The following is a 108346-nucleotide window of genomic DNA, read 5'->3' as shown; positions in this document are numbered from 1 at the left end:
CCAGACACGACCGGCCGGCCGGTCGAGAAGACGCGCTTCATGTCGCCTGGGTCTTCTACCGGCGGGGTCCGGCTGCCGAAAGGCTCGGAGGTGGAGAAGAGGGGCCGGCCATCCGCGGCGAACAAGGCAATCGACACGGCGTCCGGGTTCAGGTCCAGCACCCGCCGTGCGTGCTCGTAAATGCCTTTCAGGTCTCGGCTCTGCGCCGAGGCGGAGGTGGCGATGCCATTGAGTTGCCCGAGGGCCATCTTGAGGCGCTCGTTGGCGGCGCTGGCGGCGGCTTCGGTGCGCTGCTGCAGCCCGACTTCCATGGCCGCATGCCGGGCCGTGTCGATCTCGGAGACCGTGTAGGCGGAGAACAGAAAGAAGGGGATCACGCCGAGGGAGGCCAGCACGAGCAGCCAGGCCCGCATGCCGAGGCGGGGAAAGCGAAGTCTAGACATGGTTGTCGGTGCGGCGGTTCATTCGGAGCGCAAGCTGTTGCGGGCTATCGGTTTTGGATTGCAGCGCTGCGTCAGGCTACTGCCAGCAGGCTGGTGAAGCGGAACGTGGAGCCGGCGCCGGGCTGGCTGTTCACCACAATTTCACCGTTCATCAGATGGATGAGCTTCCGACTCAGCGCCAGTCCGAGGCCGGTGCCGCCGTATCGGCGGGTGGATGAGCCGTCGCCCTGTTCGAAGAGAGAGAACAGCCGTGCCTGCTCGGCCTGGGGGATGCCGATCCCCATGTCCTGCACATCGCAGCGCAGGGTCAGCATGTCCGCTGTCTCCCGCTCGCTGTCGAAGCGGATGCCCACGTTGCCCTGGGCGGAAAACTTGACGGCATTGTCGGCGAGGTTGAGGACGACCTGGGTCAGGCGCGGTGCGTCGCCGATCAGCGTCCGCGTGGCGAGGGCCGGCGCAATGTTGATGCAGAAGGTGAGTCCTTGACGTTCCGCTGCGGGACGGACGACGCGATCCACCTCCCGGCAGATGTCGGCCAGCGTGAATGGCTGGTGTTCGAGCACGATGCGTTCGGCCTCGATATCCGCGATGTCGATCAGATCGTTGATCAGCGACAGCAGGCGCCGGGACGAAATGCGCGCCTTGCCCAGGTATTCCTGCACCTTGGGGTCGTCGCTTCTTTTCATCGCGATGTCGGTCATGCCCATGATCCCGTTGAGTGGCGTGCGCAGTTCGTGGCTGACGTTGGCGATGAACATGTTCTTGGCCCGATGGGCGCTCTCCGCGGCTTCCTTGGCGATGCGCAGGGCCATGGTGCGTTCATTGACAAGGGATTCGAGGTATTCCTGCTGCTCGGCTATGGCCAGTTCGGCGCGCTTCTTGTCGGTGATGTCCATCAGGGCGCCACACAGCGCTTCGCCGCCGCCTTCGCCGTAGACAACGCGGTCGGCGAGCTCCCGGTGCCAGCGCACCTCGCCGGATGGCAGGATGAAGCGGTATTCGGCGTTGAGAGGAGCGTGTCCATTCTTGCAGGCGATCTCGGCGGCGAGCAGCGGAGCCCGGTCGTCCGGATGCACGCGGGCGTAGAAGGCTTCCGGATTGACGTAGCGCTCGTCCTTGGGGAAGCCGCGAAGCTCGAAAACCTTGTCCGACCAGAACCACTTGTCGCTGGTGGACTCCCAGCGATAGAGGCCGATGTTGGAGACGCGCAGGGCTTTTTCGTACCAGTTGCTGAGTTGCTGCAGGCGTGCGAGTTCGGCGGTGGACGCTGTCGACTGGATTGGGGGGCCGGGTTGGTGCTCGATTGAAGCGTTCATGGTCTGTTGTCGGTTCTTGCTGGTCTGACCAGGCTTCGTATTATCACCATGTTGGCAGTGACTCTTGTCATTTACATCACGGCTTTCATTCGATCTTTAGAGATTGGTGCCGGTGATCTGCTGCAGGATGTGTCGCCTTTGCCACAGTGCCGCCATCGTCACGGCGATGGTGCAAGAATGCCGTTGTAGACAACGGGAGGAGCAAGCCATGAGTCACAAGCATCGTAACGTGCTGGAAGCGATCTTTCGCGATCCGCTCAGCAGCAATATCCAGTGGCGTGAAGTGGAATCCCTGTTGAATCACTTGGGGGCCGCCGTCGAGCCGAATCACGGCGCGCGCTTCCGCATCGTGCTCAACCGGCATGAGTTCTTCATCCATCATCCGCACCACGGCAACGAGTTCACCAAGCAGGAGGTCAAGCACTTGCGCGAGGCGCTGGCCGGCGCGGGGGTCACGCTGTCGGCCTACGATGAACTGGAGCGCAAAGCCTGAGCCGATCGTCGCGTGGCCGCGCCGGCTCACTCGTAGAGCAGGAAGGCGGCTCGGCGGACGAGATAGGCCGAGAGTGCATCCTGCCCGGCCGCCGCGATGGCTGACGGGGGTGTGTCGGCGCGGATCGCGTCGAGGCTGGCGCGGTTGCCCAGGTTGCCGAGGATCCTCTCCAGCGTGAAATGGTTGGGGTAGAGGCGGTGCAGGCTCGCCGCGAGGGCGATGCCGAGGGTCGGCGTGTCGATGGCATCCCGGTCGTCGATGAGGATGCGCACGCCCTGACAGGTTTCGCCGGCATAGGGGCCCGCCACCGGTTGGAAGCGGGTGGCTCTGAAGTGCACGCCGGCCAGTTGCAGGGTGTTCAGTTCGGTTGCCAGTTGGGAGCCGTCGATCCACGGTGCGCCAACTATCTCGAAGGGCGTCGGCGTGCCGCGGCCGACGGAGACTTCCGCGCCCTCGACGATGCCGACACCGGGATACAGCAGCGTGGCGGCGAGGTTCGTCAGGTTGGGCGAAGGTGGCAGCCAGGGCAGGCCGGTTTCGTCGTACCACATGCTGCGGCGGTAGCCCTGCATGGGGACGACCTGCAGTTGCACATCCACCTTGGCTTCGGCCTGGAACAGGCGCGCGAATTCGCCGAGGGTCAGGCCGTGGCGTACCGGTAGCGGCCAGTAGCCGGTGAAGCCGCGTCGATCCGCGTCGAGCAGCGGGCCCTGTACCCGGTCGGCGCGCAGCGGGTTGGGGCGGTCCAGTACGATGATGCGCAGGCGCTGTGCGGCGGCGGCTTCCATCAGGTAGGCGAGGGTGCTGGCGTAGGTGTAGAAGCGGGTGCCGGCGTCCTGAAGGTCCACTACGACGGCGTCGAGGCCGTCGAGCATGGCCGCCGTCGGCCGCCGGTCGTTGCCGTACAGGCTGCGCACTGGCAGGCCGCTGAGGCTGTCGCTGTCGTCGCCGATGCGGCCCTCCCGGTTGGCGGCGAGTCCGTGTTCGGGGCTGAACAGGGTGACCAGCGTGACGCCCGGCGCGTGGGCCAGCACGTCGATGTCGCGCCGGCCGCCTGAATCCACGCCGCTGCGGTTGGTCAGCAGACCGATGTGCAGGCCGCGTAGCGGCGCGAAGGCGTCCGCTTCGAGCACGTCGATGCCGGTTCTTACCGGCTGCGGGACGGCCTTCGGTATGTAAGGCGCCACGCGTTCGGACAGTTCGGGGTAGGCTGCCGCGATGCGTTCGGCCGGCAGCGCCGGCAGTGATGACGCGACGGCATCGACGATACGGGCCCGTAGCGGTGCGGCATCGCCGCCGCCATTGGGATGCACGCGATTGCTGAGGATCACGATATAGACGCCAGACAGCGGATCGATCCACAGCCCGGTGCCGGTATAGCCCAGGTGGTTGATGGCACCGAAGGGCGGCAGTGCCGCCCGGTTGGCGGCGAGCGGTGCCTGCGGCTGCCAGCCCAGGCTGCGTGGCGGGGCGGCAGGGTAGGTCTGCGGCAGGAATAGGTTGCGGACCGAGGCCGGCTTCAGCAGGGCGGGGTTGTTGTCGAGGACGGCGCGGGCCAAGCGCGCGAGATCGTCGGCACTGCCGAAGAGACCGGCATTGCCGGCCACGCCGCCGAGGCGGGCGGCGAGGGGATCGTGCACGACGCCGCGGCGCGGGCCGCCGCCGTTCCAGGTGGTTGGCGCGATGCGTGGTAGTTGTACGGCCGGTGGCAGGAAGCCGGTGTCCTGCATGTCCAGTGGCTGGAACAGCCGACGCCGGCAGTATTCGTCGAGGGGCAGGCCGGAAACCCGCCGGACGAGTTCGCCGAGCACGATGAAATTGAGGTCGCTGTACAGCGGGTCACCGCCGGCGTGCCGCTGTGCCTTGATTGACGCGATGCGGCTCAGCACTTCGCCGGGCGGGGTGCCCGGGCGTACGTCCATGCCGGCCGGCAGCCCTGAGGTGTGGGCCAGTAGCTGGCGGACCGTGATCGCGTCCTTGCCCTGGGCGGCGAACGAGGGCCAGTAGCGGGCCACTGGTGCGTCGAGGGCGAGCAGGCCCTGTTCGACGAGTTGCAGCACGGCTGGCGTGGTGGCGACGGCCTTGGTCAGGGAGGCCAGGTCGAAGATCGTGTCGACGCTCATCGGCTCGGGTGTCGGCACCACGGCACGTTGCCCAAAGGCGCGCCGATAGACGACTGCATTGCCTTCGCCAATGAGTACGACCGCGCCTGGGATATGTCCGGCAGCGATTTCCGCCTCGACGATGGGCGTGATGGCGGCGTCGAGACGGGCTTCGTCGAGCCGGCCGGCGGCGATGGCATTGGCATTGAGCGACAGGAGCACGGCAAGCAGCAGCCATAGCTGTCCGAGTTGGCCTCCACGCTTCGGGCATGGCTGGCTCCGTCGGCAATCGGGACGCAAGGCGGTGTTCATTTCTTGCCGAGTCCATCCGCCGTGTAGGCGTTGCGCGGGTTCCACAGCATCCAGCCGTTGGTGCCGATCTTTTCGGTGGCTTCGATCTGGCTGCGGATCTCCGGGCCGCCGAAGGCGCGGTGGTCGAAGGCGTAGTCGCGGAAACCCTGGATCCACGGGCGCAGGCGCAGCGGTGAGATGCCGCTGCGCTCCATGCCGTGCTTGAGGGTGAGGAAGACGATCTCGTTCGGGTTGGCCACTGGGTTGGTATAGCCCGGAATGCCGAATTTGAAGCCGGAGGGGTAGAGCATGGGAGCAAGGTAGTCGAGGCGGCTTGCCAGCACGTCGAGCTTCTGGCCGATGAAGGTGTCGTTGGTGTTCCAGAACACGTAGCCGAAGATGTCGGCGCTGAGGAAGACGTTGTACGGGAGCAGGCGGCTGCGTGCCGTCGCCAGAAAACCGGATATGGCGGCGACGCGGTTTTCCTCGGTGTTGGCGACGGAGAAGGTGAGGCCTGGCGAATCGGGGAAGCGCACGTAATCGAACTGGATTTCGTCGAAGCCGAGTCGTGCCGCCTCCACGGCCAGGTCGAGACTGTAATTCCAGGCTTCCTGTCGGGATGGATCGATCCACGCTAGCTCCTCCCGGTCATGGAAGAGGCCACCGGCGGTTGTTTTGACAGCCCATTCGGGGTGGGCATTGGCCAGTGGGGAGTCCTTGAAGACCACGATGCGTGCGATCAGGTAGATGTTCTTTGCCTTCAGCTGGGCAATCAGCTTGCCCATGTCTCCAACAGTGGTGATCTTCCGCGCACCGATGCTCTCTGCGGTGACGACGGTGGTGGGATAGGGTACGCCGCCCAGGTCGCCTTTCACGTCGATGACCAGCGCGTTGAGTTCGGTGTGTTCGATGAGTTCGAGGGCGGCTTCGCGCAGGCCCTGGTGGCCGATGCCCCAGAAGGACAGGTACAGCGCTTTCGGGCGGATGGCGGCGAGGCGCATCGTCGGTGCGGATTCGCCGTCGGGGGGCATGACCGCTGCGCGGCGGTAGCCGATGGCGCGGGCCGCGACGGTGGCGCAGCTGCCCGGGAAGGCGTAGCGGCCGTCGCCGCCGGTGGTCAGCACGTCCTTGCCGCGGGTGACCAGTGCGCCAGCCAGCGGTTTGCCGCTGGTGGCGTCGATGACCAGGCCCGTGCAGCCCTGGACTGCCGTGGCGACGAGCAGCAGCACAAGGAAGACGAATATGTACTTGGCCGCACTCGTCATGGCAGTGCTCCGGCAGCGGAGCGTTCTCCTGCCTGCAGACTGTGGATCAGTCCGCTGACGCCGCGTCCGTCCACGATCAGGTAGCGGGGCAGGGCGAAGGGTGAATCGTGGGGCGTGGCGTGGCGTTCGCCAAGGGTGAAGGCAGCACGGTAGCCGACGGTCTTGGCCGCCGCTTCCAGCTCGGCGTCGTGAATACCGAAGGGCCAGGCGAGGTAGTCGGCGTCGACGCCGAGCCGATGCCGCAGCACCTGGCGGGGTTTTTCAAGTTGGTCGTGGACAAAACGTCGGTAGGCGTCGGTGTCCAGGCGTCGCCGTTCGATGCGCAAGTCCGGGTGCCAGTAAGTGTGCGACTGGATACTTACGCTTCCGGTGGCAAGCAGTTCCTGTAGCTGTGCCCAGCTCATCGCGTAGCTGGCATTGGATATGGCAGATGGGTAGATGAACAGTGTCACCGGCAGCTTCTCGCGGCGGATGATCGGCAGCAGATCGCTGTAAACCGTGCGGTGTCCGTCGTCGACGGTGATTGCTACCGCCTTGGGTGGCAAGGGCACATGGCCGGCGAGGCCGTCCACGACGGTGGCGAGGGGGACGATGGTGTAGCCGGCGCGATGAAGTTCCGCCAGTTGGGCGACGAAGACATCAGTGCGGGTCGTCATGCTGTCGGCCACCTGCGGGCCGAAGCGGTGATAGACGAGGATGGCCGCGGATGGTGTGGCCTGACTGAGGTTGGAGGCGATGAGGGCAAGCACCACACCCACCGCCTGCAGCAGCAGGCGGGCGATCGGGAAAAAAGTGCTTGCGCGGCCAGCCATCTGACGCATCGCAGCTCCCTTTGGTGCTGCCGTGATGCTTCGGTTTCCTAAGGTGGATGGACGGCGGCGATCCGACTGGGGATGACCACCGTCCGCTTCGATTCATGCGCTGTGACGCATGCCTCCTTTTTCACCATAGCCCTTGCGGGGCGCGGGGCACAGGAGGATTGCCGCCGCCGTGATGAACGGCACGGACTAGACGATCAGCACACCCGCCGTCTTCAGTGCGATGAACAGTACGGCGCCGATCAGCAGGTTCTTGAAGCTCACGTAGCAGATCATGTCCATCACTGTTGCGCGGCGGTACAGGCGGCCCCACCAGGGGCCTTCCTTCACGTAGGGCTTGGCGTCGAGGCGGACCAGCACCTCGAAGACGCTCCAGCCGAACCACCAGCCGATGATGGCGCCGGCCTCCAGGCGGCCGAGGGCGGCCATCACCCAGGCCAGCGTGGCGGCGATGGCCAGCGCGAAGCCGGCGCCCTGGATCGCTTTGCGGGCCGGCTGGCCCTTGCCGGCCCACGGCCACAGGTGGTCGCGGAGTTCGGCGACGAGCCAGGACAGGCCGTGGGCTTCGCCATAGGCGGGCTGGCGCAGTTCGTTGCGGTCGGCGATGGTCATGCCGTGGCTCCTTTCTTCTGCGCTTCGGCTGGCACTTGGTGGATGGGGATGAAGTAGCCCTTGCCGTTGATGGGGGTGAGCGGCTGGCCGGCCTTGGTGCGGCGCTTGCGCTCCTGGGCCAGCGGCGGGCAGGCGTGGTCGTCGTAGTAGAGCACCATGCAGTCGAGGCACAGCATGCATTCGCGCTGGTCGATGTTGCCCTTGGCGTCGATGGCCTGGGAGCCGCAGCCCTTGGCGCAGGCCTTGCACGAGGTGCATTCGTCTTTGCGCTTGAGGCCGAACCAGCGGAAGGTGGTCGGCATCGCCAGGGAGGCGCCGAGGGGGCACAGGTACTTGCAGAACGGCCGCTCGATGAAGATCGACAGGCCCAGCAGGCCGGCCGCGAACAGGCTGTAGGGCCAGCTGCGGTTGGTGATGCCGACCAGGAAGGTGGTCTTGAAGGGTTCCACCTCGGCCAGCTTCTCGGCCAGGCCCATGCTGAAGAAGGACACCGCCAGCAGGCCGAAGAAGACCACGTACTTCACCCACTTGAGTTTGTCGTGCAAGGGCTTGGGCAGCTGGAACTGGAAGCGCTTGAGACCGACCAGCCGGCCGAGGCGGAACAGCAGTTCCGACAGGGAGCCGAAGGGGCATAGCCAGCCGCAGAAGAAGCCGCGCCCCCAGATGAAGACGGTGGTGATGATGAAAACCCAGAACACGAAGATCAGCGGGTCGGACAGGAACAGCTCCCACTTCCACTGGAACAGCAGGCTGTGGAACCAGGTGAGCACCTGGGTGATGGACGGCTGGGCCATGGCCGAGAAGCCGACGAAGCCGATGGAAATCACCCAGCCGGTGTACTTGAAGGCATTGACCGGCCAGCGGCGCTGGCGGTTGGCGCGCCGCACCAGCTTGTCGCGGCTGGCGTAGGCAGCGGAGATGGCGAGCAGGAAGACGATGAAGCCGGCGATCTCGAAGGCGCGTTCCTTCCATACCTTGAGCCAGGTCGGGTCGGGCTTGACTACGACCGGACGGCCGCCTTCCAGATACTTGTCGGCCAGCCAGTATTCCTTGTCGAAGTTGGCGAAGGTCTTGGTGGCGGTTTCCTTGTCTATCTTGTTGCCGAGGAAAACGAGCTTCCACGGGTAGGCGGCGGAGAAGCCTTTGCCGCGGATGATGAAGATCGCCGATTCGCTGAAGGCCGGTGCGCCGGTGGCGGAGACGCTCCACAGGTTCACGTAGTCCAGATCGCGGAAGGTGAAGCTGTCCTTGTCCTGGCGTACCTGCACGCGGTCGTAGATGCCGCCGCGCACGAAGCCGGAACCCTTGAAGGAATCCATGCCCGCCGGTTTGATGATGAAGATGGCGTGCTCGCCTTCCTTCAGGCGGCTCATCAGGCTGGCGTAGCCGTCCTTGCCGAGGACGGCCTGGCCGACGGTGGGTTGGTTGAGGTAGCCGAACCAGAGGTCCATGTAGGGGCCGTCACCCTTGAGACCGACCTCCTCGGGCTTGACGGTGAGATGCTGGACGCTGCCGTCCTCCACCAGTTCGGCCCAGCTCGGGATCGTCGTGGCGGCCGGAAACTTGGCTTGCGGGCGGATCACCGGCTTGAGGATGCCGACCTGTTTGGCGACTTCGGTGCCGGAGGTCATCATCACCTGGTTCTGCGAGATGACGGTGACGGTGGCGCCGGTGATCGCGTCGAGGCCGATGAGGTTCTCGTCGGGGCGCGACTTGCCGATCTCGATGTTGTCGCCGACGAACTTGCCCAGATACTGGTTGTTGAACTTGATCAGCGAGGATTCGGGAATACCGAGCAGCAGGATCGGTTCGGAGTGCTTGAGGATCTTCACGCCGACGAACTTGCCGGTGGTGTCCATGCCGATCAGCGTCACCACTGGCTTGCCGGAGTAGGCCGGGGTGTCGGTGATGTCGGTGGACAGCATCACGTAGCCGAGCAGTTTCTTCTGGCCGCCGTCGTCCTTGTAGGCTTCGACGAAGGGGGGCTGGCCTTTGCGTTCCGAGAAGCTGGTGGCGCCGGGCATGACTTCAGTGCACGGTGCGTAGTCGCACATTTTCGGCGACGTGCTCAGTTCGGGGGGGAGCTTGACCTCGTAGGTGTTGGCATGAGCCGCGCTGGCGAGGACGAGTCCGGCCAGGGCGGGGAGGAGGCGGCGCAGGGCGCGCAGGGCGAACATCGGTGACTCCGATCGATCAGGATGTCGACAGATTGTGAGGATGTGTGGCGGCCGACGCCTTAAGCTGAGTCAATTTGCCGCAGTACCTTGTCTGGCGTCGCCTTGCGTGCCGACCGCAGGCACAAAAAAAAGGGAGACGCGGACGTCTCCCCAAATTACTTCGTCGATAAGGAACGGGTTGCCGAACGGGCTTACTTCTCTACGATCATCCGGCTACGCATTTCGAGGTGCAAAGCGTGGCAGAAGTTCGTGCAATAACACCAATAGACGCCCGGCTTGTCGGCCTTGAAGGTGACGGACTTGGTTTCCTGCGGGTTCACGATGAAGTTGATGTCGTACTTCGGAATCGCGAAACCGTGGGTCAAGTCTTCGACCTTGTCCAGGTTGGTGAGGATGATGGTGACTTCGTCGCCCTTCTTGACGGTGAACTCAGGCAGGCTGAAGGCCGGCGCCTGGGACACCATCTTGACCGTGACCTTGTTCCCCTTGCGCTCGACGCCGGACTCCTTCGGGTCCTTGATCGCGTTGGGGAAGTCGTCCAGGTTGTAGACCTGACGGGTCTTGATCAGCTCGCGCTTGACGATGATGGAGTCGTGGGGCTCGGAATACACGGCGTGGTCGGCTACCACCTTCATCTTGTCGCCGCTGATGTCGATGAGCTGGGCAGTTTCGGGGTGCAGCGGGCCGACGGGCAGGAAGCGATCCTTGGAGAACTTGTTGTCGGACAGGAAATACTTGCCGTCCGGCGCCTTGGTCTCGCCCATCGAAGTGAAGCCGTGGCCGGGCTGGTATTGCACGTCCACGCGGTCGAGCACGACCTTGGCATTCTTGTCGCCCTTGAAGGACTGGATGGCCGCTTCCACGTTCCACTTCACGATCTGGCTGTCGAGGAACAGCGTGGTGTAGGCGTTGCCCTTGTTGTCGAAGCCGGTGTGCAGGGGGCCGAGGCCGATTTCCGGTTCGCCGACGACAGCATCGCGCGGGTCCTTCAAGTCGCCGTCGAACCATTTCAGCACGAGGTCGAGCTGGATCACGCTGGCGGTCGGGGACAGCTTGCCGGAACACACGAAGTACTTGCCGTCCGGGCTGGCGTTGACGCCGTGGGGGTTCTTCGGGATCGGCACGTAGCAGGTAAGGGCCGTCTTCGGGTCCTGGTTGGCGGCCTTTGTGCCGTCCACCACGGGCACCTTTGAGCTGCCGTAGGTCTTGGTCTTGCCGGCCTTGACAGCCTCTTCGATACGGGCGACGTTGAAGAACAGGCAGGCATCACGCTCGGAGGACATCATGTCCTGGTAGTGGGCGCCCATTTCGGTGTTGTACTGGTTGGTGGCGGCCAGCTTGCCGTCGAAAGAGGTAGCCACCAAGTCACAGTTGCCGTCGATCAGCACTTGCCAGCGCACTTCCATGGATTCGGAATCCACGCAGGTGAACAAGGAGTGGTACTTGGTCGGGTCGTTCATGTCGTTGCCGTCATTGGGCAACGGAATGGAGAACTCGGAACCGCAGAACACGCGGGTGGTGTGGTTGATCTTCTCGTCCACCGGGTCGCGCTTGTCCGGGAAGGTGCCGTGGAAGCCCTGGACGTTCGGCAGCTCGGTGATCTTGTCCGTTTCCATCGTATCCATGCGGATACGGGCCAAGCGGCCGTGGATCTTGTCGTTCACGAACATGTATTTGCCGTCGTACATCCCATCCACATAAGACTGGTGAACGTGGTGGGTGTCGCCGGTGTGGTACTTGAGGCTGCCGTCCGGCTTGGTGCCGATGATGGCCTTGGATTCGTTGGTGATGCCCCAGCCGACCAGGCAGTCCATGTTGAAGACCGGGATGCGCTTGAACAGGCGGCCGGAGGGCATGCCGTAGATGCGCACTTCGCCGGAGTGGCCGCCGCTGGAGAAGGAATAGTATTCGTCGAGCTGGCCGGGGGGCACTTCGTACTTGCCGTATTCACCTGCGCCGTGGGCGGCCGGTGCAGCAGCCGGCGCACCGGCGGCAGGGGCGGCGGCTTCCTGCTTGCAGGCGGACAAGCCGACGGACAGGCCGGCTCCAGCCAGGCCGGCGAGGGCGGCAGAGTTCAGGAACCTGCGGCGAGCCGGAACGGGGCTGGCGTCGTCGTGCTTGATGTCTTCGATACTCATTGTAGATGGTCTCCGTATGTCCCTAAGCTGAGTGCGAGCGGGCCGCGCAATGCGGGCTGCATTTCCAGACCAGGCGGGGAGGGGCGCCGGTGATGGCGCTCTGCCCCTGCGGCAATCTGTCGCAGCGCACTGTAGGGGGGCGGACACGGAAAAAAATTGACGGCGGGCAAGAATCGCCCAATAGCTTTGAAGAAAGCGCCGAAAACCCCGAAATCTATTTAAGCGTATTAGAACTTACTGAAATAAAAGCGGAATTTCCGGAACATTGGGCGTCTCGGGCACGCAGGCAAGAGCGTCAGCTGCGTGTGGTTGTCCCGGCTTGCAGCAGCACGAGTAGCGCGCCGTCACCGCCATCGTGGGGGCGGGCCTGGCAGAAGGCGAGGATGTCTTCCCGCTGGGCCAGCCAGCCGCGGGACAGATGCTTGAGGACCGGGATGCGGCCCGGGGAACCGTGGCCCTTGCCGTGGATCACCCGCAGGCAGCGGCGGCCCTGCAGCACGGCTTGGGCGATGAAATGGGAGAGGGCAGCGCGAGCTTCGTCGCGGGTCAGGCCGTGCAGATCCAGTTCGCCCTGTACCACCCAGCGCCCGCGGCGCAGGTCGGTGAGGACCCGGCGCGGCATGCCGACGCGCAGGTAAGCGGCTTCGTCGCCCATGTCGAGGCGGTCCTCGAAGCTCAGCGGGGTTTCCAGCGCTTCGCGCAGGACTTCCCGCTCATCTTCTTCTCGCTTGCGCGGCAGGGGGGCGGGTGTCGGCTTGGTCACCGCAGCGAGGTTCTTGTCCTTCAGTGGAGCGACCTTGCCGGCGATGTGGCGGAACAGTTCTGCAGGGTCGTTCAGTGTGCGCTCGTCGACGGCGGCTGCGGGGGCCTCCCAGCTCTCGAGGGCGCGGACCTGGGGATTGGCCTGCTGGCGCTGGCCGCTCAGGTCAACGCGGTTGAAGTCCTTGATCGGGGCGATGTCGCCGAGGGCCGCGCGGAACACTGCGGACGGATCATTTTCGTCGACGCGCCGGGGCCGGCGCGGCGTTTCCGGCTCCGGCTCGATGATCTGCGGGCGGGGCCGCGGGACGGGCTTGGGCTTGCTGATCTCGGCCCGGTCCTGGCCGCGCACGGCTTGCAGCACGCCGACCTGCTTGCGGAAGAAGGTCGCGTCGTCTTCGGGGGGAGGCTCCGTTGCCGTTGGGCGTGCCGGCGCCGCCACGGGACGTGCGATGATCGTCTTCAGCGTGCTGTTCGGTACCTGGTGCCGGATAGCCTTGAGGGCGTCGAGTCCGGCGGGGCGCTTGTCCTTGGCCATGGTGGTGAAATGCGGGATCCAAATGGAAACGGACCGGGTTGCCCCGGTCCGTTAGGGGGCGTGCGGGCCGTCTTAGCCAGCCAGGCCCAGGCCGTCCAGGTAGCGCTCGGCATCGAGCGCAGCCATGCAACCGGTGCCGGCGCTGGTGACTGCCTGGCGGTAGATGTGGTCCTGCACGTCGCCAGCGGCGAACACACCCGGCACGCTGGTGGCGGTGGCGTTGCCCTCACGGCCGCCCTTGGTGACGATGTAGCCGTTCTCCATCTCGAGTTGGCCTTCGAAGATGTCGGTGTTGGGCTTGTGGCCGATGGCGATGAACACGCCCTTCAGTTCGACGTCACGGGTTTCACCGGTTTTCACGCTCTTGATGCGCATGCCGGTGACGCCGGTCTTGTCGCCGAGTACTTCGTCCAGCGTGGAGTCGAGGGCCAGCTCGATCTTGCCGGCGGCGACCTTCTCATGGACCTTGTCCACGAGGATGCGTTCGGCCTTGAACTTGTCGCGGCGATGCACGAGGGTGACCTTGCTGGCGATGTTGGCCAGGTATAGGGCTTCCTCGACGGCGGTGTTGCCACCGCCGACAACGGCGACTTCCTGGTTGCGGTAGAAGAAGCCATCACAGGTGGCGCAGGCCGACACGCCCTTGCCGGAGAACGCTTCCTCGGACGGCAGGCCCAGGTACTGGGCGCTGGCGCCGGTGGCGATGATCAGCGCGTCGCAGGTGTACTCACCCGCATCGCCGACCAGGCGGATCGGCTTTTCCGCCAGGTGGGTGGTGTGGATGTGGTCGAAGATCATCTCGGTGTTGAAGCGCAGCGCGTGCTTCTCGAAACGGGCCATCAGCTCCGGGCCCTGGACCCCATCCGCGTCGGCGGGCCAGTTATCCACTTCCGTGGTGGTCATCAGCTGGCCGCCTTGGGCAATACCGGTGATCAGCACAGGGTTCAGGTTGGCGCGGGCGGCATAGACGGCGGCACTGTAGCCAGCGGGGCCGGAGCCGAGGATCAGGAGCTTGATGTGTCGGGTAGCCATCTTCGTGGGTCTTTCTTGTCTGTGAGGCGAGGAAGACCGATTATAAGGCCCGAGGTTCCCGCACGCTTTGGGATTTGTAGAGGCGACGCGCCGTTTGGCATCACCGCCGCGCGTGATATGACGTCAGTTTGATTTATACTTAATTGCAGCAGTTGAACGACAATTTCATCACGTCGCCGAGAAATTAATCAGTGTCCCGCCGAGGAGAGGCCTTATGACCGTCACCAGCTCAGTGTCTACCATTGCCCTGAGGACCTTCCCGATCTTCCAGGGCCTGAGCGACGAGCGGCTGGCTACCGTGGCACGCGTGGCTATGATGCGGCGCGTAGCGCGGGGGGCTGCCGTCGTTCATGAGGGCGACCGTACCGATTTCGTGTATTTCGTGCTGACCGGCAACCTGAAGGTGATGGTCAGCGACGAAGACGGCCGCGAAGTGATCCTGACCATCCTGGGGCAAGGGGAAATGTTCGGCGAGATGGGCGTGCTGGACGACAGCCCCCGTTCCGCGTCGGTGGTGGCGGTGGCTCCGTCCGACCTGGTCACGATCGCCAAGTCCGACTTCAAGCGCCTGATGCAGGAGAATTTCGAGCTTTCCTGGCACGTCATGTGCAATCTCACCCGCCGTCTGCGTGATGCCGACCGCAAGATCGAGAGTCTGGCGCTGATGGATGTCTATGGCCGGGTGGCGCGCCTGCTCCTCGAAATGTCGGAGGAGATCGATGGCGTGAAGGTGGTGAAGAAGAAGATCTCCAAGCAGGACATCGCAAAAATGATCGGAGCCTCCCGGGAGATGGTCAGCCGGGTCATGAAGGATCTGGGGTTGCGCGGCCTGATCGAGGAGACCGACGGAGGCGTGATCCTGAGGGAGAAGATCTACGACTTGTGACTGGTCAGGAAATCCTTCCTTACGTATTCTCAAACGGACGGGGAAGGGACGACCAGAGACCCTGGTTTATAATCGAAGCGCGGTGACGAGCCGCGCTTTTGCTTTTTTGGTATCCGCTCCTGTAGTGCCCGACCCTCGCCGAACCATGTCAGAACTCCCCTCCACCCGCCCGCTTCCGCTGCCCGAAAAGATCGCCAGCTTGCTGCAGGAAGCCCGCTGGCTGTTCCTTGGCGTGCTGGCCCTGTATTTCTCGATGATCCTGTTCGGCTATTCCAAGGCCGACCCGGGTTGGTCCCATGCCGTGCAAGTCGAGCGCGTCATCAATCCGGGGGGGCGTTTCGGCGCCTGGCTGTCGGATTTGCTGCTCTACCTGTTCGGTGTGTCCGCTTGGTGGTGGGTGGCTTTCCTGGGTTTCGGCTTGGCGATCGGCTTCCGGCGCCTGAAGCTGATGTTCGGGGCCGACCGGCGTTCCCTGTTCATCGTCATCTTTGGTTTCCTGATGGTGTTGATCGCCAGCAGCGGGCTGGAAGCGATGCGCTTCCACTCGATCAGGGCGGCACTGCCTCTCGAGCCCGGTGGCGTGATCGGCATCGAGCTCGGCAATCTGGTGTTGCAATACCTGGGCTTCACTGGTGGAACGCTGTTGTTGCTCGGTACGATCGCGGGTGGCCTGAGCCTGTTCTCAGGGGTGAGCTGGGTCGAGGCTTCCGAACTGCTCGGCACCGGCCTGGAGCGGCTGTGGATCTTCGCCACCAACGGCTTCCAGACCTGGGAGGACCGCCGCGTTGGCCGTGAGGTGGCGCAGAAGCGCGAGGAGGTGGTCGAGGTCAAGCGCAAGAAGGAGGAGGTCGAGCCGCCGCCCCCGGTCCGTATCGAGCCGGCGGTGGTGAAGGTCGAGAAGTCGGAGCGGGTCGAGAAGGAGCGGCAGCCGCATCTCTTTACCGAACTGCCCGGTGGTACGTTGCCGCCGCTGTCCTTGCTCGATGAGCCGTCCCACGATGTGGAACCGCCTTCCGTCGAGACGCTGGAATTCACGTCCCGCCTGATCGAGCGCAAGCTGGCCGATTTCGGCGTCGAGGTGAAAGTGCTGGCGGCCTATCCTGGCCCGGTGATCACCCGTTTCGAGATTGAGCCGGCGGTCGGTGTAAAGGGTAGCCAGGTGGTCAATCTGGCCAAGGATCTGGCGCGGGCGCTCTCGCTGGTCAGCATCCGCGTCGTCGAGACGGTGCCGGGCAAGGCCTGCATGGCGCTGGAGCTGCCCAATCCGAAGCGCCAGACCGTGCGCCTGTCGGAAATCCTCGGCTCCCGCGCCTACCATGACATGACCTCGCCACTGACCGTCGCGCTGGGCAAGGACATCAGCGGCCAGCCGATGGTGGCTGACATCGCCAAGACGCCGCACCTGCTGGTGGCGGGTACCACTGGCTCCGGCAAGTCGGTGGGCATCAACGCAATGATCCTGTCGCTGCTCTACAAGTCCGAGCCAAGCGACGTGCGGCTGATCCTCGTCGATCCGAAGATGCTCGAACTGTCGATCTACGAGGGCATTCCCCATCTGCTGGCGCCGGTCGTCACCGACATGAAGCACGCCGCCAACGCGCTCAACTGGTGCGTGGCGGAGATGGAGAAGCGCTACAAGCTGATGTCGGCGGTCGGCGTGCGCAACCTGGCCGGCTACAACAAGGCGGTGGCCGAAGCCATCAAGGCCGGTGCGCCCCTGAAGAACCCGTTCTCGATCACGCCGGACAGTCCCGAGCCCCTGGAGAAGCTGCCCTACATCGTCGTGGTCATCGACGAACTTGCCGACCTGATGATGGTGGTCGGCAAGAAGATCGAAGAACTGATCGCCCGCCTGGCGCAGAAGGCCCGGGCGGCCGGCATCCACCTGATCCTCGCTACCCAGCGCCCCAGCGTGGACGTGATCACCGGCCTCATCAAGGCCAACATCCCGACCCGCATGGCCTTCCAGGTGTCCAGCAAGATCGACTCCCGCACCATCCTCGACCAGATGGGGGCGGAAAGCCTGCTGGGCATGGGCGACATGCTCTACCTGGCGCCGGGTACCGGCCTGCCGACCCGCGCCCACGGCGCTTTCGTTGCGGATGACGAAGTCCATAAGGTCGTCGAATTCCTCAAGACCACTGGGGCGCCGGACTACATCGAAGGCGTGCTGACGCCGTCCGAAGAAGAGGGCGGTGATCTGCTTGGTGGTGGCGAAGGTGGAGAGGGCAGCGAGGCCGATCCGCTCTACGACCAGGCAGTGGAGATCGTCGTCAAGACCCGCCGGCCGTCGATTTCCCTGGTCCAGCGCCACCTGCGCATTGGTTACAACCGCGCGGCACGCCTGATCGAACAGATGGAGCGCTCCGGCCTGGTTACGCCGATGGGCTCCAACGGCAACCGCGAAGTGGTTGCTCCAGCCCGCGAAGGAGAATGATGATTCGCCGTACCCACACCCTGCGTGCCCTCGGGCTTGCGTTGTTCATTGCTGCCGGTTCAGCCCACGCCGATGCGCTGGCTCAGTTGAAGCAGTTCATGGAAGGTACCCGCAGCGCGAAGGGCAGTTTCACCCAACAGGTCATGTCCAAGTCCGGCCGCAAGCCCCAACAGGCTGCCGGCACCTTCGCCTTCGCGCGCCCCGGCAAGTTCCGGTGGACCTACGAGAAGCCCTATGCCCAGTTGCTGGTGGGCGATGGCAGCAAGCTGTGGGCCTACGATCAGGAGCTCAACCAGGTCACCACCAAGAAGCTCGGCCAGGCCCTCGGCACGACGCCGGCGGCGATCCTGGCCGGCGACAACTCCCTCGACAAGAACTTCGTGCTGAAGGACGCCGGCAGCGCCGACGGCCTGGAGTGGGTCGAAGCGACGCCGAAGGCCAGCGACAGCAGCTTTGAGCGCATCCGCATGGGCTTTGCCGGCGGACAGCTGAAGGCCATGATCCTCAACGACAACTTCGGCCAGACCACGTCGCTGAACTTCGGTCACATGGAGCGCAACCCGGCGCTGGACGCCGGGTTGTTCCGCTTCGTGCCGCCGAAGGGTGCCGATCTGGTTGGCGAGTGAGTCCACAAATCCTTCATGGCTGATCTTTTCGACGCCCTCGACCCGCCACGCCTGCCGCTGGCGGAGGCCATGCGGCCCAAGACGATTACCGAGGTCATCGGCCAGAAGCACCTGCTCGGGCCGGGCAAGCCGTTGGCGCTGGCCTTCCAGTCCGGCAAGCCCCATTCGATGATCCTGTGGGGCCCGCCGGGCGTCGGCAAGACGACGCTGGCACGCCTGATGGCGAAGTCCTTCGACGCGGAGTTCACCGCGCTGTCGGCGGTATTCTCGGGGGTTAAGGACATCCGCGAGGCGATCGCCCAGGCCGAGGTGGCGCGAACCCGCGGGCGCCACACCATCCTCTTCGTCGACGAGGTGCATCGCTTCAACAAGGCCCAGCAGGACGCCTTCCTGCCCTACGTGGAGCAGGGCCTCGTCACGCTGGTCGGGGCAACCACCGAAAATCCGTCCTTCGAAGTGAATTCCGCGCTGCTGTCACGGGCGGCGGTGTATGTGCTGCAGCCTCTGGGCGCGGATGAGCTGGCTGAACTCTTCGAGCGAGCCCGGGTGTTCGCGTGCCCGGAACTGGCGTTCGAGGACGATGCCCGGGATCGCCTGACGGGCTTCGCCGATGGTGACGCGCGACGCATGCTCAACCTGCTCGAACAGGTGCAGACGGCCGCCACGACTGCGGGCGTGAATCCGGTTACGCCAGCCTTCATCGACGAAGCCCTGTCGCGCAACCTGCGCCGTTTCGACAAGGGTGGCGAAGCCTTTTACGACCAGATCTCGGCGCTGCACAAGTCGGTGCGGGGCTCTGATCCGGACGCCGCGCTGTACTGGCTGTGCCGCATGCTCGACGGCGGCGCCGAGCCGCTCTACATGGGGCGGCGCCTGGTGCGCATGGCCATCGAGGACATCGGCCTGGCCGATCCGAGGGCGCTGGAAATCTGCCTGGACGCCTGCTCCACGTATGAGCGCCTCGGCTCGCCGGAAGGCGAGCTGGCGCTTGCTCAGGCGGCTGTTTTCCTGGCCTGTGCGGCAAAATCGAACGCGGTATACAAGGCGTATAATGCGGCGCGCAAGTTTGTGGCCGACGATGTGTCGCGTCCGGTGCCGATCCACCTGCGCAATGCGCCCACCAAGCTCATGAAGGAACTGGGTTACGGCAAGGCCTACCGCTATGCCCATGACGAACCGGGCGCCTATGCGGCGGGGGAGAACTACTTTCCGGAGGGAATGGCGAAACCGGGCTGGTACGTGCCGGTCGACCGGGGCATGGAGGCGAAGATTGCCGAAAAACTGGCCCGCCTGCGCGAACTGGATCGGGACCACGAGGCCCGCGCAGGCGACGGTAGTGCTTAGTGCGAAATGGGATGGTTGGCGATGAAACGGTCGCGGGCTGCGCGGAAACGCTGCGCCCGGCTGCGATCACCGCTTTCCTCTGCTTCGTCCACCAGCTCACGCATGAACTGGGTCAGCATCAGCGTTCCCTCGCGGGTCTGGACCAGCCCGCAGGCGATCTGGGCGGCCGCTACTTCGGGAATGTCATGGTGCTCGGCGATGATGGCAACGTCTTCGTCGGTCAGGTCGCAGTAATCCAGGCAGTCTCGGATGGACAACATTGGTGTGTCTCCTTCAATGGATTTGGTCGCATGAAAACAGCGCCGTCTGCGGACGCCTCTTCTTTAATTGTGACCGGTGAGTTCGTTAAATCAAGAAGACTTTGACCCGATTCGAGCTATTAGCTTCTTGATTTCTATTGTGTCTGGTATCTCGGGCAGCGAAGAACGTGATGTTGCGCTGCAATATAACTGAAAACCGGAGGTCGTGTTCGGCATTTTCCGAAATCGGCTTCCAGATCTGCTAGCTTCTGATTTGAATAGGGATTCCCATGCTTGATGTGCAATTGCTGCGTACCCGCCTAGACTTTGTTGCAGAGCGTTTGGCAACGCGTGGACTGACGCTTGACGTGGCAGCCTTCCAGGCCCTCGAGGACGAGCGCAAGCAGCGCCAGACGCGTACCCAGGAACTCCAGGCCCGTCGCAACACCCTGTCCAAGCAGGTTGGTCAGCTGAAGGGGAAGGGTGAGGACGCCTCCGCAGTGCTCGCCGAGGTGGCGGGCATCGGTGACGAGCTGAAGGCCAACGAGGCGGCCCTCGCCGAGTTGCTGGAGCGCTTCAATGCTTTTGTTGCGGGCCTGCCCAACCTGCCCCACGAGAGCGTGCCGGTCGGCCGTTCCGAAGAGGACAACGTTGAGGTGAGCCGGTGGGGCACGGTGCCGAGTTTCGACTTCGAAGTGCGCGACCACGTGGATATCGGCACCCGCCTGGGCGGGCTGGATTTCGAAACCGCGGTGAAGATCTCCGGTGCCCGCTTCACGCTGATGAAGGGCGGCCTGGCGCGCCTGCACCGGGCGCTGGCCCAGTTCATGGTGGACACCCATTCCGGCGAGCATGGCTACACCGAGCTGTACGCGCCTTATCTGGTCAACGCGGACAGCATGTATGGTACTGGCCAGCTGCCCAAGTTCGAGGAAGAGCTGTTCTCGGTGCCGAAGGCCGACGGCAGCAAGTTCTACCTGATCCCGACCGCCGAAGTACCGGTGACCAACATCGTCCGCGATGAGATCGTGCCGGCCGATGCGCTGCCGATGAAGTTCGTCTGCCACACGCCGTGCTTCCGCTCCGAAGCCGGCAGCTACGGTCGGGACACCCGCGGCATGATCCGTCAGCACCAGTTCGACAAGGTGGAGCTTGTCCGCATCGAGAAGCCCGAGAACGCCTGGGCTGCCCTCGAGGAACTGACCGGCCACGCCGAGGCCATCCTGCAGAAGCTCGAACTGCCGTACCGCAAGATCGTGCTGTGCACCGGCGACATGGGTTTCGGTTCGGCCAAGACCTACGACCTCGAAGTGTGGCTGCCGGCCCAGAACACCTATCGCGAGATCTCGTCCTGCTCCTGCTTCGAGAGCTTCCAGGCCCGCCGCATGCAGGCCCGCTTCAAGAACGCACAAGGCAAGAACGAAACGCTGGCAACCCTCAACGGCTCCGGCCTGGCGGTTGGCCGTACCCTGGTGGCGATCCTCGAGAACTACCAGCAGGCCGACGGTTCGGTGCGCATCCCGACTGCGCTGCAGCCCTATATGGGAGGCGTGACGGTGCTGCAGGCCGCGCTGTAACGTCAAGAGCCGGGCGGACAAGAGTCCGCCCGGTTTTCAGGAAGGGCCACATCCTGTATATTAGTAGTTGTTAATATTCTAAATATTGGAGATCCGCCATGAGCAGCAAATCCTTTACCCAGATTACGGGCGATCTTTCAAAGGGACTGGCCATGCTTCGTTCCGAAGTCCCGGAAACCATGAGTGCCTTCAACATGCTTGCCAAGGAGTCGATGAAGGCGGGCGCATTGAGCGCACTTCAGAAGGAATTGATTGCCTTGGCTATTGGTGTGGCAGCCCGCTGTGACGGGTGCATCGGTTTCCACATCAAGGCCTTGATCCGGCTCGGTGTGACCCGGGAGCAGTTGATGGAGACTCTGGCCATCTGTACCTACATGGGAGGAGGGCCGAACCTGATGTATGCAGCAGAGGCGGTGCGGGCGTATGAGGAGTTCACCGCAGCACAAACAAAAGTCGCCGAATAGCTGGCTTTTTCAGAGAAGTGCTATATAATGGCGCCCTTCGAGCGGAAAGGTGGCAGAGTGGTCGAATGCGCCGGACTCGAAATCCGGTATACGGTTCTCCGTATCGAGGGTTCGAATCCCTCCCTTTCCGCCATGCATCAAAAACAACAAAGCCCCGATGATTCGGGGCTTTGTTGTTTACCGGTGTGTCATTGGGTATGTCATGGCAGATTGGTTTCGGTCGATTGTCGTTGGACCGGAATTGGGTAAAGTTCTGACTCCTGCGCTCATACCCGTTTAGGGGGCTCGCTCCGGTGTAATCCGGCGGACCTCGCGAAGCTGTGGGCACGCTGTCCGGGTTCTGTCTGTACCTGCCGTGTCGCTTCGTTTCGCTGAATTGCAGCAGGGTGATGATGAAGACAACACCGAATGAGCACTGGTCGGTCGAGTTGATCCGGATTGGAAACTCGGCGGTGCGAGAGGCTCAGCGACGCAACCGCCAACTGGGCATCCCGAACTGGTATTCGCTGAATGGCGTGCTGGTCAGCGATGTCCCACGGGAGGAGACGGCTGCCGCTGGCCCGTCTCACGGCGCAGCAGCTCCGACAACCTGTCGGTAGTCCGGGCTGCTTGGGAGGTGAAGGCTGTTGCCCGTCGTCCGATCCCCGCGGCGACGACTTGGCTGGGTTCCCCCCGCTGCGGAACATCATCCCCTCCGGTTTAAACCTGCGCAGCCCGAAGATGAAGGTCTGCCGTCGGGGTTTGAACCCGCTTCCCCCGGATCTGAACCCTCGTATTTCCGATTTGAACCCGCTGCCCGCGGATTTGAACGATTGATGCTGCGACATGAACGGGTTCGTTCCGGAATGGGGGAAGTGCCCATCCGGAATGAACCCGTTCAACGAAAATCAAAATCTGTACTGTCTCGAGCCCGAGAGGTTCAAGTCCGGGGCCCGTGCGTTCATCCGTGGGCCAGGATGATCAAGCCGGGACGGCGCCCGGTTCATCGCGACGCCGGCCTTGTCCCTTGAAACGCACCGATGCCTGAGCACGGAGTTCATCCAGTGCCGCGCCCTTGCCGGCGAGTTTGGCAAAGCGGTAGGCCTCCAGCGCTGCGCTGTAGAGGTCGCTGCCCAATGCCATCTCGGTGTCCTCCCCGCGCTGGGTCAGCGCGGTCAGCCGGGCCAGCAGCGGACGCAGGTGGTCCAGCGCCTGGATGTCCTCGGCAAAGGCCTTGAGATCGAAGGCGCCCGGCAGGATCTCTGGAGACTGGGTCATCACGTCATGAGCCTTGCGCACAAAGGTCTCGGACTTCGGGCCCATCTTGCGCAGCTCGCGGCGCTGATCCACGGACAGGGAAATCAGCCCCGACAACTGCTTTTCCAGCTCATCCAGGGCCTTTTGAACCTGATCGATCTGCTGGCTGGACAGCGTCAGGGAAATCACGTTCTGGGTCATTCTCTCGCTCCTCCGCGGTTTTCCGGATAATGACATTGGCACGAATCTGTGCGCGGGGGATTCTGCGAGAGGGGGTCCAGGAATGTCAAATGAATGATTTCGGCGCTCGCCCGGATCGATCCGCTGGAACGCCGGATCGGCAGGTCGATTGCCCTTGGGCTGCCAGTGCGTGCGGGGGCGGCAGCTATTGATATCATCCATCCCGGCAAGATTCGAGACTCATCGCGAGTCAGCCCCGAGCGCTCGGCCGGCGCCCTTCCGGCGTGGGCAGATCGTCGTCGAAGCTTTGCCGAATCCCCTCGTCCCCATTGTCAGTCCCTGTCCGATGCAAGCACTACTCGATACCATTTCCCGAATTTCCATGCCGACCGAAGCAGGCCGTGTCTTTCATGGGCGCGGCGGTCTGTTTCCCGGCTGCGAGCACTGGACGCTGGATGTCTATCCGCCGGTGTGGGTGCTGACCAGCTTTCTGCCCGCCACCGAGGCGGAGTTGGAGGCCGTCCATGCGGCCTTGTCCCGCCGTTGGGCCGAGGTGCATCCGGACTTGCCGCTGAACTGGGTCTACCAGTACCGCTTCGAGGCACGGGCCGAGACCCGCTTGATGGCTGGCAGCGTGCCGGACCCTCACGTGGTGGAAGAGCAGGGCGCACGCTTCCGTGTCCACCTCCTCAAGGGGCTCAACCATGGCTTCTTCCTGGATATGGCCGAGGGGCGGCGGTGGGTGCGCGAACATGTGGCAGCGCGGCCGGGGATCAAGGTGCTCAACCTGTTCGCCTACACCTGTGCCTTCTCGGTCGTGGCCTTGCAGGCCGGAGCGCGGGAAGTGACCAATATGGACATGAGCGACGGCGCTTTGGCGATCGGCAAGCGCAACCACCTGCTCAATGGGCTCACGGAAGGCGCACGCTTCCTGCCTCATGACATCTTCAGTTCATGGGGCAAGATTACGCGTGGTGGGCCGTACGATCTGATCGTCCTGGACCCGCCCAGTTATCAGAAAGGCAGCTTTGTTGCGGAGAAGGACTACGCGCGGCTGATGCGGCGCCTGCCGGATCTGCTCGCGCCAGGCGGGCATGCGCTGCTCTGCCTGAACTCACCGAAGCTCGGCGTGGCTTTTCTGCAGGAGGGGATGCAGGCGCTTGCGCCCGACTTGTGCTTCGAAGGTCGGGTGGCCAATCCTACCTCGTTCGCGGATGTTTCGGAGGAGCGTGCGTTGAAGGTGCTGGTTTACCGCTCACCGGACTGACTTCACGGTTGTGGGGGCGATAGTGCTGCGCCCAGCCGCAGCCGTCTTCATCGCGGGGCGATGACTGCAGGTGGAGCCCGGGTCCTGGTTGATGGAATCGTGTTCTTCAGGGGCGCAGATTCTGGTCGATGGCCCACACGGCGGCCTCGAGGCGGGAGCGGAATTTGAGTTTCTTCAACAGGTTCTTGATATGCACCTTGACGGTGCCTTCGGCGATGTTTAAGTCGCGGGCGATCAGCTTGTTGGACAGCCCGCTGGCTAGGCAGCCGAGGATGTCCTTCTCACGCTCGGTCAGCGGTGCGACGCTGCGTTCGGCGGCCTGGGCTTCCTCGCGTAGCGAGCGGGCGAGCAGGCCGTTAAGGCTGGGGCTGATGACGATGCGGCCGCGCTGGGCCTCGACGATTTGGGCAAGGAGCTCTTCCGGTTCCATGTCTTTCAGCAGGTAGCCATCGGCGCCGGCGCGTATCGCTGCAACCAGATCGTCGGCGGCGTCGGAGACGGTGAGGATCAGGATGCGGGCGGCCAGATCGGCATCCCGCAGGGCCTTGAGGGTCTCGATTCCGTTCATGCCCTTCATGTTGAGGTCGAGCAGGATCAGATCGGGTTCAAGGGCCTTGGCCAGTTCCAGCCCTTCCTCGCCGCTGGAGGCTTCGCCGATCAGGTGCAGTTCGTTGTTGAGGGCGATCAGCTGGGAGACGCCTTTGCGGAAGAGGGGGTGGTCGTCGATGATGATGACGGAGCTGAGGGCGGGGGCTGTCATGGCTGCTTTCCTTGGCTGGGCGCCGGGTTTTCGTTGGCGGGGATGGTGGCGGGGAAGCTCAGTTCGACGCGGGTGCCGCCGCCTTCACGGTGGGCGATCGTGAGTTCCCCGCCCAAGCTCTGGGCGCGGTCGCGCATGATCACCAGACCGTAGCGATGCAGGGGCAGGGCCTGCAGGTCGAAGCCGACGCCGTCGTCGTCGATGCTGACGCGCAGGAGGCTCTCGTCTGCGTGTTCCAGGCGGATGTGGACATGTGCGGCGCGGGCGTGGCGTTCGATGTTGGAGAGGGCTTCGCGGATGATCTGCAGCACATGGATCTCCCGGCTCGGTGGCAGGGCAATACCGCCGAGTCGGTTGTCGAGCAGGGGCGTGAGACCGGTACGCCGGTGGAAGTCGCGCACCGCATCGTCGATGGCGGCCGGCAGGCCGCGGCCGTCGATGCGCAGGCGGAAGGTGGTGAGTAGTTCGCGCAGTTGTCGGTAGGCCTCGCTGAGGCCATCGCGCAGTTCGCGCACCACGTCATGAACGGGTTCCGGGGTCGGGGCGCGGCCAAGCATGGTCTGCAGGCGCGTGACCTGGATCTTCAGGTAGGACAGGGATTGGGCGAGGGAGTCGTGCAGCTCGCGGGCGATCACCGAGCGTTCGTCCAACAAGGCCAGGCGATGCTGCTCCTCGTTACGCTGACTGGTGGCGAGGGCGGCACCTACGTGGCGGCCCACTGTTTCCAGCAGCTCTATCTGCCACGGCGCGAGAGTCTGGCCGGTAGGCTGGGCCAGCAGCATGGCGCCGTGGCTGACGGTGCCGTCGAAGAGCGGAACCGAGATGAGTGGCGCGTGCCCCGCCAGGTCTTCATGGGTGCGGACCTGCCCGTCGGCCTCGTTTCCCGCGGCCTGGATCAGGGCCTCAAGCATGGCCGGGGCCGTTGTGCCATCCGTCGGCACGATGTCCGTGTAATCGGCCTTCTTGAGGCACAGGGCGACGGCGCGGATGCCGATCACCTCGTCGACTTCCTGCAGCACCTGCAACAGGGTTTCCCGGGTTGCGGTCTTTTCGGACAGGGCGCGGGTGGTGCGGTACAGCAGACGCAATGACTGGTTGCTCAGGGCCAGTTCCTCGGTCTTCTCCTGTACCCGGTTCTCGAGCTGCGCATAGAGCTGGGAAAGGTCCTCCACCATGTAATTGAAGGCTTCTCCAAGCTGGCCCAGTTCGTCCGGCTCGCGGGGAGGGATTCGCACGCCGAAGTCACCGCGGCGGACGATGCGCGCCGACGTGAGCAGATGCTCCAGGGGGCGTACGACGTGCCGCTTCAACTGGAACACCGTGCTGGCCCCGACGATCAGCAGGAGGATCAGGGAAATGCCCTGGGCGATGCGCAAGAGCTGGAGCTTGGCTTCCAGACCTTCCTCCACCAGGGCGACCAGGTGGTCGATCTGCCCGACGATGTCTTCAGTGGCGGAGCGAACCTCACCGTCGTCGGAGTGACCGCCGATGGAACGTTCGACTACGGGGCGGAAACGCAGCTGCCAGGTCTCGCCGACTTTGGCGTAGGCCAGGCGCATGGGGTCGTCTGGCCGGGACGGGATCACCCGGATCAGGTCTGCGCTGCGGTAGCGGGTGTCGAACTCGGCGAGGGTGGTGGCCAGGTGTGTCGGATCGTCGTTGCGGCCGGCTGCGGCGCCGATGACGTAAGACTGCATGCGCAGCGACCCCGCCAGGTTGATCGCCCGGGCTTCACCGGACGACAGTTCGGCCACGGTGATCGAGGCGAGGATCGATACGGCGGCAAGACTGGCGATGGCGGCGATCCAGACGCCCAGGCGACGGACGACGGACGGGGTGCCCACCGGGCCGGGGCCTGCGACGGAACGGGCGAGACTCAAGACGATAACTCCTGAACAGATTGCAGCCGCGATTGTGCGTCGGCAGAGCTCTCCGGCGCGACTCCCGGCTTCGGGTTGGGTATGGAAAATGGTAGTAGGGCAGGGGGCACACTCCCTTACCCCTAAGACCGGCCGTACTGCCTCCCATGACGATCAAACTTCAAAAAAAACAATGGCGTGAAGGCTTGTTTTGTCTATCTTTGGAATACCTCTTTGGGGGTAATTTACGCGCTTGTACTGAATTGGCGACTCTGATCTAAATCAAACTTCGGGCCGGATCAGGCTTCTAGACTGCACTCCATACCAACGGCGCGTGATCGTTTTCCAGCGCCCCCGACACACGATTTGAGAGGTGAGCGATGCATACCAGTTTTGACGATCTGAGCTTGGTACTGGGTGAAATTGCACTGTTCCGTGGACTGTCTCCTGTCGTGGTGGGGGAGGTGGCACGCGCATCGCAGGTGCTCAGCCTGCCCAAGGGACGGGTAGTTTATGCAGCTGGTGACCGGCCCCGCGGCATCTACCATGTGATGTCCGGGCACCTGAAGACGGCGGTGTCCTCGCCGGACGGTGGTGAAAAGGTCATCGAGATCCTGTCGCCACGCCAGGCTTTCGGCGTTGCGGAACTGTTTGCAGATGCGGCCTGCGTGTCGACGGTGGAAACTGTTACGCCGGTAGTCCTGCTTGCGGTTGGGCGGGAAGGCATCTTCCGTGCGATGGAGCAGGAGCCCGAGGTCGCACGCCGCATGCTGAGTGCTATGGCTGAGCGGCAGTCGTCCATCGAAAGGGATATCGCCGCGGACTGTTTCCAGAGCGGTACGGCGAAGGTCGTGGATTACCTTGCCCGACTGGCTGCGGAAAGCGGTCATGGCGCCGGCCGGATCGAACTGGAACTGGAGATTCCGAAGCACGTGCTGGCTGCGCGGCTGGGCTTCACGCCGGAGACGCTGTCGCGCATCTTCCGGGAGCTCTCGGACGCCGGAATGATCCACGTTCACGGCAAGCAGGTGACGCTGCTGGAGGCCTTTTCGCGTCAGCATCTGCCCTGTCCTGCGCCCCGCCGAGGGGCGGCCGCGGCTTTGCGGCGAACGGGGCAACCGGCCGGGAACTGGTTCGAACGAGCGGCAGGCTCTGACGAGGGCAGAATGGTGGCCTGGGGTTGATCGCATTGATTTGATGGACCGGGTGGGGGCGTGCTGTTCGGCCCAGCCCATGGAGTATCCTTGCCGCCTTGTCCATGTATGAGGTGAGTGGAATGCTGGTCGAGGATTCCGATTTCAACAGCCCGGTACCGGGACTCCCCCTCAGTCGCCAGGTCTTCGTCAACGATGTACTGGCGGCTGGTTATGCACAGGCCGTTCGCCCGCGCAGCGGGCATTGCGTGATCCAGACTTCGTCTGACGGCCTGGTGGCCGGCGATATCCACATCCGTGGTATCGACAAGACGGCGATGCGTGCCTACTGGGTGCAGCCGGCAGGGAAGGGGCCGTTTCCGACGGTGCTGGTGGTGCAGGAAATCTTCGGCATCCACGAATACATCCGCGACACCTGCCGGCGCCTGGCCCGCCAGGGCTATCAGGCGATTGCGCCCAATCTGTTCCAGCGTTACGGCGACCCGATGGGCGTGCCGAACGTGCAGGAAATCATGTCCGACATCGTTGCCGAAGTGCCCGACGCCCAGGTCCTGAGTGACCTGGATGTGTGTGCGGAGTGGGCCGCCTCGAATGGTGGAGACCCGCAGCGCCTGGGCCTGACCGGCTTCTGCTGGGGAGGGCGGATCGCCTGGCTGTATGCCGCGCACAATCCGCAACTGAAGGCGGCTGTTGCCTGGTACGGCCGTCTGACTGGAAAATCCACGCCGATGACACCGCGCCACCCCACGGATATCGTCCGTGGCCTGCATGCGCCGGTGCTGGGCTTGTATGGCGGCAAGGACGCCACCATTCCGCTCGAGGATGTGGAGACGATGCGCGAAGCGCTTGCAGCTGCCGGCAAGCAGGCCGACATCGTCGTCTATCCCGAGGGCGGCCACGCCTTCCACGCCGACTATCGTCAGAGCTTCAGGGCCGCGGATGCGGCGAACGGTTGGGGACGAATGCTGGAGTGGTTCCGCGCCAACGGCCTGTGAACGTCGGCGCGGTTGCGGTGATCAGCCGCGAAGGCTGATCACCGGCCAGCAGAGCGTGTCGGCATGCTTGCGTAGCGTGTCGTCCGGATCGACCGCCACCGGATCGGTGACCTTGCCGAGCAGCGGCAGGTCGTTGTGGGAGTCACTGTAGAACCAGCTGCGCTGGAAGCTGCCCCAGCACAGGCCGAGGCTTTCCAGCCAGGCCTCCACGCGTTCGATCTTGCCACCCTTGAAGGCCGGCGTGCCGCGCGGCTTGCCAGTGAAGGCGCCGTTCTCTTGGGCCGGAATGGTGGCGACCAGGTGCGGAATGCGGAAGGCGCGGGCGATAGGGCCGGTCACGAAGCTGTTGGTGGCGGTCACGATGGCGACGATGGCGCCGGCGTCCAGGTATTTGTTCACCAGCGCCACCGACTTGGCGGTCATCATCGGCCGGATGCGCGCGTCCATGAACTCCCGGTGCCAGGCGTCCAGTTGCTCGCGACTGTGGCGGGCCAGGGGCTTCAGCTGGAAGTCGAGGAACTCGAAGATGTCCAGTGTGCCGGCCTTGTACTGGTCAAAGAACTCCTGGTTGCGGGCTTCATAGACTTCCTTGTCGAGTACGCCGCGGGAGATCAGGTATTGGGCCCACTCGAAGTCCGAGTCGCCGGCGAGCAGGGTGTTGTCCAGGTCGAAGAGTACGAGTTCCATCGGGGGCTCTGTTCAGGAAGGTTCTTATAGTGTGCTGTCCCGCTGCAGGATTTCCCGCAGCAGGGGGAGAGTGATCGGGCGCTTGCGCTCCAGCGATGCGGCGTCGAGGGCGTCGAGGGTGCGCAGCAGGCTGGCCAGGTCGCGGCGGCCGTGGCGCAGCAGGTATTGCACGATTTCCGGTTCGAGGCGCAGGCCGCGGGTGGCGGCCTGAGCGTCGAGGATCGCATGGCGGTCTTCGTCGGTGAGGGCCTTGACCTCGAAGATCAGGCACTGGCCGATGCGCGTGCGCAGGTCTTCGCGCACATGCAGGTGCATTGGCGCCGCGCAGCCGCTGGTGATCAGCGTCATGCGCAGGCCGCGGGAGGCGTTGAAGGCACGGAACAGGGCGATCTGCGCCTCGGGGCCAAGAGCTTCCACGTCATCGATGGCCAGCAGCAGGCCCGGCGCTTCCGGCAGGTAGTTGTCTACATCGCCGGCACGCAGGTAGCAGGCTGGTCGGCCGGCCTGGGCCGCCGCGCTGACGACATTGCGCAGCAGGTGGCTGCGCCCGCTGCCGGGGTCGCCCCACAGGAACAGGTGCTGGGGCACGTCCGATACGGGCACGGCCTCGTAGAGGGAGGCGAGCAGGTCGGCATTGGCCGCGGCGGCGTAGTTCTCCAGCAGCGGGGGGGTGTCGGAGTGCAGATCGAGAGTGAGTTGCTTCACAGGGCGCTCTCGCGGGAACGCACCTGAAAGGGGCGGTCGGGCGACATTTCGGCTAAAATTCGGGTTTATTTGCGTGCGCAGGGCGGGTGAAACCAGTCTTTAGCGCCGCAAGGCCTGTAATGTAGCCGGTCGCGGCGGGGCGCTCAACCCGAAGAGCGTATTCCCTCCTTGCTGGATGCCTGCCGGGCCGCCCCGCAATTTTCTTGAAAGAAGATCACAGAACCCATGAGCTCCCTTACTTATCGCGATGCCGGTGTGGATATCGATGCCGGCGATGCCCTGGTCGACCGTATCAAGCCCTTTGCCAAGCGCACCATGCGCCCGGAGGTGCTGGGCGGTATCGGCGGTTTCGGCGCCCTGTTCGAGATCTCCAAGAAGTTCAAGGAACCGGTGCTGGTGTCGGGCACCGACGGCGTCGGCACCAAGCTCAAGCTGGCTTTCCAGCTCAACAAGCACGACACCGTCGGCCAGGATCTGGTCGCGATGAGCGTCAATGACATCCTCGTGCAGGGGGCCGAGCCGCTGTTCTTCCTCGACTATTTCGCCTGCGGCAAGCTGGATGTGGACACCGCCGCCACCGTCGTCGAGGGTATCGCCCGCGGCTGCGAGCTGTCCGGCTGCGCGCTGATCGGCGGCGAGACCGCCGAGATGCCGAGCATGTACCCGGACGGCGAGTACGACCTGGCCGGTTTCGCGGTTGGCGCCGTGGACAAGTCCAAGATCATCGACGGCTCCACGATCCGTCCGGGCGACGTGGTGCTGGGCCTCGCCTCCAGCGGCGCCCACTCCAATGGCTACTCCCTGATCCGCAAGATCATCGAGGTCAGCAAGCCCGATCTGGAAGCCGATTTCCATGGCCGTACGCTGAAGGACGTGATCATGGAGCCGACCCGGCTCTACGTGAAGTCCCTGCTGGCGCTGATGGAAAAGCGTGATGGCCTGGTCAAGGGCCTGGCCCACATCACCGGCGGCGGCCTGCTCGACAACGTGCCCCGCGTGCTGGCCGAAAACCTGACCGCCGTCCTCAAGAAGGACGCCTGGACCCTGCCGCCGCTGTTCCAGTGGCTGCAGCAGGCTGGCAACGTGGACGCCCAGGAGATGTACCGCGTGTTCAACTGCGGCATCGGCATGGTCGTCATCGTCGCTCAGGAAGATGCTGCTGCGGCCGCCGAGCAGCTGCGTGCCACCGGCGAAACGGTCTACGAGCTGGGTACCATCGAAGCGCGTGTCGAAGGCCAGGCCCAGACCGTGGTGGTCTGATCCTGCGGGGGCGTGGCCCCCGGAGTATGCGTTCGATCAAAGCGGGCCCTTGTGGCCCGCTTTACATTTGCGGGGTGGAATCCACTCTCGGTGCGCCGCCTTAACGCAGCTTTACGGCGGGCTAACCGCGGCTTACCCGCAGAAAGGCAATGATCGGCCGGTCGCTGCGCAGCGTGTGCAGCCCTTCCGCTCTCCTTATGTCGATCGAATCCCTGCGCCGCGTGCCGGCGCTGCTGGCCTGCCTGCTGGCCGCCTGTGCCAGCGTCGGCCCGGACTACCGGGCCCCCCGGCCCGATGTGCCGGCCGCCTGGCAGTCTGTACCCGTGGAGGGTACGCGGCAGGCCGACCCGCAAGCCCTGGCCCGCTGGTGGACCCAACTGGCCGATCCGCAACTGAGTGCCTTGATGGACGAGGCGCTGCAGGCCAATCCGGACCTGAAGAGTGCCCGCGCCGCGCTGCGTGCTGCCCGGGCCAGCCGCGACCTGGCCTCGGCCAAGCGCTTTCCGACCCTCAATGCATCAGCCGGCGTAAGCCGCAGCACCGCCCTCGGTGCTGCCCGCACGCTTTATGAAGCCGGCTTCGACGCTGCCTGGGAGCCCGACGTATTCGGTGGCACCCGCCGGGCGCTGGAGGCCGCCGAGGCCGAGCTGGAGGCGGGCCTGGCCGACCTGCACGCCACGCAGGTGAGCCTGACCGCCGAAGTGGCCCTCAACTATGTCGAACTGCGTGCCTTCCAGGCGCGCCTGGCGATCGCCCGCGACAACCTGGCCAGCCAGTCGGAAACCCTGCAGATCACCGACTGGCGCGCCCAGGCCGGACTGGTCGGCAGCCTCGATGTAGAACAGGCGCGCAGCAACCGGGAAACCACCCGGGCAGCGATCCCGACCCTCGACACCGGTCGCGCCGAGGCCGAGCACCGCCTGGCGCTGCTCACCGGGCACACACCGGGCAGCCTGCATGAACGGCTGGTCGTAGCGGAGGGCGCCCGCAGCGGACTGCTGCCGCAACTGCCGGAAGCCACCGCGCTGCTGATCCCTGCGGATGTGCTGCGCCAGCGCCCCGATGTGCGCGCCGCCGAGCGACGCCTGGCGGCCGAGACGGCCCGCGTCGGGCAGGCGGAGGCGGCGCTGTATCCGTCCTTCAGCCTGTCCGGTTCCATCGGCCTGCAAGCCCTCGGCCTGTCCACCTTCAGTGGCGGCGGACAGGTCGCCCGCTCGCTGGCGGCGGCGGTCAGCGGGCCGCTGTTCGATGCCGGCCGCCTGCGCGCCCAGGTCGAGGTGCAGGACGCGGTGCGCGAACAGCAGCTGGCGGCCTACGAGAAAACCGTGCTGACCGCACTGGAGGACGTGCAGAATGCCCTCGTCGCGCTGGCCAACAGCCGCCTGCGGCGCGAGGCCCTGGCCAGCGCTGCCGAGGCGGCCCGCAACGCGGCGCTGCTGGCGCGCCACCAGTACGCCTCCGGCCTGATCGACTTCCAGACCGTGCTGACGACCGAGCGCAGCCTGCTCAGCATTGAAGACAGCCTGGCCTCGGCGGAGGCCGAGCGCGTGACGGCGCTGATCCAGCTCTACAAGGCCCTCGGCGGCGGCTGGTCCGCCGACCGCAGCGAGGCCGTTCCCCAATCCGGAAAAGACGCATGAACAAGCCTGAATCCCCGTCCGCGGACGCGCTCCGCGAACTCGTCCTCAGCAGCGGCCAGGGCCGTTTCGGCGGACGCCGTCGCCTGCTGGTCGGGGGCGCCGCAGCTGTGCTGGTGCTGGCCGCCGGTCTTGCCCTGTTCGGCAGTGGTGGCGACGAAGGGCCGCACTACCGCACCCAGCCGGTTCGCAAGGGCGAGCTGGTCATCAACGTGTCGGCCACCGGCAACCTGCAGCCGACCAACTCGGTGGACGTGGGCAGCGAACTGTCCGGCATCATCGAGTCGGTACTGGTGGACGTGAACGACCACGTGAAGAAGGGGCAGGTGATCGCTCGCCTCGATACTTCCAAGCTCAAGGATCAGGTGAGGCAGTCGAAGGCCGACCTGGCTGCGGCCGAGGCCAAGGTGCGCCAGGCCGAGGCGACGGTGGCAGAGACCGCGGCCAGCCTGGCCCGTCTGCGCGAGGTGGCGCGTCTGTCCGGCGGCAAGGTGCCGTCGAAGGCCGAGCTGGACAGCGGCGAGGCTGCCGCGCTGCGCGCTGTGGCCGACCAGAAGGCCGCCGAAGCCGCGGTCGCGTCGGCCAAGGCGCTGCTCAGCACCTACGAGATCAGCCTGTCAAAGGCGACGATCCTGTCGCCCATCGACGGCATCGTGCTGACCCGCAAGGTGGCACCGGGCCAGACCGTGGCGGCGGCGATGACCGCGCCGGTGCTGTACACGCTGGCCGAGGACCTGCGCCGAATGGAGCTGCAGGTGGATGTGGACGAGGCCGACGTGGGCAAGGTGAAGGAGGGGCAGGAGGCGCGTTTCCACGTGGATGCCTGGCCGGGGCGCAACTTCCCGGCGACAGTCACGCGGGTTGGCTGGGGCTCCCAGACCAAGGACCAGGTGGTGTCTTACCTGACCATCCTCTCCGTCAAGAACGACGAGCTGATGTTGCGCCCGGGCATGACCGCCACTGCCGAGATCACCACCGCCCGCCGCCAGGATGTGCTGCTGGTGCCCAATACGGCGCTCCGCTTCTCGCCGCCGGTGCAGCAGGAGGCCCAGAAGCGCAGCCTGCTCGCCAGCCTGATGCCGCGTCCGCCGGCTCCGCCGCCCAAGGCCGCGTCGGACGCCGCCAAGGACGGCACGCAGACCCTGTGGCTGCTGAAGGACGGCCAGCTGGTCGCCGTCAAAGTGAGCGTACTGGGCACCAACGGCCAGGTGTCCGAGGTCCGTCCGGTGGATGGGGATGCGGCGCTGCCGCCCGGCGCCGAGGTGATCACCGAGGCGCTGGCGGCCAAGAAATGAGTGAGGCGCTGATCGTGCTGTCCGGCGTTACCCGCAGCTTCGGCAGCGGGGCGGCGGCATTCCAGGCCCTGCGCGGCGTAGATCTGACCGTCGAGGAGGGTGATTTCGTCGCCATCATGGGCCCCAGCGGCTCGGGGAAGTCCTCGCTGATGAACATCCTCGGTTGCCTCGACACGCCCAGCGGCGGCAGCTACCGCTTCCGCGGCCTGGCGGTGGAAAGTCTGAGCCGCGACCAGCGGGCCATGTTGCGCCGCCATGCGCTGGGCTTCGTCTTCCAGGGCTTCAACCTGCTGGCGCGCACCTCGGCCCAGGAGAACGTGGAGTTGCCGCTGCTCTATCGCGGCGAGCCGGCGGTCCGGCGCCACGAACTGGCACGCGCCGCCTTGGCGTCCGTCGGCCTGTCGGGCTGGGAGCATCACACGCCGGCCGAGCTGTCCGGCGGCCAGCAGCAGCGCGTGGCGATCGCCCGTGCGCTGGTCACCGGGCCATCCCTGCTGCTCGCCGACGAGCCCACCGGCAACCTCGACACCGAGCGCAGCCGGGAGATCATGGACCTGCTCGCCGGCCTCAACCGGGAGCAGGGCATCACCGTGCTGATGGTCACCCACGAGCCGGACATGGCCGACTACGCCCACCGCATCGTGAGGCTTGTCGATGGGCGCATCGCCAGCGACACGCGCAAAGCGGCTGTGCCAGCGGAGGAGGGGGCGCGATGATCTGGAATGCGCTGCTGCTCGCCCTGCGGGAGATCCGCCGTAACCTGATGCGTTCCTTCCTGACCATCCTCGGCATCGTCATCGGCGTGTCGGCGGTGATCACCATGGTCACCCTCGGCAACGGGGCGACCCAGGCAGTGTCGGACCAGATCGCCAGCCTGGGCAGCAACCTGCTGATCATCCGCCCCGGCCAGCACCTCGGCCCGGGGCGGGATTCGGCCGGTGCAGCCCAGTTCAAGGTGGCCGACGCGGAGGCCCTGCGCAACCAGGTCAGCGGGCTGGCGGCGGTGGTGCCGGTGAGCAGCAAGAGCGTCACCCTGGTGGCGATGTCGCGCAACTGGTCGTCCGGCGTCACCGGCACCAGCCGCGACTGGTTCGCCACCGGCAAGTGGCAGATCGCGGGTGGGCGGATCTTCAACGAGGCGGAAGAACGGGCTGGTGCTGCAGTGTGCGTGATCGGCGACACCATCCGGCGCGAGCTGTTCGGCGGGCAGGATCCGGTCGGCCAGCAGATCCGCGTCAAACAGTTCTCCTGCGAGGTGATCGGCCTGCTGGCATCCAAGGGCCAGTCCACGATGGGCAACGACCAGGATGATCTGGTGGTGATGCCGCTGCGCACCGTGCAGCGCCGCCTCACCGGCTCTGTGGACGTGGCGACGCTGATGGTGTCGGTGCGCGACGATGCGTCCATGGACACCGCCAAGGACCAGGTGACCTGGCTGATGCGCGAGCGCCGCCATATCGGCCCTGGCGACAACGACGATTTCGCGGTGATGGACACCCGCCAGATCGCCGAGACCCTGTCCGGCACCACCAAGGTGATGACCGGCCTGCTCGGCGCGGTGGCGGCGGTGAGCCTGCTGGTGGGCGGCATCGGCATCATGAACATCATGCTGGTGTCGGTCACCGAGCGGACCCGCGAGATCGGTATCCGTCTGGCCATCGGCGCGCTGGAGCGGGAGGTGCTGCTGCAGTTCCTCATCGAGGCGGTAGCGCTGGCTTCCCTCGGCGGCATCGTCGGCATCGTGCTGGCCACGCTGGCGTCCATTGGCGGCGCTGCGCTGATGCACGTGCCCTACCTGTTCAATCCGGCAATCAATCTCCTGTCCTTCGGTTTTTCGGCGGCCATCGGCGTGCTGTTCGGCTATGTGCCGGCGCGTCGGGCGGCGCGCCTCGACCCCATCGAAGCCCTGCGCCACGAGTAGGCCGGACCTCGCCGTGGGGCTTGTTGCCGTTTGGCAAAGCCCATTTCGGGGCGCAGAGGTCGGAACTTACCGCGCCGCGTTGCCTCTACAAAGAACGCCCCCTGCGCTCATCCCCTGGTGGAATGGGTGCGGGGATCCATGATTCGCCGTTCTTCGATGATCCGCGCCCAGTGCTTGCTACCGGGTGTGCGATCGTCCGGTAGGAGATTGCATGGCGCCTGATCTTTCTTTTCTTCCCGGTTGGATTGCTCCCCTCGACACCAGCTTCTGGCTGGCCATGCTGCTGGTGATCGCGCCATTGGCAGGCGAAGCGGTGTTCCGCCTGTTCGGCTGGCCGCGTATCGTCGGCTATACCTTGGTCGGTCTGTTCGCATCGAATCATCTCGACGCGGGCGGGCTGGCCCTGTCGGAAGGTTTCCGCCACGGTCTCGAGGTGGCGATGGCCGTCCTCCTCTTCGAACTCGGCAGCCGGGTGCATCTGCACTGGCTGCGTGACAACCCATGGCTGATCGCCACCAGCCTCGCGGAAGCCGGCATGACTTTCGTGATGGTGTTCGGCATCGGCCACTACCTCGGGCTCGGCTTTGGTAGCTCGATCGCCGTGGGGGCCGTGTGCATGGTCAGCTCGCCGGCGGTGGTCATGCGGGTGGCCTCCGAGCTGAATGCCCGCGGCCAGGTGACCGAGCGCCTGCTGATGCTGTCGGCGCTCAACACGATCTACGCGGTGCTCGCCGTGCAGGTGCTGCTCGCGCTGCTCGGGCAGGCCCATGGGCAGCATGTGCTGCAGTCCCTGCAGGCGCCGCTGCGCTATCTGGTGAGCACCTTCGTGCTGGCGCTGCTGCTGGCTGCGGCGGTTGGCGTCGCGCGGCGGCGCCTCGACCTGGCCAACGAGAACAGTGTGCTGCTGCTTATCGGCCTGTTGTTCCTGGCGCTGGTGCTGGTCCGCCTGGCCGGTGCGTCGCCGATCCTGGTGCCGCTGCTGGCCGGCATGGTGCTGCGCAGCCGTGACCTGCGCCCGTGCCTGTGGCCGCGCCACTTCGGCACCGCAGGCGGCGCGCTGGTGGTGCTGTTGTTCGTGGTGAACGGCATGGCGGCGGACTGGCGCCTGATCGTCGCTGGTGGCCTCGCCGGCGTGACGGTGGTGGTCCTGCGGGCAGCCGCGAAGGTGGGCGGCAGCGTGTTGTTCGGGCGGTTGTCGGGCCTGTCGATGGGGCAGTCGGTGGCGCTGGGTATTGCGCTTCTCCCCATGTCGGGCACGGCCTTCCTGCTGACCGCCAGCCTGTATCTGGCCTTCCCAGACCTGGGCCGGCATGTGGCGGCGGCGCTGGCCGGGGCGGCTGCGGTCATGGAGATTGCGGGACCCATTGCGACCCAGTGGGCGCTGCGCCATTGCGGCGAGACCAATGCAGGAAGGGGGAATAATCATGCCGCTTGAAGCCTTTTCCACTTCCCGCGCGCTGACCCTTGGTGTCGAGCTGGAGCTTCAGCTGGTGGGTACCCATGACTTCGACCTTGTCGCGGCGGCGCCGGATCTGCTGCGGGTGCTCGAACAGCAGGGCTTCGTCGGCGACGTGAAGCCCGAGATCACGTCGAGCATGATCGAGATCGCCACCGGCATCTGCGAGGACTACGGCGATGTGCTTGCGCAGCTCACGGCCCTGCGCAACGGCCTGCTGGAGGGGGCCCGCCGCCTCGATATCGGCATCTGCGGCGGCGGCGCCCATCCCTTTCAGCTTTGGGGGGAGAGGCAGATCACCGATGGTGTCCGCTACAAGCACCTGAGCGAGCTGTACGGCTACCTGGCCAAGCAGTTCACGGTGTTCGGGCAACATGTGCACATCGGCTGCCCCGGGCCGGATGAGGCGCTGAGGCTGCTGCACGGCATGTCGCGTTTCATCCCGCACCTGATCGCGCTGTCGGCGTCGTCACCTTTCGTGCAGTGCCACGACACGGGTTTCGATTCGGCCCGGCTCAATTCGATCTTCGCCTTTCCGCTATCGGGCCGGGCGCCCTTCGTGCTGACCTGGTCCGATTTCGAGGCCTACTTCGAGAAGATGGCGCGGACCGGTGTCGTGAAGAGCATGAAGGACTTCTACTGGGACATTCGCCCGAAGCCGGAGTACGGCACGATCGAGGTCCGGGTGCTGGATACGCCGTTGAGTGTGGAGCGGTCGGCGCGTCTGGCTGCGCTGATCCAGACCATCGCCCGCTGGCTGATGGTGGACAAGCCTTTCATGCCGGCCGAGGACGACTACCTCGTGTATGCCTTCAACCGTTTTCAGGCCTGCCGCTTCGGCTACGAGGGGGTATGGGTCGATCCTGAAAGCGGCGAGCGCCATGTGCTCGGCGATGCGATCGTCGCGCTGGTGAACCGCATCGGCCCGCATGCGGCCGTGCTGGGTACGCAAGCGGCCTGCGCCGCACTGGCCCACGACGCGGCGACGCGTACGAACGACGCGGCGTGGCTGCGGGAGCACTATGGCGCCGATCCGCTGCTGCCCGAGCTCGTGCGCCGCCAGTGCTTGCGCTGGGCTGAGTGACGAAACCCCTGCGAGCCCGGCCTCAGCCGTGGCGGCCGATGTCGGCCACCCACTCCTCGCTGCGCCGCCACAGTTCGGCAGCCAGGCGGAAGTCGCGGGCGCGGTCGGCCGGCGTGGTCACTGCGGATTGGGCGTAGTACAGACCACTCTCGCTGGCGGGAGCGTACACCGCGCAGTGCAGCGTGGTGAGGGCGCCTTCTTCAGGTGTGAGCAGGCCGCGCAGCTTCAGGAGCGGCCGCAGCGGGCGGGGCACGGCGCGCCATACCTCGGTATCCACGACGCCCGGATGCAGCGCGTAGGTGCTGATGCCGCTGCTGCCCAGTCGGCGGGCCAGCTCGGCACTGAACAGCACGTTGGCGAGCTTGGACACCGCGTACTCGCGTACGCCGGTCAGGGAGCGGGTCGGCTTCTGCACGGCGTTCCAGTCGATGACGGCCGGGGCGCGGCGGTGGGCGCGGCTGGCGACGGTGACGATGCGGGCCGGTGCGGAGGCCTTGAGGCGCTCGAGCAGCAGGTCGGTGAGCAGGAAATGGCCCAGGTGATTGACGCCGAAAGCCATCTCGAAGCCGTCCCGGGTCAGGCCGCGGGCACCGGCTAGGCCGGCGTTGTTGATCAGCAGGTGGAGTGGCTGGCCGGTGCTCAGGAAGCGCGCGGCGCAGGCGCGGATCGAACGCGTGTCGGCGAGGTCCAGCTCCAGCCATTCGGCAGCGGCGCGGCCGGTGAGGCGCTGGATCTCTTCGATGACCGGGCGGGTGCGGGCTTCGGAACGGCAGGCCAGATAGACGTGGGCACCTTGAAGGGCGAGTTGCCGGGCGGTGACGCGGCCGATGCCGGTGCTGGCGCCCGTGACGAGGGCGATGCGGCCCGCGAGGGGCTGGGACGGACTGGAATGCATGGGCCCGATGGTGGGCCCGGCGGATTACCGTTTCATTGCATCGGGCGAGGGCTTCAGCGGGTGGCGCGCTTGCGCACCGCTTCCACGTAGGTGCGGGCGTCCAGCGGCGCCTTGTCGCGCTGGGCTTTCCAGATCGTTTCGCCGAGGCATTCGAGCACGTCGTGCAGCGCCGCGTGGCGGTCGCCGTGGCGGGCCTGGCATTGCTCGAAGGCTTCACGGATGCCCGGCGGCTGGTTGATGGAGAGCTGCTCTTCAATGGCCAGGTGCAGGGACAGGTGCAGGAAGGGATTCACTTGCCCGTCCTCGGGGCTGAAGTCCTTCATCACCGCGTCCGGATCTTCCAGTAGTGCGTGGTATTCCGGGTGATGGGCCACCAGGTCGGCAGCGATGATCTCGAGCTGGGTCAGGACCTCGCGGTTCTTGTGCTTGCTCCAGGCGCTGACGAAGAACTGGCGGGCCTGATCACGGGAGGGATCGAACATGGTCGTTGGGGGCTGTAAGGTTTTATTGGAGGTATCACGTGTTGCCACGTGGTCGGACGGCTGGCAGTGCTGTGACCGCTCAGTCCGCCTTGTCCCGGTACAGGCATAGGTCGCGGATGATGCACTCGCCGCACTTGGGTTTGCGCGCCACGCACACGTAGCGGCCGTGGAGGATCAGCCAGTGGTGGGCATCCCGCATGTATTCCTTGGGGATGCGGCGCAGCAGGCGCTTTTCCACTTCGAGCACGTCCTTGCCGGGGGCCAGGCCGGTGCGGTTGGCGAGGCGGAAGATGTGGGTGTCCACGGCCATCGTCGGTTCGCCGAAGATGGTGTTGAGGACCACGTTGGCAGTCTTGCGGCCGACGCCGGGCAGGGCTTCGAGGGCCTCCCGGTCGTTGGGCACCTCGCCGGCGTGGCGCTCCAGCAGCTGGCGGGACAGGGCCAGGGTGTTCTTGGCCTTGTTGCGGAACAGGCCGATGGTCTTGATCTGCTCGGCGATGCCTTCCTCGCCCAGGTCGGCCATGGCTTCCGGCGTCGGGGCGAGCGCGAAGAGCTTGCGGGTAGCGATGTTGACGCCTTTGTCGGTGGCCTGGGCGGACAGCACCACGGCCACCAGCAGCTGGTAGGGCGTCGCGTATTCGAGCTCGGTAGTCGGGTTGGGGTTGGCTTCGCGCAGGCGGCGGAAGGCTTCGGCCACGGCGGCCAGGCGCATGTCGGGCATCAGGCGGGCTCGGCGGAGGTGGGGTCGGGGGCAGCGGGTGCCTGCGGGGCCGGCGGATTGCTGCGTGCGCGGGCCTGGCGGCGGGCTTCCAGCCAGTTGCGCCCGGCGATCAGGCAGCCCAGTGCGAAGAAGGCGCCGGGCGGCAGGATGAAGGTCAGGAAGCCCGGGTAGTCGCCGCCGAAGACCTGGATCTCATGGGCGCCGGGGATGACCATCTCGATGCCCGAGAACAGGGTGCCGTTGCCGATCAGTTCGCGCATCGCACCGAGCACGGTGAGCACCATCGTCGCGCCGAGCCCCATCGCGGCGCCGTCCAGCGTGGAGGCCAGCGGTTCGTTCTTGGCAGCGAAGGCTTCGATGCGGGCCAGCACGATGCAGTTGGTGACGATCAGCGGAATGAAGATGCCGAGCACCAGATACAGGGAGTGCAGGTAGGCGTTCATCGCCAGATCCACCACGGTGGTCAGCGCGGCGATGATCAGGATGAACACCGGGATGCGGATCTCGTAGGGAATGAAGTTGCGCAGCAGCGAGGAGGCCAGGTTGGACATGGCCATCACCAGCACGGTGGCGAGGCCCAGGCTGACGGCGTTGACGATGCTGGTGGTGATGGCCAGCGTCGGGCACATGCCGAGGATCTGCACGACGCCGGGGTTCTGTTTCCACCAGCCGTTCCAGGCGATGTCGCGATAGGCACGCAAGTCCATGGTTGTCGCTCCTTGTCAGAGGGATGCGCCGGTGGCCGCGCCGAACAGGCGCTCCCGGTTGGTGCCGGCATAGCGGGCGGCACGGGCGACGGCGTTGGTCACCGCGCGGGCGCTGATGGTGGCGCCGGCATGGCTGTTGATCTGGCCGCCGTCCTTCTTCACCTTCCAGGCGTCGAGAGGCTGCGCGGCGGGGCTCAGGCCGGCGAACTGGCCGATCCACGGGGACTTCTTGTCCTTGTCCTTCTTCGGATCGATGTAGTCGCCGAGGCCGGGGGTTTCCCGGTGGGCTACGACGCGCACGCCATTGACGGTGCCGTCCGGGCGGATCGCAACGATCAGCTCGATGTTGCCGCTGTAGCCGTCTGGTGCGGTGGCTTCGAGCAGCAGCCCGGCGGGGGCGCCGGCCTTGCGGGCGCGATAGACGCGGCCGCCGTGGTCGAGGCCCAGCTCGCGGGTCGGACCGAGCTGCACGTAGTCGTCCAGCAGCGTGTTGTCGTAGGCGTCGGAGGCCAGCACTTCGGTGACGAGCTTCATCTTCTCGTCGTTGGCGGAGGCCGCGATCTGTTCGTGGGTGGCCTCGTAGGTGAAGGCCATCAACGCCGTGAAGGCGGCCGTGAAGGCCATCATCGCGCCGGCGGTGCGGGTGGACAGGCCCAGGATGGTCGGCTGGCTCATGCTCAATCCTTCTTGTGGCCGAAGACCGGGGCCTGGGTATTCATGTCGATCAACGGCACGCACAGGTTCATCAGCAGCGTGGCGAAGGCGACCCCGTCCGGGTAGGCGCCGAAGGCGCGGATCACGAAGGTCAGCACGCCGGCGCCAGCGGCGAACAGCAGCTTGCCGCGGGGTGTGGTGGCGCCGGACACTGGATCGGTGAGGATGAAGAAGGCGCCCAGCATGGCGCCGCCGGAGGCCAGATGGAAGACCGGCGAGGCGAAGCCCTCGGGGCGGACCGCCCACAGCAGGCCTGCCGAGGCGGCCAGCGCGAGGCAGAAGGCACCGGGTATGTGCCAGGTGATGATGCGCCGCTGCAGCAGCCACAGGCCGCCGAGCAGGAAGCCGAGGGCCACCCATTCGCCACCCTTGCCACCGAGCATGCCGTAGGCCGGGCCGTCCATCAGCTGGGAAGCGCGCAGGCCGTGAAGCTGGGAGTCGGGATTGGCGGCGGCGCGCAGCGCGGTGCGCAGGGCGTCGAGGGGCGTGGCGCCGGTGATTGCGTCCACCTGGCGGATACCGCCGAAGATCAGCTGCAGCTGGCTGGAAAAATCCAGCTGGCCGGCGGCCGGCCACTGGGACATCAGCGCCGGGTAGGCGACGATCATCAGGCAGAAGGCCGCCATCGCCGGGTTGAAGGGGTTCTGGCCGAGGCCGCCGTAGAGCTGCTTGACGACCACGATGGCCAGCAGCGTGGCGGTGACGGTGAGCCACCAGGGCACGATTGGCGGGAAGGTGAGGGCGATCAGCCAGGCGGTGACGATGGCCGACAGATCACTGAGGAACAGGGCCTTGGGCTTGCCGCGGATCGCCAGCATGGCGGCCTCGCCGGCCAGCGCGGCGGCGGAGGCGAGGGTGAGCTGCACGAGGATGCCGGCGCCGAAGAACCACACGTAGGCGGCGATGCCGGGCACGAGGGCCAGCAGCACCTGCAGCATGACTTGCTGGACGCTGGCCGGTTTGCGGACGAAGGGGGAATTGATCATCGGTGTGCGTGGCCTGGATCAGGCGTCCGGAGTCGGGGGCGTGGCTGCGGAGGCCGCCCGGCGGGCTTCGATCGCGTCGATGTCGGCCTGGGTTTCGGCACTGAGCTGTTCGGTGTTCTTCGGTGCGACCTGGGCTTTTTGCTGGCGAGCCTTCTCCATCGCGGCGGCGATCAGCGCGCGCTTGGTGTCTTCGGCGGACGGGGCGGCTGGTTTGGCTGTGTCGGGCGCTTCGGCGGCAGGGCTGGCCGTGCCGGCCTGGCTGTCGGCGGCGACCTTTTCGCGCGTCGCGGCGGCCTTGGCGGCGAGCTTCTCAGCCTTCTCCTGCTTTTCCCGTTCCTGGCGGAAGTTCTTGAACTCGAAGCGGTCGCGGGCGGCATCGGAGGAGGACTTGTCGCGCTCACGCGCCCAGATCTCGCTCTTCGAGAAGCGGAAGTAGTCCACCAGCGGAATGTGGGACGGGCAGACGAAGCTGCAGCAGCCGCATTCGATGCAGTCGAAAAGGTGGTATTCCTGGGCCTTGCCGAAGTTCTTCGAGCGCGAGAACCAGTACATCTCGAAGGGGGCGAGGTCGGCCGGGCAGGCCTTGGCGCATTCGCCGCAGCGGATGCACGGCATCTCGGGCGGCGGCGGCGGGAATAGAGCCGGGCTGCCGACCAGGATGCAGTTGGTGGCCTTGACTACCGGCACGTCGAAGGCCGGCAGGCGCACGCCCATCATCGGGCCGCCCATGATGTAGCGGTCGGTGTCCGGGCGGGCGCCGGACAGGCGCACCACGTGGTCCATCGGCGTGCCGATGAGGACTTCGTAGTTGCGCGGCTGGTCTGACGTTGCCGGCCACGGTGACGACGCGGGAGATCAGCGGACGGCCGAATTCGAGCGTTTCGTAAATGCTGTAGGCGGTGCCGACGTTGAAGCATTGCACGCCGAAGTCGGTGGAACGACGGCCGTGGGGCACCTCGATGCCGGTGAGCACGCGGATCAGCTGCTTGGCGCCGCCGGCGGGGTAGCGGGTGGGGATCGCGACGGCCTGGATGCCGCTCTGGCCGCTGGCGGCGATGGCGGCCTGCACGGCGGCGACGGCTTCCGGCTTGTTGTCCTCGATGCCGATCAGCACTTCTTCGGCCTGCAGCATGTGGCGCATGGCGACAATGCCCTTCAGCATGTCGTCGGCGCGTTCGCGCATCAGCAGGTCGTCGCAGGTGATGAAGGGCTCGCACTCGGCGCCGTTGATGACCAGGGTCTTGAGGCGGCCTTCCTTGCCGGGCTTGAGCTTGGCGTAGCTCGGGAAGACTGCGCCGCCGAGGCCGACGACGCCGGCGTCGCGCAGGAAGTCGCGCAGTTCGTCGGGGGGCGTCGTACGGTAATTGACCTTGTCCAGCTCGCCCCAGCGATCTTCGCCGTCGGGCTCGATGATCACCGATAGGGTCGTGAGGCCCGACGTGTGTGGCATCAGCGCCGGTGCCACGTCACGCACGATGCCGGACGTGGAGGCATGCACGGCGGAAGACAGGCTGCCATCGGCGCCGCCAATGCGCTGGCCCTTGAAGACCTTGTCGCCCGGAGCGACCAGCGGGCGCGGATGGCCGCCGACCGCCTGGTGCAGCGGGATCACCAGCTGCTCCGGCAGCGGTACCCGAGCGATCGGCTGAGTGGTGGATTCGGCCTTGTGGGTCTGCGGCTTGACGCCACCGTGGAACTTGAAGAGTTTGCGCAGCATCTCAGGCGGCCTGCTTGATCTGGATAACCGGGTAGCGCCACTTCCAGGTGTCGACGGTCTCGGTGATCGGTTCCATGGCGATGCAGTCCACCGGACATGGGGCGACGCACAGTTCGCAGCCGGTGCATTCGCCGGCCACGACGGTATGCAGTTGCTTGGCGGCGCCGACGATGGCATCCACCGGGCAGGCCTGGATGCACAGGGTGCAGCCGATGCAGGTGTTTTCGTCGATCACCGCGACGGACTTGGGCTTTTCGACGCCGTGCTCTTCGGACAGGGACTTGAACTCGCGGCCAAGCAGGTCGGCGAGCTTGCGGATGCCTTCCTCGCCACCCGGTGGGCACTGGTTGATGTCGGCCTCGCCGGAGGCGATGGCGGTGGCGTAGGGCCTGCAGCCGGGAAAGCCGCACTGGCCGCATTGGGTCTGCGGCAGGATGGCGTCGATCTTTTCGACCAGCGGGTCGCCTTCGACCTTGAACTTGAGCGAGGCGTAGCCGAGCAGTGCCCCGAGCACCAGGGCGACGGCGGTCATCACGAGAAGGGCGGTGAGCATGGCGGGGCCGGGAGCGGAATGACAGGGGGTTAGCGGTACTTGTCGAGGCCGGCGAAGCCCATGAAGGCCAGGCTCATCAGCCCGCCGGTGATCATCGCGATGGCCGTGCCCTTGAAAGGGGCGGGCACGTCGGCACCGTCCAGGCGCTCGCGGATGCCGGCGAACAGCACCAGCGCCAGCGAGAAGCCGACCGAGCTTCCGAAGCCGAACAGCAGGGACTCGACCAGATCGTGGCGCAGGGACACGTTGAGCAGCGGTACGCCGAGCACCGCGCAGTTGGTGGTGATCAGCGGCAGGTAGATGCCCAGCACCTGGTACATGACCGGGCTGGTCTTCTGGATGACCAGTTCGGTGACCTGCACGATGGCGGCGATGATGACGATGAAGGCCAGCGTGCGCAGGTATTCGACCCCGGCCGGGATCAGCACGTAGTGGTCAATGAGGTAGCTGGTGCCGCAGCCGAGGGTCAGCACGAAGGTGGTGGCGGCCCCCATGCCCATCGCGGCGTCCAGCTTCTTCGACACGCCCATGAAGGGGCACAGGCCGAGGATGCGGACGAGGACGACGTTATTCACCAGAACCGCGCCGAGGATCACGAAAAGGTAGCTACTCATGGCTGTCGGTGTCGGAGTGACGATAAGTTGGGATTATCCCGCGCCGGCCGTGCTGCACTCAAGCCCGGTGCGGGCGGCACGGCGGCCAGTGTGCGATTTCAGACGAAATCCTTGGTCTCCTCGACCGCTTCGCGTACGAGGGCCGGGCCGCGGTAGATCAGGCCGCTGTAGATCTGCACCAGCTTGGCACCGGCCTCCAGCTTGGCGCGGGCCTGACGGCCGTCGAAGACGCCGCCGGCGGCGATGATCGGGACTTCATTCTGCAGCGCCTTGGCGAGGGCCGCGACGACGGCAGTGGAGGCCTCGAACAGCGGCGCGCCGGACAGGCCGCCCTGCTGGTCGCCGTAGCGGATGCCCTGCACCTTGTCGCGGGCCAGCGTGGTGTTGGTGGCGATCACCGCGTCGATGCGGTGGCGTCGCAGCGCGTCGGCGATGTTGGTGATCTGGCTGTCGTCCAGGTCCGGGGCGATCTTGAGGGTGATCGGCACGTAGCGGCCGTGTTTGTCGGCCAGCTGGGCCTGGCGTGCCTTGAGCTGGCCGAGCAGCGCGTCGAGTTCGGATTCGCCCTGCAGTTGGCGCAGATTCTTGGTGTTGGGCGACGAAATGTTGACGGTGATGTAGCTCGCTAGCGGGTAGGCCTTGTCGAGGCAGATCAGGTAGTCGTCGGCGGCGCGCTCGATTGGCGTGTCGGCGTTCTTGCCGATGTTGATGCCGAGGATGCCCTTGAACTTGGCGGCTTCCACGTTGCCGATCAGGGCGTCGATGCCGTGGTTGTTGAAGCCCATCCGGTTGATGATGCCCTTCACCTCGGGCAGGCGGAACATGCGCGGCTTGGGGTTGCCGGGCTGGGCGCGCGGGGTGATGGTGCCGATTTCGATGAAACCGAAGCCCATGCGGGCCAGCCCGTCGATGATCTCGCCGTTCTTGTCGAGACCGGCGGCCATGCCGATGCGGTTCGGGAATTGCAGGCCCATGACCTCCACCGGCCTGGCGGGCAGCGGCTTGCCGGCGGGCAGCAGGCGGCCGGCAAGGTTCAGGCCGGCGAGGGCGGTTTCGTGGGCGGTCTCCGCGTCAAGGGAGAAGAAAATGGGGCGTGCGAGTTCGTAGAGCATCCTGCATTCTACCGCAGCGCGGCAAAGTCCTGTTTCTAAACCCTGTTTCGGGTTTCAGTCGAGGGCGAAGCGGAATTGCAGACCGAGGTAGCCGCTGTAGCCGGGCAGGTTGGGCAAGGCGACGAGGTTGGCGCCGACGCGGCCGAATTCCGCCGAGACGGTCGGGATGACCAGCACCGGCGACGGGTAGCCGGTGCCGACCAGGCCGAAGGCGCCGAAGCGGAACGGGCCGGCCTGCAGCGGCATCCAGCGGGCTCCGGCGTAGAAGGTGTTGCGGTCGTAGCTGTTGCGGAAGTAGCCGGCGGTGGCAACCCATGGGGTGCCGGTGAACGCCCGCTCGAAGCCCGCGCCCGGATTGAATTCCCGCCAGTCCCGGCGGTCGGGCTGGAAATGATGTGAAACGCCGGAGACGGTCAGCCAGTCCTGGTGTGGGGCGTTCTGGATATCGTCGAGGCTGGGCGCGGCTGCGGCAATACTGGCGCAGGCAAGCAGGTGTACGGCCGCGGCCGTGCGTAGCAGAAAGTGCATCGGGGGGAGCTCAGTCGAGTTTGTCGAGATCGGCGTCGGTGAGGGTTTGCCACTGACCGCCGATGCGTCCCTGGATCGGGCGGAAGCGCGCCTTGTAAGCCATTTTGCGGCTGTCGCGGATCCAGTAGCCGAGATAAAGATAGGGCAGCTTGAGCTGGCGGCACACCTCGATCTGCCACAGGATGCCGAAGGTGCCGAGGCTGCCGTGGGCCGTATCGGGGTCGTAGAAGGTGTAGACGCTGGACAGGCCGTCGGTCAGGCAGTCGATGACGCTGACCATGCGCAGGATGCCGTTCTCGCGGAATTCGAGCAGGCGGCTGTCCACGTGGCTCTGCAGCAGGAAATGGGCGTACTGCTCCCGGTTGTCCTGGTCCATGCCGCCGCCGGCGTGGCGCGTGGCCTGGTAGCGCTGGTAGAGGGTGTAGTGCTCCTCGATGAACTCCAACGGCATCTCGCGCGGATGCAGGTCGGCATGAGCCGCCCAGGCGCGGCGCTGGCTGCGATTGGGCGTGAAGCTGGCCACCGGGATGCGCACCGGAATGCACGAGCGGCAGGTGTCGCAGTAGGGGCGGTAGGTGAAGATGCCGCTGCGGCGGAAGCCGGTATGCACCAGCTCGCTGTACAGCGGCGTGTCGATCAGGTGGCTGGGGGTGGCGACCTGGGAACGGGCCTGGCGGTCCGGCAGGTAGGAGCACGCGTAGGGCGCCGTCGCGTAGAACTGCAGCAGCGAGTAGGGATAGTCCTTCAGCATGGGGCTACGTCCAGGGGGCTTGTGCTCCGTTCATTGGCCAGCGCGCCGGAGGCGGGCCTTCCTGCGTGGCTTCGTCGAGCAGTTGGACGAAGGTCGCGCGCGAAATCTCCTGACCACCCAGCGAAGCCAGGTGCGAGGTCGTCATCTGGCAATCTAGCACGCGAAATTCCCGTTGCTCAAGGAAGCGGGCCAGATGCGCGAAGGCGATCTTCGAGGCGTCGGTACGTCGGCTGAACATGGATTCGCCGTAGAAGGCGCGTCCCACTGCCATGCCGTAAAGCCCGCCGGCCAGCTCGCCGTCGATGTACGTTTCGACCGAGTGCGCATAGCCGAGTTCGTGCATGCGGATGTAGGCGTCCTGGATCTCGGGCGTAATCCACGTGCCGCCGCGGGGATCGCGTGGCGCGGCGCAGGCGCGGATCACCGCCGGAAAGTCGTGGTCCAGGCGAATCTCGTAGGCGGCGTTGCGCAGTGTCTTGCGTAGGGAGCGGGTGACGCGGACTTGATCAGGGAAGACGACCATGCGGGGATCCGGGCTCCACCACAGGATCGGTTCGCCGTCGTTGAACCACGGGAAGATGCCGTGCCGATAGGCGGCGAGCAGCCATTCGGGAGTGAGTGCGCCGCCTGCAGCCAGCAGCCCGTTGGGCTCGCGCAGCGCTCGGGTGACCGATGGAAAGGCGGGTTTGTTGCCGAGCCAGGGAATCATGTCGGATCAGGTGCGGTACGAACCGGATCCGGACAGGATATCAGGCGCAAGCCGGAATGCGGCCCGCGCCGTGCGCTCGACGGGATTGCGTGTTCAGTTGGATTGCGGCTGGCGCGACTGGCCGTTGGGCAGTACCCGGCGGGCGCCGTCGTAGCGGGCCGCCCAGTAGTCGAGACGCATGTCCTCGACGCGGACAACGCCGCCTGTCGAAGGTGCATGCACGAACTGGTAATTGCCGAGGTAGATGCCCACGTGGGAGAAAGCGCGGCGCATGGTGTTGAAGAACACCAGATCGCCCGGCTTCAGCTCGGCAAACTTGACCTGCTCGCCCATCTGGGACATTTCGGCGGCCGTGCGCGGCATGCCGAAGCCGAGGGCATCGGCGAACACTTTGCCGACGAAACCACTGCAGTCAAATCCGGTGAGCGGGCTGGTGCCACCGAAGCGGTAGGGAACGCCAAGGAAGTTCAGGCTACGGTCGACCAGATTGCGGATCGAATCGGTGTAGCGCTCGAACATGGAAGCCGGAAGGGCTTCGTCGTTGGCGGGATTGGAGGGCTCCGACGCAAGGACCGCGCCGGAACACGCGATCGCTACAAAAAAGCCGAGTATCGTCTTTTTGATAGGCATCAAATAACTATACCCAATGGACTGATCAGTGTAAAGATTTTCGACATACATTAAGTTGTGCCGTGCAGCATGTGCATTGCTGCACGGAGTTCCTGACAAACCATCGCTAGTATCGGTTTCGCACTGGTCGCGAGCAGCAACGTTCAGGAGGCCGCGCGGGAGGCAGGCCGTACCGGTCGGCATGCCTCCATCGAAGGGCCCTTCGGCTTTCTGCAGCGACGCGCTCGTGCCAGTCGCACTAATTTCGCTGTCAGGCAAACAGGTTCAGGATGCCGTCGAGGCCGCTGTGGTTCAGTGCATAGTCGGCTTTTTCTCTGACGACCGGTTTGGCGTGATAGGCAATGCCGACGCCCGCTTCCGCGAGCATTGGAAGATCATTGGCCCCGTCGCCCGCGGCAATGACGCGGTCGGCGGTGAAGCCGCGCTGCTGGCAGACCTGCAGCAGCGTCCGGCGCTTGACCTCCCCGTCCACTACCTCGCCCTTTACCCGTCCGGTCAGCCGTCCGTCCTCGATCTCCAGTTCGTTGGCCACCGCGTAGTCGAAACCCAGTTGCTGCTGCAGGCGTTCGGTGAAGTAGGTGAAGCCACCAGATACCAGCACCGTGATGATGCCTGCCTGCTTGAGGCCGGCAATCAGCGCCTCGGCGCCGGGATTGAGCTTGAGGCGCTCGCTGAAGACACGCTCAAGTGCCGCCACGGGAAGGCCGGCGAGCAGTGCGACACGGCGGGTCAGGGATTCGCGAAAATCCAGTTCGCCGCGCATCGCCGCTTCGGTGATCTCGGCGACTTCCGGCTTGAGGCCTTGCATGTCGGCGATTTCGTCGATGCACTCGATAGTGATCAGCGTCGAGTCCATGTCGGTGACGAACAGGCGGTAATCGGTCAGGCGCTGGTTGTCGGGTACGAAGGCGTAATCCAGTGCGTGCTGTTCGCAGTAGCCGGCGACCTCCGGGTGGGGCGTGGCGCCGAGCAGCCGGAAGGCGGTGTTGCTGATGCGGCCAATGCCTTCGGAGGCCGTCAGGGCGGCCAGATCCTTCAGGGCGCGGGTTTCGACCTGCGGTCCCTGTACGACGAGATTCATCAGGCAGCGCTCCGTTGGGCCAGGGCCTCCCGAAGGATGTCGCGTGTATTGCGGATCATTTCCTCGGTGGTGCTCCAGTCCACGCAGGCATCCGTCACCGAGCAGCCGTAGCGCAGTTCGCTGAGGTTGGCGGGGATCGGCTGGTTGCCAGCCTCGATGTTGCTCTCGATCATCAGGCCGACGATGGAACGGTTGCCCTCACGGATCTGGTGTGCAACGTCGCGCATGACCAGCGGCTGGTAGTCGGGGTTCTTCCACGAGTTCGCGTGGGAGCAGTCGATGACGATGTTGGCCGGCAGCTTGGCCTTGACCAGCGCCTTTTCGGCTAGGGAGACAGATACTGTGTCGTAGTTCGGACGTCCGCCACCGCCGCGTAGCACGACGTGACCGTACGGGTTCCCGCGGGTACGGATGATGGAGGACTGGCCCTGACTGTTGATACCAAGGAAGCTGTGCGGGCTGGAGGCCGACAGGATGCCGTTGACGGCGGCTTCGAGAGAGCCGTCGGTGCCGTTCTTGAAGCCGACCGGGGTGGACAGGCCGGAGGCCATTTCCCGGTGGGTCTGGGATTCGGAGGTGCGGGCGCCGATGGCGGTCCACGCGATTAGATCGCCGTAGTATTGGGGCGCGATGGGATCCAGTGCTTCGGTGCCGGCGGGCAGCCCGGCTTCATTTACGTCGAGCAGGAAGCGACGGGCCTTCTCCATGCCTTCGTCGATGCGGAAGGAGTCATCCATATGGGGGTCGTTGATGTAACCCTTCCAGCCCGTGGAGGTGCGCGGCTTCTCGAAATAGACCCGCATCACCAGTACCAGGGTGTCGGAGACTTCGTCGGCAAGCTTCTTGAGGCGGCGGGCGTAGTCCAGGCCGGCAACCGGATCATGGATGGAGCAGGGGCCGACAACGGCGAAAACCCGCGGATCCTTGCGGTCGAGAATGGCCTGCAGGGTCTGGCGGCCTTCGAGGACGACCTGCGCAGCCTTGTCGGTGAGCGGCACGCTGGCGGTGATTTCCTCGGGGGAGGGCATGCGGTCGAAGGCCGCGATGTTCAGGTTTTCGGTTTGGGCGAAGGGCATGGCGGACTCGCTGTATGAGTAGCGGAATCCGGTATTTTACCCCGAAGCGCCGGATCTCATGGTATGGCGCATCAGTCCGAGCACGCTGGGCAGCTGGACGTCCACGTGATCGGGCTGGCGCAGGCTGCGGCTGATCCATACCGTGCGCATGCCGAGGCGCTTGGCGGTGCGCAGGTTCTCGGCGCTGTCCTCGACCAGGATGCAGCGCGCCGGGTTGAGGCGGTGATCCTTGATCAGGTGCAGGAAGCCGCGCCGCTTGGGCTTGGGGTGGTAGCGCATCTGTTCGACCGCATAGACGTCGGCCAGCAGATGGCGGATGCCCATGATGTCGAGCACGGCTTCGGCGTAGTGCCGTGGGCCGTTGGAGAAGACGATCTTCTTGCCCGGCAGGCGGCGCAACAGGTGGCGCAGCGCGCTGTCGAAGACGACCATCCGCGGCAGGTCGGGAAACTGGTGGGTGTCGTGCAGGAAATGCCGCGGGTCGGTGCCGTGGTGGCGCATCAGGCCGGTGAGGGTGGCGCCGTAGCGGCGCCAGTAATCCACGCGCAGCCGGTTGGCCGCAGCCTCGTCCAGATCGAGCTGGCGCATGAGGTAGGCCGTCATGCTCCGGTTGATGTGCGGGAAGATGTGCGGACTGGCGTTGTGCAGCGTGTTGTCGAGGTCGAACAGCCAGACTGGGTGCATGTTCACGCGGATTTGCGCTCGAAACGGATGATGGCGCGGCCGTCGTCTGCGACCTTTGGGGCCGCCTTCCAGGCGTGGCCGTAGACGACTTCGACGGTGGCGGGCAGGCGGCCGTCCCGGCGCAGATTTTCGTAGTTGGCGCGCAGGGTTTCCCAGTGGCGCTTGCCGACCAGCCCGTGCGGCCGGGTGAGCGCGGCGTTGTTGGAGCCGCTGGCACGAAGATCGCGAAACAGATCGTCCAGTTTGGTATAGGTGACGGTGAGCATCTCCATATCCATCACCGGATCGGAGAAACCCGCGCCGACGAGAGCGTCGCCCAGGTCGTGCATGTCGATGAAGCGGTGCAGGTGCTCTGCATCCGACGGCGGCAGGGCAGCGCGCAGTTCTTTCAGGGTGTCCGGGCCTAGGGTGGCGAACATCAGCATGCCGCCGACCTCGAGCACTCGATGGATTTCCTTCAGGGCTGGCAGCGGATCGTGCAGCCACTGCAGCATCAGGTTGGACCAGGCCAACGAAACGCTGCCGCGGGCCAGCGGAAGTGCCGTGGCGTCAGCGCAGACGAAGTCGGGATCGGTTGGCTTGCCGAAACGCATGATGCGCTTGAGCAGGCCCCGCTCGCCGCGGGCCTGGGCGAGCATCGCCGGTGAAACATCCACCGCGACGCGCGGGATGTCGGGATAGCGCGTGGCGAAGCCCGGCAGGTCAGCGCCCGGGCCGCAGCCCAGGTCGAGGACGCGCTTCGGCTCAATGCGGATGTAGTCGAGGCGCTCGGCCATGCGCCGGGAGATTTCCCGGGCTAGGGTGTCGACACTGGCATAGCCGGCAGCCGCCCGCTCGGCCCGGCGCCGCACGAGGCGCGGGTCGAGCTGGAAGTCCGGCATGGTCATGGATGGGCGGTCGCTCAGAAGGACGTGAGGCCGAGACGGGCGAACAGCTTGTCGTCAGCGTCGGCGTCCGGGTTGTCGGTGGTCAGCAGGCGTTCGCCGTAGAAGATCGAGTTGGCGCCGGCCATGAAGCACAGGGCCTGCACTGCGTCGCCGAGCTCCTGGCGGCCGGCGGACAGGCGCACGTAGCTCTTGGGCATGGTGATGCGCGCGGCGGCGATCATGCGCACGAAGTCGAAGGGATCGATGGCTTCGTTGTTGCCGAGCGGCGTGCCTTCCACCTGCACCAGGTTGTTGATGGGCACGGAGTCCGGCGGCGGGTTCATGTTGGCCAGTTCGGCGATCAGCGCAGCGCGGCTCTTCTTGGTTTCGCCGAGGCCGACAATGCCGCCGCAGCACACGTTGATGCCGGCGTCGCGCACCTTGTCGAGGGTATCGAGGCGATCCTGCAGCGTGTGGGTGGTGATGATCTGGCCGTAGAATTCCGGCGAGGTGTCGATGTTGTGGTTGTAGTAGTCGAGGCCAGCGTCCTTCAATTGCTCGGCCTGGCCGTCCTTCAGCATGCCGAGAGTGACGCAGGTTTCGAGGCCCAGCTTTTTCACTTCACGGACCATGTCGAGCACCGGGGCGAGGTCCTTTTCCTTCGGGCCACGCCAGGCGGCGCCCATGCAGAAGCGGGACGCGCCCTTGGCCTTGGCGGCGCGGGCGTTCTCGAGCACTTCGCCCAGTGGCAGCAGGGATTCCTTCTCGAGGCCGGTGTCGTAGCGGGACGACTGGGAGCAGTAGCCGCAGTCCTCGGAGCAGCCGCCGGTCTTAATCGACAGCAGCGTGGAGCGCTGGACGGCGTTGGGCTCGAAATTCTCCCGGTGCACCTGCTGGGCGCGGAAGACCAGGTCATTGAAGGGCAGGGCGAACAGGGCCTCGACCTCGGCGACGCTCCAGCGCTTGCGCGCGGGCGTGGTGGCGTTGGAAGGAGCGCTCTCTGCGTGGGCGACGGTGGCGGTCATTGTCATGCACCCTTTTTTTGGCTGTAATTCAAAATTACGAAGCCTTTTAGTTTCCCCGAAGGGGTCAGGACTTGTCAAATCAAGTGCTTGGATGGCGGGCCTGGCTGGAGGCCGGGGCGAACATCCTTTTCCCGCAGCAATGCTTCGCCTGTGGCGCGCCGAGCGGTAGCGAGGCGTTGTGCCCGGTTTGCGCAGCCGGGTTGCCCGGCGCGGACCTTGCCCGCTGCCCGTGTTGCGCCTTGCCGGTTCCGGACGGGCTGACCTGCGGAAGTTGTCTGCGCGAGCAGCCTCCCTTCGAGCGGACCGTGGCGGCCCTCGATTACGGCTTTCCGGTGGATCGCCTAGTGCACGCGCTGAAGTATGGCCACCGCCTGGCGGTCACGCGACTATTCGTGGACCGGATGGCCGCCGCCGGGGTTCCTGAGGCGGACCTGGTCGTGCCGCTGCCACTGCATGTGTCCCGCCTGCACAGCCGGGGATTCAACCAGGCGGCCGAACTCGGCCGTGCGCTTGCGCGGCGATGGGACATTCCCTTTGTTTGCGATGGCATCGAACGGGACGTGAATACCGTGCCGCAGGCTGGTTTGCCGTGGAAGGACAGGGCGGCCAACGTGCGTGGCGCGTTCCGCGTGACGACCCGGGTCGAAGGGCTGCGCGTGGTGGTAGTGGACGACGTGATGACCACTGGCGCGACGCTGGCCGAGCTGGCGCGGACCTTGAAAGGCGTCGGCGCGCTCAGCGTGGAGAACCGGGTGCTGGCGCGTACGCCGCCGCCGGGTTGATCGGTCCGCGCCGGGCGGGCACAATCCGCGCCCATGTTCCACGTCGTCCTCCATCAGCCGGAGATTCCTCCGAATACCGGCAACATCATGCGCATGTGCGCCAATTCCGGCGCCCGTCTGCACCTCGTCAAACCGCTTGGCTTTACGCTCGAAGAGAAGCAGCTGATTCGCGCCGGTCTCGATTATCGGGACATGGCGGTGGTGACCGTCCACGAGGATTGGCCGGCCTGCAAGGCCGCACTGGCGGGGCGGCGCTTCTTTGCGCTGACCTCCCATGGTGGCCGCAACTATGCGGACGTGCCCTTCGAGGCGGAGGATGTGTTCGTCTTCGGTTCGGAGTCCCGCGGCTTGCCGCCGGAGCTGCATGCGGAGTTTGCCGATGACCGCCGTCTGCGCATTCCGATGCGTCCCGGTAACCGCAGCCTGAATCTCTCCAATGCGGCGGCCGTGGTGGTCTATGAGGCGTGGCGCCAGACGGGATTTGCCGGCGGCGCCTGAGCGCGCCGGCATTGCCACAGGTTATTCCTGCTTGGGGTCGCGGGCGAGCAACTGCTCCACTGCGTCCCGTGCCGACAGCGTGCCGCGCAGGACCTGATCGACCGCGCTGGTGATCGGCATGTCCACACCCACGCGTTCGGACAGCGCGGCAACTTCGCGGGTCGTGCTGACGCCTTCCGCCACGTGTCCGAGCGCTGCCAGGATGTCCGGCAGGCTCTTGCCCTCCGCCAACAGCAGGCCGACGCGGCGGTTGCGCGACAGGTCGCCGGTACAGGTGAGCACCAAGTCGCCGAGCCCGGCGAGGCCCATGAAGGTATCGCGGCGGCCGCCGAGGGCGATGCCCAGACGGGTGATCTCGGCCAGGCCACGGGTGATCAGGGCCGCCCGTGCGTTGAGACCGAAGCCCATGCCGTCGGCCACACCGGCGGCGATGGCCATCACGTTCTTGACCGCGCCACCCACTTCGGCGCCGACGACATCGTCGTTGGCGTACAGGCGCAGGCGGTTGTCGTGCAGCGCGTGGACCCACTGGCGGGCGAATTCGATGTCGCTGGCCGCGATGGTGACGGCGGCGGGCAGGCCCTGGGCCACTTCAGCGGCGAAGCTTGGGCCGGTGAGTACGCCGCAGGCGGCATTGGCCCCCAGCTCTTCGGCGACGATCTGGTGCGGCAGCTTGGCGGTGCCCGCCTCCAGGCCCTTGCAGGCCCACAGCAGCGGCGTGCCGGGGGCCGCGGTCTGCAGCGCGCGGGCCGTGGAGCGCAGGCCGGCGAGGGGGGTGACCACCAGGTGCAGGTCGGCTTGAGCTGCGCTCTGCAGATCATCGGATACGCGCAGATTGCCTGGCAGCGGAATGCCTGGCAGGTAGCGGCGGTTCTCGCCGTCGCTGCGCATGGCGGCGATCTCGACGGATTCGCGGCTCCACAGGACGACGTCGTGGTTGCGGGAGAAGGCGAGGGCCAGGGCGGTGCCCCAGGCGCCGGCCCCGAAGACGGCAATGCGCATGGCGCTCAGAGTCCCCAGACTTGATTGGCGCGGATGAAACCGACGGTACCGTCCCGGTGCTTGACCTTGACCCAGCCGTCGGCCGGTTTGTCGGCCAGCTCGAGGACCACGTCCTTGACGGCTTCGAAGGCCAGCGGCGCGGCGCCATCAGGCTTCTGCCGGATGTCCGCGCGGGCGGCGGTGACGATGACGGTGCGTTTTTCGGATAGCTGGCGGCGTTCCAGCCACAGCATGCTGCCGGCTGGTTCGCGCACCTTGACCCAGCGATCGATATTGACGACGGCTTCGACCGGGGTGTAGCGCTGGATGACGAACATGGGCTTGCCCTGCTTCGACGGCGCATCGTAGAGGATGGCCGGTTCGGCGAGGGAGCGGAAGTCCGAGGCGCCGGCCTGCGCCGCCGCGAGGGCGAGGGGCAGGCCGAGCAGCGCCGCGGTGATGGGGCGCCGCAGCATCATTACTGGATGGGAACGTCGGTGCCGGATTGCTGGGCGGCTTCGCGGTTCTGCTGGAACAGGGCCTCGAAGTTCACCGGAGCCAGGATCACGGGCTGGAAGCCGGCGCGGGACACGGCGTCGGACACCGCTTCGCGGGCGTACGGGAAGAGGATGTTGGCGCAGCCGATCATCATGATGGGCTCGAGGTCTTCCGCCGGCACGTTGCGGATCTGGAAGATGCCGGCCTGGGCCACTTCAACCAGGAACACGGTCTTGTCGCCGGGCAGCTGGGCGGTGACGGTAACGGTCAGTGCGACTTCGAAGATGCCTTCGTCCACGGCATTGCTTTCGGTGCGCAGCTGGACGTTGATCTGGGGGTTTTCACGCTCGAGGAAGATCTGCGGTGCGTTCGGCACTTCCAGGGACAGATCCTTGACGTAGAGCTTTTCAATGGAGAAGACGGGGTCTTGCGTGGTGTCGGCCATGTTGACTTTTTCCGGTTGTGAAATGGGTTGAACGGATGATGGTTGCGTGGTTCAGCTGGGCTCGCCGCGCAGCAGCGGGTCGAGCTTGCCTTGGTGGTCGAGGGCGAACAGATCGTCACAGCCGCCCACGTGGTAATCGCCGATATAGATCTGCGGCACGGTTCGCTGGCCGGTGCGCTCCATCATCTCGTCGCGGCGGACGGGGTCGAGGTCGATGCGGACCTTCTCGATGTCGGTCACGCCCTTGCGGCGCAGCAGGCCTTCGGCGCGGACGCAGTAGGGGCACACCGCGGTGGCATACATCAGGATTTTCGGTTGCATGGCGTCACTTCTTCTTTTTGCTGATCGGCATGCCGGCTTCGGTCCATGCGGCAATGCCGCCTTCAAGATTATGCACCTGGGTGAAGCCCGCCTTGCGCAGGACATCGCAGGCTGACGAGGAACGGCCGCCGGTCTGGCAGTTGAGGATAACAGGCTTGTCTTTGAATTTTTCGAGCTCGGCCAAGCGATTGGGCAACTCGCCGAGGGGAATGTGGCGCGCATTGAGCAGATGGCCGCCGGCGTATTCGGACGCTTCGCGGACGTCGATCACGATGGCATCTTCGCGGTTGATCAGCTGGGTGGCCTGGGCGGGCGAAATGCCGCCGCGGCCACCGCGCAGGGATGTGGCGAGAAGAAGGCTGCCGCTGACGGCGGCCAGCGCAGCCCAGTACCAGTTGTGCTGGAGGAATTCCACAGAAAGCTCCGGTTGGGATGAATGGGGCAGTTTATTCGGCGTCTTCGCCGCAGAAGACTTCGCGCATCATCGCGATCAGCTGCAAGGTGCGGGGGTCGCCGACCCGGTAGTAAACGCGGTTGGCGTCCTTGCGGGTGAGCAGCACGTCCTTGTCCCTGAGGATGGCGAGATGCTGGGAGATGTTGCTCTGGGAGGTGCCGACGGCTTCGACGATGTCCTGCACACAGACCTCTTCGCCTCCGATCACGCAAAGAATCTTGAGGCGCAAGGGGTGGGAGATCGCCTTGAGGGCACGGGCGGCCGTTTCGATGTGTTCCTGTTTGGCGATGAGGTCGATGGTCCTGGCGTTCACGAAGTCGAAGTTTTTTAAACACCTAATATTATAAAATAGCATTTTTTCGCATCTCAGTGCGGGTGCCTGGGAATCGAGACCCTGCAGGGCGGCGTGCGCTGGCGGGGAACCTTTCCGGTTTATACTCATCTCGATACGCAGAACAACCCGTTCGCGGGAGTGGATGGCGTTTGAACGGGGATAGCCCCGCGCCTGACGGAGACTTTATGCGCAGCAAACTGCAGCAAGCCGGCCTGGTATTCACGGGGCTGTGTGCCGGGATTCTCATCAGCCTCAATTTCTCGGCAAATGCGGACAAGACGGCTCTCGCGCCGCTGCCGGTCGAGGAGTTGCGCAATCTGGCGGATGTCTTCAACGCCATCAAGCAGGGTTACGTTGAGCCGGTCGAGGACAAGAAGCTGATCACCTATGCGATCAGTGGAATGCTATCCAATCTCGATCCCCATTCGGCTTACCTGGACGCAGAAGCCTTCAAGGATCTGCAGGTCGGTACGCAAGGCGAATTCGGCGGTCTCGGCATCGAGGTCGGTTCGGAGGACGGTTTCGTCAAGGTGATCTCGCCGATCGAGGATACGCCGGCATTCCGGGCCGGTATCAAGGCCGGTGACCTGATCATCAAGCTCGACGATACGTCGGTGAAAGGTTTGTCGCTCAACGAAGCGGTCAAGCGCATGCGTGGCAAGCCGAAGACCAATATCGTCCTGACCATCGCCCGCAAGGGTGAGCCGAAGCCCATCGTCGTTACGTTGACGCGGGAAGTCATCAAGGTCCAGAGCGTCAAGTCCAAGCTGGTGGAGCCGGGCTACGGCTATGTGCGTGTTGTCCAGTTCCAGGAACAGACGGCGGCATCCCTGGTCCAGCATCTTGACCGGCTGGTGAAGCAGAGCAGCCTGAAGGGCCTGGTTCTCGATCTGCGCAACGATCCGGGCGGGTTGCTGAACAGCGCCATCGGTGTATCGGCAGCCTTCCTCCCGCCGCAGGCTGTGGTGGTATCCACCGATGGCCGTACCGACGACGCCAAGCGCAAGTATCTGGCGATGCCGGACGATTACCTGCGTGGCTCCCGCGACGACTACATCAAGAACGTGCCGGCCTCCATCAAGACGGTGCCGATGGTGGTGCTGGTCAACGGCGGCTCTGCGTCGGCATCGGAAATCGTGGCCGGTGCGCTGCAGGACCACAAGCGTGCCGTGGTGATGGGTACCCAGAGCTTCGGCAAGGGTTCGGTTCAGACCATCCTGCCGCTCAACAACAATGCGGCCATCAAGCTGACCACGGCGCGCTATTTCACGCCGAGCGGCCGCTCGATCCAGGCCAAGGGGATTTCGCCGGACATCGTCGTGGAAGAAACGCCGAATGGTTCGTCCCGTGATCATCTGCGGGAGGCCGATCTGGAGCGCCATCTTTCCAATGGCAAGGAGCCGGAAGTCGTCAAGATGGATGCACCGGTAGCGCCAAAGAAGGATGTGCCAGCCAAGGGGCGTGACAAGGACAAGTCGAAGGATGACGACGAACTGAAGCCGCCGTTCGAGATCGCCGGCAAGGACGACTATCAGCTGGCTCAGGCAGTGAATTTGCTCAAGGGACTGCAGATCCTCCAGAATAGCGGCAAGTGACCATCGTGCCGGAGGTTCGATCATGCGACGTGAGACTGCCTACAAGTTGGCTGGCCGGAAGCATGGCAGTCCGGCGTATTACGCCGCCACCGGCCTCGCAAAATGCCGGGAGATCCGTTTCAAGGATCTCCCACCTGGTCAGGTAGAACAGGCGCGACGGTCGCTCGAAGTACTAGCGGGAGTGAAGGTCGAAGCGGGGCGTGATGTGCTGTCGCTGGTCGTGCATTACAACGTGCTCGACTACACCCTCGAGCGTCTCGAGAATGCGTTGTCGGATGCCGGCTTCCATCTCGATCGTCCATTACTGGTCCGCCTGCACCGGGCGCTGATCTACTACGTGGAGGAGACCCAGGTGCATAACCTGCGCTCTCCGGAACGGCTGATCAAGCAGTCCCACGAGGTTTACATCCATGCCTACGCGGCCCATCCGCATGGCGACCACGACGACACGCCGCCTGATCTTCGCGATTTCAAATAATTCCGGGCTGCTTGCCCGGACGATCTCTTCTATCCCATTCAGTCATGAACGACGAACAGCTGCTGCGCTATTCGCGCCATATCCTGCTCCCCCAGATCGGCATCGAAGGGCAGGATGCCATCGTTGCCGCCCGCGTGCTGGTTGTCGGAGCTGGCGGGTTAGGCTCGCCGGCCGCCATGTACCTGGCGGCCGCGGGTATTGGAACGCTGGTGCTGGCGGATGGCGATACGGTCGATCTGACCAACCTGCAGCGCCAGATCTTGCACAGCCAGGAAGGGGTCGGGCGTCTCAAGGTGGAGTCGGGCCGAGATACGCTGGCGCGCCTGAATCCGGAGGTCCGCGTCCTGCCCATCGGCCGGAGGCTCGACGGAGCGGAACTGGAAGCCGAGATTGCTGCGGCCGATCTGGTGCTTGATTGCTCCGACAATTTTGCGACCCGCCATGCCATCAACCGGGCCTGTGTGGCTCTCCGCAAGCCGCTGGTGTCTGGTGCGGCGGTGCGCTTCGATGGGCAGGTGTCGGTGTTTGATCTGCGTGCCGACGACAGCCCCTGCTACCACTGCCTCTTTCCGGAAGGGGAGGACGTGGAGGAGGTGCGCTGTGCGGTGATGGGCGTGTTCGCGCCGATCACCGGTATCGTCGGTGCGGTGCAGGCGGCGGAGGCGCTCAAGCTGCTGGTGGGCTGCGGCGAAACCCTGACGGGCCGTCTGCTGCTGCTCGACGCGCTGGCGATGGACTGGCGGACGATCCGGTTGGGCCGCGATCCGGCTTGCGCGGTGTGTGCGTCACGCTGAACGCTGCGTGTCGTTCCGCTTGAAGAGGGCTTTGACGAACTGCTTCAGGCCCAATTTCTGCTGTTGCCAGAAATCGTTGCGGGCCGCGATTTCGGATGGCGTCTTTTCATGGATGCCGGTCGGCGGGATGTCGTCCTGCAGGTAGAGGGTGCCGAACAGCATGTCCCACACCGGCAGCAGGATCGCGAAGTTGCAGCCGTAGCGGAAACGTGGGTCGGCAGGCAGGTCCAGCGCGTGGTGCCAGCGGTGGTAGAGCGGCCCGACGATCAGTCTTTCGCCCACGCGCCCGAAGCGGAGGCGGGTGTTGGTGTGGGACAGATTCTCAACCAGCCGCAAGGCGATCAGCAGGCCGAGGAAGTGGCCCGGCGGAACGCCGATCAGCAGGGACAGGCAGGCGAACCAGACGCCGGCGATCAGGTCATCGAGCAGGTGATTGCGGGAGTCCGTCCAGAAGGACATCTGCCGCTGGGAATGGTGGATGCCGTGCAGAGCCCACCACCAGCGGAAGGTGTGTGACAGGCGGTGGCGCCAGTATTCGGCGAAGTCGAGAATCACCAGGTAGATCAGGAAGCTGGCCAGCGGGTGGTAGTCGAGGGCAGGCAGCCAGTCTTCCAGCTGATGCGGAATGACATTATGGAAGCGCAGCCAGCCTTCCAGTTCGCCGAACCCCGGCGCCAGCAGGATGAACACCGCGAGCGGTACGACGCCCAAGCGGTTGAGGAGGGAGTAGAGCACGTCCACGCGAACGGCACTGCGCTCGGCCCATTTCTCGGCCGGCCACAGGGCTTCCAGCGGACGCAGCAGTACAAAGGCCGCGCTGAGCTCGATGGTGCCGAGAAGGACGAATTCGACGCCATCGAAGCCCATTTCCGTGTAGCTCGCCATGCCGGCGGCGAACAGCAGCGGTTGTACCAAGGTGTCGAAAATCCAACCTTGGGCGCTGACGAAAAGGTCTACCAGCCAGTCCATCACGGCACGCTCACGGTAGCGAAGCAGAAGCCACGGGCCTTGAGTCCGGCGATCAACGGATCCAGCATTGGCGCAAAGGGATCCTTGCGCGACCAGATACCCAGGTGGGCGAGCAGGACATCCCCGTCCCTGATGTTGGCGAGCGCCCGTTTGAGCAGGACCTCGTTGGGGTAAGCGCCGGACGGCAGTTCGTCACCGAGGAAGCCGGCTGCCGACCAGCCCACATGCCGGTAGCCGCATTGCCTGGCCGCTTTCAGCGTGAGAGGCGTCGTGTGGCCGCCGGGGGCGCGCCAGATCGGGTCGAGGTGACGTCCGGTGAGTTCGGCGAAGCGCTTGTCAGGCTGCTTTATTTCCGCGCAGATCTGCGCGGTATCGAGCTTCTCGCGCTGTCCGTCCATCAACTGGTAAACCACCCGGCCGTCGTCGAGATCCTTGCGGAACGCACCGTGGCGCCAGGTGTGGCTGCCGAAGGCGTGCCCTTCCGCCACGCGGGCCCTCCAGTACGGGGCCCAGGACGGGTCAAGGGCCATGTCGCCGCGGTTGGTCTTTTCCTGGGCAACGAAGAAGGTCGCCTTGATGTGGTGCTTCTGCAGGATCTCGGCAATCGGTTCCGCGTAGCGCATGTTGCCGGTGTCGAGCGTGAGGTAGACCGTGCCCTTGCAGGACGCTTCTCCGGCGGCGGCTGTGTGAGCCGCCAAGGGCGCAACGATGAGCGCCAAGGCCAGCAGTCGGCGCCGGATATGCATCACCGCCTCGCCGCGTGCTTGAGGAAGAACACGCCGTGGGGCGAACGCCCGACGGGGATGGAGCGCGACACCGCCTTCTGCTGCAGATCCAGGACCTGTACCTTGCGGGCGAAGCGTGCCGTGGCCCACAGTTCCTTGCCGTCGGCGCGGATCTCCATGTCGTCGGGGCCGCCGGGAACGTCGTATTGTTCGACCTCGCTGAGGGTCTGCGTGTCCACCAGGGAAATGCTGCCCTTCATGCTGCGGTTCGATACGAAGACGTGGCGCCCGTCACCGCGGGCCAGAAAGTTGTGGGCGGCTTTGTCTGTGGTTATCTTCTTGACGGACTTGCGCGCTCGCCAGTCGATCACCTCCACGTAATCGGCGCCCATGATCGCCACCAGCAGGTACTTGTCGTCGGGCGTCATGTAAATGCCAGCGGGGGTCGGGCCGACGCTCATTTTCCAGACCGGCTGCTGCGTCTTGAGGTCGATGGCGAGAATCTCGTCGGATTCCTGCAGCGTGACGAAAACGTACTGGCTGGCCTTGTCGAAGGCCATATGCGAAGGTGTCTTGGCGGCGGGGACACGGGCAACCAGGGAAAAGTCGGCGGCCTTGTAGAGATCGACCCGATCCAGGCGCAGGGAGTTGGCGACGAACCACTTCTTGTCCGGCGAGAAGCCGAGCTGGTAGGGGTCGGAGATGTTCTTGACGCGTTTCTGCTCCTGGCCCGTGCGCGGGTCGAAGAAGACCAGTTCGTTGGAAATCGCACAGGCGACGATCACCGAGCTGTCGTCCGGTGTCGCCATCAGGTGGTGGGGCTCCTTGCAGGCCGGTGCGCGACCGGTTTCCTTGTAGCTGGCCGTGTCGATGAGGCTGATGTTCTCGTCCCCCGAGTTCAGGACGAGGGCCGTCTCAGCCCGGGAGGACGCCGCGAGGCAGGCGAGAATGACTGAGCCGATCAGGCGTGCAGGCTTCATGGAGCGGTCGTGTTGCGGATATAGGGAGTTAACGGCCCGAATGCTCGCACGTTGACTGCGCCGACGAGTGTCGGTGTGATGAATTTTGCGTCGGCGTGGCGTCCGTTCAGACGGGACGGGCGACGATCCGCAAATCGCGGCCGACCTGACGGACGTCGAGGAAGGCGAGTTCCCGCTTGTCGGCAAGACTGCTCAGCGTTGGCAGGTTGAACAGGCCGCGGGCATCGTCGCCGGCAAGGGAGGGTGCGAGATAGAGGATCAGCTCGTCCACACAGCCTTCCCTCAGCAGGGAGCCGTTGAGCTTGAAGCCGCTTTCGGCCAGCACTTCGTTGATGCCGCGCCGACCGAGTTCGGTCATCAGGGCCGGCAGATCCACCTTGCCGCCGTTGTTCGGCAGGATCAGTACGTCAGCGCCGCGGTGTTGCAGCGCGGCGATGCGCTCGGTGTCCTCGACGGCGCCGGCCACCAGCACCCGGCCGCCGTCGAGGATCTTGGCATCGAGCGGCGTTTCCAGGCGCGCGTCCACGACGATGCGCAGCGGCTGGCGCTCGGTGGGGACCGCGCGGACGTTGAGTTGCGGATCGTCGTCGCGGACGGTGCCGATGCCGGTGAGCACCGCGCAGGAGCGGGCGCGCCAGCGATGCGCATCGCGGCGGGCGTCGTCGCCGGTGATCCATTGGGAGACGCCATTGTTCAGGGCGGTCTTGCCGTCCAGCGTGGCAGCCGCCTTCAGACGCAGCCACGGGCGGCCGCGGGTCATGCGCGAGATGAAGCCGATGTTGAGTTCGCGGGCTTCGTTCTCCTGCACGCCAGCGATGGTGGCGATGCCGGCGTCGCGCAGGCGGGCCAGGCCGCGCCCGGCGACCAGAGGATTTGGATCTTCCATTGCCGCGACGACCCGGGCCACTCCGACCTTGATCAGCGCATCGGCGCAGGGCGGCGTGCGGCCATGGTGGGAGCAGGGTTCCAGCGTTACGTAGGCGGTAGCGCCGCGAGCCTGTTCGCCGGCCATCGCGAGGGCGTGTACTTCCGCATGGGGCTCGCCGGCGCGCACGTGCCAGCCTTCGCCGACGATGGCGCCGTCACGCACGATGACGCAGCCGACGCGGGGATTCGGGGTGGTCGTGAACAGTCCGCGCTCAGCCAGTTCGAGAGCGCGGGCCATCCACCGGTAGTCGTCGGCGGTGGCGCTCATGGCGGTGAAACCTTCAGGAAACCTTGGGGGGGCGGCCGCGGGGCCGGGAGGTGACTTCGCGGATGACTTCCGAGAATTCGTCCACGTCGGCAAAGGCGCGATAGACCGATGCGAAGCGGATGTAGGCGACCTTGTCGAGCTTCTTGAGCTCGCGCATCACCAGCTCGCCGATGCGTTCGGAGGCAATCTCGCGCTCGCCGGATGAGAGGAGCTTGGCCTCGATACGGTCGACGGCGGCTTCGACGTTTTCGGCGGTGACGGGGCGCTTGCGCAGCGCCAGCTTCAGGCTGCCGAGGAGCTTGTCGCGATTGAAGTCGGCACGACTGCCGTTCTTCTTGACCACCTGCGGCATCTTGAGGTCGATGCGCTCGTAGGTGGTGAAGCGTTTGTCGCAGGACAGGCAGCGACGGCGGCGCCGTACGGTGTCACCGTCCTCGTTTTCACGGGTGTCGGTGACCTGCGTATTGTCGGCGCCGCAGAAGGGGCAATGCATGGGCTAATGCGCGTCCCTGTCGCTGGTGCAGCTTAGGCGCCGTATACCGGGAACTTGCGGCACAGTTCGGAAACCTTGGCGCGCACGTTCTCGATGGTGGCTTCGTCCTTCGGATTGTCGAGCACGTCGGCAATCAGGTGGGCGATGCGCTCGGCTTCGATCTCGGTGAAGCCGCGGGTGGTCATGGCCGGCGAGCCGATACGGATGCCGGAGGTGACGAAGGGCTTCTGCGGATCGTTGGGGATCGAGTTCTTGTTGACAGTGATGTGGGCGCTGCCGAGGACGGCTTCGGCTTCCTTGCCGGTGATGTTCTTCGACTGAAGATCCACCAGGAAAACGTGGCTTTCGGTACGACCGGAGATGATGCGCAGGCCGCGCTCTTCACCGAGGACGCGGGCCATCACGCGGGCGTTGGCGATGACCTGTTCCTGGTACTGCTTGAACTCGGGGCTGGCGGCTTCCTTGAAGGCAACAGCCTTGGCGGCGATGACGTGCATCAGCGGACCACCCTGCAGGCCCGGGAAGATGGCGGAATTGATCGCCTTCTCGTGCTCGGCCTTCATCAGGATGATGCCGCCGCGGGGGCCGCGGAGGGTCTTGTGGGTGGTGGAGGTGACCACGTCGGCGTGGGGGACCGGGTTCGGGTAGTAGCCGGCGGCGATCAGGCCGGCGTAGTGGGCCATGTCCACCCAGAAGATGGCACCGATTTCCTTGGCAATCTTGGCGAAGCGCTCGAAGTCGATGCGCAGCGCGTAGGCGGAGGCGCCGGCGATGATGATGCGTGGCTTATGCTCGCGAGCCAGCGCTTCCATCTTGTCGTAGTCGATCTCTTCCTTCTCGTTGAGACCGTAGGCCACGACGTTGAACCACTTGCCGGACATGTTCAGCGGCATGCCGTGGGTCAGGTGGCCGCCTTCGGCGAGGCTCATGCCCATGATGGTGTCGCCGGGCTTGGCGAAGGCCATCAGGACGGCTTGGTTGGCCTGGGAGCCGGAGTTTGGCTGGACGTTGGCGGCTTCGGCGCCGAACAGGGCCTTCAGACGGTCGATGGCCAGCTGCTCGGCCACGTCCACGTGCTCACAGCCACCGTAGTAACGCTTGCCCGGATAACCTTCCGCGTACTTGTTGGTGAGCTGGGAGCCCTGGGCTTCCATGACAGCTGCACTGACGTAGTTCTCGGAAGCGATCAGTTCGATGTGATCTTCCTGACGGCGGTTTTCGGCCTCAATGGCCTGCCAGAGTTCGGGGTCGACCTTGGCGAGGGTATTTTGCTTGGAAAACATGGCGATCCAGGTGGACTTGAGTCAAAAACGGAGTTTAACACGGCACCTCGGGCTTGCCGAAAGCTGCCGTGCTCGTAAAAGCGATGAAAGGCCTCAGACGCGGAAGTGGCCGACCTTGGTTTCGAGGTCGGCGACCAGCTGTTCGAGGGTCGTCGTCTGTTCGTGGGTGCGGCGGGTGATCTGGTTGTTCTGCGCCGCCATCTGCGCGATGCGTTCGACACCTTGGGCCACGTCCTGGCTGGATGTGCTCTGGGCGCGCGTGGTGTCGGCGATGTCGTTGACTGCGGCGGTAGTGCGCACGCTCTCGCTGCGGATGGTTTCGAGCATGTCGCCCGATTCGGTGGCGAGGCCGACGCCGTCGCGCACGCCGGCTGTGACGCCCTGGATCATCGTGACGACGCGCTGCGCTTCGTTCTGCACCTCGGTCACCGTCACCGAGATCTCGCGGGTCGAGTTGGCGGTGCGCTCGGCCAGCTTGCGCACCTCGTCGGCCACCACCGCGAAGCCGCGGCCGCTCTCGCCGGCGCGTGCGGCTTCGATGGCGGCGTTGAGGGCGAGCAGGTTGGTCTGCTCGGCGATCTCGTTGATCAGCTTGCCGATGTTGGAGATCTGCGCCGAGCGCTCGGAAAGTTGTCGGACCGCCACGGCCGCCTCGTCGATTTCGCCGGCGATCCGCCCCATGCCGTCGATGACGCTGCGCACCCGGCTGCTTCCTTCATCTGCGTGGACCTGGGCCTGCTGGGTCATGTCGCGGGCGACGGCGGCGCTGTCGGAAACGTGGGTGACGCTGACGGCGAGCTCCTCGATGGCCGTGGCGAGGCCTGCTGCGGCTTCGCTCTGGGCTGCAGTGCTGTTCACTACCTCATCCGAGCCCTGGCGCACGGCGCGGGCTGCGTCGCGGACGGCATTGCCGGTGCGCATCACGTCGCCGATCAGTGTGCCGATCTGGCGCGTGGTGGTGTCCAGGGAGTGGGCGATCAGGTCCAGTTCGTTGCGGCTGTCGGCGGGGGCGTGGGGCAAGCGTACGGTCAGGTCGCCGTGGCCGATGCGTCGGGTCGCTTCGAGCACCTGGTGGATGGGGGCGAGGCGGTTGCGGGTGATGAAATACAGCACCACCGCCAGCAGCAGGGCGCCGCCGATGCACAGTGCGATCAGGGTGTTGCGCAGGCGGCGGGCTTCGATGGTGAATTCGTCGATGAAGCTGCCGGTAGCCACGATCCAGCCCCAGGACGGCGCCGTTTCGAAGACCACCATCTTGGGATCGGTCTCGGGACCGCCCGGCGTGCGCGACCACTTGTAGGTCATCGCGCCCTGCTTGCGGCGGATCTGCTCGTCGACGATGCGGGTCAGGGCCGGGTTGTTGATCTCGCCGATCTGCCGGCCGCCGAAGCTGGGGTGATAGACCAGCTCGCTCTTGGTCGTGTCCTCGGCGGGGGCCAGCACGTAAGCGTAGCCGCTGCTGCCGGACTTGACCTCGGCGAGGGCCTTGAAGAGGCGTTGCATGTCACCGCTGATGTCCACGCGGGTGGACAGGGCGCCAACGACCCTGCCGGCGCCGTCGGTCAGCGGCTCTATGGCCGAGATGTAGTACTTGCCGCTGCGCTTGACGACACCAGCATAGCCTTTGCCCGCCAGCAGGGCTGCGCTCTCCTTGCTGTTGCGGGGCAGGGTGCTGCCCTCGGCACTGCTGCCATCCTTGTTCTTGAGAAGCGTGGCTGCGCGCACGAAGTCGTCGCCGGAGCGCAGCATCAGCGCGGGATCGGCATCGATCTGCTGGCGCAAGGATTCCAGCAGCGCGGTGTTGCCGTTGAGTGTGCGCTCGCCGGCGTGGACAACGGGCACGTCGTAGCTGCCGGCCTTTACCGTCTCCGGGCCGATGCGCAGCGTACCAAGGGCTGCCTTGAGGCGACTGGCGCCCCGGCCGGCATGGGCGATCGCGTTGTCATGGCTCAGTTCGAGCATGCGGACGATACCCGTCACCTGGTGGGTGAGTTCATCCTCGGTCTTGGCCAGCGCGGCGTTCTCGGCGAAATAGGTCGTGAACCCGATCAGTGCGCCGAATATGACCAGGCCGACCAGTGCCGCGGAGAGGGACAACTGATGGACGAGGGACTGGCGGTTGAATTTAAGCATGAAGGGACTCCTGCCGGTTCGCGCCCCGGACGGGCTGCGTGCTCGTCCGGGGCATCGGCGAAGTCCGGGGAAACTTTAGGGTTTCCCGATGATGAAGTGCTAATCAGGCGTTGTTGAGCTCGTCCAGCGCGCTGTCCAGGTGGCGTTGTTCGCCCCAGGAGATCAGCGACCAGCTGTTGCCGTCGTGGCCGATCCAGTTGAGGGCGGCATTGGGGATGGTGAAGTCCCGAGGGGTTTCCAGCGGCTTGCCGGCGGCCAGGCGGTGGGCGATGTCGAGCACGCCGCCGTGGGTGACGACCAGCACCGTGCCGCCGCGGTGGGCGTCGGCGATGGCGTTCAGCCTGTCGTGGATACGCCGCGCGAACTCGCGCAAGCTCTCGCCGCCCTCGGGGAAGGCGAAGTCCGGATCGCGGGTCTCGAAGCGGTGGTATTCGGCCGGAAATTGTGCGCGGGCTTCGTCGTAGGTCAGGGCCTGGAAGACGCCGTAGTGGCGCTCGCGCAGTCCGGCATCGAGGGTCAGGTCGAGGCCGTTGCGGGTGGTGACGGCCTCGGCGGTCTGGCGGGCGCGGGTCAGGTCGGAGCTGTAGGCGGCGTCGAAGCGCTCGCCGGCCAGACTGGCGGCGGTAGCTTTGGCCTGGACCAGGCCGTGATCGTTGAGGGGGATGTCGATGTGGCCTTGAAGACGACGCTCGGTGTTCCAGGGCGTCTCGCCGTGGCGAACCAGGCAGATACGTGTAGACATTGCTGCGGTGCAGGAGAGGGTGAACGGAAACCCGAGTATCTCACGTAGCGGAGGGGTGCTGCGCCGCACACTCGCCGGTCGGGATAGGGGCAGCGTGTTGCCGGCGCGTGAGCGCAGGGCCAATCTCGCCGATAATCCGGAGCCAAAGAACATGGGCTGCGCCCTGCGGGGCGTGCCTTCCATACGTTAAAGGAGACGCGGGACGTGCACGCCCTGCTCAAGATTTCACGCCTCATCGATGCACTCACGGAGCGTGTCGGCAAGGCGGCGACCTGGCTGGTGCTGGTCGTCACCCTCATCAGCGCCGGCAACGCCTTCGTGCGCTACCTGTTCAATTTCAGTTCCAACGGGCTGCTGGAGATCCAGTGGTATCTGTTCTCGGCGGTCTTCCTGCTGTGCGGGGGCTACACGCTGCTGAAGAACGAGCATGTGCGCATCGATGTGGTGGCAGGGCGGTTTTCGCCGCGGGCGCAGGCATGGATCGACATCGTCGGCACGCTGTTCTTCATGGCGCCGATGGCCGTGGCGGTGCTCTACCTGTCGTGGCCGATCTTCGTCGAGTCCTATCGGGTCGGCGAGCAGTCGTCGAACGCCGGCGGGCTGCCGGTGTGGCCGGTACGGGCGCTGGTGCCGGCGGGCTTTGCGCTGCTGGTGCTGCAGGGTGTCTCCGAGCTCATCAAGCGGGTGGCCTTTCTGCAAGGGCTGATAGGTGATCCGAACGCCAAGTCACCAGCGGCCACGCCCGAAAGCGAACTGGCGCAGGCCATCGAGGCTGAGCGCGGGGGGCGGACCTGATGGCATTCATCGCTGCCAACATGGCGCCCTTGATGTTCGGGGCATTGATCCTGTTCCTGCTGTTCGGTTACCCGGTGGCCTTCGCGCTGGCGGCCAACGGCATCGTTTTCGGCCTGCTCGGGATCGAGCTGGGACTGCTCACGCCGTCCCTGTTCCAGGCGTTGCCGGACCGGATCTTCGGGGTGATGTCCAACGATACCCTGCTGGCGATCCCGTTCTTCACCTTCATGGGGCTGATCCTCGAGCGTTCGGGCATGGCCGAGGACCTGCTCGACACCATCGGCCAGCTGTTCGGGCCGGTACGCGGAGGCCTGGCCTTTGCGGTGATCTTCGTCGGTGCGATCCTCGCCGCGACGACCGGCGTGGTGGCGGCCTCGGTGATCTCGATGGGGCTGATCTCCCTGCCGATCATGATGCGCTACGGCTACGATGAGCGCCTTGCGTCCGGGGTGATCGCGGCCTCAGGTACGCTGGCGCAGATCATCCCGCCGTCCCTGGTGCTGATTGTGATGGCCGACCAGCTTGGTCGCCCGGTCGGCGACATGTACCAGGGCGCCCTGATTCCGGGCCTGCTGCTGACTGCCTTCTATGCGGCCTACGTGGCGCTGGTGGCAATTGTCCGACCCGGCCACGCGCCGGCTCTGCCGGCGGCGGCACGCACCCTGCACGGCAGGCGCTTGCTGCTGCGGGTGTTGACCACGCTGGTGCCGCCCCTGCTGCTGATCTTCCTGGTGCTCGGCACGATCTTCCTCGGCATTGCAACGCCGACGGAGGGCGGCGCGATGGGGGCCTTCGGGGCGCTGGTGCTGGCCGTGCTGCGGCGCCGTCTCGCATTGCCGTTGTTGCGCCAGGCCATGGAGAGCACGGCCAAGCTGACCACCTTCGTGGTCTTCATCCTGGTGGGCGCACGGGTGTTCTCGCTGACCTTCTACGGCGTGGAGGGCCACCTGTGGGTCGAGCACCTGCTCACTGCGCTGCCGGGCGGGCAGGTCGGCTTCCTGATCGCGGTGAACCTGCTGATCTTCTTCCTGGCCTTCTTCCTGGATTTCTTCGAGCTGTCCTTCATCGTCGTGCCGCTGCTGGCGCCGGTGGCGGAGAAGCTTGGCATCGACCTGATCTGGTTTGGCGTACTTCTGGGCGTGAACATGCAGACTTCATTCATGCACCCACCTTTCGGCTTTGCGCTGTTCTTCCTGCGTTCCGTCGCGCCACCGTCGATCAAGACTGCGCACATCTACTGGGGGGCGGTGCCCTTCGTGCTGATCCAGATCCTTATGGTGGCGCTGGTCATCCTGTTTCCGCAGTTGGTGACGATGGGTCTGGAGAAACACGACAAGGTCGATATCGACCGGATCGAGATCATCGTGCCGACCGACGGCATGCCAGGCGACGAACCGGTGCAGTTCGACGAGGCGCCAGTCGAGGCGGCGGGCGGGATTCCGGTGCCGGCGGATGATCAGGACGCCGTGCGGGCGGTTGAGAAGGCTTTGCGCGGCGAACTGAAGTAGGGGATGGGCGGCCGCCGGAAGCGACAGCGGCGCCCGCAGGCGCCGCTGTTTCCGTGGCTGTGTCGTTTCCGACCCGCCTCAGTTCTTGCCGTATTGACTGGCGTCGTACATCAGCGTGCCTTCGACGAAGGTATAGCGCACCTTGCCAGGCAGCTCTAGGCCGAGGAAGGGGGTGTTCTTGCCCTGGCTCTTGAGCATGCTGCGGGTGATCAGCTGGTGGGCGTCGGCGTCGAAGATGCACACGTCGGCACGGGCGCCGACCGACAGGTGGCCGCCCTTGGCGATGCCCGCGATCTTGGCGGCTTCCGAGGTGATGCGGGCAACGGCGTCGATCAGCGGCAATTGATGCTCCTGAGCCCACTTGAGGGTCAGCGGCAGCAGCAGTTCGAGGCCGGTGGTGCCGGGCTCGGATTCGCTGAATGGCGCCTGCTTGGCGTCGTCGTCCACCGGGGTGTGGTCCGAGCAGATCGCGTTGATGCGACCGTCGGCCAGCGCCTTGGACAGTGCGAGGCGGTCGCGCTGGCCGCGGAACGGCGGCACCACGTGGCAGTGCGGGTTGAAGTAGCCGATGTCCAGGTCGCTCAGGTGCAGGTGGTGGGCGGCCACGTCGCAGGTGACGTCCACGCCGTCGGTGCGGGCCTTCTCGATCAGGTCGAGGCTCTTGGCACAGGACACGCGGGTGATGTGCAGGCGGGCGCCGGTCTGGCGGGCCAGGCGCAGGTAGGTGTACAGCGCGACGATCTCGGCGCTGGCCGGGATGCCGGGCAGGCCCAGGCGGGACGCGACCTCGCCGTCGTGGGCGACGCCGCCCTTCGACAGGTAGGGGTCCATCGGCTGCAGCCACACGCGGAAGCCGAAGGTGGCGGCGTACTGCATGGCACGGCCCAGCACGCGGGTGTCGAGGATGGGCACGTTGGCCTGGCTGAAGGCCACGCAGCCGGCTTCCACCAGCTCGGCCATCTCGGACAGCTGTTCGCCCTTGAGGCCGATGGTCAGCGCGCCGACCGGGTACACGTGGGCGCGGTTGAGCTTCTTGGCGCGGTAGCACAGCATCTCGACGAGGCCGGGTTCGTCCAGCACCGGGTCGGTGTCGGGCGGGATGGCCAGACTGGTGATCCCGCCGGCCATCGCGGCGTCCATTTCGGATTCCAGCGTGGCCTTGTATTCGAAGCCGGGCTCACGCAGCCGGGCAGCCAGGTCGATGAGGCCGGGAGCAACCACGTAGCCGGTGGCGTCGATGGTGCGGGCGGCGGTGAAACCTTCAGGCGCGGTGCCGACGCCGACGATCTTGCCGTCGGCGATGAAGAGGTCCTGGAGGGCGTCGATCTTGTTGGCCGGATCGATCAGGCGGCCATTCTTGATGTGGATGGTCATCGTGCGAATCCGATTCAGTGGCTGCCGAGCATGCTCATCACGGCCATGCGGACCGCGATGCCGAAGGTGACCTGAGGCAGGATCACGGCCTGTCCGCCGTCGGCAACGGCGGAGTCGATCTCGACGCCACGGTTCATCGGGCCCGGGTGCATCACGATGGCGTCGGGCTTGGCCAGCGCCAGCTTCTCGGCGGTGAGGCCCCAGACCTTGAAGAATTCCTGCGGGCTGGGCAGCAGCGCGCCGTTCATGCGTTCGTTCTGCAGGCGCAGCATCATCACCACGTCCACGCCCTTGAGGCCTTCTTCCATGCTGTGGCAGACGCGCACGCCCATCTTCTCGACATCGGTCGGGAGCAGGGTCTTGGGGCCGATGACGCGCACTTCGGGCACGCCGAGGGTGGTCAGCGCGGCGATCTGGGAGCGGGCGACGCGGGAGTGCAACACGTCGCCGACGATGGCGACGGTGAGGTTGTGGAATTCCTTCTTGTAGTGCCGGATCGTGTACATGTCCAGCAGGCCCTGGGTCGGGTGCGCGTGGCGGCCGTCGCCGGCATTGACCACGTGGATGTGGTCGCGGCCGGTGTTCTCCAGGTGCTGGGCGATCAGGTAGGGCGCGCCGCTGGATTCGTGGCGCACCACGAACATGTCGGCCTGCATCGCACAGAGATTGTCCACGGTGTCGAGCAGGGTCTCGCCCTTTTTCGTGGACGAGGTGGACACGTTGAGGTTGATGACGTCGGCGGACAGGCGCTTGGCGGCGATCTCGAAGGTGGTGCGGGTGCGCGTGCTGTTCTCGAAGAACAGGTTGAAGACGCTCTTGCCGCGCAGCAGCGGGAGTTTCTTGACCTCGCGCTCGGCCACCTCGGTGAACGGGGCTGCGGTATCCAGGATCTGGGTGATGATGCCGCGGGGCAGGCCGTCGAGGGTCAGCAGGTGCTGCAGCTCGCCGTGCTTGTTTAGTTGGGGATTACGCATGGATCAGCCTCAGGGTGAGGGCGCCGGAGTCGTCGCGCTCAAGTTGGAGGTTTTGCCCGGCCGGCAGGGGTTCCGGCAGGGTCAGGGCACAAAAGCTCGCGGCGATGGGCAGCTCGCGTCCGCCGCGATCGACGAGCACGGCCAGGTCCACGTGGGACGGGCGGCCGTAGTCGAAGAGTTCGTTGAGGGCCGCGCGGGTGGTGCGGCCGGTGTACAGCACGTCATCGACGATGACGATGTGGGTGCCTTCCACGTCAAAGGGGATCTTGGAGCCCTGGGGCTGAGGGTGCAGTCCCTTGGCGGAGTAGTCGTCCCGGTAGAAGCTCACGTCGATGCTGCCCAGCGGTTGCGACAGGCCCAGCAGTGCGTGCAGGCGCTCGGCCAGCCACACGCCACCGGTGTGGATGCCGACCAGGCAGGTGTCGGGGGAAACATGGGGGCGCATCAATTCGGCCAGCGCGCCGATGAGCTGTTCGGCTTCAGGAAGCTGCATGTTTGGCACTTTCGAAGTACTGGAGCAGGATGATCTGGGCGGCTGCGGAATCCAGTCGCGGCTTTTGCTTGCGCCAGCCATGGTGACCGGCTTCGGAAAGGAGCTCTTCCGCTTCGGCGGAGGACAGGCGTTCGTCCACCAAGGCCACGGGCAGGCCGTAACGGCCGTGGAGCTGGTTGGCGAAACGGCGGCAGCGGGCCGTCATGGCGTGCTCGGAGCCGTCCAGATGGGTCGGCAGGCCGACCACCAGGGACGCGGGTTTCCACTCGGCCAGCAGTTTTTCGATGGCGGCAAAGCGGGCTGCGTTGGCTTCCTCGGCAATCGCGGTGAGCGGGTGGGCGTGGCTGGTTTCCGTCTCTCCCACTGCCACCCCGATGCGCGCGAGGCCGAAATCAAAGCAGAGGACAGTACTCACGCGTGACCGGCGGTGTCGGACAGTTGGGCGAAATCGATGCCGAGCAGCTGCATGGCGGCGGCCAGGCGTTCCTCGGGGGGCAGGTCGAAGACGATGCTCAGGTCGGCCGGCACGGTGAGCCAGGCGTTTTGCGTCAGTTCGTGCTCAAGCTGGCCGGCGGACCAGCCGGCGTAGCCGAGGGCGACCAGCACTTCGGCGGGCTCGCCATCGGCAGCCAGGGACTGCAGCACGTCGCGGGAGCTGGTAAGGCCGATGTCGTCACTGACCTTGAGCGTCGAGTGCCATTTGCCGGCCGGACGGTGCAGCACGAAGCCGCGGTCGGACTGCACGGGGCCGCCGAAATAGACCGGCAGATCGGCAAAGTCCGGCTGCTCGAACGGGATGTCGATGCGTTCGAACAGCGTGGACAGGCGCATGTCGGTTGGCCGGTTGACGATGACGCCCATCGCGCCGTTCTCGTTATGCTCGGCGATGTAGGTGAGCGTGCGCGTGAAGTTCGGATCGGCCATGGCAGGCATGGCGATCAGGAAATGATCGGTGAGGTTGATGGTCGTCGTAGTCACGGGCGTATTTTAAGCCGAGGTCGGGAATGTAGGGGGATTATGGCGGCAAATTTGAGGCATGCTTCGCCCTCTGTGCGTTCCCCGGTTCAAGTTTCGTCCATGTCCTCTGCTCTCGTCTGGTTCCGCCGCGATCTGCGCGACTTCGACCATGCGGCGCTCTACCACGCGCTGAAGCATCACGATCAGGTCTTCTGCGCCTTTGTCTTCGACACCGAAATTCTCGACCGTCTGCCGGGGCGATGCGATCGGCGAGTGGAGTTCATCCATGCGAGTGTCGTCGAACTGGATGGCGTGCTGCGCGCCCGTGGTAGTGGCTTGATTGTTCGGAGTGGACCGGCCCGCGAGGTGATTCCGGCACTGGCGGCCTCCCTTGGCGTGAACGCGGTGTACGTGAATCGGGATTACGAGCCGGCGGTAATCGAGCGCGACACGGAGGTTGCGGAGCGTCTGCGTGTGCTGGATATCGGCTTTGCCGACTTCAAGGACCAGGTGATCTTCGAAAAGAGCGAGGTCCTGACTCAGGGTAATTCGCCGTTCTCTGTGTTTACCCCTTATAAACGAGCTTGGTTGAAGGCGCTGACGCCCTTTCACCTCAAGTCGTATCCAGTCGAGAAATACATGGCGCGACTTGCGCCGTGGCCGGCCGGCGAGGTGATGCCCGGCCTCGCTGAACTGGGCTTCGAGGGAACCAATCTGCGCGAGCTTGGCATTGCGCCCGGCATGGGCGGTGGGCACCGCCTGTTCGACGATTTCCTGAAGCGTATCGCCCGCTACAAGGCGAAGCGCGACTTTCCGGCGCAGAAGGGCGTGTCCTACCTGTCGGTGCATCTGCGCTTCGGCACGGTGTCTATCCGTGAGTTGGCGCGGTCGGCCTTCGAGCTGGGCGGCGAGGGGGCGGAAACCTGGCTGTCGGAGCTGATCTGGCGGGACTTCTACTTCCAGATCCTGTGGCATCACCCCCATGTGGTGAACGCCAGCTTCCGGCCGGAGTATGACCAGGTGCGCTGGGACGACAGGCCGGAGTGGTTCGCGGCCTGGCGTGAAGGGCGCACCGGTTATCCGATTGTCGATGCGGCGATGCGCCAGATCCTGCATAGTGGTTTCATGCACAACCGCCTGCGGATGATCGTTGCGTCCTTCCTGACCAAGGATCTGGGCATCGACTGGCGGCGTGGCGAGGCCTTCTTCGCCGAGCATCTCAACGACTTCGACCTCGCTGCCAACAACGGCGGCTGGCAGTGGGCGGCGTCCACCGGTTGCGATGCACAGCCCTGGTTCCGCATCTTCAATCCGGTCACTCAATCGGAAAAGTTCGATCCCGACGGGGCCTTCATCCGCCGCTACCTGCCGGAGCTGGCCAAGGTGCCGGCCAAGTTCATCCATGCGCCGTGGACCATGCCGCCGATCGACCAGCAACTGGCCGGCTGCGTGATCGGCAAGGACTATCCGGCCCCCATCGTGGATCACGCCCAGGCCCGGGAGCGCACGCTGGCGCGCTTTGGCGTGCTGAAGGGAAACCCGGACGAGGCCTAGCGGTGGGCGCTGGCGACGAGGACGGTGCTCTCCAGCGTGTAGCCGTCGGCGTCGCGGTGGGGGGCGAGTTCGTCGGCGACGGCGTCCTGCAGGCGCTGTCGTGTTTCGTCGGGTAGCCGTGACAGGGCTTCCGCGGCGCCGCCGGCCAGGTCGAGGAAGGCCTGCCAATAGGCGATCGACGTGTCGAAATGGCAGGTGACGGGACAGGCTTCGATACGGATGCCGGAGAAGCCAGCGTACGCCAGCAGGGCGTTCAGCGCCTCAGGGTCACCGAAACGGAACACCGAGGGTCGTTCGACCTTCGGGGCGGGCAGAAGGCGTGCGATGCAGTCCTGGGCGCAGTGGATCAGGGGCACGTCCTGCCGTAGCCCCCACACGGACAGGGCCAGGCGTCCGCCGGGTTTCAGGACCCGCCGGATCTCCGCCAGGGCCAGCGCCGGGTCCGGGAAGATGAAAAGGCCGAGGCCCAGCAGCGTCACGTCGAAGCTGTGGTCGGCAAAGCTCAGGTGTTCGGCGTCGCAGGCTGCAGCGATCAGATCGGAAAGGCCTTCATCGGTTGCGCGGCGCAGGCCTTCGGCCAGCATGCCTTCGGCGATGTCGCTGGCCAGCACCCAGCCGTTGGGTGCGACGTGGCGCGCGGCGTCGCGGGCCAGCAGGCCGGGGCCGGCGGCCAGGTCGAGGACATGCTTGCCAGGGTGCAGTGCTGCCAGATCAAGCAGCGCCTGCTGCAGTCCGGCCCTTAGTGGCGCGCCATCGGCGTAGCGCCCAGCGATGCGGTTGAAGCCGCTGCGTTCGAGGGCTTTGAAACGGCGGGCGTCAAAACCTCCGCTCATGGCAGCAGCCCGGCGAATTGCAGGATCGGGTCCAGGTAGTCGTCCCAGCGCGTGAAGCAGTGGTCGCCGCCCTCCAGCACCGTCTGCCGGCTGCCAGCGTAGCGGGCCACCGCGTGGCGGTAGTCGAGGACTTCGTCACCGGTTTCCACCATCAGCCAGTAGCGCTCCGGGCGCGTGATCACCGGGACTTCGATGGTCCGCAGTTCGTCGATGTGGGCCTGGGTGAAATCGAAGGTCTCTCCGGTGTACATGTGCGTCTGCGGCCCCAGGTAGGCGGACAGGGACAGGGGCGCGATGACGGCTGGGTTGACCAGCACCGCCTGCAGGCCGTGCTTCTCCGCGAGGTGGGTGGCGTAGTAGCCGCCGAGGGAGCTGCCGACCAGCGTTGGAGTACTGGTGCAGCGGGCGATCTGGGCGTCGATCAGTGCGATGGCGTCATGGGCCGAAACCGGTAGCTGTTCGCACCAGAAGGCGTCGGTCAAGCCATGTTCTGCTACGCGGGCGCGCAGGCTGCGGGCCTTCCAGGATTCGGGGCCGGAACGGAAGCCGTGGAGGTAGATGATCATTTGTATTCGAAACGGTCGTCGCTGCGCAGTTGCTGCGGCAGCGCTGTGGTGAGCCAGCAGCGGGCCTCGTCGTCCCCGGCCAGGTAAGCCTGCCAGAACGCGGTAGATGCGGCGAGCAGTGCATGCTGGAACGGGGCCGGCTCGCGGCGGAGACGGAATACGGCGCCCTCTGCTGGGCTGGCTTGTCCGGCGAAATCCAGGTGGTTGCCACCGGCGAAGACGAGCAGGTATTTCTCGCCGGCCGGCATATGGCGGTAGGGTAGTTCGCGGTTCGCAGCGGTGATGTCGGACAAGCCCATGCCGTCGTCGCGGCTGCCGGTGATGCTGAAGAAGGGCAGGTGGATGCCGCCGAAACGGTGGTCGAGGCTGGGGCCCTGGTCCGAAAAGCGGGCGGACGGGCTGAAGGCGAGGACCGCCTGTACGCGTGGATCGAGGGTGAAGGACGGCTGCTGCGGGCGGCGCTCGCCGGCCAGCAACTGGACCGTGACAGCGCCGAAGGAGTGACCCGACAGGCCGATGCTCCGAACGTCCGCAATGGCGGCTAGCGCAGGATCACGACCGATGCGAGAGAGGACGAAACGGATGTCCTCGGCGCGGCGGGCGAGTTCTTCGGGGTTCATCGCAGCCTTGAGGGCATGGCGCAGGCCGAGGGGCGAATTGTTGCGCAGCAGGCTCGCGTCGCTGCCTGGGTGTTGCACGGCGAGAGCCGCAAAGCCCTGACTGCTCCAGTGGGCCAGCCAGCCGGCCCCGCCGTCGCGGGAGCCGCCGAGCCCGTGGGAGAACAGGATCAAACCCAGTGGCGCCCGACCTTCGGGCAGGTACAGCTTGAGCGGCAGCGTACGGGAACGACGGGTGTCGTGGAGGTCCAGCAACTGCCGGCTCGTTTGTACGGGTGCGGCAGCTTCGGGAACTGAAGCTGCCGTGGGCGCAGGCGTCAGTGGGCTGTCCATTCCACGAGGCCGAAATGCCAGGTCGCCAGCACGATGATGCCGAAGGCGATGCGGTACCACGCAAACGGCACGAAGTCATGGCTGGAGATGTAGCGCAACAGCCAGCGTACGCAGAAAAAGGCCGAGACGAAGGCTGCGATGAAACCGACGATCCACATGCCGATGTCGTCGGCATTGAGCAGGGCGCGTTCCTTGTAGAGTTCGTAGATAGTCGCGACGCCAAGGGTCGGGATGGCGAGAAAGAAGGAGAACTCGGTCGCCGCCTTGCGGGACAGGCCGAAGAGCATGCCGCCGATGATCGTCGAGCCGGAGCGGGAGGTGCCGGGGATCAGCGCGAAAGCCTGGGCGATACCCATTTTGAGGGCATCCAGGGGGCGCATGTCATCGACAGTTTCGATGCGGATGCGGTGGTCGCGCCGCTCGGCCCACAGAATCACGAAGGCTCCGACGATGAAGGCCGTGGCCACAGGCAGCGGGGCGAACAGCACAGCCTTGATCTTCTTGCCGAAAGCCAGCCCGAGGATGGCCAGCGGTAGGAAGGCGATGAACAGGTTGAGGACCAACCGGTTGGCCTCGCGCTGGCGGCCCAGGCCGGAAAAGGTGCTGATGATGCGCTCACGGAACTCCCATACGACGGCCAGGATGGCGCCGGACTGGATGACGATTTCAAACAGCTTGCCCCGGTCGTCATTGAAGTCGAGCAGATCACCGGCCAGAATCAGGTGGCCGGTGCTGGAGATCGGCAGAAACTCGGTGAGGCCTTCGACCACACCGAGGATCAGGGCCTTGAGAAGCAGGATGATGTCCATGAACGATTGACTGTAAGCGGCTTAGGGAGTTGGGATTATAGCGTTTGTATATCTTGTGCTTTGCAGCACGGGAGCATGGAATTCATCACGATCGGTTTCGAGATGCCTGAGTTGGGAAGTGACGATTTCAGCCTTTTGTGAGAACCTGAGTCTTAAATAATAAAAATGTTAAATTTGTTTAATTCGAATGCTAAAGAAAATCTCCGTCAACCGCCTTAAGGCGGGAATGTTCGTCCACGAACTGTGCGGGGACTGGATGTCCCACCCGTTCTGGCGCGCCCAGTTCATGCTCAAGGGCGAAGACTTGCGCCGCATCGTCGATGCTGGCATCCAGCATGTTTACATCGACACGGCTCGCGGCCTGGATGATATCGAGGCGGTGGCCGCGTCGGAAGTTCAGGCCGCGGTCGAGCAGGAACTCCAGGCTGTGCTCGCCACTCCCGACGATCACGTGCTGCGGGTGTCGCTGCATGAGGAGATGGCCCGTGCGCGCAAGGTGCATGAGCAGGCTCACAAGGTCGTGCGCACGATGATGCGCGATGTACGTCTGGGGCGGGCGGTATCGTTGGAGGATGCCGAACCGGTGGTCGAGGCGATCACGGGGTCCGTGCTGCGTAACAGCGGGGCGCTGCTCGGCCTCATCGGCATCAAGAACAAAGACGACTACACCTTCCTGCATTCGGTCAGCGTCTGCACGCTGATGATCGCCTTCGGCCGCTCCCTCGGCCTGTCTGGCGACGAGCTGCGCCAGGGCGGGATCGGCGGCCTGTTGCACGACATCGGCAAAATGCGGGTACCCGATGCGGTGCTGAACAAGCCTGGCCGTCTGACGGACGCCGAGTTCGAGATGATCAAGCGCCATCCCGGCGACGGCCACTCGGTGCTGCTCGAAACACCGGGCATCGGTCCGGTGCCGCTGGACATCACGCGCCATCACCACGAGCGCCTGGATGGGCATGGCTATCCCGACAAGCTGTCCGGTGATGCGATTTCAACGATGGCGCGGATGGCGGCGATCGTCGATGTTTACGACGCGATCACTGCCGACCGCTGCTATCACAAGGGACTGCCGGCTGCCGAGGCGCTGCGCAAGATGTGGGAGTGGAGCGCAGACCACTTCGATCAGAAGCTGCTGCAGGCTTTCATGCGTTGCGTCGGCATCTATCCGGTGGGTAGCCTGATACGCCTCGAGTCGGGGCGGCTCGGGGTGGTCATCGAGCAGAACGAAGGCAGCCTGCTGACCCCGCGGGTACGGATCTTCTTCTCAACCCGCTCGAACGGGTATACCAAGCCCGAGGTGATCGACCTGTCCCGGCGGCCGGGAAATGTAGACCGGATCGTTTCCGCTGAAACGCCGGAGAAGTGGGGCATCGATCCCCGGCGCTTCCTGCTGCAGAGCTAAGCTTCAGCCGACTGCCGCAACTGGACGTCGAGGGTATCGATCACTGCGCTCCAGTCGGCATCCTCGGCAATCTCGTTCTTCAGGAAGGCCGCCTGGACAGGGGACCAGAAAGGCGCCTGGCTCAAGGGAACATCGTGGGGCAGCGGCGCATGGGCGGCGATGAAGGCATCGATGGCACTGCTTTCACTGGGCAGCCCGAGCTGGGCGAACAGGTTGGCGATGTTGTGGATGTGCGATTCCATGACGATCTCCCGACGTTGGTGATGGGGGGTTAATGTTGGTCCGATAAGGAAGGTACAGGTTCCCTCCGCTGGTGCCGGCGGCATGACATCGTATATATTAGTTTTTTCTAATTAACGAGGTCCGTCATGCTCCGCTTTTCCCTTGTGACTCTTGCCTGTATCGCCGTCAACGTCCAGGCCCAGGACCTGGAGGCGCTCAAGCTCGACACCCGTACGCAGGCACTGCCGGTGCTGCCGAAGGTGGTCGCGATGATGAAGGAAACCGTTGTCGCAAAGGGCGCGGTGGACGCGATCCCCGTCTGCAAGGACAAGGCTCCGCAGTTGATCAAGGAGCAGTCCGCCAAGACTGGCTGGCAGATGCGCCGCGTGAGCCTCAAAACGCGTAACCCGGAGCGGGGCGCGCCTGATGTCTGGGAGGCGCGCCAACTGGCCGAGTTCAACATCCGTGCGGCCAATGGCGAAAAACCCGACACGCTCGAGGCTGGAGAGGTCATCAGTGAGAACGGCAAGCAGGTCTATCGTTATATCAAGGCCATCCCGGTCGGGGACGTATGCCTGGCCTGCCACGGCGCACGAGAGGGGCTGGATGCGGCGCTGAAGGAACAATTGGCGCGCAGTTACCCGCACGATCGGGCCGTGGATTACCAGTTGGGCCAGATCCGTGGTGCCCTGAGTGTCCAGCGCCCGCTGTAGGGGCCGTGTGCCTGATGGCTGAAACCCGTTGATGCTGTTTGGGACTCCCGTATCATGCGGGCGGTATTCAATTTCCCAACGAGGTTCAGCTTGAAAATCCTGGCAACCCTGATGATTCTTGCCGGCCTGACCGGCTCTGCCGAGGCCTGCGGCCGCTACCATGACGACTGGGGCGGCAGCGACAAAGCGGCGCATTTTGGCGTTTCCGCTGCGCTTGGTGTCGGTGCGTCGCGGTTGTCGTCCGATCCGTGGACGGCCTTTGGCCTGGCGCTGGCTCCCGGCGTGGCCAAGGAGATCTACGACTCCCAGCAGGATTGCAACCGCTTTTCGTGGAAGGATCTGGCCTGGGATGCGGTGGGGGCGTATGTCGGCGTGCGGGCCGGTAACTGGATGCTTGGGCCGACCGGTGCGTCTTATCGCCTGAGCTTCTGAGAGGTCGACGCGATAAGGATCCGGTGATAAGGATTTCCTAAGGGACGCGAACTAGAGTGATCACGGACTTCGCTGGAGGACGTGATCACCGGGATGTGTGCCGACTTGTGCGATCCTGTTCAGCCACAGGAGAGGGATGTCCTCTCCTGTGGCTGTTTTCATTTTCAAGTTGCCTGTCGTTTGAAGGAGCCGCTCGGATGCGTGTTCTGCTGGTTGAGGATGACCGCCTGCTGGGTGATGGCGTGAAGGCTGGGCTCACGGGCGCCGGCTTCGTGGTGGACTGGGTCCGCGACGGGGAGGCCGCACTGGCCGCACTGGGTTGTGAGAGCTTTGCCGCGGTGCTGCTCGATCTTGGCCTGCCGCGCAAGGACGGTGTCGCCGTGCTGGCAACGCTGCGTGCCGCCGGTAATCCCGTGCCCGTGCTGGTGCTGACGGCCCGCGATCAGGTGGCGGACAAGGTCCGGGCCCTCGATCAGGGGGCGGACGATTACGTCGTCAAACCCTTCGATCTGGATGAGCTGGCGGCCCGTTTGCGGGCGTTGGTCCGGCGTTCCCAGGGGCGGGCGGACAGTTGCCTGCGCCATGGTGAGCTGACGCTCGATCCGGCTGCCCGTACGGTGACGCTGAAGGGTGAGTCGGTGCTGTTGACCGGCAAAGAGTTCGAACTGCTGCGCATGCTGCTCGATGCCGCGGGGAGGGTGCTGACTCGCCGGGTGCTCGATGAACAGCTTTACGCGTGGGGTGATGCGGTGGAGAGCAATGCGCTGGAGGTACATATCCACCATCTGCGCCGCAAACTCGGTAGCGAGCTGATCCGCACCGTCCGCGGTGTGGGCTACATGGTGGACGAGGCGCCCCGGTGACGGCGGCCCGCTCCGTCTACTCCCTGCGCCGCCGTCTGGTGGCGATGTTGATCGTGGCCGTCGCGGTCTTGTGGAGCCTGTCGGCCGTGGTGGCCTTCCGGATTGCCCACGAGGAGGCCGACGAGCTCTTCGATGCCCAGCTCATGCAGGTGGCGGAAACTCTGCTGGCCATTGTGGCGGCCGGGCAGTCGCCCCAGGTCGCCCAGGAGATGGCGGAGCACCAGCATGCCTACCAGTTGCCGGTAGCCTTTCAGGCCCTGATGCACGACGATAAGGGCCACTGGCAATTGCTGGTGCGCTCTGCAGAGATGCCGGAGCAGCCGGTGACCCTGCAGACTGGCTTCGATGAACATGAGCTCGATGGTGAATTGTGGCGCTTCGTCACCATCGACCATGGCCACAGCCCCTATCGGGTGATCGTCGGCCAGAACCATAGCGCACGCTATCGCCTGGCCGGTGAGGTGGCCCTGCATCTGCTGCTGCCTATCCTGTTCGGCTTGCCGCTGATCGCCGTCGCGATCTGGGCGGTGGTGGGCCGTGCCCTGCGGCCGGTACAGGCCGTCGCCACGGCGGTAGGGGGGCTGGATGCGCGCCGGCTGGTGCCGGTGCAGGTCGATGGGGCGCTGCCGGAGGAGATTGCGCCGCTGGTCGGTTCGCTCGATGCGCTGGTGTTCCGGGTGGCTGAAGTGCTTGACCATGAGCGGCGCTTCACCGCCGATGCAGCCCATGAGCTGCGTACCCCGCTCGCGGCCGTCAAGATCCAGGCCCAGGTGGCGCGCAGGGCGGCTGACGAGGGCGTCCGTTCCCACGCGCTGGACCAGGTCCTGTCGGGTGTCGAGCGCATGACCCATCTGGTGGAGCAGCTGCTGACGTTGGCGCGCCTGGACCCGGAAGGGCGAGGTGTGGCGGACAACCCGGTGGACCTCGCCGAACTTGCGGAAACCGTGTGCTCCATTCTGACGCCCCAGGCCTTGCGCCGTGGGCAGAGTCTGGAGCTCGAGCCAGGGCGCGGCCTTGTGGTCAGTGGCAACCGCTGGTGGCTGGAGGTGTTGATACGGAACCTGGTGGACAACGCGCTGCGCTATTCACCCGAAGGGGGGCACGTCATCGTGCAGGTCGATGCCGATACGGCCACGCTGAGGGTGGCCGACAATGGCCCAGGCATTGCGCCGGAGCAGCGCGAGCAGATGCTGACCCGCTTTGCGCGGGGGGCTGGCAATGATGCGGATGGTTGCGGACTGGGCTTGTCAATCGTCGCCCGAATTGTCGAGATTGCCGGTGCCCGGCTGGACTTCGAACCTGGCCTGCCACGGGAAGGTGGATACGGGCTGGCCGTTGTGGTGCGTTTTCCTGCGACGTGGTCCTTGCTTGGCGAGGAACGAGGCGGGCCTTGAGGCGGTTACCCCGGGCCCGCGGACAGGATTTCAGGTGGCTAGATCACCCGCGATGTAACCGGCCAGGTGATTGATGGTGGCTTGCTGCTGTTCCATCACTGATTTCACCGCATCGCCGATGCTGACGATGCCGACCACTTTGCCGTGATCTACCACCGGAAGGTGTCGCACGTGATTGTTGGTGATGATGCACATGCAGTCGTCCACCGTATGGGTGGGAGAGACGGTGAGCACGTTGGGCGTCATCAGGTCGCCGACCTTGGTGTCTTTGGAAGCCAGTCCCTTGAGGACGACCTTTCGGGCGTAGTCGCGCTCCGTAAAGATACCGGCCAGCCGTTCGCCTTCCATGACCAGAACCGCGCTCACGTTATGTTCGGCCATCAGGTGGAGGGCCTGCAACACGGTCGTGTCGGGTGTCACTGCGTGGCAGGCGGAGCCCTTGGCTTGAAGAATCTGTTGAACCGTTGCAGCCATTGTCTTGAACCCTCCTTATTGTTCGCCTCCTCAGGGCCTGCAGCCCTCTGCTACAGGCTAGTCAGAGTGTATAGCTTGGGTGGAAGAGCGCAAGAGTGCAAGCCGCTGTGCGCCACTTTCGGGGAGGCGGAGTGGGTAGGTGACCCCGTGCCGTCCGGTGGGCTTTTCCACATGCCCGGAGACAGTACTGGCTGCGTTCGAGCCCCCTCGCCGGGGTGTGAGCCAATTCACGCCGGCATTGAAAAACGGTGCAGCACGTCGCGCATCGTGATTTTTTGGGCACTGCTCATTCTGGCCGCTGCTTACTCTTGAGGTGTCAGAGTAATTGAAGTCGGAGTGAGGTGCATCATGCTCATCGTATTGATTGGTGGTTTCGGCGTGTTTGCGCTGGCTGTCATCGCTGTTCAGACTTGGCGTGAACGTAAGGCAGAGCAGAGGCGCCTGGCTAAGGAATGGGAAATCCTGCTGACACGGATGTTCGCTGCCCAGGCCATGGGGCAGTATCGGCTCGTGCGCGAACAGATCCTGCACTCCTGCCGGGGGCTCGATCAGGGGTTGGTGCCACAGCCACAGGTTCCGCATCTGAAGGCCCGTCTGGCCAGTCTGCTGGTTCAGGACCCGGTTTATCCATCCGTGCTGCAGGAGATCCGGCTCGCTTGTACGGCGCAGCTCGAGGTGAGTGAATTTAGCCTGGCGGTTAGCCTGCGCGAATTTCTCATCGAGGATATCCGTCAATGCCTAGCGCTCGCTGAGGCCTTTGGGCAGGTTGAGCGCCGGGGTGAGCAAGGCGACGCCCGGGTGGCTGCGAGTTTTCACCACGCGACAACGTAAAATGAAGAAGGGCGGTCCGTTCGGGCCGCCCTTCTTCATTTGCGCTCAAATCTCCAGATTGTCGATTAGGCGGGTGGCGCCCAGTCGCGCTGCACCTAGTACCACCAGCGCTTCACCGTCCTTACCCGGGGCCTGCAGATCGCTGCGCCGCCGGACAGTGATGTAGTCGGGCCGCCAGCCGTGGGCGGCGAGTTCGGCAGTAGCTTCGGTTTCCAGTTTCAGAAAGTCCCGCTCGCCAGCGGCGATGCGTTCGCGGATCCATACCAGTTGCCGGTTGAGGCGCGGTGCCTCGGCCCGTTCGGCGGCGCTCAAGTAACCGTTGCGCGACGAAAGGGCGAGGCCGTCGGCGGCACGGATGGTCTCGCCGGCGATGATCTCGATGGGCAGGGCCAGTTCGCGGACCATGTTCCGCAACACCATCAATTGCTGGTAGTCCTTCTTGCCGAACAGCGCCACGTCAGGTTGCACGATGTTGAACAGTTTCAGGACCACTGTGGCGACGCCGCCAAAGTGACCGGCCCGCACCGCACCTTCCAGGATGTTCACGTGGGCCGGGTCGGGCTCGACGTGATAGTGCTGGGGCGCGGGGTACATCTCCTTTTCATCCGGGGCGAACAGGAAGTCCACGCCGGCTGCCTCGAGGCGTGCCGAGTCGTCGGCCAGTGTGCGCGGGTATTTGTCGAAATCCTCGCTGGGACCGAACTGCAGACGATTGACGAAGATGCTCGCCACCACCACGTCGGCCCGCGTGCGTGCTTCGCGCATCAGCGCGATGTGGCCGTCGTGGAGGTTTCCCATGGTGGGGACGAAGGCGACGCGCGCGGCCCCGGCAAGGGCCGCGCGCAGGCCGGCGATGGTGTGATGGGTCTGCATTGAAGGCTTTCAGTAGCTGTGTTCGGGGCCGGGGAAGCGGCCCGCCTTGACGTCGGTGACGTAGCGGCCGACGGCCTCGTCGATGCTCGTTGCGCCGTCCATGAAATTCTTGGCGAAACGCGGACGCTTGCCGTGGAAGACGCCCAGCAGGTCGTGCAGTACCAGCACCTGACCGTGGCAGTCCACACCGGCGCCGATACCGATGGTCGCCATCGACGTCAGACTGGCGGTGACGTCGGCGGCCAGGGTCGAGGGCACCATCTCCAGCACGACCATCGCTGCACCGGCTTGTTCAAGGGCCAGTGCGTCGGCCTTGAGGGTCGCCGCGGCTTCCTCGCTGCGACCTTGCACGCGGTAGCCGCCGAGCTGATGGACGGATTGCGGCGTGAGGCCGATATGGGCGCACACCGGCACGCCCCGCTCGACCAGGAAACGTACGGTCTCGGCCATGAAGGCGCCGCCTTCGAGCTTGACCATCTGCGCTCCGGCCGCCATCAGGCGCGCCGAGTTGCGCATGGCCTGGGCAGGGTTCTCGGTGTAGCTGCCGAAGGGCAGGTCGGTGACGATCAGCGGGCGGTTGCAGCCGCGGGCCACGCACTCGGTGTGATAGACCATGTGCTCCATGGTTACCGGCAGCGTGGTCTTCTGTCCCTGCAGCACGTTGCCGAGGGAGTCTCCGATCAGGATCACGTCCACGCCGTTGCGTTCCAGCAGTGCGGCGAAGCTGGCGTCGTAACCGGTGAGCATGGTGATCTTGCGACCCTCGGCGCGCATCTTGCCGAGCTCGAAAAGGGTCACGGGTTTGTCGTTATCTTGCAGATAGCTCATGGCAGGTCCTCCTCGCGGCGGCAGTTAACCCCAATCTTGTGCAGGGCACAAGAGGGTGCGGCAGCAAAGAAAGCAAAAGCGTAAGGCGGGAGCGGGGCGTGGGCGTCAGCCGGCGTAGCCGAAGAATTCCCGGTAGCTGCGCATGGCGAGCAGACGGGAATACAGCAGTTCGAAATCTTCCGCTTTGTCCACGGGGTTGAGGGACTCGGCATTGACGATGAACAGCGGCGCGGCATCGTAGTGATGGAAAAAATTCGCGTAGCGCTGGGCGACCCGTTCCACGTAGGGTTCGCTGAGCTTGCGCTCGGCTTCCACGCCGCGTTTGCGTACGCGCTCGACCAGGACTTCAGGCTGGGCCTGCAGGTAGATAACCAGGTCGGGTTTGCGGACCGTTGGCTTGAGGCGGGCGTAGAGTTGCCGGTAGAGATGCAGTTCGTCTTCGGCCAGCGTCAGCTCGGCGAACAGAGGGTCCTTGTCGAGCAGGAAATCGGAGACCACCCGGCGCTGGGGGTTGTGCTCGTGATCGAAGGCGGCGAGTTGCTCGCTGCGCTGGAACAGGAAGGCGATCTGCGTTGCCAGGCCCCAGCGCTCGATGTTCTGGTAGAAGCGCCCGAGAAACGGATTGGCGGCGGGGTTTTCGAGCAGCAGTTCTGCGCTCAGGCGGTCGGCCAAGCGTCGGGCGAGTGTGGTCTTGCCTGCGCCGATGGGGCCTTCGACAACAATGTAGCGCGCTTTTTCGAGCATGGCTTGCTCCGCCTTTCAGGCCCGGAATATGAAGTAGACAGCCCCTAGGATACACAGGGCAGCCCACAGATAGTCAAGCTTGAGGGGTTGCTGCATGTAGAGCAGCGCGAAGGGAACGAACACCGTGAGGGTGATCGCCTCCTGCATGATCTTCAACTGGGCGAGGTTGAGTTCCTGTGCGCCGATGCGGTTGGCGGGCACCTGCAGCAGGTATTCGAACAGCGCGATGCCCCAGCTGATGAAGGCTGCCACGTACCAGGGCGAGGTGGCCAGGTTCTTCAGGTGGCCGTACCACGCGAAGGTCATGAAGATGTTGGAGGCCGACAGCAGCAGGGCAGTCTGGATCCAGGTCGGCATTCAGAGGGGCTCGGTGCGGGTGATGGCCTGGTCGGCGACGGACGGCAGGAAATCCTGTCCAAGGCCGAGGACGGGCAGGACGATGTCCGGTGCGACTTCCAGCAACGGCAGCAGCACGAAGGCGCGCTGGTGCATGCGTGGGTGGGGCAGGGTGAGCTCGGCTTCCTGCATCTGCAACTGGCCGTACAGCAGCAGGTCGAGGTCCAGCGTGCGCGGGGCGTTGGGCACGCTGCGCACGCGGCCGTGGCGGGCCTCGATGGCGAGCAGCTGGTGCAACAGCGCCAACGCCGGTATTTCGGTGTCCACCGCCACCACGGCGTTGATGAAATCGGGCTGGTTGAGCAGGCCGACCGGCGCACTGCGGTACAGGGACGAGCGGGCCACGACCCGGGTGCCGGGGAGGGCGCCGAGGTCGTCGACGGCGGCCCGCAGATGCTTGACTGGTTCCCCGATGTTGGCGCCAAGCGCCACGTAGGCGCGGGTGACTGCTACGTCGCTCATTCTGCAGACGGCGCGGGCTTCTTGCGGCGCCGACGCTTACGGGTGGCGCCACTCTTGTCGGGGACCAGCATGCCTTCGCGGGCGTCCGGGTTGGCGTCGGCAAAGGCGTCCCACCAGTCGGGCAGCTCCATCGGGAGCTCGCCGGACTGGGCGCGCAGGCGCAGGAAGTCCCAGCCGGCCCGGTAACGCGGTTGTTCGAGCAGGCGGTACGGGGTCTTGCCGGCGCGCTTCTCGAAGCGCGGCTGCAGGGCCCAGATTTCCTTGATGTCGCCGACGATGCGGCGGGTGATGGCGAGCTTGCCGGACTGCCGATCGAGGACCGCATCCATCGCCTCGAACAGCGCGGGCTGGGAATGTTCGCCTTTTTCCTTGCGGGCTTCCCAGTCGGCCAGCACTTCGTGCCACAGCAGCGTGGCGAACAGGAAGCCAGGCGACACGGGTTTGCCCTGGCGGACCCGTTCGTCGGTGTTTTCGAGGGACAGCCAGACGAAGCGCTCACCCAGCGGCTGCTCGAGGATCACGTCGAGCAGCGGTAGCAGACCGTGGTGCAGGCCTTCTTCGCGCAGCTGGCGGAGGCACTTGACTGCGTGGCCGGACATCAGCAGCTTGAGCATCTCGTCGAAGAGACGGGCCGGCGGCACGTTCTCGAGGAGGCTGGCCATCTCGCGGATCGGTGCCCGCGCTGCAGGGTCGATGGTGAGGCCCAGCTTGGCGCCGAGGCGGGCAGCACGCAGCATGCGCACCGGGTCCTCGCGGTAGCGCACACGCGGTTCGCCGATCATGCGCAGCGTCTTCTGCTGCAGGTCAGCAACGCCGTGATGGTAGTCCACCACCGTTTCGTCGGTGGGATTGTAGTACAGCGCATTGACGGTGAAGTCGCGGCGAGTGGCGTCCTCGGCCATCGAGCCGAACACGTTGTCGCGCAGCACGCGGCCGTGTTCGTCGGTTTCGGCGGATTCAGCATCCTGCATCGCGCGGAAGGTGGACACCTCGATGGTCTCGGGGCCGCTCATCACGTGCACGATCTTGAAGCGGCGGCCGATGATGCGCGAACGGCGGAATAACGCGCGGACTTCTTCCGGCGTGGCGCTGGTGGCGACGTCGAAATCCTTCGGCGTCTGGCCGACGATGATGTCGCGGACCGCTCCGCCGACGACATAGGCCTTGTGCCCGTTTTCCTGCAGGACGGCGCAGACCTTGTTGGCGGCAGGGGAAATTTGTTCCCGGCGGACTCCGTGGCGATTGACGGGGATGACCGCGGGTTCGGGCAGGGCATTGGCAGGTGCGGCGCGGCGAAATACTCGGCGCAGCAGTTTGCGGATCATTGGCGGGGCTTGGATTATTGGGGTCAAGTCGCGCATGATAACCCATCAGGCGGCCGGGTTTGGCTTCCGCGGCGGTCCTCGCGACCGTCGAGACTTTGTCCGGACGCAATTTCCACCTGCTGGAGACTTACGCGATGCTGCGCTTCTCTGCCAATCTGTCTTTCCTGTTCCTCGACAAGCCTTTCCTGGAGCGTTTCGCGGCAGCCGCGGAAGCCGGCTTCAAGGGGGTCGAATTCCATTTTCCTTACGCCTTTCCCCTCGACGAGGTGGTGGATGCCGCCCGGCGCGCGGCGGTGGAGGTGGTGCTGTTCAATTTTCCGGCTGGCGACTGGGCGGGCGGCGAACGGGGCATCGCGTGTCTGCCGGAACGGGTCGCCGAGTTCCGCGATGGCGTGCTGGAAGCGGCGCGCTACGCGGAAGGACTGAAATGCCCGCGCATCAACTGCCTCGCCGGCCTCCGGCCGGCCGATAGCGATGAAGCACTGCTGCGCGAAACCCTGGTGGACAACCTGCGCTTTGCGGCCGATACCCTGGCCCCGGTGGAACGCCACGTATTGATGGAACCGCTCAACAGCCGCGACACGCCGGGCTTCATGGTGGATCGCACGGTACCGGCGCTGGCGCTGCTGGATGCGGCAGAACGTCCGAACCTGTTCCTGCAGTACGACATCTACCACGCCCAGGTGATGGAGGGCGATCTGGCCCGGACGCTGGGCACCCATTTGCCGCGCATCGGCCACATCCAGCTGGCGGACAATCCGGGGCGCCATCAGCCGGGCACAGGCGAGATCAACTTCCCCTTCCTGTTCAAGCACCTGCGTGGCCTGGGCTACGGCGGCTGGATCGGTTGCGAGTACGTCCCGAGCGGGGCGACGGAGGATTCCTTTGGCTGGATGGCTGCTTAGTAGCGAGGCATGCCGCCATTCAGGTGCCTGAAAATGTCGATGGAGTAAATGCTGTTCGGGTCGAAACTGTTGGGCTGCGGGTGTCCAACACAGGAGCGCACCCCATGCCTGACCCCGATTTCCACTGGACGGCGTCGTCCGCTGCTGCCGCGGTGTCGGCCGCTTCGGTGTCGGCCACGGAGCTGCTGGAGCGCTGCCTGGAGCGTATAGACCGCTTCAATCCACGCCTGAACGTGCTTGTGACGGTGGACGTTCCGGCCACGCGCAAGGCCGCGCTGGACGTGGAGGGCAGGCTTGCTGTCGGCGAGCGTCTGCCGCTGCTGGGCGTTCCGATCTCCTTCAAGGATTCCTTTGCCACCCGGGGTTGCGTACCACCGCCAGCTACAGGCCGCTGGTCGATCATGTGACCGACCGGGACGCCTGCGTGGTCGGCCGGCTGCGGGCGGCGGGGGCCGTCGTGGTCGGCAAGAGCAATCTGCCGGAGCTGGCTGGCGCGCCCCATTGCTGGAGCCCCTTGTTCGGCTTGACGCGTAACGCGTAACCTCTGGAGCCCGGCGCTGATGCCCGGCGGCAGCTCGGGTGGAGCGGCCGTTGCCGCCGGGCCTTGACCTGTTGCACCTTCACAGGCTTTTCGGAATCATCGGTGGGGTTGAGATCGGGCTCGGCATGCCAGCCTGGCAGCGGAGGCGGTTGCCGGTGGCGGCGCGGCTGGGGGGCGTTCTTGGCGGATTTGTGCTTCCGTCTCTGGATTCCTGCGCGAGCCGGAAAAGCTCCGTGACGCGCATTCGTGCCGATGTATGGTGATTATGACGAAAATGATTTCAGAAGGCTGGATGCAGTTTCTTTTCGTGGCGATACCGGCGTTGTCCCTGATCGGTACGTGGATGGGGCTTCGTACTGTAGGGCGCTTATCTGACAGACGTCGGACCGAGATGGGTACTTGTGATAGGGGCATAAAATACCCGTTCAACATCGATCGAAAAATGGTGAAAATGTCACGGATACGTTCTGAAAGATTATGTAAAGCGTAAGGGAGGGCCGGTATATCCAAAATTAACAGTTAATATTATTGAATTAGAGGTTGTCGTCGATCACGGATCGGCACGCTGGAATGCTGTATTCGCAGATGCTGGCGGCGGCCTGTTCTTACGGTTATGCCATTTATGTTGAAACCACACCCATCGTCCTTCGCTGTGCCTGAGACAACGTCAGCCAAGAAGCGCTATCAGGCGGAAGCCTGTGTGGCCAAGCATACGGGTGATCGGACCGAGCAGCAGGACAGGGCTGCCGTCTTTGCGCACCCGACCCGCAAGGGTACGTTGATGGCGGTCCTTGCCGATGGTATGGGTGGGCATTCCGGTGGTGCGATGGCGGCGGAGCAGGTCATCCTGAAGGCCCGTCAGAATTTCGAGGCTTTCGCGCCCGCCTCCGAAAGTGCAACCGACCTGCTGCGCAGCATCGTCGACGAGGCGCATATCGTCATCAAGCTCACCCGTTTCACCAGTGAGCAGGACCCGCACAGTACGGCGGTCGTCTTCATGATGCAGCCGGACCGTGCTGACTGGGCCCATTGCGGGGACTCGCGCTTTTATCATTTCCGGGCCGGCCAACTGGTGACCCGCAGTATCGACCATTCGCTGGTCGAAGAACTGGTTCGTAAGGGACGGCTCGATCCGGAAGGGGCGTTGCGCCACCCGAACCGCAACGTATTGCTGTCCTGCCTTGGGTCGGAGCGGGAGCCGCGGGTGGATTTCGGGCACGCATCGCCGCTGGTTGGAGGCGATGCTTTCCTGTTGTGCTCCGATGGCCTGTGGGCCTACATCACCGAAGAGGAAACGGGGCAGATCCTGGCCAGCATGTCGCCCCGGGATGCGGCTTCGGCGCTGATCGAACTGGCACGCCATCGGGCCAAAGGCGGCGGCGACAATATCTCCCTGGCCGTCGTCAAGCTCGTCGAAGTCGACAGCAACAAACGCACACGCTGAACTCAGCGCGTGCGCAGCCAGTTTCTGCGCCAGAACGATGCGGCCATCAGTGCCGCGGCGCCAATCATCATGCCCATCGCCATGTCAAAGCCGTCATGTGTGTCGAGCAGTGGCATGTCGTGGAAGTTCATGCCGAAGATGCCCGCGATCAGCGTGGCTGGCATGAACAGCGTGGTCAGCACGGTGAGGATGCGCACTTCGGTATTGAGCCGGTTGCTGACGCTGGACAGGTAGATGTCCAGCAAGTCGGCGAGCAGGTCGCGTACCGATTCCAGCGTTTCGAGCACATGCACCGTGTGGTCGTAGATATCCCTTAAATAAAGGCGCGTTTCGCTGGAAAAGAAGCCGTTGTCGGCCCGTCCCAGGCTGTTGAGCACTTCGCGCAGCGGCCAGACGGCGCGGCGCAGCACCAGGGCTTCATGCTTGACCCGGTTGATTTCCGCCAGCAGTTCCGGTGTCGGGCGGGTCAGCGCTTGGTCTTCCAGTTCCTCCGCCATGTCGGCCAGGTTGTCGAGCATCACGAAATAGCGATCCACCAGCGTATCCAGCAGCGCATAGGCCAGGTAGTCGACGCCATGGGTGCGCATGGCGCCGCGTTCCGAGCGCAGGCGTTCGCGCACCGCTTCGAAGGTGCCGGTTGCGCGTTCCTGGAACGTCAGCACGAAATTGTGCCCGAGCACGATGCTGACCTGATCCGAGGTCAGGCTGCGGCTTTCCGGATCGAAATCAAAGCAGCGTGCGACGATGTATAGATAATCCGCATATTCGTCGTTCTTGGGACGCTGGTGGGTGTTCAGGATGTCTTCCTGTACCAGCGGATGCAGTTTGAAGCGTCGTCCGATTTCCGTCATCACGGCCGGGTCATGCAGCCCATATACATTCAGCCACAGCTTGCCATTGCCGGGCTGATATTGGCGGGATGCTTCGAGGGAGTCGAAGCGAGTCTCCTGAACACCGTTGGAATCGAACTCGATGAGGGTGATACTGGGCTTTTCGGTCTTGATTTCACCGATATGTACCAGTGAACCTGGGGGTAACCCTAACTTCCGAGTGGGATGGGATCGTTTCTTGCTAGACTTTCGCATCGTATTTGCGATATTCGGTTCAAATAACCGGATTTTCGTGCAGGATATGGGTGAAATTCGGGTTTTCCCGGGTGGCATCCGGCAGTATCGAGTCGTCTGCGAAACCCTCTCGCGACGATATCAGATTTCCAACTACCCCTCGAAGGAGCTTCCATGCCCCTGGTCATCGGTGTGACCAAAGAGCTTACGCCGGGAGAGCGCCGCGTTGCGCTCGTTCCGGACGTAGCCAAGAAATATCAAGGGCTTGGCGCAGCTTTGCTGCTCCAGGCCGGCGCCGGCGCATCGGCTTATTACCGTGACGAAGATTACGGAGCCGCTGAATCGACCGCCGATCCGCAGTCGGTGCTGCAGAAAGCCGACGTCATCCTGCAGGTTCAGCCGTTGGGGCTCGAAGCCCTGGCCGAGCTGAAGCCCGGTACGGTACTGGTGGGTTTGCAACAACCCTGGTCCAGCAAGGAGCGAGTGGAGCTTTTGCGCCAAAAGCAGATCACCTGTTTCGCTTTGGAACTGCTGCCCCGTATCAGCCGTGCGCAAAGCATGGATGTGCTGTCCAGCCAGGCTGCAGTGGCGGGCTACGAGTGCGCGCTGATCGCCGCCGACCATTCGCCGAAGTTCTTCCCGATGCTCACCTACGCGGCCGGCACGATCCGCCCGGCCAAGGTGCTGGTGATCGGCGCCGGCGTGGCCGGCCTGCAGGCCATCGCCACGGCCAAGCGCCTGGGCGCGATGGTTTCCGGCTACGACGTGCGGCCGGAAACCAAGGAGCAGATCGAGTCGCTGGGTGCAAAGTTTGTTGACACCGGCGTCTCCGCTTCCGGCTCCGGCGGCTATGCCCGCGAGCTCACCGACGACGAAAAGCGTCAGCAGGCCGACAAGCTTGGCAAGGCCGTCGCCGATTGTGATGCGCTGATCACCACTGCCGCGATCCCGGGCAAGAAGGCGCCGGTGATCATCAGCGCCGACATGGTGGCGCGCATGAAGCCGGGCTCGGTGGTCGTCGATATGGCGGCCGAGACCGGCGGCAACGTGGCCGGTACGGTGGCCGGCGAAAAGGTGTGGGTCGGCGAGACCCTCATCGTCGGCCCGACCCACATCCCAAGCCGCATGCCGGTGCATGCCTCCGAGATGTACGCCAAGAACCTTTTCAACTTCATCAGCCCGTTCATCAAGGACGGCGCGCTGACCCTCGACTGGGACGATGAAGTGATGGCCGGTGCCTGTCTGACCCACGCGGGCGAAGTTCGCCACGCGGGCGTCAAGCAGGCCCTGGGCCTCTGACCGGGAGACGAGATCATGGACGGATTTGTTGCAATCTACATCTTCATGCTCGCCGCCTTCACCGGCTACGAGGTGATTTCCCGTGTGCCGGTGATCCTGCACACCCCGCTGATGTCCGGCTCGAACTTCGTGCACGGCGTGGTGCTGGTGGGCGGCATGATCGCCCTCGGCCAGGCGGAAACCCCGCTCGAACAGGCCATCGGCTTCGTTGCCGTGCTGCTCGGTGCCGCCAACGCGGCGGGCGGCTACGTGGTGACCGAACGCATGCTCGCCATGTTCAAGGCTAAGGAGAAGAACTGATGGCTATCAAGTGGCTGATTGACGCGAGTTACTTCGTCGCCGCAATCCTCTTCATCCTCGGCCTGAAGGGCATGAGTTCGCCGGTGACGGCGCGCAAGGGCATCGTCTGGGCTGGCGTCGGCATGGTGCTCGCCACCGTGGTGACCTTCCTTACCCCGGGCATGAACAACTTCGCGTTGATGATCATCGCTATCGCCATCGGCGGTGCGCTGGCCTGGATCTCCGGCAAGAAGGTCGCCATGACCGACATGCCGCAGATGGTGGCGATCTACAACGGCATGGGTGGCGGCGCCGCGGCGGCCATCGCGGCGGTGGAGTTCGCCCGCGGCGAGATGCACGGCGTGGTCGTGACCCTGCTGGCAACTCTCGGTGCGCTGATTGGTGCGGTGTCCTTCGCGGGCTCCGTGGTGGCCTGGGCGAAGCTGCAGGGCGTCATGAAGAAGGCCTTCCGGCTGCCGGCTCAGAACGGGGTAAACATCCTCCTCGCACTGGTTACCGTGGGTGTCGGCGCGGCCATCGTGATCGCTCCGCAGGTCGATCCGACCTTGGTCGGCGCCTTCTTCATCCTGGCGCTGGTGCTTGGCACCGTCATCACGCTGCCGATCGGCGGCGCCGACATGCCGGTGGTGATCTCCCTGTTCAACGCCTTCACCGGCCTGGCCGTGGGTTTCGAAGGCTTCGTGATGGGCATTCCGGCGCTGATCATCGCTGGCATCGTGGTCGGTGCTGCCGGCACGCTGCTGACCCAGTTGATGGCCAAGGCCATGAACCGGCCGATCAGCAACATCCTCTTCGTGCCGATGGCGGCGGCCGGCGGTGGCGAAGCGGTGGAAGGCGAGCAGAAGGAAGTCGGCGCGATGGATGCGGCGGCGATGATGCGCTACGCCTCCAAGGTCATTATCGTGCCGGGCTACGGCATGGCTGTGGCCGGTGCCCAGCACAAGGTGTGGGAGATGACCGAACTGCTGGAGGAGGCCGGGGTGGACGTCAGCTTCGCGATCCACCCGGTGGCGGGGCGGATGCCGGGCCACATGAACGTGCTGCTGGCCGAGGCGGGCGTGCCCTACGACAAGATCTTCGACCTGGAAGAGATCAATGGCGATTTCCCGCAGGCCGACGTGGCCTTGGTGATCGGTGCCAACGACGTGGTGAACCCGTCGGCGCGCACCGACAAGTCCAGCCCTATCTACGGCATGCCGATCCTCAACGCGGACATGGCGCAGAACGTCATCGTCGTGAAGCGCGGCAAGGGTACCGGCTACTCGGGCATCGAGAACGCGCTGTTCTACAAGGACAACACCCGTCTGCTGTACGGCTCGGCCCAGCAGGCGATCGGTGAAGTCATCCAGCACGTGAAGGCGCTGTCGGTGTAAGGGTGTAAAGGCGCAGTTGCAGATTTCGCGCCTCGGACAAAAGGGCCACCGGGGAAACCTGGTGGCCCTTTTGCAATCCTGTGGCCGATGTCGTTAAACCAGATCGGCCGGCATCACCGTACGCAATACCGTCTGGGTCTCATCTTCGCGGACGCGGTTGGTGAACCACCACAGCGCGCCCTTCTTGATGGTCCAGTCGGCTTCATGGCCGGACAGCAGCAGGGAGGCCAGGCGGCCGAGTTCCGGCTGATGGCCGACGACCAGCACCGAGCCACCGCCATCCGGCCAGCCGCAGGCGGCCAGAATGCCGGAAATGTCGTTTCCCGGCGCCAGGGCCTGGACGATCTCGAAATCCTTGGTGAAGGCGCTCGCCGTCTGGCGGGTGCGTGTGGTCGGGCTGACCAGCACGCGCAGCTTCTTGGGGCGGCGGCTTTCCAGCCACTCGGCTACCTTGTGAGCCTGGCGCAGGCCGCGCTCGGTCAACTCACGGGTGCTGTCCGGCAGGCCGTCCACGGCTTCGGCGTGGCGCCACAGCAGTAAATCCATTTTATGGGTCTCCTCTCTCCTCGAAAGAGGGCGGGAGTCTGCGGCCGGGACGTTACCGGAAGATGAAACCATCATCGTCTCCACGGAGCCTTGCCCCACAGGATGGGTTCGAGGGCGGGCAGCACGCTCTTGCGCAGGCGGGCGATGCGCGGAGCATGCCAGCCGGCGACGAAGGCCGCGCCGCTGCGTAGTTCGGGATCCTTGCCTGCCCAGGCTTTCAGGCGGCTGCGGGCGACGGCTTCGTCGTTGAGATAGCCGAGGATCTCCTGGACATCCGCGATATCGTTGGCGTAGCGCACGGTGGCCTTTTCCGGCAGCAGGGGCAGCAGGAATTCGATGGCGTAACGGAGGCGCTTGAGGGAGACCCGCAGCTCGTGGAGTTTTTCCGGATGCAGCTCCTGGGCGACGGTATGGCGCTTGCGCGCCCGTTTGCGCAATTGACTCAGCTGCAGGCGGGCGAAGGTGGTGAGATTGGCGGACTTCACCAGTGCGTCGCTCTCGAGCGCATAGAGGTCGGCGGCAAGGGCCAACATCTGACGGCCGTGGCTGGCGGCGAGGAGCTGTTCGCGGGCTGCGGCCTTTTCCCGGTCGCGGCGGTCCACGGCCATAGCGATCAGGCGCTGGGTTGCTTCGTCGGCGAGGCCGGATTCGGCCACCGGCGTGAGCACCTCGGCAATCATCACGTCGAGGTCGCGGGCGGCGCCGAGCCCGTCGGCAGCGTCCTTGAGCCCGTCGGACCAGCGCTGCACGAACTCGGCTGGAAGTGCTGGTCCGAACAGGCGCAGCGCGGAGCGCAGGCGGCGTAGGGCGACCCGCAACTGGTGGATGAACTCCGGATCGTCGCTTTCCCGCGCGCCGGATTCATTGGCCTGCCACAGCGCCAGGCAGTCGAAGCCGATGACGCGGAAGGCGTCCACCGGGGATTGTTCGGCGCTCAGCCGCGACGGCCTGGCCTTGGCAGGGCGCAGGGCGTGATTGGAATAGAGGCGATAGCCGCGCTCGGCCTTGCTGACGTTTTCCGGGGTGAGGGGCAGGGTTTCCGCCAGTTGCAGCGCGATGGCATACAGCTCGCGTGGATCGCCTTCCACCAGCTCCAGTTCGAGCTCGCACAGGGGCTTGCTGCGCTCGGCGGCTTCGATGGTCCCGCTGTCGATCATCGCCAGCACCTTGACGCCTTCGCGCGGCGTGAGGATGCAGGTTTCGCGTTTGAAATGGGTGGTGAATACCGGGATCAGGCGCGGGTGCAGGCTGTCGAGGCGGTTGCGCACGTCGTCCCGGTCGATGGCCGAGAAGTCGAAGCTGCCGTTGGCGTAGGGCTGCTCCCATTCCGGCCGGCTGGACAGGCCGCCGAGGGATTCGGCGGCGCACTTCACCGTCTGTAGCCAGTGGCTGCCGGCCTTGCGGGTGCGCACGGCCATGCGGCGTTCGCGCAGCTCCAGCTCGGGCGTGTCGAAATAGGTGTTTTCCAGGGTGACGCTACGACCTTCACGGGGCGCTTCGGCGATCAGCGGGTGGCGGCGCAGGGCGGCCAGGGATTTTTGCGGGAAGGTGAGCTTGAGTTCGATTTCGTTGCTCATGGCGGGCCGTTGGCAAAGAGGGAGCGCGGTGCCGGCTGAAAAAAATAATGCCGACGGAAATCGGGGCATTCTAGCCCCGTGTCGAAGGCGCTGTCTTGCTTGGGCAGATGACAAAGGCGGCCTTGGCCGGCCTTGAGAAGTCAGTTCGTGTCGAACACGGTTTCCGTGCTGCCGCGCTGTCCGCGATTGTCGAGCCACGCGACACCGACCTTGTCGCCGGCCTTGACGTCCTGCAACTGGAAGGTGAACAAGGGGTTGGCTGACACGGCGGTACCGAACCCGGCTTCAAGGATAGAACGGCCGTTGAGGCTCAACGTCATGGATGTGATGTAGTGGGCAGGGATGGTTTGCCCTGCAGGATCGTGGCGCAGGCCCGATTCCATCGGGTGGGGGATCAGCAGCCGGACTTCGCCGGTGCTGCCCTTCAGTGTTGCGCGGATCTTGATCGGATCGGCCATGGTGATGTGCTTTACTCTCCGCAGCCGCCGATGGTGACCTTCACGTCCCGGAACACGGTGTAGAACCTGCCGCCAGCCATGGCGACCAGCCGCAGGCGCGAACTCTCGGCCATCTTGATGCGGGTCTGGAAGCGCGGGAGGACTTCCGGGCCGAAGCTGAATTGCAGCACAAGTGGAAAGGGGTTCTTGTCCACGAGCACGGTCAGTTGAGTGGTGCCCGGAATGGCGCTGATGCCTTCGATCGGCACGGCGGCGCCGTTCTCGGCGATTTCCGGCGCCCGGATGATCAATGCGGCGTTCTGTTCGGCGGCGCCGGCACCGAGCAGGCGCAGCGCATCAAGGGCCGTCCGGGCTTCGAAGGCGTCTCGCCCGCTCTCCGTGCCGAGCGCCATCCCGGGCTTCAGCAGGCCGGTGCCGACAAGAGGGGCCAAGGCACCGGCGGAGCCGAAGGCCTGCAGAAAGCTCCGGCGGCGCATGCCTTAGTCTTCCGCCTTCCAGTGCCCGGACTTGCCGCCTTCCTTTTCGAGCAGGCGGATGCCTTCCATCGTCATGCCCTTGTCCACGGCCTTGCACATGTCGCTTATCCGGGGCTGGAAGCCAGTATCTACGCGGGTTTCAGGGTTCACTTTGTACCTTCTGTCCAACGTGATTTGGACAAAATTTGGACAGAAAACGGCCGGATTAGCCCGGCCTTGTCCACTGTGCTGCACCCGAGGCGCGCTGTCAAAGCACCGCCGGTTCTTCCTCGTGCCACTCGCGCACATCCGCCACACACTCAACCGTGCCGCCCAGCTTGCCCAGTTCATCGGCGCTCAGTTCAGACAGCACGTCGCACAGGGTATCCGGGGTGCCGCACAGGGCCTTCACGATCCGCACACGCTCTTCGTGCTGCAGGCGGGATGCTTCGCGCTGTGCGAGGGCTTCCGCGTTCTCGGCTTCCCCCTGGGCTACCTGCACCTTCACGGTCGCGGGTGCATCGAGGAAGGATTGATCGGGCGTGGTATTGTTTCCGAAGGTCATTTTCGTGCTCTCAGTCAGCATGGTTTGATCTAGGCGGGCGGGAGGCTGTCACCTCCTGCTTCGCCGCTCTGTCTCGTGCAAGACAGGCACCCACTATAACACCAAAATGCACCCACGTTCATCGTAAGTTATTGATTTGTATGTGCTAACACGTTACCTTGTGCGTCTATTTGAACGGGCGTTCGGGTAGGTCGTGCGGCTGGACAGGCCGGCGGGTGCCCCCCCGGGAGGGACCAACGTGTGTGACCCCTTGGCGGGGGGGTACCCGTTTCACGCATGAGGCGCCCGTATTTGCTCACTGTTAATTTGCCTACATTTATGGGTGTTGTTCGATGATCGCCTTTCTCCCCAAGACCCGCCCATATCGGGTGACTCGATTCACTGAAGGCACGGACGCACTGTCCGGCAAAACGGTGGTGGTCCCGGTCATCACCGGGGCGGTGCTCACGGGTAGTGCGCCAGGGAAATACAAGTTCGATGAACCCCAGGCTGGCTTCTGGGGTTGGCTCAAGGGGCGGTTACGCCATCTGTGCGAGTGAGGGGCGGCACGAAATGAAAAAGGCCGGGTTGCCCCGGCCAGTCCTTGGTTACACCTTCTCGCGTGGGAAGCTCTCATGCAGACGGGTCACGATCTCGTCTGCCATCTCGCGCAGCCTGAACATCATGAGCTGTGCCGCAGCAATGTCATCTTTCGTGCGGGGGTAGGCTCGGATCATCGCAGACACGGCATCGGCCCATGCCACCCACGCGCGACACTCGGCTTCAACCTTCTGGGCGAGATACGGATAGCCGTTCATCACGTCAGCCATCAGTGCCGCAGGCATGACGCGCCAGCCAAGCTGGCGGGCGATACCGCCCAGGACCGCCGCCACGCCCGTGTTCGTCACGTTGAAGCTGAACTGCTCCTGCTCGCCGCTCTCGAACTCGGCCAAGGATGCATTGCGCGCGATGGCGTGATCCTTCCACAGGACGCGGATGTGCTCCTGGCACGAGGTGATGTAGTACCGGTAATCCGGCGGGCTGTCAGAGCGCAGCTCCTGTGCGCGGCACAGTGCGTGTTCAGTGAGGCCGTGGGCGAACCACTCGGCGGGCGTGGCGTTGCTCTTGAGGCTGGGGGGGTTGGTAGTGGTCATGTCGAATTTCCTCACGGTAGTTGTTCAGTTTGATTCTGGCTCGAGCCAGAAGCGGCGGCCGGCGTCCTTGCCCGACCATTCGCGCACGTGGCGGAAGCCCAGTTGGCGCAGCGCAGTCCCCAGCGCACGAAGGCTGGGGCGGTCGCGGTACTTGCCCTTCAGGTGCGGCAGCAGCAGTTCCGCGCTGATCTTCTGGCGGTGGGTTTCGGGCCAGCCGGCTAGCACGGCGCGGACTTGATCCACGAGCTGGGGCGGTGCTGCCGGCTTCTCGTGCTTGGCCGGCTGGGGGCGCGGCGGTGCGTTACTAAGCTCGGCGCGGCGGTGCGCAAGGGCATTCAGGAAGCTGCTGGTCGAACGGGGGGTCTGATTCACAGGCGGTGATCCTTCAAATTTTGCTGTTCGGTGGCTGCTTGGGCACGAAGTAGGGGTGTCGGAACCCCAAACAGGGCAGGTAGGGCGGGTTTTATGGCTTTTTCTGTAAAGTCCTAAAGGAAATAGATATAGGGACTTTTGCCAAAACAGGACACAAACACGCCCTACCGGCCCTGATCGATTACATACCCACCTCGTGCAGACTCAGGCCGGCGTAGAAGCGGGCGCCGTTGCTCTTTGCCTCACCGTGGCCGCGCTCATTCAGCTTGCGGCTGAAGCTGGCCTTCGAGCCGGCGCGGGTGCCGTTGCCCTCGTTCCAGGTTTTCCACAGTGCGTACAGCTTCCCCTGTTCCACTCGTGCATCCGGGCCGCGCAGGGTCTTGTCCTCCAGGAACTCACCCAGCAGATCGGACTCCTTGCGGTAGGCGGCGGACTCACGGCGCACCGTCGCGGAAGGCTTCAGGCCGATGCGTTGCCACTCCAGGCAGCCATCCACCATCCAGCGCAAAATGCCGTCGCGCTCTTCGAGCAACTTCTCTTCGAGCCGGGAGTCACGTTCGTGCTCGGCGAACTGGCGGCGGAAGGGGATCAGATGCAGGCGGCGCCAGATGCCGTCATCCTCACCCGTCACGATGGGGCGGTGGTTCGTGCGCAGCCAGGGCTTGGCAGTCGGTTGGAACTCAAAGAAGTCGCCGTACATGTAGCGCGCCGCGATCGGCTCACGCCCGGCCACTGCTTTGACGAGTTGCTCATCGAGGCGATCACCCTGGCCCAGTTCGTTGATCCCCAGGTAGCGGGCACCGCACTGTCGGGCAATGTCTGGGCGCGGACCCGTGTCACCGTTGGCGCGAGTCACCAGCAGGGAACTGGGTGCGGTCTGGGCGTAGCCTCCCAGGATCGCGGAAACCACGTTGCTGAAAACGGATTTGCCGTTCGCGCCATGCCCGAAGCAGATGAACAGCACCTCCTCGGTCGTCACACCGGTCAAGCTGTAGCCCAGTGCGCGCTGGAGGTACTGCACCGTTTCAGAATCGCCTTGGGAAATGTCGTCCACGAACTTTTCCCAGAGCGGGCACTCCGCGTCATGGCGGTATGCAGCGGCGCACTGGCGCGTAATCAGCATGGCCGGACCGGGGGCCAGCAGGGTGGCGGTCTTCAAACTCACCGTGCCGTTGAGCACGCCCACCAGCCAGGGGTCGGCGTCCAACTCGGACATGTGGCCGATCGTCATACTCAGCATGCCGGCACCTCCTCGGACTTGGCGAGCTCGATCATGGCTTCCAGGCGCTTGATGCCCTGCAGCGCCAGTGCCCAGGCCATGGCCTTCCGGTTGCGCTCGGGGTCAGCTTTGTACTGCGCAGTCACGTGGTCAAGGATCTTGTCCGCCACCTTCTTGGCGGCCTGCATCTCCTCGCCTTTGTTGCACCATTCCCAGACCGTGCCGTTCCACTTTAGCCAGCAGTTACGCGGGGCCACGAAGCGCAGCTTGTCTTTCATCGCCTTGGCGAAGAGCCGGCCCGCGCGAATGTCACCCACCGGCCCGCCTTCCTCGTTACCACTCGTGCCGGCTTCGATCTGCGCGGCGCTGGCGCTGCTGTGCTTGGGCCTCCAGCCGCTCTTCTTTGCAAGGTCGAACACAGTGCCCAGCCCTGTCGGGGTACTCACCATGCCAGCCTTCATGCGTTCCATCAGGTCATCGAATGTGCGTTCGTACTTCTGCGCGTCGAACTTCAGGCAAGGGGCATTCATGCTGCACCCCCTTCCGGCTTCTGCAGCAGGCCGGCAGACCAGCGGCGCCCCAGGTCGCGCGCGCTTTCACCGAACTCGCTCACCAACCCCCCGAGCACGCGGAACCATGTGGCACGGTCGCAGTCAGGGGCAATGTGCGCCAGGGCCTGTTCCACTTCCTCGATGCTATGCTTGCGCTGCTGCGGTGCCGCTTCAAGGATGTTCCCCGCGTCCCCGCTGGCCTTGGCCCAGGCCGGCAGGGCGCCCATCCCTTCCGCAGCAGCTCCTTCACTCGTGCCATGCTTTGCGAGAGCCGCAACAACCGCCGCGTGGAACTTCCCGTGCGTGGTCGGCTTGCCCTGGTGCTTGATCTTCACCGTCTTCGGGTTGGCCGGGTCTTTGCGGTTCGTGGTGCCGGGCAGGCGCAGCACCGATGCCGCGTCCTTCGTGCGGCTGGGGTCAGCCAGGAAGCCAGCAGCCTTGCAGAGCGCGCCGAGGCCCATAGTAGTGGGCTCCCAGGTCGCGCGATCCACAGGCTCAACAAAGGCCCAGTACACGTGCAGGCCGTTGCCGCTATCCACGATCCACGTGGGCTGCGGTAGGCCGTTGGCCTTGATGAACGCATTGAAGGCCTGGGCGGCTTCCTTCTTCGTGGCGTAGCCCTGGCCCTTGGCGGCCTTGTCCGCCCCGCAGTCGATGTCCAGCCATGCGGCCTTCACCTCGCGGACGTTCTCCTTTGTGCGGAAGCGGGGCTTCCCGTCCGGGCCGGTGACTTGAGGGGTCACGTATGTCGAGCAGCCGTGATAAACGGTCTTGCCTGCTGCGTCCAACTCGGCGGCCTTGGCGAGCATTTCCTCGTCAGTGCTGAACTGGTAGTGCTGCGCGCCCGGCATCACGAACAGGGTGCGGATGCCTTCGCCCAGGATCAGGCGGCAGAAGGCCAGAGCCATCGCCAAGATACCGAACTCCAAGGGTTGGTTCTCACTCGTGCTCATGCGGCCACCTTGTCTGCCACCTTGTGGGCCGCGAGCCAGTTGTCCAACTCACTGCGCAGGTAGAACACAACCTTGGCGCCGATCTTGTAGAAGGGCACACCGTGGCGGCGGTGCGTGGCATCCTGGGCGAGGAAGGTTTTGGACACTCCCAGGTAGTGGGCGGCCTCTTCGCGCGTCATGCGTTCGGCCGGGAAGTCAGGGGTGTGTTGCGTGGTTGCGTTGTGCATCGCGGTTTCCTTTTGGGATACGGGAAAATCCCCGCGATACGTATTCTCTACACCACGATGTACAACGCAACCAGCTGATTCCTTTAGTGTTTCGATGATCAGGGCGTTTGGGGCGGGCTAAGTTCACACTGCGTCCCACTGCATCACGCTCTATCACACTGCTGCACAAATCGCCGTTTCTGAGCGCGAGAATTTACATTGTAAGTCTTTGTAATAGGCCCCGCGGGGCCTATTCGCTGCCACCCTTAGCCCAGCTTCCGGGCCAATTCCTCCGCGTCTGGGTGGAAGTAGCGTTTCAACATTTGCAAGCTCTTGTGCCCAGTCACTGCGGACAGCTCGGCCAGGTTCGGCAGTTTCTGGGCCAGCCGGGTTGTGGCCGTGTGCCGCAGATCATGGAAGTGAAGTTCCTCGATGCCCGCCCGCGCGCATGCGTCCTTAAATCTTGCGTGCAGGTTCGCCACCTCGATTTGGAACACCCGCCCGTTGATGGATCGGGGCAGGGCCCGCAGCACCTCCACGGCACGGGTTGAGAGCGGGACAATCCGCCGGGTGCCGTTCTTCGTGTCGGGCAGCAGGGCCGTGCGCCGTTCCAAGCTCACGTTTCGCCACTCCAATGCAAGCAGTTCGCCTTTCCGCATGGCCGTTTCGAGCGCAATGACGATGATCGGCTGCACCCAAGGGTTACGGCGGTTGATGGGGGCTGCGGCTTCGAGCAGGGCCTGTTCTTCGGCAGCACTCAGCACACGTTCCCGGCCTTGCGGTACGCGGGGCTTGCGGACTGCTTGCACCACGGCGGGAATGGGATAGCCCCACTCCCGCCGTGCGTGGTTGAGGATCGAAGAGAGTGCCGCCAGATCCCTGATAACGGTCGAGGCGCAGACCGATTGGAGCCGGTCGTCACGGTACTGGGCAACGGCCTTGGATGTGAGGTTCGCCAGCGCGTATTTGGCGATCCGGTGCCGGGCGAGGGCCTTCAAGCGGATAGCCT

At 64.9% G+C, this 108346-nt stretch carries 115 protein-coding genes, 1 tRNA gene and 5 pseudogenes (2 of these 121 only partly in view); 40 read left to right on the top strand and 81 right to left on the bottom strand.

The window, feature by feature from the left end; translation table 11 throughout:
- Both AC1PQG_RS15245 and AC1PQG_RS15240 read right to left on the bottom strand, forming a co-directional pair.
- Positions 1–443: the beginning of a PAS domain S-box protein gene (locus AC1PQG_RS15245; RefSeq protein WP_481118668.1), read on the bottom strand. Its footprint begins 3151 nt before the window's first position; only the first 443 of its 3594 coding nucleotides appear in the window; its start codon is at positions 441–443; its stop codon lies beyond the left edge, outside the window.
- 71 nt (positions 444–514) lie between these two features.
- Positions 515–1759, bottom strand: coding sequence for a sensor histidine kinase (locus AC1PQG_RS15240; RefSeq protein WP_481118667.1), 1245 nt, complete (start codon positions 1757–1759; stop codon positions 515–517).
- 208 nt (positions 1760–1967) lie between these two features.
- Between AC1PQG_RS15240 and AC1PQG_RS15235 the strand changes: the two genes are divergently transcribed.
- Positions 1968–2252, top strand: a complete 285-nt coding sequence (locus AC1PQG_RS15235) for a type II toxin-antitoxin system HicA family toxin (protein WP_481118666.1) — start codon at positions 1968–1970, stop codon at positions 2250–2252.
- Between the two features lie 26 nt (positions 2253–2278).
- Here AC1PQG_RS15235 and AC1PQG_RS15230 read toward each other — a convergent pair whose 3' ends face one another.
- From AC1PQG_RS15230 to trxB, 8 genes are all read right to left on the bottom strand, one after another.
- Positions 2279–4666, bottom strand: coding sequence for an exo-beta-N-acetylmuramidase NamZ domain-containing protein (locus AC1PQG_RS15230; protein WP_481118665.1), 2388 nt, complete (start codon positions 4664–4666; stop codon positions 2279–2281).
- Positions 4663–5910 (bottom strand): putative glycoside hydrolase, encoded by a 1248-nt coding sequence (locus AC1PQG_RS15225; protein WP_481118664.1) that lies wholly within the window; start codon positions 5908–5910, stop codon positions 4663–4665. The genes AC1PQG_RS15230 and AC1PQG_RS15225 overlap by 4 nt, the downstream gene beginning before the upstream one ends.
- On the bottom strand, positions 5907–6731 hold the full coding sequence (locus tag AC1PQG_RS15220) for a polysaccharide deacetylase family protein (protein ID WP_481118663.1): 825 nt from the start codon (positions 6729–6731) through the stop codon (positions 5907–5909). The genes AC1PQG_RS15225 and AC1PQG_RS15220 overlap by 4 nt, the downstream gene beginning before the upstream one ends.
- Before the next feature lie 186 nt (positions 6732–6917).
- Positions 6918–7340 (bottom strand): transcription regulator, encoded by a 423-nt coding sequence (locus AC1PQG_RS15215; RefSeq protein ID WP_481118662.1) that lies wholly within the window; start codon positions 7338–7340, stop codon positions 6918–6920.
- Positions 7337–9517, bottom strand: a complete 2181-nt coding sequence (locus AC1PQG_RS15210; protein WP_481118661.1) for a 4Fe-4S binding protein — start codon at positions 9515–9517, stop codon at positions 7337–7339. Before AC1PQG_RS15210 ends, AC1PQG_RS15215 begins: the two co-directional genes overlap by 4 nt.
- Positions 9518–9708: 191 nt before the next feature.
- Positions 9709–11655: a TAT-dependent nitrous-oxide reductase gene (nosZ, locus tag AC1PQG_RS15205; protein WP_481118660.1), complete on the bottom strand. Its 1947-nt coding sequence runs from the start codon at positions 11653–11655 to the stop codon at positions 9709–9711.
- A 295-nt stretch (positions 11656–11950) separates the two neighbouring features.
- Entirely contained in the window at positions 11951–12952 is a 1002-nt protein-coding gene (locus AC1PQG_RS15200; RefSeq protein ID WP_481118659.1) for a Smr/MutS family protein, read from the bottom strand.
- Positions 12953–13024: 72 nt separating this feature from the next.
- Complete coding sequence (gene trxB / locus AC1PQG_RS15195) at positions 13025–13984, bottom strand: thioredoxin-disulfide reductase (protein ID WP_481118658.1); 960 nt, start codon at positions 13982–13984, stop codon at positions 13025–13027.
- Positions 13985–14198: 214 nt separating this feature from the next.
- Here trxB and AC1PQG_RS15190 point away from each other — a divergent pair, with 214 nt between their 5' ends.
- The 4 genes from AC1PQG_RS15190 (at position 14199) to AC1PQG_RS15175 (ending at position 19277) form a co-directional block, all read left to right on the top strand.
- Positions 14199–14870 carry a Crp/Fnr family transcriptional regulator gene (locus tag AC1PQG_RS15190; protein ID WP_481113574.1) on the top strand — a complete coding sequence of 224 codons (672 nt, stop codon included), beginning with the start codon at positions 14199–14201 and terminating at the stop codon, positions 14868–14870.
- A 145-nt stretch (positions 14871–15015) separates the two neighbouring features.
- Positions 15016–17307, top strand: coding sequence for a DNA translocase FtsK (locus AC1PQG_RS15185; RefSeq protein WP_481118657.1), 2292 nt, complete (start codon positions 15016–15018; stop codon positions 17305–17307).
- Positions 17307–17933, top strand: coding sequence for an outer membrane lipoprotein chaperone LolA (lolA, locus tag AC1PQG_RS15180; RefSeq protein ID WP_481118656.1), 627 nt, complete (start codon positions 17307–17309; stop codon positions 17931–17933). Before AC1PQG_RS15185 ends, lolA begins: the two co-directional genes overlap by 1 nt.
- 15 nt (positions 17934–17948) lie before the next feature.
- Positions 17949–19277, top strand: a complete 1329-nt coding sequence (locus AC1PQG_RS15175; protein ID WP_481118655.1) for a replication-associated recombination protein A — start codon at positions 17949–17951, stop codon at positions 19275–19277.
- On the opposite strand, the gene AC1PQG_RS15170 is transcribed toward AC1PQG_RS15175, so the two are convergent.
- The gene (locus AC1PQG_RS15170) at positions 19274–19537 is read right to left on the bottom strand and encodes a hypothetical protein (protein ID WP_481113578.1); all 264 of its coding nucleotides are present in this window, start codon (positions 19535–19537) and stop codon (positions 19274–19276) included. The genes AC1PQG_RS15175 and AC1PQG_RS15170 overlap by 4 nt on opposite strands.
- A 269-nt stretch (positions 19538–19806) precedes the next feature.
- Between AC1PQG_RS15170 and serS the strand changes: the two genes are divergently transcribed.
- The 3 genes from serS to AC1PQG_RS15155 all read left to right on the top strand — a co-directional run bounded on the left by serS (position 19807) and on the right by AC1PQG_RS15155 (position 21690).
- Positions 19807–21093 (top strand): serine--tRNA ligase, encoded by a 1287-nt coding sequence (gene serS, locus AC1PQG_RS15165; RefSeq protein ID WP_481118654.1) that lies wholly within the window; start codon positions 19807–19809, stop codon positions 21091–21093.
- Positions 21094–21191: 98 nt separating this feature from the next.
- Positions 21192–21557, top strand: a complete 366-nt coding sequence (locus AC1PQG_RS15160; RefSeq protein ID WP_481118653.1) for a carboxymuconolactone decarboxylase family protein — start codon at positions 21192–21194, stop codon at positions 21555–21557.
- Between the two features lie 43 nt (positions 21558–21600).
- Positions 21601–21690: transfer RNA gene (locus AC1PQG_RS15155), tRNA-Ser, on the top strand.
- Positions 21691–22517: 827 nt separating this feature from the next.
- Here AC1PQG_RS15155 and AC1PQG_RS15150 read toward each other — a convergent pair.
- Positions 22518–22994 (bottom strand): hypothetical protein, encoded by a 477-nt coding sequence (locus AC1PQG_RS15150; protein WP_481118652.1) that lies wholly within the window; start codon positions 22992–22994, stop codon positions 22518–22520.
- Between the two features lie 361 nt (positions 22995–23355).
- Between AC1PQG_RS15150 and AC1PQG_RS15145 the strand changes: the two genes are divergently transcribed.
- Positions 23356–24240, top strand: a complete 885-nt coding sequence (locus tag AC1PQG_RS15145; RefSeq protein WP_481118651.1) for a class I SAM-dependent methyltransferase — start codon at positions 23356–23358, stop codon at positions 24238–24240.
- Positions 24241–24346: 106 nt separating this feature from the next.
- Here the strand turns inward: AC1PQG_RS15145 and narL are convergent, their stop codons facing one another.
- Positions 24347–25000 carry a two-component system response regulator NarL gene (gene narL, locus AC1PQG_RS15140; protein ID WP_481118650.1) on the bottom strand — a complete coding sequence of 218 codons (654 nt, stop codon included), beginning with the start codon at positions 24998–25000 and terminating at the stop codon, positions 24347–24349.
- The gene (locus AC1PQG_RS15135; RefSeq protein WP_481118649.1) at positions 24997–26880 is read right to left on the bottom strand and encodes a HAMP domain-containing protein; all 1884 of its coding nucleotides are present in this window, start codon (positions 26878–26880) and stop codon (positions 24997–24999) included. The genes narL and AC1PQG_RS15135 overlap by 4 nt, the downstream gene beginning before the upstream one ends.
- A gap of 359 nt (positions 26881–27239) precedes the next feature.
- Between AC1PQG_RS15135 and AC1PQG_RS15130 the strand changes: the two genes are divergently transcribed.
- Together AC1PQG_RS15130 and AC1PQG_RS15125 are read left to right on the top strand one after the other, a co-directional pair.
- Positions 27240–28043 carry a Crp/Fnr family transcriptional regulator gene (locus tag AC1PQG_RS15130; RefSeq protein WP_481118648.1) on the top strand — a complete coding sequence of 268 codons (804 nt, stop codon included), beginning with the start codon at positions 27240–27242 and terminating at the stop codon, positions 28041–28043.
- A gap of 92 nt (positions 28044–28135) precedes the next feature.
- On the top strand, positions 28136–29008 hold the full coding sequence (locus tag AC1PQG_RS15125) for a dienelactone hydrolase family protein (RefSeq protein ID WP_481118647.1): 873 nt from the start codon (positions 28136–28138) through the stop codon (positions 29006–29008).
- Between the two features lie 21 nt (positions 29009–29029).
- On the opposite strand, the gene AC1PQG_RS15120 is transcribed toward AC1PQG_RS15125, so the two are convergent.
- Together AC1PQG_RS15120 and hda are read right to left on the bottom strand one after the other, a co-directional pair.
- Positions 29030–29695: a histidinol-phosphatase gene (locus AC1PQG_RS15120; protein WP_481118646.1), complete on the bottom strand. Its 666-nt coding sequence runs from the start codon at positions 29693–29695 to the stop codon at positions 29030–29032.
- 24 nt (positions 29696–29719) lie between these two features.
- Positions 29720–30400, bottom strand: coding sequence for a DnaA regulatory inactivator Hda (gene hda, locus AC1PQG_RS15115; RefSeq protein ID WP_374479706.1), 681 nt, complete (start codon positions 30398–30400; stop codon positions 29720–29722).
- A gap of 225 nt (positions 30401–30625) precedes the next feature.
- Between hda and purM the strand changes: the two genes are divergently transcribed.
- The 7 genes from purM to AC1PQG_RS15080 all read left to right on the top strand — a co-directional run bounded on the left by purM (position 30626) and on the right by AC1PQG_RS15080 (position 39053).
- Positions 30626–31660 (top strand): phosphoribosylformylglycinamidine cyclo-ligase, encoded by a 1035-nt coding sequence (gene purM, locus AC1PQG_RS15110; RefSeq protein WP_481118645.1) that lies wholly within the window; start codon positions 30626–30628, stop codon positions 31658–31660.
- A 197-nt stretch (positions 31661–31857) separates the two neighbouring features.
- Positions 31858–33300 carry an efflux transporter outer membrane subunit gene (locus AC1PQG_RS15105; protein WP_481118644.1) on the top strand — a complete coding sequence of 481 codons (1443 nt, stop codon included), beginning with the start codon at positions 31858–31860 and terminating at the stop codon, positions 33298–33300.
- On the top strand, positions 33297–34592 hold the full coding sequence (locus AC1PQG_RS15100) for an efflux RND transporter periplasmic adaptor subunit (RefSeq protein WP_481118643.1): 1296 nt from the start codon (positions 33297–33299) through the stop codon (positions 34590–34592). The genes AC1PQG_RS15105 and AC1PQG_RS15100 overlap by 4 nt, the downstream gene beginning before the upstream one ends.
- A complete protein-coding gene (locus AC1PQG_RS15095) occupies positions 34589–35308 on the top strand; it encodes an ABC transporter ATP-binding protein (protein ID WP_481118642.1) in 720 nt (239 codons plus the stop codon). The genes AC1PQG_RS15100 and AC1PQG_RS15095 overlap by 4 nt, the downstream gene beginning before the upstream one ends.
- Positions 35305–36513 (top strand): ABC transporter permease, encoded by a 1209-nt coding sequence (locus AC1PQG_RS15090; protein ID WP_481118641.1) that lies wholly within the window; start codon positions 35305–35307, stop codon positions 36511–36513. The genes AC1PQG_RS15095 and AC1PQG_RS15090 overlap by 4 nt, the downstream gene beginning before the upstream one ends.
- Positions 36514–36724: 211 nt before the next feature.
- On the top strand, positions 36725–37948 hold the full coding sequence (locus AC1PQG_RS15085; protein WP_481118640.1) for a cation:proton antiporter: 1224 nt from the start codon (positions 36725–36727) through the stop codon (positions 37946–37948).
- Positions 37938–39053: a YbdK family carboxylate-amine ligase gene (locus AC1PQG_RS15080; RefSeq protein ID WP_481118639.1), complete on the top strand. Its 1116-nt coding sequence runs from the start codon at positions 37938–37940 to the stop codon at positions 39051–39053. The genes AC1PQG_RS15085 and AC1PQG_RS15080 overlap by 11 nt, the downstream gene beginning before the upstream one ends.
- A gap of 22 nt (positions 39054–39075) precedes the next feature.
- On the opposite strand, the gene AC1PQG_RS15075 is transcribed toward AC1PQG_RS15080, so the two are convergent.
- The 19 genes and pseudogenes from AC1PQG_RS15075 to bioB form a co-directional block, all read right to left on the bottom strand.
- The gene (locus AC1PQG_RS15075; RefSeq protein WP_481118638.1) at positions 39076–39948 is read right to left on the bottom strand and encodes an SDR family oxidoreductase; all 873 of its coding nucleotides are present in this window, start codon (positions 39946–39948) and stop codon (positions 39076–39078) included.
- Between the two features lie 53 nt (positions 39949–40001).
- Complete coding sequence (locus AC1PQG_RS15070; RefSeq protein WP_481118637.1) at positions 40002–40430, bottom strand: DUF1841 family protein; 429 nt, start codon at positions 40428–40430, stop codon at positions 40002–40004.
- 79 nt (positions 40431–40509) lie between these two features.
- A complete protein-coding gene (gene nth, locus AC1PQG_RS15065; RefSeq protein WP_481123020.1) occupies positions 40510–41142 on the bottom strand; it encodes an endonuclease III in 633 nt (210 codons plus the stop codon).
- A gap of 8 nt (positions 41143–41150) precedes the next feature.
- Positions 41151–41858 carry an electron transport complex subunit RsxE gene (gene rsxE, locus AC1PQG_RS15060; RefSeq protein ID WP_481118636.1) on the bottom strand — a complete coding sequence of 236 codons (708 nt, stop codon included), beginning with the start codon at positions 41856–41858 and terminating at the stop codon, positions 41151–41153.
- Between the two features lie 15 nt (positions 41859–41873).
- The gene (gene rsxG / locus AC1PQG_RS15055; protein WP_481118635.1) at positions 41874–42533 is read right to left on the bottom strand and encodes an electron transport complex subunit RsxG; all 660 of its coding nucleotides are present in this window, start codon (positions 42531–42533) and stop codon (positions 41874–41876) included.
- A gap of 2 nt (positions 42534–42535) precedes the next feature.
- Entirely contained in the window at positions 42536–43558 is a 1023-nt protein-coding gene (locus AC1PQG_RS15050; protein ID WP_481118634.1) for an RnfABCDGE type electron transport complex subunit D, read from the bottom strand.
- A gap of 18 nt (positions 43559–43576) precedes the next feature.
- A pseudogene (gene rsxC / locus AC1PQG_RS15045) lies at positions 43577–45275 on the bottom strand (electron transport complex subunit RsxC).
- 1 nt (position 45276) lies between these two features.
- On the bottom strand, positions 45277–45828 hold the full coding sequence (gene rsxB, locus AC1PQG_RS15040) for an electron transport complex subunit RsxB (protein ID WP_481118633.1): 552 nt from the start codon (positions 45826–45828) through the stop codon (positions 45277–45279).
- Positions 45829–45857: 29 nt separating this feature from the next.
- On the bottom strand, positions 45858–46442 hold the full coding sequence (gene rsxA, locus AC1PQG_RS15035) for an electron transport complex subunit RsxA (protein WP_481118632.1): 585 nt from the start codon (positions 46440–46442) through the stop codon (positions 45858–45860).
- Between the two features lie 98 nt (positions 46443–46540).
- Positions 46541–47554 (bottom strand): quinone-dependent dihydroorotate dehydrogenase, encoded by a 1014-nt coding sequence (locus AC1PQG_RS15030; RefSeq protein WP_481118631.1) that lies wholly within the window; start codon positions 47552–47554, stop codon positions 46541–46543.
- Between the two features lie 54 nt (positions 47555–47608).
- Positions 47609–48082, bottom strand: coding sequence for a hypothetical protein (locus AC1PQG_RS15025; RefSeq protein ID WP_481118630.1), 474 nt, complete (start codon positions 48080–48082; stop codon positions 47609–47611).
- Positions 48083–48092: 10 nt separating this feature from the next.
- The gene (locus tag AC1PQG_RS15020; RefSeq protein ID WP_481118629.1) at positions 48093–48833 is read right to left on the bottom strand and encodes an arginyltransferase; all 741 of its coding nucleotides are present in this window, start codon (positions 48831–48833) and stop codon (positions 48093–48095) included.
- Positions 48834–48837: 4 nt separating this feature from the next.
- Entirely contained in the window at positions 48838–49542 is a 705-nt protein-coding gene (gene aat, locus AC1PQG_RS15015) for a leucyl/phenylalanyl-tRNA--protein transferase (RefSeq protein ID WP_481118628.1), read from the bottom strand.
- Between the two features lie 93 nt (positions 49543–49635).
- Positions 49636–50172 carry a C40 family peptidase gene (locus tag AC1PQG_RS15010; protein ID WP_481118627.1) on the bottom strand — a complete coding sequence of 179 codons (537 nt, stop codon included), beginning with the start codon at positions 50170–50172 and terminating at the stop codon, positions 49636–49638.
- A gap of 250 nt (positions 50173–50422) precedes the next feature.
- Positions 50423–51253, bottom strand: coding sequence for a phosphoserine phosphatase SerB (serB, locus tag AC1PQG_RS15005; protein WP_481118626.1), 831 nt, complete (start codon positions 51251–51253; stop codon positions 50423–50425).
- Complete coding sequence (locus tag AC1PQG_RS15000) at positions 51253–52329, bottom strand: 3-deoxy-7-phosphoheptulonate synthase (protein WP_481118625.1); 1077 nt, start codon at positions 52327–52329, stop codon at positions 51253–51255. Before AC1PQG_RS15000 ends, serB begins: the two co-directional genes overlap by 1 nt.
- 36 nt (positions 52330–52365) lie before the next feature.
- Positions 52366–53013 carry a pyrimidine 5'-nucleotidase gene (locus AC1PQG_RS14995; RefSeq protein ID WP_481123019.1) on the bottom strand — a complete coding sequence of 216 codons (648 nt, stop codon included), beginning with the start codon at positions 53011–53013 and terminating at the stop codon, positions 52366–52368.
- A gap of 2 nt (positions 53014–53015) precedes the next feature.
- Positions 53016–53900: a methyltransferase domain-containing protein gene (locus AC1PQG_RS14990; RefSeq protein ID WP_481118624.1), complete on the bottom strand. Its 885-nt coding sequence runs from the start codon at positions 53898–53900 to the stop codon at positions 53016–53018.
- Positions 53901–53914: 14 nt separating this feature from the next.
- Positions 53915–54910 (bottom strand): biotin synthase BioB, encoded by a 996-nt coding sequence (gene bioB, locus AC1PQG_RS14985; protein WP_481118623.1) that lies wholly within the window; start codon positions 54908–54910, stop codon positions 53915–53917.
- Positions 54911–54987: 77 nt separating this feature from the next.
- Between bioB and AC1PQG_RS14980 the strand changes: the two are divergent.
- The 3 genes and pseudogenes from AC1PQG_RS14980 to AC1PQG_RS14970 form a co-directional block, all read left to right on the top strand.
- Positions 54988–55170 (top strand): annotated as a pseudogene (locus AC1PQG_RS14980) (double zinc ribbon domain-containing protein); the annotation flags it as partial.
- Between the two features lie 39 nt (positions 55171–55209).
- Complete coding sequence (locus tag AC1PQG_RS14975; RefSeq protein ID WP_481123018.1) at positions 55210–55686, top strand: ComF family protein; 477 nt, start codon at positions 55210–55212, stop codon at positions 55684–55686.
- 33 nt (positions 55687–55719) lie between these two features.
- Positions 55720–56184 carry a tRNA (cytidine(34)-2'-O)-methyltransferase gene (locus tag AC1PQG_RS14970; RefSeq protein ID WP_481118622.1) on the top strand — a complete coding sequence of 155 codons (465 nt, stop codon included), beginning with the start codon at positions 55720–55722 and terminating at the stop codon, positions 56182–56184.
- Positions 56185–56205: 21 nt separating this feature from the next.
- On the opposite strand, the gene AC1PQG_RS14965 is transcribed toward AC1PQG_RS14970, so the two are convergent.
- From AC1PQG_RS14965 to AC1PQG_RS14940, 6 genes are read right to left on the bottom strand one after another with little or no spacing between them, the layout of a single operon-like run.
- Positions 56206–57195, bottom strand: a complete 990-nt coding sequence (locus tag AC1PQG_RS14965; protein ID WP_481123017.1) for an NAD(P)H-dependent glycerol-3-phosphate dehydrogenase — start codon at positions 57193–57195, stop codon at positions 56206–56208.
- Positions 57192–57644, bottom strand: a complete 453-nt coding sequence (locus AC1PQG_RS14960) for an SH3 domain-containing protein (RefSeq protein WP_481118621.1) — start codon at positions 57642–57644, stop codon at positions 57192–57194. The genes AC1PQG_RS14965 and AC1PQG_RS14960 overlap by 4 nt, the downstream gene beginning before the upstream one ends.
- On the bottom strand, positions 57644–58108 hold the full coding sequence (secB, locus tag AC1PQG_RS14955) for a protein-export chaperone SecB (RefSeq protein ID WP_481113628.1): 465 nt from the start codon (positions 58106–58108) through the stop codon (positions 57644–57646). Before secB ends, AC1PQG_RS14960 begins: the two co-directional genes overlap by 1 nt.
- A 51-nt stretch (positions 58109–58159) precedes the next feature.
- Positions 58160–58429, bottom strand: a complete 270-nt coding sequence (gene grxC, locus AC1PQG_RS14950; RefSeq protein WP_481118620.1) for a glutaredoxin 3 — start codon at positions 58427–58429, stop codon at positions 58160–58162.
- A gap of 4 nt (positions 58430–58433) precedes the next feature.
- Entirely contained in the window at positions 58434–58844 is a 411-nt protein-coding gene (locus tag AC1PQG_RS14945) for a rhodanese-like domain-containing protein (RefSeq protein WP_481118619.1), read from the bottom strand.
- A gap of 31 nt (positions 58845–58875) precedes the next feature.
- Complete coding sequence (locus tag AC1PQG_RS14940) at positions 58876–59196, bottom strand: ArsR/SmtB family transcription factor (protein ID WP_481113631.1); 321 nt, start codon at positions 59194–59196, stop codon at positions 58876–58878.
- Between the two features lie 206 nt (positions 59197–59402).
- Here AC1PQG_RS14940 and AC1PQG_RS14935 point away from each other — a divergent pair, with 206 nt between their 5' ends.
- The 3 genes from AC1PQG_RS14935 to AC1PQG_RS14925 are packed head-to-tail and all read left to right on the top strand — an operon-like array spanning position 59403 to position 62084.
- Positions 59403–60812, top strand: coding sequence for a S41 family peptidase (locus AC1PQG_RS14935; RefSeq protein WP_481118618.1), 1410 nt, complete (start codon positions 59403–59405; stop codon positions 60810–60812).
- A 22-nt stretch (positions 60813–60834) separates the two neighbouring features.
- Positions 60835–61290, top strand: a complete 456-nt coding sequence (locus tag AC1PQG_RS14930; protein WP_481118617.1) for a hypothetical protein — start codon at positions 60835–60837, stop codon at positions 61288–61290.
- Between the two features lie 44 nt (positions 61291–61334).
- Entirely contained in the window at positions 61335–62084 is a 750-nt protein-coding gene (locus tag AC1PQG_RS14925) for a HesA/MoeB/ThiF family protein (RefSeq protein ID WP_481118616.1), read from the top strand.
- Here the strand turns inward: AC1PQG_RS14925 and AC1PQG_RS14920 are convergent.
- The 9 genes and pseudogenes from AC1PQG_RS14920 to AC1PQG_RS14880 form a co-directional block, all read right to left on the bottom strand.
- The gene (locus tag AC1PQG_RS14920) at positions 62076–63053 is read right to left on the bottom strand and encodes a sterol desaturase family protein (RefSeq protein ID WP_481118615.1); all 978 of its coding nucleotides are present in this window, start codon (positions 63051–63053) and stop codon (positions 62076–62078) included. The genes AC1PQG_RS14925 and AC1PQG_RS14920 overlap by 9 nt on opposite strands.
- Positions 63053–63799, bottom strand: a complete 747-nt coding sequence (locus AC1PQG_RS14915) for a polysaccharide deacetylase family protein (RefSeq protein ID WP_481118614.1) — start codon at positions 63797–63799, stop codon at positions 63053–63055. Before AC1PQG_RS14915 ends, AC1PQG_RS14920 begins: the two co-directional genes overlap by 1 nt.
- Positions 63799–64758 (bottom strand): YVTN family beta-propeller repeat protein, encoded by a 960-nt coding sequence (locus AC1PQG_RS14910; RefSeq protein WP_481118613.1) that lies wholly within the window; start codon positions 64756–64758, stop codon positions 63799–63801. The genes AC1PQG_RS14915 and AC1PQG_RS14910 overlap by 1 nt, the downstream gene beginning before the upstream one ends.
- Before the next feature lie 106 nt (positions 64759–64864).
- Positions 64865–65953, bottom strand: a complete 1089-nt coding sequence (gene ribD, locus AC1PQG_RS14905) for a bifunctional diaminohydroxyphosphoribosylaminopyrimidine deaminase/5-amino-6-(5-phosphoribosylamino)uracil reductase RibD (protein WP_481118612.1) — start codon at positions 65951–65953, stop codon at positions 64865–64867.
- A 13-nt stretch (positions 65954–65966) separates the two neighbouring features.
- Positions 65967–66446 (bottom strand): transcriptional regulator NrdR, encoded by a 480-nt coding sequence (gene nrdR, locus AC1PQG_RS14900; RefSeq protein ID WP_079435855.1) that lies wholly within the window; start codon positions 66444–66446, stop codon positions 65967–65969.
- 32 nt (positions 66447–66478) lie between these two features.
- The gene (glyA, locus tag AC1PQG_RS14895; RefSeq protein WP_481118611.1) at positions 66479–67729 is read right to left on the bottom strand and encodes a serine hydroxymethyltransferase; all 1251 of its coding nucleotides are present in this window, start codon (positions 67727–67729) and stop codon (positions 66479–66481) included.
- Positions 67730–67822: 93 nt separating this feature from the next.
- Positions 67823–68587 carry a methyl-accepting chemotaxis protein gene (locus AC1PQG_RS14890; protein ID WP_481123016.1) on the bottom strand — a complete coding sequence of 255 codons (765 nt, stop codon included), beginning with the start codon at positions 68585–68587 and terminating at the stop codon, positions 67823–67825.
- A gap of 105 nt (positions 68588–68692) precedes the next feature.
- A pseudogene (locus AC1PQG_RS14885) lies at positions 68693–69862 on the bottom strand (Cache 3/Cache 2 fusion domain-containing protein); the annotation flags it as partial.
- 103 nt (positions 69863–69965) lie between these two features.
- Complete coding sequence (locus tag AC1PQG_RS14880; protein ID WP_481118610.1) at positions 69966–70604, bottom strand: histidine phosphatase family protein; 639 nt, start codon at positions 70602–70604, stop codon at positions 69966–69968.
- A gap of 204 nt (positions 70605–70808) precedes the next feature.
- Here AC1PQG_RS14880 and AC1PQG_RS14875 point away from each other — a divergent pair, with 204 nt between their 5' ends.
- Positions 70809–71399, top strand: coding sequence for a TRAP transporter small permease subunit (locus AC1PQG_RS14875; protein ID WP_481118609.1), 591 nt, complete (start codon positions 70809–70811; stop codon positions 71397–71399).
- Positions 71396–72907: a TRAP transporter large permease gene (locus AC1PQG_RS14870; RefSeq protein WP_481123015.1), complete on the top strand. Its 1512-nt coding sequence runs from the start codon at positions 71396–71398 to the stop codon at positions 72905–72907. The genes AC1PQG_RS14875 and AC1PQG_RS14870 overlap by 4 nt, the downstream gene beginning before the upstream one ends.
- A gap of 78 nt (positions 72908–72985) precedes the next feature.
- Here the strand turns inward: AC1PQG_RS14870 and AC1PQG_RS14865 are convergent, their stop codons facing one another.
- From AC1PQG_RS14865 to AC1PQG_RS14845, 5 genes are read right to left on the bottom strand one after another with little or no spacing between them, the layout of a single operon-like run.
- Positions 72986–74281 carry a dihydroorotase gene (locus AC1PQG_RS14865; RefSeq protein WP_481118608.1) on the bottom strand — a complete coding sequence of 432 codons (1296 nt, stop codon included), beginning with the start codon at positions 74279–74281 and terminating at the stop codon, positions 72986–72988.
- A gap of 14 nt (positions 74282–74295) precedes the next feature.
- Entirely contained in the window at positions 74296–75255 is a 960-nt protein-coding gene (locus tag AC1PQG_RS14860) for an aspartate carbamoyltransferase catalytic subunit (RefSeq protein ID WP_481113644.1), read from the bottom strand.
- Entirely contained in the window at positions 75248–75748 is a 501-nt protein-coding gene (gene pyrR, locus AC1PQG_RS14855; RefSeq protein WP_481118607.1) for a bifunctional pyr operon transcriptional regulator/uracil phosphoribosyltransferase PyrR, read from the bottom strand. Before pyrR ends, AC1PQG_RS14860 begins: the two co-directional genes overlap by 8 nt.
- Positions 75735–76163 carry a Holliday junction resolvase RuvX gene (ruvX, locus tag AC1PQG_RS14850; RefSeq protein WP_481118606.1) on the bottom strand — a complete coding sequence of 143 codons (429 nt, stop codon included), beginning with the start codon at positions 76161–76163 and terminating at the stop codon, positions 75735–75737. Before ruvX ends, pyrR begins: the two co-directional genes overlap by 14 nt.
- Entirely contained in the window at positions 76160–76681 is a 522-nt protein-coding gene (locus AC1PQG_RS14845) for a YqgE/AlgH family protein (protein WP_481123014.1), read from the bottom strand. Before AC1PQG_RS14845 ends, ruvX begins: the two co-directional genes overlap by 4 nt.
- A 144-nt stretch (positions 76682–76825) precedes the next feature.
- Between AC1PQG_RS14845 and AC1PQG_RS14840 the strand changes: the two genes are divergently transcribed.
- Entirely contained in the window at positions 76826–78259 is a 1434-nt protein-coding gene (locus tag AC1PQG_RS14840; RefSeq protein WP_481118605.1) for a cryptochrome/photolyase family protein, read from the top strand.
- Here AC1PQG_RS14840 and AC1PQG_RS14835 read toward each other — a convergent pair.
- The 4 genes from AC1PQG_RS14835 to AC1PQG_RS14820 all read right to left on the bottom strand — a co-directional run bounded on the left by AC1PQG_RS14835 (position 78256) and on the right by AC1PQG_RS14820 (position 81417).
- Positions 78256–79092 (bottom strand): class I SAM-dependent methyltransferase, encoded by an 837-nt coding sequence (locus AC1PQG_RS14835; RefSeq protein WP_481118604.1) that lies wholly within the window; start codon positions 79090–79092, stop codon positions 78256–78258. The genes AC1PQG_RS14840 and AC1PQG_RS14835 overlap by 4 nt on opposite strands.
- Positions 79089–79658 (bottom strand): YqiA/YcfP family alpha/beta fold hydrolase, encoded by a 570-nt coding sequence (locus AC1PQG_RS14830; protein ID WP_481118603.1) that lies wholly within the window; start codon positions 79656–79658, stop codon positions 79089–79091. Before AC1PQG_RS14830 ends, AC1PQG_RS14835 begins: the two co-directional genes overlap by 4 nt.
- A complete protein-coding gene (locus tag AC1PQG_RS14825) occupies positions 79655–80530 on the bottom strand; it encodes an alpha/beta hydrolase family protein (RefSeq protein ID WP_481118602.1) in 876 nt (291 codons plus the stop codon). Before AC1PQG_RS14825 ends, AC1PQG_RS14830 begins: the two co-directional genes overlap by 4 nt.
- Before the next feature lie 62 nt (positions 80531–80592).
- On the bottom strand, positions 80593–81417 hold the full coding sequence (locus AC1PQG_RS14820) for an undecaprenyl-diphosphate phosphatase (protein ID WP_481118601.1): 825 nt from the start codon (positions 81415–81417) through the stop codon (positions 80593–80595).
- Positions 81418–81604: 187 nt separating this feature from the next.
- Here AC1PQG_RS14820 and AC1PQG_RS14815 point away from each other — a divergent pair, with 187 nt between their 5' ends.
- On the top strand, positions 81605–82819 hold the full coding sequence (locus tag AC1PQG_RS14815; RefSeq protein WP_481118600.1) for an HD-GYP domain-containing protein: 1215 nt from the start codon (positions 81605–81607) through the stop codon (positions 82817–82819).
- Here the strand turns inward: AC1PQG_RS14815 and AC1PQG_RS14810 are convergent.
- Positions 82816–83061: a DUF2789 domain-containing protein gene (locus AC1PQG_RS14810; RefSeq protein WP_481118599.1), complete on the bottom strand. Its 246-nt coding sequence runs from the start codon at positions 83059–83061 to the stop codon at positions 82816–82818. The two genes, AC1PQG_RS14815 and AC1PQG_RS14810, sit on opposite strands and share 4 nt — an antisense overlap.
- 126 nt (positions 83062–83187) lie before the next feature.
- Here AC1PQG_RS14810 and AC1PQG_RS14805 point away from each other — a divergent pair, with 126 nt between their 5' ends.
- The 4 genes from AC1PQG_RS14805 to AC1PQG_RS14790 all read left to right on the top strand — a co-directional run bounded on the left by AC1PQG_RS14805 (position 83188) and on the right by AC1PQG_RS14790 (position 86443).
- Positions 83188–83754 carry a Tll0287-like domain-containing protein gene (locus AC1PQG_RS14805; protein ID WP_481118598.1) on the top strand — a complete coding sequence of 189 codons (567 nt, stop codon included), beginning with the start codon at positions 83188–83190 and terminating at the stop codon, positions 83752–83754.
- A 90-nt stretch (positions 83755–83844) separates the two neighbouring features.
- Positions 83845–84186 (top strand): hypothetical protein, encoded by a 342-nt coding sequence (locus AC1PQG_RS14800; RefSeq protein WP_481118597.1) that lies wholly within the window; start codon positions 83845–83847, stop codon positions 84184–84186.
- 197 nt (positions 84187–84383) lie between these two features.
- Positions 84384–85049, top strand: a complete 666-nt coding sequence (locus tag AC1PQG_RS14795; protein ID WP_481118596.1) for a response regulator — start codon at positions 84384–84386, stop codon at positions 85047–85049.
- Entirely contained in the window at positions 85046–86443 is a 1398-nt protein-coding gene (locus AC1PQG_RS14790) for an ATP-binding protein (protein WP_481118595.1), read from the top strand. Before AC1PQG_RS14795 ends, AC1PQG_RS14790 begins: the two co-directional genes overlap by 4 nt.
- 30 nt (positions 86444–86473) lie before the next feature.
- Here AC1PQG_RS14790 and AC1PQG_RS14785 read toward each other — a convergent pair whose 3' ends face one another.
- Positions 86474–86917, bottom strand: coding sequence for a CBS domain-containing protein (locus AC1PQG_RS14785; RefSeq protein WP_481118594.1), 444 nt, complete (start codon positions 86915–86917; stop codon positions 86474–86476).
- 348 nt (positions 86918–87265) lie between these two features.
- Here AC1PQG_RS14785 and AC1PQG_RS14780 point away from each other — a divergent pair, with 348 nt between their 5' ends.
- A complete protein-coding gene (locus AC1PQG_RS14780) occupies positions 87266–87748 on the top strand; it encodes a hypothetical protein (RefSeq protein ID WP_481118593.1) in 483 nt (160 codons plus the stop codon).
- Positions 87749–87793: 45 nt separating this feature from the next.
- On the opposite strand, the gene panC is transcribed toward AC1PQG_RS14780, so the two are convergent.
- From panC to pcnB, 6 genes are all read right to left on the bottom strand, one after another.
- The gene (gene panC / locus AC1PQG_RS14775) at positions 87794–88621 is read right to left on the bottom strand and encodes a pantoate--beta-alanine ligase (RefSeq protein WP_481118592.1); all 828 of its coding nucleotides are present in this window, start codon (positions 88619–88621) and stop codon (positions 87794–87796) included.
- Positions 88622–88630: 9 nt separating this feature from the next.
- Positions 88631–89449 carry a 3-methyl-2-oxobutanoate hydroxymethyltransferase gene (gene panB / locus AC1PQG_RS14770; RefSeq protein WP_481118591.1) on the bottom strand — a complete coding sequence of 273 codons (819 nt, stop codon included), beginning with the start codon at positions 89447–89449 and terminating at the stop codon, positions 88631–88633.
- 105 nt (positions 89450–89554) lie between these two features.
- Positions 89555–90193, bottom strand: a complete 639-nt coding sequence (locus AC1PQG_RS14765) for a deoxynucleoside kinase (protein WP_481118590.1) — start codon at positions 90191–90193, stop codon at positions 89555–89557.
- A 15-nt stretch (positions 90194–90208) separates the two neighbouring features.
- Positions 90209–90550: a DMT family protein gene (locus AC1PQG_RS14760; RefSeq protein WP_481118589.1), complete on the bottom strand. Its 342-nt coding sequence runs from the start codon at positions 90548–90550 to the stop codon at positions 90209–90211.
- On the bottom strand, positions 90551–91051 hold the full coding sequence (gene folK / locus AC1PQG_RS14755) for a 2-amino-4-hydroxy-6-hydroxymethyldihydropteridine diphosphokinase (RefSeq protein WP_481118588.1): 501 nt from the start codon (positions 91049–91051) through the stop codon (positions 90551–90553).
- The gene (gene pcnB, locus AC1PQG_RS14750) at positions 91048–92376 is read right to left on the bottom strand and encodes a polynucleotide adenylyltransferase PcnB (protein ID WP_481118587.1); all 1329 of its coding nucleotides are present in this window, start codon (positions 92374–92376) and stop codon (positions 91048–91050) included. The genes folK and pcnB overlap by 4 nt, the downstream gene beginning before the upstream one ends.
- A gap of 134 nt (positions 92377–92510) precedes the next feature.
- Between pcnB and hyi the strand changes: the two genes are divergently transcribed.
- From hyi to AC1PQG_RS14735, 3 genes and pseudogenes are all read left to right on the top strand, one after another.
- Positions 92511–93281, top strand: coding sequence for a hydroxypyruvate isomerase (gene hyi / locus AC1PQG_RS14745; RefSeq protein WP_481123013.1), 771 nt, complete (start codon positions 92511–92513; stop codon positions 93279–93281).
- Between the two features lie 104 nt (positions 93282–93385).
- Positions 93386–93822: pseudogene (locus AC1PQG_RS14740) on the top strand (amidase family protein).
- A 622-nt stretch (positions 93823–94444) separates the two neighbouring features.
- A complete protein-coding gene (locus AC1PQG_RS14735; protein ID WP_481118586.1) occupies positions 94445–95266 on the top strand; it encodes a PP2C family protein-serine/threonine phosphatase in 822 nt (273 codons plus the stop codon).
- Positions 95267–95268: 2 nt separating this feature from the next.
- On the opposite strand, the gene corA is transcribed toward AC1PQG_RS14735, so the two are convergent.
- Positions 95269–96351 carry a magnesium/cobalt transporter CorA gene (corA, locus tag AC1PQG_RS14730; RefSeq protein WP_481123012.1) on the bottom strand — a complete coding sequence of 361 codons (1083 nt, stop codon included), beginning with the start codon at positions 96349–96351 and terminating at the stop codon, positions 95269–95271.
- 153 nt (positions 96352–96504) lie between these two features.
- Between corA and AC1PQG_RS14725 the strand changes: the two genes are divergently transcribed.
- From AC1PQG_RS14725 to AC1PQG_RS14715, 3 genes are read left to right on the top strand one after another with little or no spacing between them, the layout of a single operon-like run.
- A complete protein-coding gene (locus AC1PQG_RS14725; protein ID WP_481118585.1) occupies positions 96505–97629 on the top strand; it encodes an NAD(P) transhydrogenase subunit alpha in 1125 nt (374 codons plus the stop codon).
- A 15-nt stretch (positions 97630–97644) separates the two neighbouring features.
- Positions 97645–97929, top strand: a complete 285-nt coding sequence (locus AC1PQG_RS14720) for an NAD(P) transhydrogenase subunit alpha part 2 (protein WP_079435886.1) — start codon at positions 97645–97647, stop codon at positions 97927–97929.
- Entirely contained in the window at positions 97929–99302 is a 1374-nt protein-coding gene (locus AC1PQG_RS14715; protein WP_481118584.1) for an NAD(P)(+) transhydrogenase (Re/Si-specific) subunit beta, read from the top strand. The genes AC1PQG_RS14720 and AC1PQG_RS14715 overlap by 1 nt, the downstream gene beginning before the upstream one ends.
- A gap of 93 nt (positions 99303–99395) precedes the next feature.
- Here the strand turns inward: AC1PQG_RS14715 and AC1PQG_RS14710 are convergent, their stop codons facing one another.
- The 6 genes and pseudogenes from AC1PQG_RS14710 to AC1PQG_RS14685 all read right to left on the bottom strand — a co-directional run bounded on the left by AC1PQG_RS14710 (position 99396) and on the right by AC1PQG_RS14685 (position 102903).
- Positions 99396–99848 carry a SixA phosphatase family protein gene (locus tag AC1PQG_RS14710; protein ID WP_481118583.1) on the bottom strand — a complete coding sequence of 151 codons (453 nt, stop codon included), beginning with the start codon at positions 99846–99848 and terminating at the stop codon, positions 99396–99398.
- A 71-nt stretch (positions 99849–99919) separates the two neighbouring features.
- Positions 99920–101425: a CYTH and CHAD domain-containing protein gene (locus AC1PQG_RS14705; RefSeq protein ID WP_481118582.1), complete on the bottom strand. Its 1506-nt coding sequence runs from the start codon at positions 101423–101425 to the stop codon at positions 99920–99922.
- Between the two features lie 140 nt (positions 101426–101565).
- Entirely contained in the window at positions 101566–101883 is a 318-nt protein-coding gene (soxZ, locus tag AC1PQG_RS14700) for a thiosulfate oxidation carrier complex protein SoxZ (RefSeq protein WP_481118581.1), read from the bottom strand.
- Positions 101884–101894: 11 nt separating this feature from the next.
- Complete coding sequence (locus AC1PQG_RS14695; RefSeq protein WP_481118580.1) at positions 101895–102359, bottom strand: thiosulfate oxidation carrier protein SoxY; 465 nt, start codon at positions 102357–102359, stop codon at positions 101895–101897.
- A gap of 3 nt (positions 102360–102362) precedes the next feature.
- Positions 102363–102467, bottom strand: a pseudogene (locus AC1PQG_RS14690) (cyclic pyranopterin monophosphate synthase MoaC); the annotation flags it as partial.
- Positions 102468–102606: 139 nt separating this feature from the next.
- A complete protein-coding gene (locus tag AC1PQG_RS14685) occupies positions 102607–102903 on the bottom strand; it encodes a hypothetical protein (RefSeq protein WP_481118579.1) in 297 nt (98 codons plus the stop codon).
- 332 nt (positions 102904–103235) lie between these two features.
- Between AC1PQG_RS14685 and AC1PQG_RS14680 the strand changes: the two genes are divergently transcribed.
- The gene (locus AC1PQG_RS14680; protein WP_481118578.1) at positions 103236–103442 is read left to right on the top strand and encodes a hypothetical protein; all 207 of its coding nucleotides are present in this window, start codon (positions 103236–103238) and stop codon (positions 103440–103442) included.
- Between the two features lie 48 nt (positions 103443–103490).
- On the opposite strand, the gene AC1PQG_RS14675 is transcribed toward AC1PQG_RS14680, so the two are convergent.
- The 7 genes from AC1PQG_RS14675 to AC1PQG_RS14645 all read right to left on the bottom strand — a co-directional run.
- Positions 103491–104036, bottom strand: coding sequence for a hypothetical protein (locus AC1PQG_RS14675; RefSeq protein ID WP_481118577.1), 546 nt, complete (start codon positions 104034–104036; stop codon positions 103491–103493).
- 24 nt (positions 104037–104060) lie between these two features.
- Entirely contained in the window at positions 104061–104408 is a 348-nt protein-coding gene (locus tag AC1PQG_RS14670) for a hypothetical protein (RefSeq protein WP_481118576.1), read from the bottom strand.
- A 181-nt stretch (positions 104409–104589) separates the two neighbouring features.
- The gene (locus AC1PQG_RS14665; protein WP_481118575.1) at positions 104590–105648 is read right to left on the bottom strand and encodes a DNA primase family protein; all 1059 of its coding nucleotides are present in this window, start codon (positions 105646–105648) and stop codon (positions 104590–104592) included.
- The gene (locus AC1PQG_RS14660) at positions 105642–106157 is read right to left on the bottom strand and encodes a hypothetical protein (RefSeq protein ID WP_481118574.1); all 516 of its coding nucleotides are present in this window, start codon (positions 106155–106157) and stop codon (positions 105642–105644) included. The genes AC1PQG_RS14665 and AC1PQG_RS14660 overlap by 7 nt, the downstream gene beginning before the upstream one ends.
- Positions 106154–107131: a hypothetical protein gene (locus AC1PQG_RS14655; RefSeq protein WP_481118573.1), complete on the bottom strand. Its 978-nt coding sequence runs from the start codon at positions 107129–107131 to the stop codon at positions 106154–106156. The genes AC1PQG_RS14660 and AC1PQG_RS14655 overlap by 4 nt, the downstream gene beginning before the upstream one ends.
- Positions 107128–107358: a helix-turn-helix transcriptional regulator gene (locus AC1PQG_RS14650; RefSeq protein WP_481118572.1), complete on the bottom strand. Its 231-nt coding sequence runs from the start codon at positions 107356–107358 to the stop codon at positions 107128–107130. Before AC1PQG_RS14650 ends, AC1PQG_RS14655 begins: the two co-directional genes overlap by 4 nt.
- Before the next feature lie 245 nt (positions 107359–107603).
- Positions 107604–108346: the 3' portion of a tyrosine-type recombinase/integrase gene (locus tag AC1PQG_RS14645; RefSeq protein ID WP_481118571.1), read on the bottom strand. The gene runs 241 nt beyond the window's last position; 743 of the gene's 984 nt are visible here — the last part of the coding sequence; its start codon lies off the right edge, out of view; it ends in the stop codon at positions 107604–107606.

It is taken from the genome of Zoogloea sp. GDB6 (assembly GCF_056724105.1).
This window is presented reverse-complemented; position numbering and strand designations above follow the sequence as displayed.

Bases quoted from the DNA above. Each gene is read 5' to 3' on its own strand.
- AC1PQG_RS15240 (WP_481118667.1), bottom strand. From the start codon at position 1,759: ATGAACGCTTCAATCGAGCACCAACCCGGCCCCCCAATCCAGTCGACA.
- AC1PQG_RS15235 (WP_481118666.1), top strand. From the start codon at position 1,968: ATGAGTCACAAGCATCGTAACGTGCTGGAAGCGATCTTTCGCGATCCG.
- AC1PQG_RS15230 (WP_481118665.1), bottom strand. From the start codon at position 4,666: ATGAACACCGCCTTGCGTCCCGATTGCCGACGGAGCCAGCCATGCCCG.
- AC1PQG_RS15225 (WP_481118664.1), bottom strand. From the start codon at position 5,910: ATGACGAGTGCGGCCAAGTACATATTCGTCTTCCTTGTGCTGCTGCTC.
- AC1PQG_RS15220 (WP_481118663.1), bottom strand. From the start codon at position 6,731: ATGCGTCAGATGGCTGGCCGCGCAAGCACTTTTTTCCCGATCGCCCGC.
- AC1PQG_RS15215 (WP_481118662.1), bottom strand. From the start codon at position 7,340: ATGACCATCGCCGACCGCAACGAACTGCGCCAGCCCGCCTATGGCGAA.
- AC1PQG_RS15210 (WP_481118661.1), bottom strand. From the start codon at position 9,517: ATGTTCGCCCTGCGCGCCCTGCGCCGCCTCCTCCCCGCCCTGGCCGGA.
- nosZ (WP_481118660.1), bottom strand. From the start codon at position 11,655: ATGAGTATCGAAGACATCAAGCACGACGACGCCAGCCCCGTTCCGGCT.
- AC1PQG_RS15200 (WP_481118659.1), bottom strand. From the start codon at position 12,952: ATGGCCAAGGACAAGCGCCCCGCCGGACTCGACGCCCTCAAGGCTATC.
- trxB (WP_481118658.1), bottom strand. From the start codon at position 13,984: ATGGCTACCCGACACATCAAGCTCCTGATCCTCGGCTCCGGCCCCGCT.
- AC1PQG_RS15190 (WP_481113574.1), top strand. From the start codon at position 14,199: ATGACCGTCACCAGCTCAGTGTCTACCATTGCCCTGAGGACCTTCCCG.
- AC1PQG_RS15185 (WP_481118657.1), top strand. From the start codon at position 15,016: ATGTCAGAACTCCCCTCCACCCGCCCGCTTCCGCTGCCCGAAAAGATC.
- lolA (WP_481118656.1), top strand. From the start codon at position 17,307: ATGATTCGCCGTACCCACACCCTGCGTGCCCTCGGGCTTGCGTTGTTC.
- AC1PQG_RS15175 (WP_481118655.1), top strand. From the start codon at position 17,949: ATGGCTGATCTTTTCGACGCCCTCGACCCGCCACGCCTGCCGCTGGCG.
- AC1PQG_RS15170 (WP_481113578.1), bottom strand. From the start codon at position 19,537: ATGTTGTCCATCCGAGACTGCCTGGATTACTGCGACCTGACCGACGAA.
- serS (WP_481118654.1), top strand. From the start codon at position 19,807: ATGCTTGATGTGCAATTGCTGCGTACCCGCCTAGACTTTGTTGCAGAG.
- AC1PQG_RS15160 (WP_481118653.1), top strand. From the start codon at position 21,192: ATGAGCAGCAAATCCTTTACCCAGATTACGGGCGATCTTTCAAAGGGA.
- AC1PQG_RS15150 (WP_481118652.1), bottom strand. From the start codon at position 22,994: ATGACCCAGAACGTGATTTCCCTGACGCTGTCCAGCCAGCAGATCGAT.
- AC1PQG_RS15145 (WP_481118651.1), top strand. From the start codon at position 23,356: ATGCCGACCGAAGCAGGCCGTGTCTTTCATGGGCGCGGCGGTCTGTTT.
- narL (WP_481118650.1), bottom strand. From the start codon at position 25,000: ATGACAGCCCCCGCCCTCAGCTCCGTCATCATCATCGACGACCACCCC.
- AC1PQG_RS15130 (WP_481118648.1), top strand. From the start codon at position 27,240: ATGCATACCAGTTTTGACGATCTGAGCTTGGTACTGGGTGAAATTGCA.
- AC1PQG_RS15125 (WP_481118647.1), top strand. From the start codon at position 28,136: ATGCTGGTCGAGGATTCCGATTTCAACAGCCCGGTACCGGGACTCCCC.
- AC1PQG_RS15120 (WP_481118646.1), bottom strand. From the start codon at position 29,695: ATGGAACTCGTACTCTTCGACCTGGACAACACCCTGCTCGCCGGCGAC.
- purM (WP_481118645.1), top strand. From the start codon at position 30,626: ATGAGCTCCCTTACTTATCGCGATGCCGGTGTGGATATCGATGCCGGC.
- AC1PQG_RS15105 (WP_481118644.1), top strand. From the start codon at position 31,858: ATGTCGATCGAATCCCTGCGCCGCGTGCCGGCGCTGCTGGCCTGCCTG.
- AC1PQG_RS15100 (WP_481118643.1), top strand. From the start codon at position 33,297: ATGAACAAGCCTGAATCCCCGTCCGCGGACGCGCTCCGCGAACTCGTC.
- AC1PQG_RS15095 (WP_481118642.1), top strand. From the start codon at position 34,589: ATGAGTGAGGCGCTGATCGTGCTGTCCGGCGTTACCCGCAGCTTCGGC.
- AC1PQG_RS15090 (WP_481118641.1), top strand. From the start codon at position 35,305: ATGATCTGGAATGCGCTGCTGCTCGCCCTGCGGGAGATCCGCCGTAAC.
- AC1PQG_RS15085 (WP_481118640.1), top strand. From the start codon at position 36,725: ATGGCGCCTGATCTTTCTTTTCTTCCCGGTTGGATTGCTCCCCTCGAC.
- AC1PQG_RS15080 (WP_481118639.1), top strand. From the start codon at position 37,938: ATGCCGCTTGAAGCCTTTTCCACTTCCCGCGCGCTGACCCTTGGTGTC.
- AC1PQG_RS15075 (WP_481118638.1), bottom strand. From the start codon at position 39,948: ATGCATTCCAGTCCGTCCCAGCCCCTCGCGGGCCGCATCGCCCTCGTC.
- AC1PQG_RS15070 (WP_481118637.1), bottom strand. From the start codon at position 40,430: ATGTTCGATCCCTCCCGTGATCAGGCCCGCCAGTTCTTCGTCAGCGCC.
- nth (WP_481123020.1), bottom strand. From the start codon at position 41,142: ATGCGCCTGGCCGCCGTGGCCGAAGCCTTCCGCCGCCTGCGCGAAGCC.
- rsxE (WP_481118636.1), bottom strand. From the start codon at position 41,858: ATGGACTTGCGTGCCTATCGCGACATCGCCTGGAACGGCTGGTGGAAA.
- rsxG (WP_481118635.1), bottom strand. From the start codon at position 42,533: ATGAGCCAGCCGACCATCCTGGGCCTGTCCACCCGCACCGCCGGCGCG.
- AC1PQG_RS15050 (WP_481118634.1), bottom strand. From the start codon at position 43,558: ATGATCAATTCCCCCTTCGTCCGCAAACCGGCCAGCGTCCAGCAAGTC.
- rsxB (WP_481118633.1), bottom strand. From the start codon at position 45,828: ATGCTCACCGCCCTTCTCGTGATGACCGCCGTCGCCCTGGTGCTCGGG.
- rsxA (WP_481118632.1), bottom strand. From the start codon at position 46,442: ATGAGTAGCTACCTTTTCGTGATCCTCGGCGCGGTTCTGGTGAATAAC.
- AC1PQG_RS15030 (WP_481118631.1), bottom strand. From the start codon at position 47,554: ATGCTCTACGAACTCGCACGCCCCATTTTCTTCTCCCTTGACGCGGAG.
- AC1PQG_RS15025 (WP_481118630.1), bottom strand. From the start codon at position 48,082: ATGCACTTTCTGCTACGCACGGCCGCGGCCGTACACCTGCTTGCCTGC.
- AC1PQG_RS15020 (WP_481118629.1), bottom strand. From the start codon at position 48,833: ATGCTGAAGGACTATCCCTACTCGCTGCTGCAGTTCTACGCGACGGCG.
- aat (WP_481118628.1), bottom strand. From the start codon at position 49,542: ATGATTCCCTGGCTCGGCAACAAACCCGCCTTTCCATCGGTCACCCGA.
- AC1PQG_RS15010 (WP_481118627.1), bottom strand. From the start codon at position 50,172: ATGCCTATCAAAAAGACGATACTCGGCTTTTTTGTAGCGATCGCGTGT.
- serB (WP_481118626.1), bottom strand. From the start codon at position 51,253: ATGAATCTCGTCGTACAGGGACCGCAGGTCGAAACCCGCGCCCTGAAG.
- AC1PQG_RS15000 (WP_481118625.1), bottom strand. From the start codon at position 52,329: ATGCCCTTCGCCCAAACCGAAAACCTGAACATCGCGGCCTTCGACCGC.
- AC1PQG_RS14995 (WP_481123019.1), bottom strand. From the start codon at position 53,013: ATGCACCCAGTCTGGCTGTTCGACCTCGACAACACGCTGCACAACGCC.
- AC1PQG_RS14990 (WP_481118624.1), bottom strand. From the start codon at position 53,900: ATGACCATGCCGGACTTCCAGCTCGACCCGCGCCTCGTGCGGCGCCGG.
- bioB (WP_481118623.1), bottom strand. From the start codon at position 54,910: ATGACAATGACCGCCACCGTCGCCCACGCAGAGAGCGCTCCTTCCAAC.
- AC1PQG_RS14970 (WP_481118622.1), top strand. From the start codon at position 55,720: ATGTTCCACGTCGTCCTCCATCAGCCGGAGATTCCTCCGAATACCGGC.
- AC1PQG_RS14960 (WP_481118621.1), bottom strand. From the start codon at position 57,644: ATGATGCTGCGGCGCCCCATCACCGCGGCGCTGCTCGGCCTGCCCCTC.
- secB (WP_481113628.1), bottom strand. From the start codon at position 58,108: ATGGCCGACACCACGCAAGACCCCGTCTTCTCCATTGAAAAGCTCTAC.
- grxC (WP_481118620.1), bottom strand. From the start codon at position 58,429: ATGCAACCGAAAATCCTGATGTATGCCACCGCGGTGTGCCCCTACTGC.
- AC1PQG_RS14935 (WP_481118618.1), top strand. From the start codon at position 59,403: ATGCGCAGCAAACTGCAGCAAGCCGGCCTGGTATTCACGGGGCTGTGT.
- AC1PQG_RS14930 (WP_481118617.1), top strand. From the start codon at position 60,835: ATGCGACGTGAGACTGCCTACAAGTTGGCTGGCCGGAAGCATGGCAGT.
- AC1PQG_RS14925 (WP_481118616.1), top strand. From the start codon at position 61,335: ATGAACGACGAACAGCTGCTGCGCTATTCGCGCCATATCCTGCTCCCC.
- AC1PQG_RS14920 (WP_481118615.1), bottom strand. From the start codon at position 63,053: ATGGACTGGCTGGTAGACCTTTTCGTCAGCGCCCAAGGTTGGATTTTC.
- AC1PQG_RS14915 (WP_481118614.1), bottom strand. From the start codon at position 63,799: ATGCATATCCGGCGCCGACTGCTGGCCTTGGCGCTCATCGTTGCGCCC.
- AC1PQG_RS14910 (WP_481118613.1), bottom strand. From the start codon at position 64,758: ATGAAGCCTGCACGCCTGATCGGCTCAGTCATTCTCGCCTGCCTCGCG.
- ribD (WP_481118612.1), bottom strand. From the start codon at position 65,953: ATGAGCGCCACCGCCGACGACTACCGGTGGATGGCCCGCGCTCTCGAA.
- nrdR (WP_079435855.1), bottom strand. From the start codon at position 66,446: ATGCATTGCCCCTTCTGCGGCGCCGACAATACGCAGGTCACCGACACC.
- glyA (WP_481118611.1), bottom strand. From the start codon at position 67,729: ATGTTTTCCAAGCAAAATACCCTCGCCAAGGTCGACCCCGAACTCTGG.
- AC1PQG_RS14880 (WP_481118610.1), bottom strand. From the start codon at position 70,604: ATGTCTACACGTATCTGCCTGGTTCGCCACGGCGAGACGCCCTGGAAC.
- AC1PQG_RS14865 (WP_481118608.1), bottom strand. From the start codon at position 74,281: ATGACCATCCACATCAAGAATGGCCGCCTGATCGATCCGGCCAACAAG.
- AC1PQG_RS14860 (WP_481113644.1), bottom strand. From the start codon at position 75,255: ATGCGTAATCCCCAACTAAACAAGCACGGCGAGCTGCAGCACCTGCTG.
- pyrR (WP_481118607.1), bottom strand. From the start codon at position 75,748: ATGCAGCTTCCTGAAGCCGAACAGCTCATCGGCGCGCTGGCCGAATTG.
- AC1PQG_RS14845 (WP_481123014.1), bottom strand. From the start codon at position 76,681: ATGCCTGCCATGGCCGATCCGAACTTCACGCGCACGCTCACCTACATC.
- AC1PQG_RS14840 (WP_481118605.1), top strand. From the start codon at position 76,826: ATGTCCTCTGCTCTCGTCTGGTTCCGCCGCGATCTGCGCGACTTCGAC.
- AC1PQG_RS14835 (WP_481118604.1), bottom strand. From the start codon at position 79,092: ATGAGCGGAGGTTTTGACGCCCGCCGTTTCAAAGCCCTCGAACGCAGC.
- AC1PQG_RS14830 (WP_481118603.1), bottom strand. From the start codon at position 79,658: ATGATCATCTACCTCCACGGCTTCCGTTCCGGCCCCGAATCCTGGAAG.
- AC1PQG_RS14820 (WP_481118601.1), bottom strand. From the start codon at position 81,417: ATGGACATCATCCTGCTTCTCAAGGCCCTGATCCTCGGTGTGGTCGAA.
- AC1PQG_RS14815 (WP_481118600.1), top strand. From the start codon at position 81,605: ATGCTAAAGAAAATCTCCGTCAACCGCCTTAAGGCGGGAATGTTCGTC.
- AC1PQG_RS14810 (WP_481118599.1), bottom strand. From the start codon at position 83,061: ATGGAATCGCACATCCACAACATCGCCAACCTGTTCGCCCAGCTCGGG.
- AC1PQG_RS14805 (WP_481118598.1), top strand. From the start codon at position 83,188: ATGCTCCGCTTTTCCCTTGTGACTCTTGCCTGTATCGCCGTCAACGTC.
- AC1PQG_RS14795 (WP_481118596.1), top strand. From the start codon at position 84,384: ATGCGTGTTCTGCTGGTTGAGGATGACCGCCTGCTGGGTGATGGCGTG.
- AC1PQG_RS14785 (WP_481118594.1), bottom strand. From the start codon at position 86,917: ATGGCTGCAACGGTTCAACAGATTCTTCAAGCCAAGGGCTCCGCCTGC.
- AC1PQG_RS14780 (WP_481118593.1), top strand. From the start codon at position 87,266: ATGCTCATCGTATTGATTGGTGGTTTCGGCGTGTTTGCGCTGGCTGTC.
- panC (WP_481118592.1), bottom strand. From the start codon at position 88,621: ATGCAGACCCATCACACCATCGCCGGCCTGCGCGCGGCCCTTGCCGGG.
- panB (WP_481118591.1), bottom strand. From the start codon at position 89,449: ATGAGCTATCTGCAAGATAACGACAAACCCGTGACCCTTTTCGAGCTC.
- AC1PQG_RS14765 (WP_481118590.1), bottom strand. From the start codon at position 90,193: ATGCTCGAAAAAGCGCGCTACATTGTTGTCGAAGGCCCCATCGGCGCA.
- AC1PQG_RS14760 (WP_481118589.1), bottom strand. From the start codon at position 90,550: ATGCCGACCTGGATCCAGACTGCCCTGCTGCTGTCGGCCTCCAACATC.
- folK (WP_481118588.1), bottom strand. From the start codon at position 91,051: ATGAGCGACGTAGCAGTCACCCGCGCCTACGTGGCGCTTGGCGCCAAC.
- pcnB (WP_481118587.1), bottom strand. From the start codon at position 92,376: ATGATCCGCAAACTGCTGCGCCGAGTATTTCGCCGCGCCGCACCTGCC.
- hyi (WP_481123013.1), top strand. From the start codon at position 92,511: ATGCTGCGCTTCTCTGCCAATCTGTCTTTCCTGTTCCTCGACAAGCCT.
- AC1PQG_RS14735 (WP_481118586.1), top strand. From the start codon at position 94,445: ATGTTGAAACCACACCCATCGTCCTTCGCTGTGCCTGAGACAACGTCA.
- corA (WP_481123012.1), bottom strand. From the start codon at position 96,351: ATGCGAAAGTCTAGCAAGAAACGATCCCATCCCACTCGGAAGTTAGGG.
- AC1PQG_RS14725 (WP_481118585.1), top strand. From the start codon at position 96,505: ATGCCCCTGGTCATCGGTGTGACCAAAGAGCTTACGCCGGGAGAGCGC.
- AC1PQG_RS14720 (WP_079435886.1), top strand. From the start codon at position 97,645: ATGGACGGATTTGTTGCAATCTACATCTTCATGCTCGCCGCCTTCACC.
- AC1PQG_RS14715 (WP_481118584.1), top strand. From the start codon at position 97,929: ATGGCTATCAAGTGGCTGATTGACGCGAGTTACTTCGTCGCCGCAATC.
- AC1PQG_RS14710 (WP_481118583.1), bottom strand. From the start codon at position 99,848: ATGGATTTACTGCTGTGGCGCCACGCCGAAGCCGTGGACGGCCTGCCG.
- AC1PQG_RS14705 (WP_481118582.1), bottom strand. From the start codon at position 101,425: ATGAGCAACGAAATCGAACTCAAGCTCACCTTCCCGCAAAAATCCCTG.
- soxZ (WP_481118581.1), bottom strand. From the start codon at position 101,883: ATGGCCGATCCGATCAAGATCCGCGCAACACTGAAGGGCAGCACCGGC.
- AC1PQG_RS14695 (WP_481118580.1), bottom strand. From the start codon at position 102,359: ATGCGCCGCCGGAGCTTTCTGCAGGCCTTCGGCTCCGCCGGTGCCTTG.
- AC1PQG_RS14685 (WP_481118579.1), bottom strand. From the start codon at position 102,903: ATGACCTTCGGAAACAATACCACGCCCGATCAATCCTTCCTCGATGCA.
- AC1PQG_RS14680 (WP_481118578.1), top strand. From the start codon at position 103,236: ATGATCGCCTTTCTCCCCAAGACCCGCCCATATCGGGTGACTCGATTC.
- AC1PQG_RS14675 (WP_481118577.1), bottom strand. From the start codon at position 104,036: ATGACCACTACCAACCCCCCCAGCCTCAAGAGCAACGCCACGCCCGCC.
- AC1PQG_RS14665 (WP_481118575.1), bottom strand. From the start codon at position 105,648: ATGCTGAGTATGACGATCGGCCACATGTCCGAGTTGGACGCCGACCCC.
- AC1PQG_RS14660 (WP_481118574.1), bottom strand. From the start codon at position 106,157: ATGAATGCCCCTTGCCTGAAGTTCGACGCGCAGAAGTACGAACGCACA.
- AC1PQG_RS14655 (WP_481118573.1), bottom strand. From the start codon at position 107,131: ATGAGCACGAGTGAGAACCAACCCTTGGAGTTCGGTATCTTGGCGATG.
- AC1PQG_RS14650 (WP_481118572.1), bottom strand. From the start codon at position 107,358: ATGCACAACGCAACCACGCAACACACCCCTGACTTCCCGGCCGAACGC.